Source organism: Deinococcus humi (assembly GCF_014201875.1).
Classification (GTDB): Bacteria; Deinococcota; Deinococci; order Deinococcales; family Deinococcaceae; genus Deinococcus; species Deinococcus humi.
Genome location: NZ_JACHFL010000013.1, coordinates 57672 through 148516, shown reverse-complemented (window position 1 = coordinate 148516; position 90845 = coordinate 57672). Strand labels below are relative to the sequence as shown.

The window sequence follows — 90845 nt, the reverse complement described above, 5'->3', positions numbered from 1 at the left end:
GTCTCTCTCGCTCTTTCACGTTCACTTGTCATGCTGCCCGCCTCGCTTGAGGCTCAGAAAAGATACAGGGCATACCAACAACTGTCAACCCCCCCCCTCGCGATGTCCGTGCGAGTTGATCCGCAAGGTGGATTTTTGGAGGCCTTCGAATCAGAGAAGCTGCGTCTGAGAGCGGATTTCTGATCATGCGAGATCAGGAGCTCTTGGCTGGATATCGGAGCAACAGCCATGGCCCGCAGGCCTCGCCGTCTCAACACTGCACTTCCATGTTGAAGAGAGAAGGTCCATGACATGCGGGAACACGTCATGGACCTTCAGCTGTAGTGCAGCCTGCCTGGGCTCAGCGCACGGTCATGCTCAGGTACTTGGTATTCAGGTACTCCTGAATCCCCCAGTGACCACCCTCCCGCCCATACCCACTCTGTTTGACGCCGCCAAAAGGGGCCTGAGCGGTGCTCGGCACCGGATCGTTCAGGCCGATGATGCCGTACTCCAACCGTTCGCTGACGCGGAAGGCGCGGTTCAGGTCGGTTGTCCAGAGGTACGCGGCGAGGCCAAACTCGGTATCGTTCGCCGCCTGGACTGCCTCGTCTTCCGTATCAAAGGCGAGCAGCGGAGCCACAGGACCGAAGGTCTCTTCCCGCATCACCAGCATGTCGGAGGTCACGCCCGTCAGGACGGTGGGCTGGAAGTACAGACCGTCGCCTGCCTCACCACCAATTGCCACTACTGCGCCCTGAGTCACTGCGTCCTCTACATGCCGCTTCACCTTCTCCAGACCCTGGCCGTCCACCAGCGGGCCGATCTGCGTCTCCCGGTCCAGTGGATCACCCACCTTCAGCGCCCCCACCGCCTTCGTCAATCGGGCGGTAAACGCCTCCAGGATCTCGCGCTGAACGTAGATGCGGTTGGTACACACGCAGGTCTGCCCTGCATTGCGGAACTTGCAGGCGATCACGTCAGCCACCGCCTGGTCCAGATCGGCGTCGGCGAAGATCAGGTACGGGGCGTGGCCGCCGAGTTCCAGCGACACCCGTTTGAGGGTGGGGGCCGCCTGCGCTGCCAGCAACCGTCCCACCTCTGTACTGCCGGTGAAGGTCACCTTGCGGATCCGGGCGTCGTCCATCATCACCTTTGTGATGACCACGGGATCGCTGGCGGTGATGACCTGGAAGGTGTCAGCCGGCCCCTCCGCCTCGGTCCACAGATCACGCATCTTGAGGGCCGTGAGCGGGGACTGCTCGGCAGGTTTGAGGATGACTGTACAGCCAGCGGCCAGCGCGGGGGCGATCTTGCGCGTCGCCATCGCCGCAGGAAAATTCCAGGGGGTGACCGCATATACCGGCCCCACCGGTTCGTGCGTCACCAGCAGGCGCTTGCCCGGCACCTGACTGGGCACGATGTCGCCGAAGATACGCTTGGCCTCCTCGGCGTACCACTCGAGAAAGGAGGCGGCGTAGCGGACCTCTCCCAGCGCCTCGGTGACGGGCTTGCCCATTTCGCGGGCGATCAACACAGCGATGTCCTGTTCGTCGCGGAGCATCAGGTCAAAGAACCGGCGCAGCAGCGCGGCCCGGGCGTAGGCAGTGGTGCTGCGCCACGTCGCGAAAGCCGCAACGGCGCGGTTTGCAGCGGCCACAGCCTCGGCAGCGCCGTGATCGGGAATCTGAGCGATCACTTCGCTGCTCGACGGACTGCGCAACTCGAAGGTGGCCTGCATAGGTCTTGCACTCTCGGAAGTGGTCATACCGACATGGTAAAGGGGTCTCCGGCTTCCATCTGCCACCGCCGCACATAGATGACAGGGCGGAGCGGAGACCGGCTTGCTTTTATTCTCCCTGGAGAAAGGCATCATGCCTCTCGATGATCCTCGCCCGTTTACTGCCCGTTTTTCTGCTGATGTCATGTACGCCCGCCTCTCAAGCCTTCAAACTGGACAGGGTGGTCTCCGGCGGCATGCTGTACACCGTCGCCGAGGTTGATCCGGCGAGAGACCGGCTGGAGTTGCACTGGCTCAATCCCACCACCGGGCAGCCCTACGCCAGCTTCTCGCAGGTACAGGCCCGCCTGGGCAAGCAGGGCCGCGAGTTGCTGTTCGCCACCAACAGCGGCATCTACGCGCCGGGGCTGCGTCCACTGGGCCTGCATGTGGAGGGAGGCAAGACGCTGGTGCCGCTCAATGACGCCCGTTCCGGCGGCAACTTCGCGCTGCTGCCCAACGGCGTGTTCTGGGTCAAGGGGACGCAGGCAGGCGTGACGGAAACCGGGGCGTACCGCCGCCTGAGTCCGCAGCCCACCTTCGCCACACAGTCGGGACCGCTACTGCTGGCGGACGGGCAGATCCATCCTGCCTTCAACCGGGGCAGCAGTTCCTTCAAGGTTCGCAGCGGGGTGGGTGTCTGCAAGGACGGCCGGGTACGCTTCGCCGTCAGCGCCGGTCCAGTCAATTTCTACGCCTTTGCCGTTTTCTTCCGTGACCGACTGAAATGCGCGGACGCGCTGTATCTGGACGGCAGCATCAGCGCCTATGCCACGCCGGAGAACAACACCCAGCTGGCGGATTTCGCGGGCATCTGGACGGTCAGCCGCTGAGCGGGCGGACCTGAGCCGCCTCTCAGCCGTGCTCCACGGGCTGGTGCTACGCTCCGCTATGCCTACACCCGATCTGACGCCGGAGGCTTTCGCCCAAGCCCGCGCTTTTCTGGAAGAACAGGGGAGGCCCCTGGACAGGGCGCGGTTTCGCCATGCCTTTGGCGGCGCGCAACCGACTGAGGTGCTGGCTGCACTGCGCGCCTATCAGAATCAGGACGGCGGCTTTGGGCAAGCGCTGGAGCCGGATTGCCGCGCGCCACACAGCAGCGTACTGGCGACCATGATGGCCCTGCGAGTGCTGCACGAGCTGGAGGTGCCAACGGATGAGCCACTGCTGACGGAGGCGATGGAGTGGCTGCACACCCAGTTGCACACCGATCTGGACGGCAGCGTGTGGCCATTTCTGCCCCCGCAGGCCGAGGCGTTCCCCCACGCGCCGTGGTGGAACCAGTCCGAGCCTGGCGAACTGGCCCGAACCTTTGCTGGTTTCCGTGTCAATCCGCGCGCCGAGCTGGTGGCACGGCTGTGGGCCTGGCCAGGACTGCTGCCCGAGGGCTTGCGAGCCCAGCTGACGCTGGAGGCGCGCGACGCCGTGCTGGCCGGGCTAGAGAAAGGAGACGTGAACAGTCACGCGGCAGCAGCCGTGTTCGCCGGGACGTTGGAGATTCCGGACGATCATCGTCTACCCGTGCTGGAGTACCTGGCCGACGTGCTGCCGGACCGCGTCCAGACCAGCCCTGAAGAGTTCGCCCAATACGGCCTGAACCCCCTGATGGTGGCCCCCACCCCGGATCATCCGCTGGCCCACGGTCTGGAAGAACCCATCAGTGCCGCGCTTCTCCACCTGATCACCGCCCTGGCCGGGGACGGCTCGTGGGGACCGGACTGGAGCTGGTTTGGACAGTTTCCTGACGCCTGGCCTACCGCTGAAAGCGAGTGGCGCAGCGCGCTAACAATGGACGCCCTGCTGACCCTCAAAGCCTGGGGACGGCTGAAATAGAGAAACCGCGCCAGGTCAGAAGCTGACAAAGGGCTGTCGCTGTGAGAGAGCAACGGTGTTCTTCCAGGCAAACGGCCACACTACGTCTGGCGTTCAGAAGGGCAATCCTCGCAACAAAAGTCCCCTCCCGTATCGGGGAGGGGACAAGGAGCGTGGACAGTTCAGGCCCTGTCTTCGGCCTTCTGCTGGTGGTACTCGCTGATGTGATCGTAGACCTCCTGCGGGAACTCCAGATCACGGTAGACGTTGCCCTCGTCGGGATCCTGGGTGTCCGGCATGATCGGGAAGTCCTGCTTGGCCTGATACTCCATGATCTTGTTGCGACCCGGCGGGCTGTAATCGCGCTCCTGAACCTGCTGAACCAGTCCACGCGCGTCTTCCTCGGCAAAGTCCTTGTCCTTGGCAAGCTGCGCCACCAGTTCGTCGTCGCTCAGAAAGTGACGGGCGACGATGGTGTAGACCAGGCGACCGTAGTGACCGATATCCTTGCCGTCATTCAGCGCACTGGTCAGGTGGGCCATCATGTGGTTGTTCTCCATATCTTTCAGACTCATAATTACCTCGCTTGATTTAGGATAAAACGTAAAATATCTGGGTGTATGACAGCTAACTTAGCGGGGCTTCACGCAGGCACAGGAGGTGCCCAGCCGCTACCCTGAACAGCGTGACCTCTTTGCCAGACTCCGAACTGACCCACGCGCAGACAGAGGTGGTAGACCGCGCCGCCGCTGCTATCCGCCAATACGCCGCCGAATGCGAGGCGGCCCAGGACGTGACGCCCGGAGCCGCGAGAGCGCTGTCCAGCAGTGGCTACACCGCGCTGGTTGTTCCTGAAGACCGGGGTGGACTGGGAGCCAATCTTTCGCAGTTCGCGCGGGCGCAATTAACACTGGGCACGGCGGACGCCAGCCTGGCCCTGATTCTGGCGATGCATGGGCATGTGACGGGCGCCGCTTTCCAGGGCCGGACCCTGCCGGAACCGCTGCTGCACGCCGTGGCCGAGGCCGGGAAGGGCGGCGAGTTGCTCAATGCGCTGGCGAGTGAACCCGAACTGGGCAGCCCCTCGCGCGGCGGCCTGCCGCAGACCCGCGCCGTACCGGAAGGAACAGGCTTCGAGGGCGGCGGTTGGCGGATCACCGGGCGCAAAACGTGGTCCACTGGGGTCCGTTCCCTGCGCTGGGCGCTGGTGACCGCCGCCACGCTGGACGGGCAGGTGGGCCGTTACTGGGTGGACCTGCACGGTCCTGGCGTCCGGATCGAGCCAACGTGGCAGGGGGCACTGGGCCTGCGCGGCAGCGGCAGCCATGACGTGGTCTTTACGGACGTACCCTCCAGCCTGCACGCGCCGCCCGCCCCCGGCCAGCCGGCCAGCAGCGCGTGGTTCTGGGCCGCGATTGCCGCCACCTACCTGGGTGTGGGCTTTGCCGCGCTGGACGCGATTGCGGCTTACGCTCGCGTGCGCGTCCCCACGGCCCTGGGCGCTCCCATTGCCACCCTGCCGCGCATTCAGGAGAATGTGGGGCGCATTGCCACCTCCTTGCAGGCCGCACGGGCGCTGCTGCTGGACGCCGCTGCACAGTGGGATGCGGACCCCAGCTCTGCCTCGGTTCCTGCCATTGGTGCGGCCAAGGCCCATGCAACGGGCGCGGCGGTTTTCGCCACCGATCTGGCTTCGCGCACCGCAGGAGGGGCCGCGCTAAGTGCCGCGCTGCCATTGGAAAAACTGCTGCGAGATGCCCGCGCCGGGCTGACCCATCCGCCCACCGACGACACGGCCTACACGGCGCTGGGACGGCAACTGCTGGAAGGCTAAGATACAAACGACCTAGCAATTACTGCCAGCCCACAACAAAACCCCCACCCGTTTCCAGGTGGGGGTTCTCTGCGGGCTTTTCAGCCAGCCGGGTTAGTTGGTGTAGGTGACGTTCTCGTTCACCACGCCGGGGCGGGTGTCGTCGTAGCTGCGGTCCCCGGTGACGGAGTCGCTGCTGTTGTTGCTCTCGCCGTACTTCTCTAGCGTACGATCGTCGGCCACCTGCATGTCGCGCACGGTCAGCAGGCCGGTGCCAGCTGGAATCAACTTGCCCAGGATGACGTTTTCCTTCAGGCCAATCAGGTCGTCGACCTGGCCCTTCATGCTGGCCTCGGTCAGCACGTGGGTGGTGTGCTGGAAGGATGCGGCGGACAGCCAGCTCTTGGTGGTCAGGCTGCTCTTGGTGATGCCCAGCAGGACCGGCTTCCAGGAGCTGGGGGTGGCGTCCTCGGCCAGCGCGTTGTTGGCTCCGTCCACTTCCCAGCGTTCGACGATCTGGCCTTCCAGCAGATCCGTGCTGCCGCCGTCCACGATTTCCACGTAGCGCAGCATCTGGCGGATGATCACCTCGATGTGTTTGTCGTGCACCTTCACGCCCTGGCTGCGGTATACGCGCTGCACCTCGTCCACCAGGTACTTCTGGGCGGACTCGTTGTCCTTGTGCTCCAGCAGATCGTGCGGGTTGACGGCCCCGCGCGTCAGCTGCTGACCGGCCTCGACGTGCGAGCCGTCCTTGATTTCAGGCAGCAGGCGGGTGGCGCGTGAAACCTTGTGCAGCTTGCCGCTGAACTGGGCGTCGTCAGCCTCCACCTTGATCAGGTAGCGCTCGTCTTCCTCGGTGATGTGGATGGTACCGGTGGTGTCGGCGATCAGGGCCGGCACCTTGGGCTTGCGGGCCTCGAACAGCTCGATCACGCGGGGCAGACCCATGGTGATGTCGCCGCTGCCGGCCACACCCCCGGTGTGGAAGGTCCGCATGGTGAGCTGCGTGCCGGGCTCGCCGATGCTTTCTGCGGCCACCACGCCCACGGCCTCGCCCATGCTGACCGGCTTGGCCTGCGACAGGTCATAGCCGTAGCACTTCTGGCACACACCGCTCTTAACGCGGCAGTTCAGCGGCGTGCGGACGAAGATGTCCTGCAGGATCTTGGCGTCTTTGGTGATCGCCCGGACGTCTTCGAGGGACAGCATCTCACCCTCGCGGATGGTGCGGCCGTCGCTCAGTTCGATGTCGGCGGTCAGGGTGCGGCCATAGATGCTGGTCTCGATCTCGCTGGCCTTCCTGGCCCGCCACTCGCCGGAGCGCTCGTCGGTTGCGCCCAGGCTGATGGTGCTGTAGTCGGTGGTGCCGCAGTCCACGTCGCGCACGACGACCTCGTGGGCCACGTCCACCAGCTTGCGGGTCAGGTAACCGGAGTCGGCGGTACGCAGCGCGGTGTCTGCACCGCCCTTACGCGCGCCGTGTGTGCTGATGAAGTATTCCAGCACGGTCAGGCCCTCGCGGAAGCTGGCGCGGATCGGCACCTCGATGGTGGAGCCGTCGGGGCGGGCCATCAGGCCGCGCATCCCGGCGAGCTGCGTGATCTGCTGCGCGTTCCCGCGCGCGCCGGACTGGCTCATGATCCACAGCGGGTTGAACGGGTAGTTCTGGCTGAAATTGTCGAACATGGCGTTCTTGATCTCATCCTTGGTCTCGTTCCACAGCTGTACGACCTGCTTGTAACGCTCCTCGTCGGTCATGAAGCCGAACTCGTAGTTCTGCTCAATCTCGGCCACCTGCTCGTCGGCGCGGGCCAGGATCTCGCCCTTGCTGGGCGGAATCACGATGTCATCGATGCCGATGGTGATGCCCGAGGAGGTCGACAGCTTGAAGCCGCTGTCCTTCAGGGCGTCGAGCAGCCCGGCGGTGGCCTCAATGCCGAGGTGCTTGAAGCAGGCCATCACCATGTCCTTGAGGTGATCCTTCTCGTAGGCGGTGTCCAGGTTGACCAGCGTGTCGACCAGTCCGGCCTGGTTGCCCAGCGCCTCCTGCACCAGACGGCGGAACATGACGCGCCCAGCGCTGGTGTCGTAGGTCTTGCCGTTCAGGCGGATGCGGACATGATCCTGATAGTCGATGCCGCCGCGCTCGACGGCCATGATGGCCTCGTCGGGGCTGGAGAAGTTGTGCTTCAGGCGGCCGGGGCTGGTCTCGACGCCGCGCACGGTGATCGGGCTGTTGAGGCTGACCTTGCCGTCTTCCAGGGCCTGCAGGGCAGCATTCTCGTCGGCGAAGTCCATGCCTGCGCCCAAGTTGTCGTGCCTCAGCTGGGTCAGCGTGAAGATGCCCAGGATGATGTCGCGGCTGGGCTTGACGTTCGGCTCGCCGTTGGCGGGCGAAAGCAGGTTGTGCGAGGCCAGCATCTGAATACGGGCTTCAGCCTGTGCCTGCGCGCTCAGCGGGACGTGAATGGCCATCTGGTCGCCGTCGAAGTCAGCGTTGAAGGCTTCACAGACCAGGGGGTGCAGTTGGATGGACTGGCCTTCCACCAGTACCGGCTCGAAGGCCTGAATGCCCAGACGGTGCAGGGTGGGCGCGCGGTTGAGCAGCACGACCTTGTCCTCAATGACCTCTTCCAGGGCGTCCCACACGCTGTCGCGGGTGTCGCGGTAGCGTTCGAGCATCTTGCGGGCCTGCTTGATGTTAGTGACTTCACCCTTCTCTTCAAGCACCTTGAACAGGAAGGGCTTGAACAGCTCCAGCGCCATGCGCTTGGGCACCCCACACTGGTGCAGCTTGAGCTGCGGGCCGACGACGATCACCGAGCGCCCGGAATAGTCCACGCGCTTGCCCAGCAGGTTCTGGCGGAAACGGCCCTGCTTGCCGCCCAGCAGGTCGGTCAGCGAGCGCAGGCTGCGGTCCGAGCCAGGGTTGGTGACGGGGCTGCCGCGCCGTCCGTTGTCGATCAGGGCGTCCACCGCTTCCTGCAACATGCGCTTCTCGTTGCGGATGATCATGTCGGGCGCACCCTGACCGATCAGCTTCTTGAGGCGGTTGTTGCGGTTGATCAGACGGCGGTACAGATCGTTGAGGTCCGAGGTGGCGAAGCGTCCACCGTCCACCTGCACCATCGGGCGCAGGTCCGGTGGCATCACCGGCACGGTGTTCAGGATCATCCATGAGGGATGGTTGCCACTGCGCTTGAAGCTCCGGGTGACCTCCAGCCGCTTGCGCGACTTGGCGCGCTTGTGGCGCGAGGAATCCTTCATCGCCTCGTTCAGCTCAGCTTCCAGGGTGTCCAGATCGATGTCGTCCAAGAGTTCCTTGACGGCCTCCGCGCCCATCTTGGCCTCGAAGTCGTAGGACTCGATCACGCGCACCTGCTTGCGGACGAGGTCGATCTCTATGCGGCCCGAAATCTCGGAGCGAAGGTTGCCGCCGTCGGCCAGCTCGTCGCCGGGTTCCACGCGGTCCCCGATCACGACGAGGGGTTCGTCCTGGTAAGGGTAGACCTTGGCCTTGCTGACGATGATGCTGGCCGGAGCGTGCAGCGTGATGGTGCCGTTCGCCTCGGCAGTGATCTCCTCGGCGGTGTCGATGGCTCCGACGACCTTCTGCCCGGCCTCAACCTCGCTGCCGTCACCCACCAGGACGTGCATGGTGGGGTTGATCGGGTACTCGGCGCGGCGCGTCCAGTGGGCGGTCACGGAGGGGTCGCCCCTCTTGGGCAGTTTGACGGCGCTCAGTCGGCTGTCGCGGCTGACGCGCAGGCGCTGACCGGCCTTGGCTTCTGCCAGCACGGCTCCAGCGTCGATGATCTCGCCGTGCGCCACTTGGACGTCCATGCCGTGGGGGACGTAGACACGGGCCAGCACCTCACCCATGGGGGTGTCGGTCTCGATGTCCTCGCCGTTCTCGTCCTGCTCTGCCGGGGCGGCGTCCACGCTCTCGCGGATGACCACCATCACGGAGTCCTCTCCCATGTCGCTCAGGAAAGCTGTCCCGGCCACGGGCGCGGTGACGGTGACGTCCTGCTCCAGTTCGGCCAGGATTTCTCCGGCGCGGAAGGCCTCCTGATCCACCAGCACGTCGGCCGGCAGGGGCAGCGTCGCCTCCACCTCCTCGCGGTAGGCGATCTCGGCGCGGCGGGGGAAGCGGAACTGGGCCAGACCGTCCATCTTGGCCACGACGTTGCCGCCCAGCGTCTGCCCGCGCGTCACGTACTCGCCGTCACGCACCACAGCTTCCTGGCCATTGGGAATGGTGTAGGTTTCCTGCCGTCCGAAGCGCAGTTCGCGGTACTCGTCGTCGGTCAGCAGTTCGCCGCGCTTGAGGGGCCGCCCGTCCTTCTGGGCGTTGCGGGGATCGGTCACCAGGAAGGAGCTGAAGTACAGCACCTTCTCCAGCTGTCCGGCGCTCAGGTCGAGCAGCGTGCCGATCTTGCTGGGGCTGTCCTTGACGTACCAGATGTGGGCGGCGGGGGTTGCTAGATCGATGTGACCCATGCGGTAACGGCGCACCTTGCTGGACGTGACTTCCACCCCGCAACGCTCGCAGACCTTGCCCTCGTAGCGCTGGCGCTTGTACTTGCCGCAGGCGCACTCGTAGTCCTTCTGTGGCCCAAAGATACGCTCGTCGAACAGGCCTTCGCGCTCGGGCTTCAGGGTGCGGTAGTTGATGGTCTCGGGCTTTTCAACCTCGCCGAAGCTCCACTCGCGGACTTTCTCCGGGCTGGCAATGGCGATACGAACTTTACTGAAATCTTTCATTCAGACTCCTGTTTGGTTGGTGATACGAACGGCGAGCTGCGAAGTTTACGGATAGACGAAACCAGGGAAACACAGATGAATGGAAAGCTGATGGTGTATAAGACCCATCCTGCTTTGGCTAGCTGGATTCTCCAGCCATGTTCGTCTGAGGCAAAATATTCCACTCCACTCCAGATGAAATAGCCCGTAAACAAGACCACCAAGAGGTTTAAAATCACTTCAACCTTCACGGAACGTCTCTTCGCAGCTCAAGCATGAGTGACTCGACTTTTGGCGCTCAGCGCTTGGGCATCATCCCTTCGAAGATGTCCACGGCACGGTCCCCGGCGTCCAGCACTTCCACGTCCAGGCCTAGCGAGTGCAGCTCCTTGACTAGGACCTTAAAGCTTTCAGGAATGGTGCTGCCGGAGACTTCCTCGCCCTTGACGATGCTCTGGTACGCGGCGTCGCGCCCGTCGATGTCGTCGGACTTGATGGTCAGCATTTCCTGCAGGGTGTGCGCCGCGCCGTAGGCCTCAAGCGCCCACACTTCCATCTCACCGAAGCGCTGGCCGCCGAACTGCGCCTTCCCGCCCAGCGGCTGCTGGGTGATCAGGCTGTAGGGGCCGGTGGAGCGGGCATGCAGCTTGTCTTCCACCATGTGGTACAGCTTCATGACGTACATGGTGCCCACCACGACGGGACCGCTGATCGGCTCGCCGCTGCGGCCGTCAAACAGGATGCTCTTGCCGGTGCGGGCCAGCTGCATCTGCGCGGCCTCGTAATCGCCCTCGGCCTTATTGATGACGCCCAGCTTGCCGGCGCGGTCCAGCACGTCCTGCTCGCGCTTGTCCAGCTCGAAACCGTCGTCTTTGCGGGCCTGCAGCCTCTCAGCGGCGGCCACTTCCAGCATTTCCTTGATGGTGGCTTCCGTGACCGAGTCGAAGACCGGCGTCTCGAACTTCTGACCGGTCAGGCGCGCCACTTCACCCAGGTGCGTTTCCAGAATCTGACCCAGGTTCATGCGCGAAGGTACACCCAGCGGGTTGAACACCAGATCGACGGGGGTGCCGTCTTCCAGGTAGGGCATGTCCTCGGGGGCCATGATCTTGCTGACGACGCCCTTGTTGCCGTGGCGGTTGGCCACCTTGTCGCCCACCTGCAGCTGACGCTTCTGGGCCACGTACACCCGTACCATCTCACGGACGCCGGGCTTGAGGTCCACGCCCTCGTCGCCGCGGCGGAAGCGCACGGTCTTGACCACGATGCCGCCCTGGCCGGACTGCACGCGCAGCGAGGTGTCCTTCACTTCACGGGCCTTCTCGCCGAAGATCGAGCGCAGCAGCCGTTCTTCAGGGGTGGGTTCGCTTTCGCCCTTGAACGAGGTCTTGCCCACCAGAATGTCGCCGGGCTTGACTTCGGCCCCGACGCGCACGATGCCGTCCTCGTCGAGGTCGCGCAGCGCAGCTTCCGAGAGGCCGGGGATGTCACGGGTGATCTTTTCCGGCCCCAGCTTGGTGTCGCGGGCGTCAATCTCGTCCTTCTCGATGTGGACAGAGGTGTAGAAGTCCTTGCGGATCAGGCCCTCGTTGATGCAGATGGCATCCTCGAAGTTATAGCCGTCGAAGGGCATGATCGCGATGGTGATGTTCTGTCCTAGCGCGAGGCGGCCCCGGTCACTGGCTGGGCCGTCGGCGATGACCTGTCCGGCCTTGACCTCGTCCCCGACACTGACGATGGGGTGCTGGTCGAGGTTGGTGCCCTGGTTGCTGCGCGTGAAGCGCACCAGTTCGAAGGTGCGGACGTTGCCCGTGACCATGCCGGCGGCGGCAGAGTCTTCCGAGAGGGTGATCTGGATGGCGCGGGCGTCCACGTAGGTCACGCGGCCAGTGACGTCACTCACGACGCTGGTGCCGGAGTCGGTCACCACGCGGCGTTCCACACCAGTGCCCACGGCGGGGCTGTCGGCGCGCACGAGGGGCACCGCCTGCGACTGCATGTTGGAACCCATCAGCGCGCGGTTGGCGTCGTCGTGCTCCAAGAAGGGAATCAGCGAGGTGTTGATCGAGACGATCTGCTTCGGGCTGACGTCCATGAAGTCGACTTCGTCGGGGGTGTACCACAGCGGGTCACCCTTGCGGCGGGCCAGCACGCGCTCGTCGGCGAAGGTATTGTCGTCGTTCAGCGGGCTGTTGGCCTGCGCGACGGTGTACCTATCCTCGATATCCGCCGTCATGTACTCCACCGTCTCGCTGACGTTTCCGTCCTTGACCCGGCGGTACGGCGCCTCGATAAAGCCCAGCGGGTTCACCTTGGCGTAGGAGGCCAGACTGGAGATCAGGCCGATGTTGGCGCCTTCGGGCGTCTCGATCGGGCAGATGCGTCCGTAGTGGGTACGGTGCACGTCACGCACGTCGAAGCCAGCACGCTCGCGGGTCAGGCCGCCTGGCCCCAGCGCGGAGATGCGGCGCTTGTGGCGCAGATCCGAGAGGGGGTTGGTCTGGTCCTTGAACTGGCTGAGCTGGCTGCGCCCGAAGAACTCGCGCATGGCCGCCACGATAGGACGGTTGTTGACCAGTTTGGTGGGGGTAGCGGCGTCGGGGTTGCCCAGCAGCATGCGCTCACGAACACCGCGAGCCATGCGGCCCATGCCCACGCGCAGCTGGTCGGCGAGCAGTTCGCCCACGGTCCGCACGCGGCGGTTGCCCAGGTGGTCGATGTCGTCCTCGCCCACCGGCACGTCGTGCATCTGGCCGTCGGCGCCCATCATGGAGACGGTGTCGTGGCCGTGGTGCAGCGCCATCAGGTAGCGGATGGTGTCCACCAACCCGGCGTCGCTGAACTTGCCTTCCGCGAAGGTCAGCAGGGTGTGCTCGCTGCGGTCCAGTCCCAGCTTGCGGTTCATCTTGAAGCGGCCCGGCTCGCCCAGGTCGTAACGGCGGGGGTCCGCCAGCAGCCCGTACAGGTACTGGGTGGCCTTATCGCGCTTGGGCGGGTCGCCGGGACGCAGCACCGTGAACAGACGCAGCAGCGCCTCGTCCGCACCCATGCCCGCGCTTTTGTCCTCGGGCAGTTCGGTGTTGGGGTCAAACTCGCTGAACAGCGCTTTCAGGCTGGCGTCGTCGTAGCCCAGCACCCGCAGCAGCATCGCCACGGGGAACTTGCGCTTGTTGACCTTCATTTCCAGAATGCCGCCCGCGAACTCCAGCTCGATCCAAGGGCCGCGCTTGGGCATGGGAATGATCGCGCCGGTATACAGCTTCTTGATGCCCTTGTAGCTGGACGTGAAGTACACGCCGGGGCTGCGGTGAATCTGCGAGATCACCACGCGGTCCGCGCCGTTGATCACGAAGGAGCCGTCGCCGGTCATCAGGGGCAGGTCGCCCAGGAACACCTGGTCTTCCTTGATCAGACCGCTGTCCTTGTGGATCAGCTGCAGCTTGGCGTACATCGGGGCCTGATAGGTCAGGTCCTTCTCGCGGCACTCCTCAGGGGTGTAGGGCGGGTCACCCAGTCGGTATTCCAGGTAGTCAAGCACTAGGCCAGTCGAGCGCCCCTTCTCGGTCTCGTCAATCGGGAAAACTTCTTTGAAAGCGCTCTGAAGACCCACGTTGTCGCGCTTGTCAGGGGCGCGGTCTGCCTGCAGAAAGGCGCGGAAGGAGTTGACCTGAATTTCGGTCAGGTTGGGAAGCGGGATAACCTCGCTGATCTCGCCGAACCGCTCAATACGGGCTTCTTTACCGATAAAACTCATGCACACCTCGCACGCACCCTGCTGTTGTTGCTCACGGCCTTTTCGGGGCAGAAAAAGGCCTCTGAAATACGGCGTACCGTAGGATTGGAATCAAGAAGTGGAGGCAAAGCGCTCAGAAATGGCGCAGTCAGGACGCGCAACCTCTCCGGCTGCGTTCCTGTACTGGGGGGTTAATTTTGAAGACTGGAGAATACCAATTCGCTCCTGCCAGACCCATCTTGGTTGGCCACAGGAGAGTATAGACGTCCGTGGCCTTGAATGTCAAGAGCAGGGCGCGCCGTTCAGTTACGCGGCAGGGCGGTGTCTGGCAGAGGTTCTATCAGAGACGGTGGGCTTTCAGCAAGAATGGGCCAAAGCAGTCCTTCCTGGCTGGCCGCACTGCGTTTTCCGGACTATTCCACCCGCGCCCAAATGCTCTAGGCTGGGTCCCAAATGGATTTTAATCTGCCCGACGACCTGCGCGAGGTGCAGGCGACCATCCGTGATTTTATGCTCAGCCGCGTGGAGCCGCGCGCCCATGAGATCGAGGACAGCAACAGTGTACCGCCGGAGTTGTTGAAAGAGGCGGCAGGGCTGGGCCTGTTCGGCCTGAGTATCCCGGAAGAATACGGCGGCGTGGGCCTGGGCATGCTGGGCCGCTGCGCGGTGTACGAGGCGTTGGGACAGGGGCACATGGGCTTCGGCGGCGTGGTCAGCGCGCACGCCAGCATAGGCACCTCGGGGCTGGTCAAACTGGGCACCGAGGAGCAGAAGCAGCGTTTCCTGCCGCGCATGGCGTCGGGGGAATGCGTGGCTGGTTTTGCCATCACCGAACCCAGCAGCGGCTCGGACGCGGCCAACATCCGCACCCGCGCGGTCAAGAAAGACGATGTGTACGTCCTGAACGGCACCAAGCACTACATCTCCAACGCGCCGATCGCCGGGCTGCTGACCGTCATTGCCATCACCGATCCGGCCCGCGGCAGCCGGGGCATGAGCGCTTTTCTGGTGGAGCCACAAAGCACGCCCGGCGTGCGGGTGGGCAAGATCGACGAGAAGATGGGGCAGAAGGGAGCCCTGAGCGCCGAGGTGATCTTCGAGGACGCTGAAATTCCCGCCGCCAACCTGCTGGGGCCGGAGCACATGGGCTACCGCGAGGCACTGGGCATCCTGACCGCCGGACGCGTGGGCATCGCCGCCCGCTCTACCGGGGCGATGCAACGACTGTTGGACCTTTCCGTGGCCCACGCCAAGACCCGCGAGCAGTTCGGTCAGCCCATCGCCGAGTTCCAGGCCGTGCAGTTCATGCTGGCCGAGATGGAAATTGCCGTCCAGACCAGCCGGGTGCTGTGGCAGAAGGTGGCCTGGATGGTCGACGAGGGCCAGGACGTGCGCCGTATGGCCTCTGTGGCCAAGTACCACGCCACCGAGGCCCTCTCCCAGGTGGCCGACAAGGCCGTGCAGGTGGCCGGGGGCATGGGCTACATGAAGGACAGTCCGGTCGAACGCTACTACCGCGACCAGCGCCTCTTGCGCATCTACGAGGGCACCAGCGAAATCCAGAAGATCATCATCGCCAGGGATCTGCTGGCGTAGGGGCTTGCCTGTCACCTACGCCAACCCGCAGAACCGAAATGAAATAGCCCTCTCCATAAAAGGAGAGGGCTGAGCAGCACGCTTCCGACTAGCCGATCTTGCCGCGCGGATCGAGGGCGTCCCGCAGCCCGTCGCCGATCAGGTTGAAGGCCAGCACCGCCAGAAAAATGGCGAGGCCGGGAAACACCGCCATCCACGGCGCGTCGGTCAGGTAACCGCGCGCGGCATTGAGCATGGATCCCCAGCTGGGCGCGGGCGGCTGGATCCCCAGGCCCAGGAAGGACAGGCTGGCCTCGGCCAGAATCGCGTTGGCGATGGCCAGCGAGGTCTGTACGATCAGTGCCCCGCTGATGTTGGGCAGCAGGTGGCGGGTGATCAGGCGTCCGTTCCCCGCTCCCAGCGCCTGCGCGGCCTGCACATAATCGCGCTCGCGCTGCGAGAGCACCTCGCCGCGCGTGATGCGGGCAAAGGCAGGGGCGGTGACGATGGCAATGGCAATCATGGTGTTCTGCAGGCTGGGGCCGAGAATGGCCGCCAGCGCAATCGCCAGCACCAGGAACGGAAGCGCCAGCAGCGCGTCCACCACGCGCATCAGCACGTCGTCCAGCCAGCCGCCAACGTACCCGGCGATAAGGCCGATGCCGCCGCCGCACACCAGGGCCAGCGTCACCGAGATCAATCCGGCACTCAGAGACACCCGCGCCCCATACACCACCCTAGAGAAGATGTCGCGCCCAAGTTCGTCGGCCCCGAAGGGATGCGCGGCACTGGGAGCGGCGCGCAGGTCGGAAAAGAAGATCTGTGCCGGGTCATAGGGGGCAACCCAGGAGGCCAGCAGCGCCGCGACGGCGAAAATCAGCAATACGAACAGGCCCACGACGGCCAGCCGATTGCTCAGGAAGCGCCTGAGCGGAGCGGGCAACCGTCGCCTTGCCGGGGCCGGGGATTTGGGGATGGTCGTGGTCATGTGTGCCCCCCCATCAGTTGTACCGGATCCGCGGATCCACGGCTGCGTAGCCCAGATCCACCAGAAAGCTCACCAGGAACACCGCCACCGCCGAAACCAGCACCACGCCCTGGATCACGGGCAGATCACGGGTGAACACGGCGTCCACCAGCAGCCGACCGAAGCCGGGGATGCTGAAAATCTGCTCGGTGATCACGGCCCCACCGAGCAGGCCGCCGAGTTGCAGGCCGAAAGCAGTCAGAAAGGGAATCAGCGCGTTTCTCAGGGCGTGTTTGGAGGTGACCTGCCGCGCCGTGAGGCCTTTGGCGTGCGCGGTTCGCACGTAATCCTGGTTCAGCGTTTCGCTGAGGCTGGAGCGCAGGTAACGCGTGAGCACCGCCGCTGAACCGACGCCAAGGGTGACGGCGGGCAGGAGCAACAGCAACAGATTGCGGCCCGGATTCTCAAGCAGGCTGGTGTATCCGCTCGCCGGAATCCACGCCAGCCGGATGCTGAACAGGTAGATCAGCAGGATGCCCAGAAAGAAATTGGGCAGGCTGATGCCCGACAGCGCCAGCAGCGTCAGCAGCCGGTCCACCCAGGTGTTGCGCCGCACCGCGCTGACGATTCCGGCGGGCAGGGAGATCAGCAGCGAGATCAGCATGGCGAACAGCGAGAGTTCCAGCGTGACCGGTAGTTTCTGGGCGATCAATCGGCTCACGCTGCTGTTGTCGGTCAGGCTGGTGCCGAAATCCAGCCGCACGGCCCCGGCCAGCCAGCTCAGGTACTGCTGCGGCAGCGAACGGTCCAGCCCCAGCGAACGGCGCAGTTCGGCCAGGGCCTGCGGGGTGGCCTCCTGGCCCAGGATCAGCCGCGCTGGATCGCCGGGCAACAGCTTGACCATGGCGAACACGATGACCGTGACGATCAGCAAAGTTGGGATGGCCGACAGCAGGCGGCGCAAGGCGAAAACAGCCACTTAACCTCCTCAGTCTGGAAAGGGCGAAAGGGCCGGGCAGTCCGTCTCGCCGGCCCCCTTCAGGATGGTCTGCCGTTACTTCAGGTCCACGTCTTTAAAACGCAGGATGCCGTCTGGAATGGGCTTGAGGCCAGTCAGTCCCTTGACGCTCGCCACCAGATTGCGCTGGAAGTACACCCAGGTGTACGGGGTGTCGCTGATGATGGTGCCCAGCGCGACGTTGTAGGTGGCGACGCGGGCGGACATGGCGTTCTGGGCGCGGGCCTTGGCAAGCAGACTGTCCACTGACTTGTTGCTGTAGCCGGCCTGGTTGTTGGTGCCGCCGGTCACGAAGAAATCGTAGATGTTGCCATCGGGATCAGGCCGCCCGCTCCAGCCCAGCATCAGGGCGTCGAAATCCTGCTTGTCGGCGCGGTCGAGCAGCGTGCCGAACTCCACCTGCTCGATCTTGGCATTGATGCCAGCCTGCGCGAACATGGCTTGGTACACCTGCGCCAGTTGCGTGGTGACGCTGCCCGGCGTGGTCAATAGCGTGAAGCTCAGCGGCTTGCCCCCCAGTTTCTGCTTGGCCACGGCGATGTCGGGCTTCTGCACCTTGATCGCCGAGGACGCAGCGGCGGTGCCGGGTGGGAACGGGCCAGCGGCGGGCGTGACCGTGCCGTAGAAGATGCTCTTGGCAATCGCCTCGCGGTCAATCGTGGCGGCCACGGCCTGTCGGAAATTCTTGTTGTTGAACGGCGCGCGGGTGACGTTGAACCAGATCCCCTGGAAGCCGATCCCGGGGTAGTTCAGCACGCTGAACTTGGGATTTTGCTCCAGCTTGCTGATGTCTTTGGGGTCTATCGGCGTGATTGCCTGCACCGCGCCGGACAGCAGGTTGGCGTAGCGCACGTCACCGTCGGTGAAGGGGCGGTAGACCAGCTTGTCGATCTTGGGCGCACCGCCCCAGTAGTTCTTGTTCGCATTCAGGGTGATGTTGTCCTGGCGCACGCGGCTGACAAAGGTGAAGGGACCGCTGCCTACCGGATTGTTCTGGAAATCGGCTCCGGCTTTCTTGGCTGCCGTGGGCGAGACGATCATGCCCGCGCGGTCCGTCAGTACGGCCAGCAGCGGCCCGTAAGGCTGCGACAGCGTGAGCTGAACGGTCTGCGGGTCGATGACCTTGACCTCCTTGACGCTGCTCATCTCGTTCTTGCGGGCGCTGCCCTCCAGCGTGCGGTTGCGATCCAGTCCGTATTTGACGGCGGCGGCGTCCAGCGGGGTGCCGTCGGTGAATTTCACACCGCTTCTCAGCTTGAAAGTGTAGGTCAGGCCGCCGTTCGTCACCTTCCAGGACGTTGCCAGTGCCGGAACCACCTTGAGGTTCACGTCCAGATCCACCAGCTTGTCGAAGATCTGGTTCATCACCTGTCGGTCCACGAGCGCGGTGGACAGCGCCGGATCGAGCCTGGGCGGATCGGCGTCAAGGCCCACCGTCAGGGTCTGTGCCGAGGCGCAAGCGGCGCTCAGGCAGGCAGCACTCAGGAAGGCCATCAGAAACTGGGATTTACGCATTGTCTTCTCCTTTTTCGATCAGTGGGGCGGCATGGTGGCGAACGGATTCCATGTGGGCGAGCATGGCCTGACGGGCGGCCTGGGGCGAGGCGCTGGCAATGGCGCGGACCAGCGCGCGGTGTTCGGAAATGGTCAATTCCGGCTGATCGCCCACCACCTGACTGCGCAACTGGATCATCAGCGAGCGCAGGGTGTCGAGCACCAGCATGACCACCTCGTTTCCAGCGATCTGGGCGATCAGGCTGTGGAAGAGCATGTCCTCATCGCTCAGTTTGATGTGACGGGCGCGGGCCGCCTCCTGCCGCTCCAGACACCCTTCCAGTTGCGCGATTTGGGTGGGCGTGGCACGAAGAGCGGCCTGCGCCGCCACTTCCGGCTCGATCATGCGCCGGAAGTCAAGAAGGTGGGCCAGTTTCTGGGGCGAACGCAGCAGCATGCCCTGAAACGGCTGGGTCAGGTGGGCGGCAGAGGGCTCACGGACAAAAACACCGTTGCCCTGGCGTGCCTCCAGGTGTCCCAGCACCTCAAGGCGGGCAATCCCGTCCCGCAGGCTGGTGCGGGAGATGTTCATCTGTTCGGCCAGCACCCGCTCAGGTGGCAACCGCTGACCGGCCGCGAAGTCTCCGCGCAGGATCAGGGCCAGAAGTTCCTCTGCTGCGCTGGCGGCCAGTTTCTGCTGCTTGATCGGCTGCGCCGTCATCTCGCCTCCTTGCGTTTGACTTGAAGGTCCAGTGGTTGGACCAATTTGGGATGGATCCAGCTTACGGCCTCAGGCCAGCGCCGCTTCCCTTTGTCTAGATGCACGCAGAGTCGCGCCCAACTGTGGGCAGGAAGACCTGCCCGACAGCAGCGATCAGCCCGTCAACCCTGATCGAGCGGACGGATCAGCAGTTCGTTCACGTTGACGCGTTCCGGCTGGGTCACGGCGTAGACCACGGCGGCGGCGATGTCCTCGGACTGGAGGGCCTCCATGTCCTTGATCCGGCCCTCGTAGGCGTCCTTGGTCTGGGTGTGGGTGATGTGATCGGTCAGCTCGGTGGCGACGACGCCGGGTTCGATCACGGTCACGCGAATCCGGTCCTGTTTGGCCTCCTGGCGCAGGCCCTCGCTGAAGCCGCCCACGGCCCACTTGCTGGCGCTGTAGCCCGCGCTCAGCGGACTGGCCCCGCGTCCCGACACCGAGGAGATGTTGACGATATGTCCGCTCCTCTGCGGCTTCATGGTCTCCAGCGCAGCCTGCGAGAGGTGCATCAGGGCTGTAACGTTCAGGTCCATCATGCGCTGCAGATCGCTGGGATCGCCGCCTGCGACCGGGCCGAGCAGCATCACCCCCGCGTTGTTCACCACGATGTCCAGGCGGCCCAGAGCCTCAAGCGTCTGCTGAACCACTGCTGCCCCCTGCCCGGCCTGCGCCAGATCGGAGACGATCACGGCCACCTTGCCGCCCATCCCCTCGATCCGGCCCGCCAGCTCGTCCAGGCGCTCCTTGCGCCGGGCGACCAGCGCCACCGCCGCACCATGTTCGGCGAGGGCCAGCGCCGTCGCCTCCCCAATACCGCTGCTCGCCCCGGTCACGAGGGCCACCTTGCCTGCGAGTTTGCTGTTTTGCTGGGTCATCGTGTCTGCTCCTCTTGGGTGTCCAGGCTGTAGAGTTCGCCGTATTTGCCGTCCAGGTAGTCCAGATACGGCTGCGGATCGAGACCGCGCCCGGTCACGCGCGTCAACAACTCGTGGGGGGTGTACGTGCGGCCATGCTGATAGATATTGTCGGTGAGCCAGCCCAGCAGGGGGGCGTACTCACCGCGTGCAAGGGCCTCCTCCAGCTGGGGCCGCTGCTCAAGCGCCGCCGCGTAGAACTGCGAGGCCATCACGTTGCCGATGGTGTAAGTGGGGAACGAGCCGAACATGCCCGCCGACCAGTGGATGTCCTGCAACACGCCACGCGCGTCGTCGGGCACCTCCAGACCCAGGTCCGCCTTAACGCGGGCATTCCAGGCGGCGGGGAGGTCCTCCACCGCCAGCTCACCGCCGATCAGCGCGCGTTCCAGTTCGACGCGCAACATGATGTGCAGGTCGTAGGTCAGCTCGTCGGCCTCCACCCGGATCAGGCTGGGACGCACTGTGTTGACGGCGCGGTAGAAGGCCGCGGTGTCCACATCCCCGAGCGCTTCGGGAAAGGTCGCCTGAAGCTGCGGGAAATGCAGCTCCCAGTACGCGCGCGAACGCCCGATGCGGTTCTCCCACAGCCGCGACTGGCTCTCGTGCGTGCCGTAGCTGGCTCCGCCCACCGCGTACAGCCCCAGCAGATCGCTGGTCAGCACCGTGCGGCTCAGTTCCGGGCGGACGCCCTGCTCGTACATGGCATGCCCCGTCTCGTGCAGGGTGCCGAACAGCGCGCCCGACAGGAAATTCTCCTGAATGCGGGTGGTGATCCGCACGTCCTGGCGCGTGAAGCTGATCTCGAAGGGGTGCGCCGACTCGTCCAGCCGCCCGCGCGCGGTGTCGTACCCGAACTTCTGGGCCAGCGCCAGCGACAGGCGCTTCTGCTCTGCCGCCCCGTACGAGCGGTTCAGGAAATCGCTGCGCGGTTGGGGTTGCTCCTGAATGGCCCGCAGCAGGGGAACGTGATGGGCACGCAGGCGGTCAAACAGGGGCAACAGCGTCTCCACCGTCAGGCCCGGCTCGTACAGGTTGAGCAGCGCGTCGTAGGGGTGACCGTCGTAACCCAGCGCCTCTGCCAGTTGCCGGTTCAGGTCCACCATGCGCGTCAGGAGGGGGGCGAACATCCCGAAGTCGCTCGCGGCCCTGGCGCGTGCCCAGACCTCCTGGGCCTCGGACTTCAGCAAGGCGAGTTCGCGGGTCAGCTGGGTGGGAATGCGCTTCAAGGCCGCGATGGCAGCCAAGGCCTGCTGGGCGGCGCGCTCCTCCACGTCACTCCCGCCGACCTCCCGTGCCGACGCCTCGTAAGCTGGATCGAGCAATTTTTCCTGCGTCAGCGCGCTGATTGTCGCGAGTTGCTGGGCACGGGCCGCGCTGCCGCCTGCGGGCATCTGCGTGCGGGCATCCCAGTTGAGGATGTTCAGGACACATAGAAGGTCATTGATTTCCGCTGAGCGGCGCTGAAAGTCGTTCATGACGGTCTCCTCTCGGCCAGTTTCTGCTGGCCCAGCTTCCACCAGAACTGCGCCCAGGCCTTCTGGCCCTCGTACAGCCGTGGCACGCGGAAGAATTCGTTGGGGGCGTGGATGTCCTCGTCGCCCACCGCGAAGCTGAAGAACACGGTGTCCAGCCCCAACACGCTCTGGAAGGTTTCCAGCACGGGAATACTGCCGCCCATGCCCACGTCCAGCGGAGGTTTGCCGTACAGCTCCGCCAGGACCTCCCGCGCCACCGCCGCGCCGGGGTGATCGTCGGGCAGGCGGTAGGCGCGGGCGCCGTGATCACTGGAGTGAATCTGGAGGGTTATGCCGGGCGGCAGCCTGCGTTCCAGATGCGTCCGGAGCAGTTGTGCGATGCGCTCCGGCTCCTGTCCCGGCACCAGCCGGCAGGTGATCTTGGCGTGGGCCTCGGCAGGCAGCACGGTCTTGCTGCCCTCGCCGGTGTAGCCGCCCCACAGGCCGTTGACCTCCAGCGTGGGCCGGTGCCACTGGCGCTCCAACGTCGAATAGCCCACCTCGCCGTACACGGCGGGCGCTCCGGTCTGGTTCAGATACGCCTCGTCACTGAAGGGCAGTTGCCGGATGCCCTCACGTTGCTGAGGGGTCAGATCGGCGACACCGTCATAGAACCCCGGTACGGTCACGCGGCCTGACTCGTTATGGAGTCCGGCGATCAGGCTGGCCAGCGCGTGCAGGGGGTTATGGACGCTGCCGCCATGCCGCCCGGAGTGCAGGTCCTTGCTCGCCCCGCGCAGGGTCAGCTCCAGCGCCGCGAGCCCTCGGGCGCTGACCGTCAGCGAGGGAACCGAAGCGCTCCACATGCCGCCGTCGGCGCTCAGGACGAAATCGGCCCCCAGGCGCCCGGCATTCTGCGCGACGAGTTCGTTCAGGTGGGCGCTGCCCATTTCCTCCTCGCCCTCGAACAGGAATTTAAGGTTGAGCGGCAGCCGCCCCAGCGTGGACAGATAGGCGTCCAGCACCTGCACGGTCAGCAGCAGTGGCCCCTTGTCGTCGCTGACGCCGCGTCCGTAGATGCGCTCACCCCTGACCGTGGGCGTGAAGGGCGGCGTGTGCCACTTCTCCAGTGGATCGGGCGGCTGAACGTCGTAATGGCCGTAAACGAGCAGGGTGGGCGCATCCTCGCCCGCGCCCAGATATTCGGCGTAGACGGCGGCGTGTCCGGCGGTGGGCCACCGTTCCACAGTCTGGAGGCCCGCGCGCTTGAACCGTTCCATGAGCCACCCCGCCGCCCGCTCCATGTCCGCCTGGTGGGCGGGCTGCGCGCTGACGCTGGGGATGGAGGCGAACTCGATCAGTTCGGAGAGCGAAGTCGCAGCGCACTGATCCAGCCGCGCCAGAACCTCAGACAGGCCGCTCATTTGCCACCGTCCACACTCAAGACCTGCCCCGTGATCCAGCCGGCCCCCTCCGAGGCGAAGAAGAGAACAGCGTTGGCGATGTCCTCGGGTGTGCCCAGCCGCTTCAGGGCAATGCCGTCCACCAGCTTGCGCTGTCCCTCCTCGCCGTAGCTTTCCCACTGGCGCTCGGTGGTGGGATTGCTGCGGACGAAGCCGGGCGCGACGTTGTTGACGGTGATGCCCCAGGCGCCCAGCTCATGGGCGAGCTGACGGGTCAGGCCGATCTGCGCGGCCTTGGCACTGGCATACGCCTGAATCCCGGTCAGGCTGATGCCCAGGCCCGCGCCGCTGGAGATGTTGATAATGCGGCCCGACCGGCGCTCCTTCATGTGCGAGGCCACCGCCTGAGCGAAGAAAAAGGCCCCATCCACGTTGACGGCGAAGATGGCGTGCCAATCGGCGGGGCTGACCGCTTCTAGGGGGCGGCCCACCTGCCCGCGCACACCGCCCGCGTTGTTGACCAGCACGTCCACGCGGCCCGTCTCGGCCACAACCTCAGCCACGAACGCACCCACGGCGGCGGCGTCCCCCACGTCCACCGCGCGGGTGTGAATGGTCAGGCCGTCGTGGTAGACCAGCCTGGCCGTCTCGCCCAGACCCTCGGTGTTCACGTCGCAGGTCCAGACGTCCGCTCCCTCCCAGGCGAAGGCGTGGGCAATCGTGCGACCGAACCCGTGCCCCGCACCCGTGACGATCACGGTCTGGCCCGCGAACCGCTCGCTGCCCGTCATGCCTGCTCCTGAAGAAGCAGGGCGCGCAGCTCGGCCAGATTGTCCCGGCTCAACTCGCGCGTTCCCGCCTCAATCTCGTGAATCTGCTCGATCAGCCGGGCGTTGAGCGGCGTGGGAACCCCGTGCAGCCGCCCGAAATGCACCACCCAGCCCAGTTGTGCGTCCACCTCCGTAGTGCGCTTGCGAACGGCCAGATCGCGCCAGATGCCGCTGTGGGTCTTGGCGCTGCGGCGGTTGAAGGCCACCATCTCGGCCAGGCTCCGCTGCGCCGCCGCGTCGCCGGCCTCCGGCAGAAAGGCCGCCGGGTCAAAGCCGTTGAAGGCCTCGGGCGTCACGCCGTGTGCCAGCGCCACGCGCATGACCTCGCGGCCCAGTTCGGTGTACAGGGCGCGGTCCTCTTCCCTATCGAGCGCGTCGGCGATGCTGTCGTTGGTGACGGCCGTGGCGAATAGCAGCGCCCCGTAAGCCAGTTTGCTCCACAGGTAGCCGAACACGTTGGGGCTGAGGATGGCGTCGGGTTCAAAGTGCCGCAGGACCCCGTGAAGCTGTCTGGCCCGCCCGGTCAGCTGTCCATCCTGTTCGCCGAGCACCACCACGCCGCGTCCGCCGTAATGCACCACCCCAGGCTCCAGATAATCCGCGCCGAAGTTGACGAAGCTGCCCAGCACACGCTCCGGAGGAATGAATTCATTGATGATCAGCGGATTGAGCCCGTTCTGGATGGACACCACCACGCCGTCCGCGCCCAGATGGGGTGCCAGAGCCTGAGCCGCCGCCGCGGTGTGCTGGGCCTTGGTGCACAGCAGGATGGTGTCCCACTCGCCCTGCAGCGCGTCTGGGGTGAAGGCAGGCGCGGTCACGCTGAAATCTCCGAACGGCCCGGTAATGCTCAGGCCACGGTCACCTATGGCCTGGACGTGATCGGCGGCCACATCCACGAAGGTCACGTCAAAACCGTCCCGCAGCAGATACGCGCCGATCGTGCCGCCAATGGCCCCGGCTCCCCAGACCAGAATTTTTTGCGATCCGTCCTCGCTCACGACTCAGCCCACCCGCCCTCCAACAGGGCGCGGGTTTCCGCCACCGCCACGTCCCAGATGGCCTGCATGTCCTCATCAGGCCGCTGAAACCGTCCCCCGAAATTGCCCTCGCCTAGATAGTCACGCAGGGCTTCCGGATGCAGCAGTCGCATGTAGTTCAGGTCAATCGCCGCCTTCTCCTCGTCCGGCATCTGCACACCATCCAGCCGTGTCCAGGGGAAATTCTCCATCCAGGAAGCGTGGCTGGCGTTGGGGTCCGTGGCCTGAACTTTGGCCCAGACCTGCGGCGCGTTCCACCAGTTGTGAAACTTGACCTGCGTGCCGGGATGATCGGCCATCCACTCGGCGGCGAAGCCCTGCGCCGGGGTATTGCCGCCGTGGCCGTTGACGATCAGGATGCGCCGGAAGCCCTGCTCGTGCAGGGCGTCCAGAATGTCGCGCACGATGGCCAGATATGTTTGCACCCGCAGGTTGATGCTGCCCGGATACGCCCGGAAATACGGGGTGATGCCGTAGGGCAACACGGGAAACACCGGCACGCCCGAGTCGCCCACAGCGTCCTGGGCCAGTTTCGAGGGCAGGATGTTGTCGACGCATAGGCTCAGGTGGGCGTGCTGTTCGGTGCTCCCCAGCGGCAGGATGCAGCGGTCATCCCGCTTCAGGTAATCTTCCAGTTGCATCCAGTTCATCTCTTCGATGGCGGTCATAACGGCTCCTTGGTGTGGTGAGGTGCTCTCTGGGCCTCGACGGCAGGCAGCACCAGTCCCTCAATGTCGCGCGGATCGACGATGTGTCGGTATTCGAGAGCAGGTTTGTGGGGCATCAGGGTCCGGACCGTCTCGGAGCCGGTGGCGTAGATCGCCACGTCGCAGGCGTCCAGCACACCCTGCAGATTGTTGGCGTGCAGGTGGGTGGCCTGGACGGCGGACACATGCGGCGCGAAACGTCTGACACCGCTCAGGAAAGTGGGCAGGAACTCCTCGAACGTCGCCACAATCGCCAGCCGGATCATGGGATCAAGGGCCGCCAGCGCCGCACGGGTCCGCTGCGAGGGAATGAAGCCCACCGGAATGACTTCCCGCCCTGGCAGCAGCGCACGCGTTTCATTCAGTCGGTGGGCCAGCGAGAGCACCACATCGGCGTTCTGGGCGCTCTCCAGTGCGTGCCTGGAGCGCAGATCGTCCAGCGTGACCGCCTGCACCCGGTCGCCGGCAGGCAGGATCGCCTGCACATCCGCCGCGTACCCGCGGGTGGCGTCGGCAAACAGGCCCACCAGCAGCACGTTGACACCGGTGTGCGTGGGCCGTGCCCCACGCGCGATCAGGGCGTTCATGGCCTCGCCGATTTGGCGCAGGCTATATCCCTCGCCCTCGGCTTGCGCCAGGGTGTCCGCGAGCAGCCGGGTCAACCGTGCCGGATCGGGACCGGGCGGCGGCTGCGGAACGTCCGCCACGAAGGTGCCGCGTCCACGCGCCGTGACGATCAGCCCCAGCCCCAGCAGCTCCTTGTACACGCCCGCCACCGTCATGTGGGCCACGCCCAGTTCCTGCGACAGCTCGCGCACGCTGGGCAGCCGCGCGCCGCGGGGAATATCGCCGCAGGCGATGCCGTATTCCAGTTGCCCACGCAGCTGCGCCCCCACCGGAACGCCCAGACTGCGGTCGATGCCCAGCGGCCAGCCGAAAGATTCGGTGTCCAGTATTGCCGAAGTCGCTCCCAGATTCATGTCGCCACCTTAAGCGGGACGGTGCTGGGAGAGGCGCCGGAATCGTACAGATGGCAGGCCACCTCCGGGCCATCGGCCAGCTTCAGCAGCGCGGGGCGCTCGGTGGCACAGCGGTCAAAGGCGTGCGGGCAGCGGGTCCGGAAGGCGCAGCCGCTCGGCACATTCAGCGGGCTGGGCAATTCGCCGGTGATGGCCGGGGCCGCCGTGCGCTGGGTGGGATCAAGGGTGGGCGCGGCAGCCAGCAGGGCCTGCGTGTAGGGATGACGCGGCGAGGTGAAAATCGCGCCCGTGTCGGAAACCTCCACCACCCGGCCCAGATACATCACCGCCACCCGGTGGGAGATGTGGCGCACCAGTCGTAGATCATGCGCCACGAACAGTACGGTCAGGTCCAGGCGCTCCTGCAACTCCAGCAGCAGGTTGACCACCTGTGCCTGGACCGAAACGTCCAGCGCGGACACCAGCTCGTCGGCAATCAAGCACTGGGGTTCCAGAGCCAGTGCCCGCGCGATCCCGATGCGCTGGCGCTGACCACCGGAAAACTCATGCGGCAGGCGGCCCGCAGCTTCGGGCGGCAGGCCCACCAGCCGCAGCAGTTCGCGCACGCGGGCGGGTTGCTCCGCGGGTGGGCGCATCCTGTGCACACTCAGCGCCTCGCGCAGCATGGCCTCCACAGTCATACGCGGGTTGAGGCTGGAATACGGATCCTGAAAGATCATCTGCACTTGGCGGTTGTACTGCCGCAGGTCCGCGCCGCGCAGCGTCAGCACGTCCAGATCGCCGTACCGAACGCTGCCTCTGTCCGCGTCGTACAGCCGCACCAGCGTCCGCGCCAGCGTGGATTTGCCGCAGCCGCTCTCGCCCACGATGCCCAGCGTCTCGCCGCGCCGCACGGTCAGTTCCACGTCGGTCAGGGCCTGCACGGCGCGCCGTGGTTGCCCACGTAAACGCGCCAGCAAGCTCTGGCCCACCGGGAACGTCTTGGTGAGCCCATGAATCTCCATCAGGGGCGGAGTGGCCCCGGAAAGCGGAACGGTCATACGCCCACCTCCTCAAGGCTGGCCTTCAGCGCCGGCAACTTGTCGTAATGAATGCAGGCGCTGAAGCGGCCCGGGGCGACCTCCAGCAGCGGTGGCTCATGGCCACGGCAGGCGTCGGTCACGTATTCGCAGCGCGGCGCGAAGGGGCAGCCCGGCGGCAAGGACCGCAAATCGGGTGGACCACCGGGAATCGGCTGCAAGGGACGGCGATGTTCTCCGGCCCCGGGCAGGCTCCGCAGCAGCCCCAGCGTGTAGGCGTGTTTGGGCGCGTGGAACAGGTCACGCACCCCCGCCGTCTCCACCAGGCGGCCACCGTACATCACGGCCACACGGTCACAGGTTTGGGCCACCACGCCCAGATCGTGTGTGACCAGAATGACGCTCATGTGCAGTTCCTCGCGCAGCCGCAGCAACAAGCGCAGAATCTGATCCTGGATGGTCACGTCCAGCGCTGTCGTCGGCTCGTCGGCCAGCAGCAGTTGCGGCTCGGAGGCCAGCGCGATGGCGATCATGGCCCGCTGGCGCATCCCGCCGGAGAACTGATGCGGATAGTCGGCGAGGCGGGCCCGGGGGCTGGGAATACCGGTCAGGTCCAGCAGCTCGGCGGCCCGCTCCTGCGCCGCGCGGCCCCGCAGTCCCCGATGTTCCCGCAAGTTCTCCCCGATCTGCTCGCCCACCGTCAGCACCGGGTTCAGCGCCGACATCGGTTCCTGAAAGATCATGCTGATCTGAGACCCGCGCACGTCCCGCAGCCTGGCTTCTGAAGCCGTCAGGAGATTCTGGCCGCCGTACTCCACCGTTCCCGTCATTGCAATCGGCGGGCGGTGCAGGCGGATCAGCGAGCGCAGGGTCACGCTCTTGCCGCTGCCCGACTCCCCCACCAGGCCCAGCACCTCGCCGGGCAACAGGTCGAAATTGACTCCCCGGACGGCATGCAAGACCCCTCCGGGCGTGGGAATGCGGACGTTCAGATCACGCACGCTGAGAAGCGGGGCCGTCATGCGCGGGGCCTCAGCGCGTCGGCCAGACCGTCTCCGATCAGGCTGAAGGTCACACCTGCCAGCGTCAGCGCCAGCCCCGGAAAGGTGCTGATCCACCACGCGGTGGCCATGAAGTTCTTGCCGTCGGCTACCATCACGCCCCATTCGGGGGTCGGCGGCTGTGCGCCCAGGCCCAGGTAACCCAGCGACGCGCCCAGCAGGATGCCCAGACTCATATCGGTCATCAGGTACACGATGGCGGGCGTGACGGCGTTGGGCAGCAGGTGGCGCAGCAGGATCCGGCCCGGGCTGTAGCCCAGCACCCGTCCGGCCTGCGCGTACTCGGCCTTCTTCTGCGCCATGACCTCGCCGCGTGTCAGCCGCCAGTAGCTGACCCAGCCCACCGCACTGACGGCGATGTACATGTTGGTCAGCCCCGGCCCCAGCACTGCCACGATGGCGATGACCAGCACCAGAAAGGGAAAGACCACCACCAGATCGGCAATCCGGCCCACCACAGCGTCGCTCCAGCGGCCCAGGTAACCGGTCAGCGCACCCAGCAGCGTGCCGAAGAGAAAGGGGAAGAGGGTCGTGAACACGGCGATCTGCAGATCGGTGCGCGTGCCGTAGATCACACGGCTCAGCACGTCGCGCCCGAAATTGTCGGTGCCGAAAGGGTGTTTGGCGCTCGGGCCCTTGAGCAGCGCCTCGTAATCGAAATCGGTGGGGCTGAAGGGGGCCAGCGCGCGCGGAAACAGCGCCGCCGCGAGCAGCAGAAGCAGCAGCGCCAGCCCGATCAGCAGCGTGGGCTTGGGCCAGCGGCGGCGCGGGCGAACGGCCACCTCCAGCGCGGGGGAATGCATGGTGGTCATGAAACCTTCCAGGTAACGCGTGGCGTGTGATTGTTGACGTGTGGCACAGAGAAAGGACAGGACATAGACTCCAGTTCCGGCTCAGGGTGCTTCATGACAGCTCCGCACGAGGATCGAGGCGGGCGTGGATCAGATCGGTGATCAGGAAAACTAGCGACACGATGACGGCGAAGGTCAATGTCAGGCCCTGAATCACGGGGTAGTCGCGCCCGAAAATGGCGTCCACCATCAGGCGGCCGACACCGGGGATGGCGAACACCGTCTCGGTGATGACTGCGCCGCCGATCAGCGCGCCGATGTTCAGGCCCAGCAGCGTGACGGTGGCGATCAGGGCGTTACGCAGCACGTGGCGGATCATGATCACGCGGCTGCGTAATCCCTTGGCCCGCGCGAAGTCCACGTACTCGGCGGTCAGGACCTCAATGATGCTGTTGCGCAGGGTGCGGACCAGAATCGCCGCCAGGTTCAGCCCCAGGGTCAGCGCGGGCAGGAACAGGTGGTACAGGTGTTCCCCAAAGGTCTCGCCGTAACCCCCGATGGGAAACCAGCCCAGCCGCGCGCCCAGCAGGCTCAGCAGTTGCAGCGCCACGTAGAACACCGGGAGCGACAGCCCCACCTGAAACACCGCGCGGATCAGTGCGTCCACCCAGGTGTTGCGGCGTACGGCGGCCAGCACCGCCAGCGGAACGGCCATCAGTACGCCTAGCAAGGCGGCGTAGACGGTCAGAAAGAGGGTCGTGGGCAGCCGCTCGCCGATCAGGCGCAGCACCGGGATCTTGAGGCTGATGCTGTCTCCCAGGTCCCCCTGGAGCAGGTTGCGAACAAAGACCCCGAATTGCACCGGCAGGGGCCGGTCCAGACCCAGTTCACGGTTGGTGCGCTCCACGATCTCGGCAGTGGCCCGGTCGCCCAGAATAGCGCTGGCCGGATCGCCCGGCAGCAGGCGCACCAGCAAGAACACCACCAGCATCACAGCCAGAAAGGTGGGAATGATCTGGAGCAAGCGCCGGATCACGTAACTCGCGTGCATGGATCCTCCCATGGGGAAAGCAGAGGGCAAAGGCCACCAGGGACGAATGGGGAGCCGCCCCGGATGGCGTCAGGGGCGGCTCGAAACGTCCATCACGTCAGTTCAGAAGCTCGGACCTGCTTCCCCGCCTACTTCTCGAGGTAAGCCGAGGCGAAGAGGTTGTTGCCCAGCGGAATCTGGAAGAAGCCCTTGACCTTCTTGGACATCGCCACCGGGTAAGGCGTCTCGTACAGGTACACGATGGGCGCGGCCTTCAGGTAGAGGCTCTGGATCTGCTGGTACTGGGCGGCGCGCTTGGCCGCGTTCAGCTCCTGCTGGCTCTGGGCAAACAATTTATCGATCTCGGCACTCTTGAATCCGGTGTGGACGGACTCGATGTTGTCGAAGACGGCGTAGTACGTGGTGATCTGACTGGGATCGTTGATGTCATTGGTCCAGGCCGCCGTCCGCATCTGGAAGTCGTTGGCGCGGTAGCGGGCGGTCTTGGTGGCGGCGTCGAGCTGCTCGATCTTGAGCTTGACGCCAATCGCGCCCCACATCTGCTGCAGCGCGGTCAAGAGGGCCAGATCGTCTGCGCTGCCGCTGGTGGCCAGCACGGTCAGCTCAAAGCCGTTCTTGTACTTGCTGGCGGCCATCAACGCCTTGGCCTTGGCCAGATCGTAGGGGAAACCAGGCTGCTTGGCGTCAAACAGCGGCGTGGTGGATGACATGTACGACTTCATGGGCTTGCCGGTGCCGTAGGTCACCACCTGGATCAGCGCGTCCTTGTTGGCCGCGTAGTTTAGGGCCTGACGCACGTTCGGATCACTCAGCGGATTCTCGGTGCCATCGTTCAGCTTGGGGCGGTTGTTCATCAGGATGCTGTTGACCTTGGTGGACGGAAACAGCGTCATGTTGATCCTGGAATCGGCCTTCAGTTCGGCCACGCGGCTCAGAGGGATGAACTCCGCAAGCTGCAATTCCCCGGCTTGCAGCTTCAGGATGCGGGTGTTGTCGTCGGGGATAATCTCGAAGCGCACGCTGTCCAGATAAGGCAGCGCCTTGCCGTCGTCGCCCTTCTTCCAGTAGTACGGATTGCGCTTCATAACCATGTATGATCCGCGCTTCCACTCGCTCAGGACAAACGGGCCGGAGCCTATGGGTTTGTCGGCAAAGGCCTTGGCCTTCTCGGCGTCGTTCTTGCCAGGAGCGGCCGTAAAGAGTTTTTGCGGCATGATCGCGGCATTGAACGTGGCCAGTGCGGCGGGCAGGGTGGGGTCCGGCTGCTTGAGGTTCAGCGTGACCTTGTTGCCACTGGCGGTGATGGAGCTGATGCTGGCCAGCGAACTGTTCCAGGCCCCGGCTTCAGGGTTGCGGGCACGATCCAGGGACCATTTTACGTCGCCCGCCGTCAGGGCACTGCCGTCGGCGAATTTCAGTCCCGGCCGCAGAGTCAGGACCATACTCTTGCCGTCCTTGGCGGTGGTGTAGCTGCTCGCCAGCCCCGGCTGCACGCCCTTGCCATCGTTGGTGGGCTGCAGCAGGGTGTCGTACAGGTTGGTCAGAATCCAGATGTCCAGGTTGGCATCGTTGAGCACCGGGTCAAGAAATAGCGAGTCGGCGTAGCGCCCGAACACCATCTGTCCACCACGGGTGGCGGCGAAGGCCTGACCCACAGTCAGGGCGGCGGCGACGGCAAGGGAAATGCGGGACAGTCTCTTCACGTTCATAGGAAGACCTCCGGAGCTGGGCAAGAACACCCGTTGATGTGTTCTAGGAGGCTATAACACTTTGATGAAGAATGGAAGGTCCTTACCTACTTGCAAATTTGATTCCAGTTCGGACAGGTGGAGTTGTCCGGTGGAAAGAGGCACAACCCCTCTTGGGGCAGCTGACGTTACCCTGAGCCCATGTCGCCCTCTTTCGTTCGCCCCACCCGGTTACCCCCCGGTTCGCGGGTAGCGGCCCTGAGTCTGTCCAGCGGCTTCGTAACCGAAGTCATGAACCGCTATCAGACGGGCGTCCGTCAGGTAGAACATGAATTTGGATGGGAGGTGGTGGCCTCTCCCAATGCCATGCGCGGCGAAGCCTTCCTGTCCGCCCACCCCGAGGCCCGCGCCGACGATCTGCACTGGGCGCTTCAGAACCCCGAGATCGATGGCCTTCTCAGCATTATCGGTGGGGACGACAGCGTACGGCTGCTGCCCCACCTGGACCTGGGAGTGATCCACAGCCACCCCAAGCCATTTCTGGGCTTCAGCGACAGTACAGTGACCTTGCTAGCCTTCCTCCGGGCGGGCGTCACGGCCTACCACGGTCCATCCCTGCTCACCGATCTGGCTGAGAACGGCGGGATGCATCCCTTTACCGTCCAGGGCATCCGCCGCGCGCTGGTCGACGCGCCGCAGCCCTTTGACCTCTCCCCCGCCCCGGAGTGGACCGAGCATTTCAGCGACTGGGCCGATACAGCTTTGCAGGGCGTGCGGCGCCCCTTCGCGCCGGGCGACGGCTGGCAGTGGCTGCAAGGGGAGGCTGCCGTGCAGGGTCACCTGATCGGCGGCTGCCTGGAGGTGCTGGACATGCTAAACGGCACCCCTGGCTGGCCCACACCAGCGTTGTGGGACGGGGCAGTGCTGGCGCTGGAAACCAGCGAGGACGTGCCTGCACCGCGCCAGGTGGGGTACTGGCTGAGAAATTACGCCGCGCAGGGCATCCTGGCCCGCGCCGCCGGGCTGTTGCTGGCCCGCCCAAGGAGCTACACAACCGAAATGGTGGAGGAACTGTACGGCTGGGTGCGCCGCGTGCTGTGCGAGGCAGAGCGCGAGGACCTGCCAGTGGTGGCAAACCTCGATTTCGGCCACACCAGCCCGCAACTGACCCTGCCACTGGGCGCGCAGGTGTGGCTTGACCCGGCGGCGGGGCGGATCACGGTCCTGCCTTAAAGCTCAGTAGCCGGAGACCGTTGTGGCTCCCGGTTCGGCACGTCCAGCCCCAGCATGGCGTATACCGAGGCCGTCCAGCCCGCATCGTCCAGAGTGCGCCAGTGGTGCACCCATTGCCAGCGGCGGTAGGCGTCGGCAGCGCGGGCCATATGCGCCTCGTCCGCTGTGGCATCGGCCAGCGGATTGGCAGGTGGAGCGCTCAGGTGGTGACGCGTCAGCGCGCCCTCCAACTCGGCCAGCGTCTTTGGCCCCAGCGCAAAGGCCAGCTTTCCCCACGACAGCAGCCAGCGTCTCAGATCGGCCTCGGCAGGCAGGGCGTACAGGATCAGCTCGCCACCAGGCCACTCCTCGCCCGCTTCCAGCAGCCGGAGCCCCGGGACATTGTCGCGCAGATACGCGGCCACTGCTGGAGTGGCGTATGCGCTGGCCCCAGCAGTCAGGCGTTGCATGGCGTCTTTGGGGTTCAGCCGGGGCAGGTCAAGCCCCGCGGGAACACTCAGATCCAGCGCCACCCCGGCGGGCGGGCGCAGCGCCTGAGCGTGGTACTCCAGCCGGGACTGCCCGCGCCACTCGCTGACCACCAGCCCCGTGGCGAGGTCCCGTTCTCCCGGCGCGGCGTTGTCCTCGCCGTATTTGATGCCCCGTAGTGCCCCGACGCGAAACTGCAGGCTGTCGCCGCGCTTGCCCACCAGCCGGGTGTCGCTGAGCTGATCACGTACATGCCACAGCGGGGGGGCGTGGCCCTCGCCGAACGGCTCGAAAGTGCTGGCCCCGTCCACCAGCTCTTGCGTCGCCCCCAGCGTGGGCAGCGGCGCGTCCAGACGCACACGCGGCACCGGCGAGGGAAACTGCCCCACATAGGCATGGATGCGCTGGCGAAAGGCCCCGAACTGCGCCTCGTCCAGCGAGAAGCCTGCCGCCCCGGTGTGGCCGCCGTAACGCTTGAGGAGATCCTCGCTGTAGCGCAGCCCTTCCACCGCGCTGATGCCCGGCGTGCTGCGGACCGAACCCTTACCCTGCGCCACGATGAACACGGGTTTGTGGTATGTCTCCACCAGCTTGCTCGCCACGATGCCCATCACCCCCGCGTGCCAGTCGGGGTGGGTCACCACCAGCGCGGGTTCAGCGGGATCGGCGATCCGCAAAGCCTGAGTAAACATCTCGTCCTGCAACTTACGCCGCTCGCCGTTGCGGGTTTCCAGATATTCGGCCAGCCGTCCGGCGTCATGGCGACTGGCGGTGGTCAGCAGCTCCAGCGCAATGTCGGCCTCGCCCAACCGTCCAGCAGCGTTGATCCTGGGCGCGAGGACGAAGGCCACATCCCGCGCCGTGGGCCGCCGCACGCGCCCGGAATCCAGCAACGCGCGCAGGCCGGGCAACTCGGTGGTCTCCAGCGCTTCCAGTCCAGCGCGTACCAGGGCGCGGTTCTCGCCAATCAGCGGGGCCACGTCCGCCACGGTGCCCAGCGTGGCCAGGGCACTCAGGGATCTTGGCTCAGGCAACCCCAGCTCGGCGTGAATGGCCCACAGCAGGTGGTAGGCCACGCCCGCACCGGTCAGGTTGTGCAGGGCCGAATCGTAGCCGTCGGTCAGGCTGGGATGCACCACCAACGCCGCCGGAAAATTGTCTCCCGGCGTGTGATGGTCGGTAATGATGACCTCGGTTCCCAGGTCAAGCAGCGCGGCCACCTCGTCCACATTGCTGACCCCGCAGTCCACCGTGACCAGCAGATCGCAGTTCTCGGCGTGCTCGGCCACCTTGTCAGGATGGACGCCGTATCCTTCATTCAGGCGGTGGGGGATGAAGCCGTGGACGTTCGCGCCCAACGCCCGCAAGCCCAGCACCAGCACCGCCGTGGCGCTGACGCCATCGGCATCGTAATCGCCATGAATGCGGATGCGCTTCTTCTGCCGCACCGCGCCCACGATGCGCCGCGCCGCCTCGCGCAGGGCCGGGTTGGGGGTCAGGGCCAGCGGGGGGTCCAGCAACGCTGGGGTCAGGCCGCGCCCATGTAACACCTGCGCCAGCGGCGGTGAGACACGCCACTGACGCATTACCGCCAGCAGTTCCTCACGGCTGGCAGGTGGGGCCAGCAGCCACTGGGCAGCGGGAAGTGCCGAAGTTGCCACCTTCATGCGGATGGACCATCACTGTGCACGGGCAGGTTCCTGGCTGGGACTGATGTGGGCAGAGACCCCAACCGGGCCTGCAGAGTGGCGGTCAGCCGCTCTTCCACCGCGCGGCGTTCCCGGCGCTCCCGGCGGCGGCGCAGACGCTCACGCCAGACTGGAGGCAGCAGCAGCAGGGTGGTGTAAGCCGCGCCAATCAGCGCGAACAGAGCTACGGTCACGCCGACCGACAATGACAGCTCACCGCGTCCGAACGGCAGAGGCAGACGCACCGGATCCGGGTTCTCTAGCGTGAACAGGGTCAGGTAAGCCAGGATGGCCAGCAGCAACAGCACCTGAATGAAGGAAACGAGGCGCATGGGGCACAGTCTAACGCCACATGCCGCAGACGATGGAGAGCGCGGCACGGCAGCCCCATATCAGCGCTTCCATCGCATTCCTCTTGCAGCCATAAGAGAGCTGACCCCCAAGCGAGGGCCAGCTTCAGAAGATCAGAAAAGGGATTAGAAGTAGAACTTCAGGCCGGCCTTGACCGCGCCGCCGAAGCCGCGGGTGGTTTTAGCAGCATCGGTGCTACCGTTAAACTGGTCAGTACCAGTGCCATCGTTACGGACGTTGCTCAGACCCGTGCCGAAGCCCTTATTGGTCAGGTAGTAGCGCCCGTTACCTTCCACGAACGCAGCGATGCTGTCGGTAATGCGGAAGTCCAGACCCACCAGCGCGTTGATGTAAGTATCGGTTGCATTGGTATTGGTGGTGGCAGTGCGCGATTTGCTGCTGGTCAGACCCAGACCCGCGCCCACGTAGGGATGCAGGTTGCCCGCATTGAGGTTATAGGTCGCGTTCACATCAGCGTGAATGGCATTGAAGCCGGGCTGGTACTGGGCAGACACACGGGCGCCGACCGGACCGATCACGCTGGTAGAGCCGATCATTGCACCAGCGGAGACACACAGATTGGTGGCGGCCTTGCTCTTCTGGATGTTGTTGATGCAGTTGCTTGACGGATTGACGAAGTTGGCTCCGGCGCTGATCCCGGCGTACAGGGTCTTGGCGCTCGCCGTGCTCAGGTCGGTGGTGGGCTCGCCGATCACGACGGTGGTGCCAGGGACCGGAGTGGTGTCGGGGACCGCCACAGGGGTAACGGTAGTGGTCGTGCCCGCAGCACCAGCAGGACCGGCGGGGCCAGCAGGACCGGCGGGGCCAGCAGGACCGGCGGGGCCAGCAGGACCGGCGGGGCCAGCAGGGATGTTCTGCACAGCAGCTTCTAGAGCATCAATCCGGGCGGTCAGCGCGGCGGTGTCGGCGTTGCCGGCTGCGTTGCCCATCTCGTTGATTTTGGCTTCCAGGGCGTCAATGCGGGCCTGCTGGTCAGCGTTCAGCTTCTCCAGATCGGTCAAGCGGCCTGCAATGGCAGCCATCTCGGTGCTGACTTCCTGCATACCGTTGGCGACGGTCGTCATGTCTTCCTGGCTCATGCCGCAGGTGCTCAGTGCGCCAGTCTGCAGAAGGCGGTAGAAAATCAGGGCGGCCTGGTAACGGGTCAGGTTCTCATTGCCACGGAAGGTGCCATCGGGGAAGCCCTGGATCAGGCCACACTGCACGATACGGTCCACAGCGTCCTTAGCCCAGTGCCCAGCAGGCACGTCGGTCAGGGTCACGGGAACGGGGCTGGTGGCAGGCGCGGTGTCCTGCGCTCCGGCGACGCCGAGGCTCAGGGCAAGGGTTGAGATCAGAATAAGGGATTTACGCATGTGATGTTCTCCTAGAGATGATGGACAGGACCAACTGCTGATTACAGAGTTTTCCTCCTGTTTCCTACTGTCACCGTAGGAGCAAGACGTGAGGACTTTGTGAATCCGGCAACGATCCCTTTTGACTCTTTGATCAGTCAGTCGGGGAAACCTCCTGGGACGGACTCGTGTGGAAAGAGCCGAACAAAGGTTTTTATAGGATGTAATGGCAGAAAAGGCTCCTTGAGCAGCTTTTCCCAAGACCATGTTCCAGAGGATGTAGAAGAGGAATCTGACTGGAATTCATGAACTGATCCTCATGTGCGGTTTTTAACAATACAACTCTAAGGACAGGGACAAGGTGAATCGTGTGCTTTTGTTGAGATTCAGAGAACGGATTCTGACGCAACTAGAAGGGGACCCGTGTGACTAGGAACTGAGATTGATGTGCAGTTCAGCGTGCCTATAGCATGTCAAAGTGGGGCCATGACGCAACTGGACGAGCTGGAATTTGAGAATGTGCAGATTGATCGCCACGGCCCTCTTGCGGTTCTGACGGTCAATCGCCCCAAAGCGCTGAACGCGCTGAATGCCGAGACCCTGGGCGAGATCAGTGCAGCAGTGGACGTGATCGTCGAGGACGCCGAGGTGGGCGCGCTGATCATTACCGGGGGCGGGGACCGGGCGTTCGTCGCGGGGGCGGACATCACCGAGTTCAAGACCTTGGATGGCGTGTATGCAGGCCGCGAACTATCGCTGGCTGGGCAGGATGTCATGCACAGGATCGCCACGCTGCCCATCCCGGTGATCGCAGCCATCAACGGCTTTGCGCTGGGTGGCGGGCTGGAGTTGGCCCTGGCCTGCGACATCCGTGTCGCGTCCACGCGCGCAAAGCTAGGCCTGCCAGAGGTGACGCTGGGCCTGCTGCCGGGTTTCGGCGGCACACAACGTCTATCGCGCCTGATCGGGGCAGGCCGCGCGCTGGACCTGATGCTCACTGCCCGTCAGGTCGGGGCTGAGGAAGCCCTGAGCATGGGCCTGGTCAATTACGTGGCCGACGATGTCCTGAGCAAGTCGCGCGAGGTGGCCGAATCCATCTTGAAGAACGCCCCGATTGCTCTGTCGCTGGTCAAGGAAGCGGTGCGCCGGGGCCTGGACACCACGCTGGACGCCGGGCTGGAGGTCGAGGCAGACCTGTTCGGACTGCTGGTCGCCACCAAGGATTTTGGTGAGGGGGTGGACGCTTTCCTGAACAAGCGCCGGGCAGATTTTCAGGGTGAGTGACGCCACGCGCCTCGACCAGAAACTCTCGCGGCGGGCCGATCAGAAGTTCAAATTAAGTGTGCAGGCGGGCACCGTGCAGGACGTAGAGGGCGTACAGGCCGAGCCGACGCTGACTACTGAAGCCAACCCCAAGGACCCCAGTGGCCGTGTCGTCGAGTTCACCACGCCGCGCTCCAAGCTGATCGCGGAGGCCGACGCCGCCATCCGGGCGGACCTGAAAGACTTTCCGCGTGCGCTGGCCGCCTACACGGCCCTGGCCAGCGACCCCGAGGCGCTGGCCCACTGGGATATGGCGAACTACATCACCATGCGGAAGTTAGGCTACAACGACCACGGGCGGGTCCATTCCTTTATCACCGGGGCCGCCAGCCTCGCCATCACCGAGCTGTTGCTGGAGGGCGGGGTCAAACCCGACATCATGGATTCGGGGGTGGGCGACGCCGATGACGTGTATCTGGCCGTGATCCTAGGAACCATGCTGCATGACATCGGCAACCAGATCCACCGGGTCTCACACGAGCAGCACGGCGTCGCCCTGGCGCTGCCGATTCTGGAGCGGATCATGGGACCGCTGTACCCTGATGCCTTCAAGCGGGCCAAGGTGCGTTCGTTCATCCTGAGCTCAATCAACTGTCACGACCTGAATCCACCACCGCTGACTCTGGAAGGCGGCATCACTGCCGTGGCCGACGGCACCGACATCACCAAGGGACGAGGGCGCAAGGCCTTCTCACTGGGCAGCGTGGACATCCACTCAATCAGCGCGCTGGCCGTTGATGAGGTGGTGATCGAACGGGGCCGCAACACTCCAGTCCTGATCAACGTGACCATGAACAATTCAGGCGGCATCTTTCAGGTGGAAGAGATCCTGGCGCCCAAGGTGATCCGCACTCCGATGCGCCGCTATGTAGAACTACGGGCCGCCACCCGTCCCGAAGGTGAAGAGCAGATCCTGTCGCGGGTTCGGCTGGAAGGGGATCATTTCGTGATGGACCTGGAAAGTGGTCAGCGGGTGGCGGTGGAAGTTGACGACCGCCAGCAACGCGCGCAGGAGGCGATGGCGGCAGCGCTGGACACTGGGGTGGAACGGCGCTAAACGAATGAGGCGGCCCCGCTACAGCTCCTGGGGCCGCCGCTTTCCGCTGAGCCTCAGCTCTTGTCGCCGGGCAGAGGATGAGTGCGGGCCGGGCCACCGTCCACGCCGCCGCTGCGGGTCACGCCCTCGCCACCGTGTTCCTCACCGCCCAGGTCCCCGCCGGTCAGGCTGTTGGGGTCCCCCTCACGAATCTCGCCGTCCCAGTCACCCCGGATGCCGTCCATGAAACCGGGTTCGTCGTTGGGATTGCGGCGGTCAGCCTTGGTGTCCTGTCTTAACACGTCCTCGGCGATCATCTTATCCTGTAGGATCCCAGCGTCCGCGCCATCCTCTTGCAGCTCGCCCTTGATCTCGCGGTCATCGTCATAACGGGTCATGTCTGGCAGCCTAGGCGTGCGGAGTGCGCCAGCGCTGAACGGGGCCTTCACAAAACACTGGCCCTTCACGGGCCCACGATGACAGGGTTTGAACGGAACACCGTATACTGGAAGTTCTATGACTCAGGAACGCATCACCATGACCCAGCGCGGTTACGACAAGCTGGCCGAAACCCTGCACCATCTGAAGACCGTGCGCCGCGAGCAGATTTCGGAGTACATGGGCATCGCCATCGCCGACGGCGACCTGCGCGAAAGTGCCGCCTACGACGAGGCCCGCATGCAGCAGAGCGAGAACGAGGCCCGCATCGCTGAGATCGAGAACCAGCTGGAGCGCGCCGAGATCATCGAGGGCGACGCCAGCAAGGGCGCGGGCCTGGGAGCGAAGATCCGGGTGCGCGATGAGAAGGGCAACGAGCGACTGTTCGAGTTGGTGGGCACCTACGAGGTGGACGTGCCCAAGGGCCGGGTCAGCGATGCCAGCCCCTTCGGGCAGGCGTTGGCGGGCAAACGTGAGGGCGATACGGTGACCGTGCAACTGCCCAAGGGAACGGCAAAGTTTGAAGTCCTGTCGGTGGACTACGACTGAAGCCCCACGCTGCTGCGCGTCCCTTCAGGCCAGCACCAGATCCAGCGTCGCTACCCTGAAAGGCCCCTCACCCGTGTGGTGGATGCCTGCCGGGCCGGGAACGAGATTAAGCGGCCTGGCAAAATCCGGGCCATCCACCAGAACGGTGTGATACTCGCCGTTCTCGCCGCAGGCGTCAGCCCCCAAGCTCTCAATCTCGGCCACCACTCCGGCGTCCAGCGTCCTGCCCAGCAACCGTGCGGGCAGGGCGTCTTCCTTGACGGCCACAATCAGGGCACGGAAGCCCAGGCCCAACAGTTCGTCCACCAGGGCGCGGCGCGGTTCAAGCCACAATGGGAGACTGGCGCGCAGCCCTGCCGCCCTGCAGACCTTCTCCTCCCAGTCCCGGTGGGCAGCAAGGTCAATATCTCCAAAGACAGCGGCTGTCGCACCGTCCACCACCGCACCTGCCAACAGTGTGGTGAACTCGGCCTCGTAGCTGGCCCAGGAGGCCCTCGCCGTGCGAAGCGGCACGCCCAGCGCCGCCGCCTGAGCCTCTAGAATCTCCGGACGCAGGCCGTGGGAACGTGAACGCTGCCCGGTCTCGTCCAGCACATTAACGATGGCCAGCGGCACGCCTCCCGCCCTTCTGGTGCGGTAGAAAGCCAGGGCGCTGTCCTTACCTCCACTCCAGGAGGTAACGAACCCCTCACCCTTCACGAACGGGGTTTCAAGGCGGGAATCCGCAGGCCGCCGCGTCCGTCCCAGCCCTTGAAGGCGTAGAAGCGCCCCGGCTCCCCGGTCTTCAGGAAGTCGCTGAGGGGCTCGCGCATGGGCGGGGATTCCAGCTTCTCCAGCGCCTCCTCGGGGGTGCAGAAGCGGGCCTCGACGATAAAGCCGTCCGGATCGGCGGGATTGAGCAATCCGTCCCAGGTGGCCTCAAAGGCGACGGCAATGGCGCGCTCACCCCGGCGCTCGTCCTCAATGTGCACGGTGTAGGCCATATGGAGAATGCCAGTCAGTTTGAGACCGGTTTCCTCGAAAATCTCGCGGTACAGGGCTTCAGGCAGCGTTTCGCCGTTCTCCACGACGCCGCCGGGCAGTGTGTGGCGCACGCGCCCATGGCCCTGCCAGTCGTTGCCCACCAGCAGCACCCGCCCGAAGCGGTCCCGCAGAATGCCCGCCGCCACCAGAAGGTCACGCCGCGCCATACTGTCCACTTCGAGCTGGGCCCCCATCCTGGTCTGCCATCGCCAGCAACTGCCGTTCCTTCTCGGCACGGGCCAGCCCCGCCACCACCGGCGTCAGCGCGCCGTTGATCACGCTGTCCAGCGGGTGGTTCTTGTCGTCGCCCTCCAGCCGGTGATCGGTCACGCGGTTTTGCGGGTAGTTGTAGGTGCGGATCTTCTCGCTGCGGTCGCCGCTGCCCACCTGCGAGGCGCGTTCGCTGCGCTCCTGCTCGTCGCGGGAGGCGCGTTCGCGCTCAGCCAGACGCGAGGCCAGCACCACCAGCGCCTTCTCGCGGTTCTTGATCTGCGATCTCCCATCCTGACAGACCACCATGATCTCGTCCGGGGTTCCGGCGCGGTACACCGCCCGCACGGCGGAGTCGGTGGTGTTCACGCCCTGCCCGCCCGCACCCTGTGAGCGGAACACGTCGATACGGACTTCCGACAGGTCCAGATGAACCTCGTCCTGCTCGGCCTCGGGCAGCACGGCCACGGTCACGGTACTGGTGTGGATGCGCCCCGCCGATTCGGTGGCGGGCACGCGCTGGACGCGGTGGACGCCCCTCTCCCATTTAAAGGCGCGGAAAGCGCCGTCACCGGTCACTTCCGCCACAACTTTGCTCGCGCCGCCCAGATCGCTCTCGTTGGCGTCCAGTACATTCAGTTTGAGGTTCATCCCCTCGGCGTAACGGACGTACATTCGCAGCAGATCGGTCACGAACAGCCCGGCCTCCGCCCCGCCCGCGCCGGCTCGCAATTCCAGAATCACGTCCTTGGCGTCGTCGGGATCGGTGGGCAGAAGCAGGACTTCCAGCTCGGCCTCGATCTCGCCCAGGCGGGTTTCGATGGTTTCGACCTCTCCCGCCGCCAACTCTTTCATGTCGGGGTCGGAGAGCAGTTCGCGCGCCCCCACCAGATCGCTCTGCAGGCCGTCACGCTCGCGCAGCAGCGTCACCAGGGGCAACAGTTCGCGGTGGCGTCGGGTCAGCTTGCCGTATTCGCGCCCGTCCGCCAGCGCCGCCGGGTCACCCAGACGGCGCTCCACCAGCCCGAATTCGGCCTGGAGTTCCTGAAGACGCGAGCTCACGACTCATACACGGCCCACGGCGCAGGGAGGCGCGGCGGACCCTCAACCGACGGAGAGGCCGCCGGCGGGGAGACTTTTGACACAGGTAGCATGTGGTCAGTCTAGCGTCCCTCCGGCTAGACGACTTGGAGCAGGGTCACACCCTGTCCTGCTGCGCTGCCCCACACCTAACCCGGCCCGGCCCGCGTCCAGCCACCCGCGTTAAGGTGAAGGCCATGAGAACTGTGACTGTGGGCGTCCTGGGCAGCGGCACCGTCGGCCAGGACGTGCTGAACCTGATCGCACGGCGGGAGAGCGTGTTCAGCGACCTGGGTGTGAAGATCGAAGTGTCCGGCGTGCTGGTGCGCGATGTGAACAAGGTCCGCGATGTGCCGCCCGGGACGCGCGTGACCACCGATCCCGGCTTTCTGCAGGAATGCGGCGTGGTCATCGAGGCGATGGGCGGTGTGGACCGTCCGCTGGCCATGCTGCTGCCGTACCTGCGCTCGGGCCGCCCGGTGATCACCGCCAACAAGGCGCTGCTGGCCGAGCGCTGGGACGTGTTACGCGATTACGCTCTAGCCGGAAGTCTGTATTACGAGGCCAGCGTGATGGCAGGGACCCCGGTGATCGGCCCGATGAGCACCGTTCTGCGGGCCAGCACTTTTACCCGGCTGCAAGCGGTGCTGAACGGCACATGCCTGTATATCCTGAGCCAGATGGAGGCGGGCAGGGAGTACGCCGCCGCGCTGGCCGAGGCGCAGGCGCTGGGCTACGCCGAGACACCGCCCACCCTGGATGTCGGCGGCTTCGACACCGCACACAAGCTGGCGGTGCTGGCCCGCTTCTGCGCCGACGGTAACTTTCCGTACAGCGCCGTCGCGGTGCAGGGCATCGAGCACATCACTCAGCAGGACATTCAGGATGCCCGCGCCGCCGGCGAATGCATCAAGCTGGTGGCCGAACTGCAGCGGCAGGGGGACGGCTGGAAAGCCACCGTCGCGCCGCAGCGGCTGCCGGACACCCATCCGCTGTGCACGGCCGGCACAGGCCGCAACGCCCTGGTCTACGAGGGCGAGGAATGCGGCACGCTCGTTTTTGCCGGCGGGGGCGCGGGCGGCATGATCACGGCCAGCGCAATGGTGGGTGACCTCCTGGACTGGGTAATTGGCTTTCCGGGGCACGTACCGCTGCACTGAGGAGCTGCTGACAACGGTCTGAATCTCTTATCAACACAACCGTCTGCATTCAGACCACTTGGCCCGATTCTCGGTGCTAGCCTGAGTCTCCCATCCCCATCCAGCCTGGCCCGGCGAGGGGTCCACAATGCAATCGACCTCCCCGCTGGCGCCGCCACGTCCACCGTCGAAGGAGAACTCTCCATGATCCTGTCCCACGGAACCCTGACCGCTCCGGTGGCCCACGCCGACGCCATTCGCCAGTTGCTGCGCCAGATCGCTCAGGCCACCCGACAGGAAGCTGGCTGCCAGCTGTATCTGGTGTCCGAGGATCTGGAACTGCCAGGCCACTTCATCATCACCGAGCAATGGGCCAGCCTGGCAGACATGGAAGCGCATCTGGCGCAGCCTGCCGTGGGCGAGGCCGTGGCCGCCGTACACGGTATGGGCGTGACCGATCTGAGTATCATAGCCTGGGAAGTGGGAACGCAGACGGACGTGATTTGAACCCCTCAGCGCAGCCGTGTGACCCGCCGCACGTCTTCTTCTCCGTCCAGATGCTCCAGCCGCAGGATCGGCGCGTCAGGATAATCGTCGTACAGACGCTCGCCCCACTCGATAACGCTCAGGCGGCTCCCCGCAATCAGATCCTCAAGGTCGAGTTCGTACAGTTCCTGAACGTCGCGCACGCGGTAGGCATCCACGTGCAGCGCGCGGCCCGCCGGGGTGGGATAGGCGTGAATCAGGGCGTAGGTGGGGCTGGTGACGGCTTCCACGAAGCCCAGCGCGCCGATCAGTCCAGCGGTCAGCGTGGTCTTTCCTGCTCCCAGCTCACCTTCCAGAAAGAGGACCGCGGCAGGAGGCAGCGCCGTGGCGAGGGACGCGCCAAAGCGCCGCTGCTCCTCAGGGCCACGCAGCTGGCGGGAGCCACCAGGTTCGAGGAGGCCAGGATCAACCGGAAAAGCAGACATCGCCGCTGATGCTAGCGCCGCGTGCGGGTCACCTGCCACAAGCCCTGGGCGTCCTGCTGCGCTTTCCAATGGTATCCGGCGCTGTGCATGGTCAGCTCGGTGACGCTCATATCCTCGGCCAGCGTGATCAGGTTGGTCAGCGGCACCGTGATCTCATCTTTAGGACCGCTGAGGAGCATGCAGCCCTGCAAGGTCCAGACCTCGGCAGCGGGCGTGGGCTCCTCTTCCTCCAGGGCGCCAAACTCGAAGACACCCAGCAGGCCGCTCAGGGCGTCGTTGCCGAAGGTGGCCGTGACCTCCTGGGCGGCACGGTACTCGGCCTGGGCTTCGGCGAGCAGGGTCTCGGCGTCGTTCAGCGTCTGGGCGTAACGGGCACGCGCCGTGGCGCTCATCGGCCCCAGCCGGCGCTGGGCGCGCAGGGTGTCGGCCAGGCGGCCCAGACGCTGGGTGGTCTCGCCTGCCAGACCACGCACCGCGTCGTACTCGGCCACGATCCGGTCGGCACGGTCATCGAAACTCTCGCGCTCCTGGGCGGCCGCGCCCATGTGCCGTTCCAAGACCCCCCACAACGCGTCCAGGTCCACCGGCCGCCCCTGCGCGAGGGCCGTCTGGGCCGCCGCAAGCAGCGGGGCCAGCTCTGCGGCGGCGCCCGGCAGATCGCGGGCGGTGCGTTCGATGTCCAATAGCTCGCGGCCCGCGTGTAGCCCCGCCTCACCGCTGAGACCCGCGCCGTCGGGGCTGGCCTGTAGCGCGCCGCGCGCGGTGCCCAGAGCGCGCAGCTCGTCGGTGGCCAGGGTGCCACCGTCCAGCAGATGGCGGGCGGCGTCCAGCGACACGCGCACTCCTGCGCCCGCAGGCTGGCCCGATAGGTCGCGCTCCAGGCTGGACAGTTCAGCCCGCTGTTCGTTCAGGACCTCGGCCAGCACGGCCCGCAGGGTCCCGGTCCAGCTCTCCAGAGCCTGAGCCGTGAGCGGACGCTGCGCGGAGTCCCCGCGCAACGTTTCAAGCTGTTCGCGCAATTCAGGGCGTACCAGCAGCAGCGCGGCAAATTCCTGTTCGGCGGCGCTGATGGTCTGCAGGGCATGCTCACGCTCCAGCTCCAGCACGCGGGCCTGCGCACCCTCGGCGCTGTCCCCACCTCCCAGGCCCTGCACCACCGAGGACTCCAGCAGCTTGCGAAGGGTGTAGGTCAGGGCGCGGGCGCGGTCCACCTCGCTGGGCACCAGCGTTCCCTGCGTCTGGGCCTCGTCGATCTGAGCGATCAGGGTGTCCAGACGGCGCACCTCGCGGCTGCCCAGGCCCTGGACTCGCGTGAAGATGGCGCGCAGCTCGGCCAGATCCTGGGCCTGCACCACCAGCCCCTCCTGCAGCCGGCGGTCCATCTGCGCGGTCAGGTCACGGCCCTCCTGGACCAGGGCGGCAATGTCGCGGCCTGCCTCCTGCTCCTGGCGGGCCACACCCAGGACACCGCGCAGGCGCTGGGTCTCCGGCCAGTCGAAGTACAGCGTGAAGCGGCGCGCGTGTTCTTCCAGACCGTCCAGCGCGGCATCGTTGAGGGGCGCACGCTCCTGGGTGCTCCGCGACAGTTCGGTCAGCACCTCGGACACGCGGCGCTTGGCCAGCGGCGCGGGAACGCTGAGCTGCAACCGCTTGAAGACCTCGCGCTTGAGAATGTCTTCCAGGGTCTGCGGGTCCATGCCGCCCGGCGTGACGCCGCGCGATGTGGCAGCGTCCTGCAAGATTCGTTCCAGCGCGCGCGGCGAGATCAGATCGCCCAGCATCTTCACCGGCAGCTGGTGCAGTCCCGCCGTCATGGTCGCCATGTGGACGGCAGAGTCCACAGAATCGGGTGAATCGTTGTCTGCCACCCAACATGCCGCTCAGGCAGGTCTGAACGCAGTCCTGTACGCGGCATGCAAGTCATCACAGGTCCTCATCCCAGTCCAGACTCTGGGCAGCGGCAACGTCCTGTGTCGGTGCGCTGCGGCGGCCCAGGAGTCCGAACTGCTGGCACAGGCCACGGAAGCCGAAGGTGCTCAGGCCGATGGCCAGCGCCACCGTCAGGGCCCACAGGGGGAGACCGTAGGCGTTCTGGGTCAGCGTGAAGTTGCTCGCCGCCGCCAGTGTGCCGATACCGCTCAGATCCCCGATGGCCCCCAGCAGCCCGAACAGCCCCTCCAGAAATGCGGGCAGCAGCAGTAGGGCCAGCCCGGCGGCAATGGCGCGCCAGAACGTGTTGCGTCCGCCAAAAGCCAGATTGAGCAGATACAGCGGCACGAAGGCCAGGAGCGCCAGCAACGCGAAGACCAGCACCCGCAGCCAACCTCCGAAGCCGCGCGACACCCCGGCGGACACGCTATCGAGCGCACTGGTGGGCTGTCCGGCGGCCCGCTGTTCCAGCGCAGTGAGGGTGGCAATCAGCACCTGGACGTCCTCTGGGCGCAGCGCCGCGCGGGCCTGTGCCGCACCCAGATCGAACACCAGCGTGTCATAGCCCTGTGCGCTGCGCAGCGAGGGCGGTGCTTTGGCCAGCGCCGTTGTGGCCTGGCCGAGTTGCTGACGGGCCTGTGAGGAATTACCGTGGCCAGCCGCCGACAGTGCCCGGCCCAACGCGGCATAAATCTCACCCGTGGTCGTCGTGGTCAGGCGCGCAACTGTGCGGCCGGCGGGTGTGGGGCGGGTCTGGGCAGCCGTGGTCGATGCAGGGCCGGAAGTCACGGTAACGGGTGCAGAGGCTGGCCCTGGCGTCGCCGTGACCGGATCAACTGGCGTGGCCTGCGCCGCGCCACTGGGCGGCAGGGCAAGTGAAGACAGGAACACGCTGTTGCCCTGGCGCAGCGCAGTCAGTGAGGTGCGCAGGGCGGCCACGTCGCCCGCTGTCAGTTGCCGCAGCGCGTCACCAAACTGTGAGACCTTCAGCTCGCTCGCACCAGACGCGTCCTGAACCGCCGTGAACCAGGCCATGCCGCGCGCGAGGTTCAGGTAGGTGTCGGAAGACTGTGTGGGCTGGGCCGCGTTCAGGGCCTCCGAGATCTTGCGCGCCGCCTCACGCTGCACCCGCCAGGCCACCCTGGGCAGGCGGCCCGCCGCGCCGTCGTTGCTGAGAGCCTGGGCCGCTTCCCCGCTCAACCCGAACTCGCTTGCCAGCAACCGCAACTGTGCTGTCCCGTTGAGTGGCGTGCTGGCCAGTCGACTCAAGGTCTGGTCGTACAGCGCTTTGCGCATCAACCCGCGTGCCAGCAGGATCTGGGCCTCCAGTTCCGCGGGACTGCGTGCCAGTGCTCCACGGGCACCGTCCAGGGCGCCCTGCAACCCGGCCACCAGCTGCCGGTTGCTCAGGCTGGGGGCCAGCTTCTCCAGATTGGGAGTTGCCGCGTCCAGCCGGCTCAGCGCCAGGGCCGCCGAGGTGGTGCGCGCCGTCACAGCCCCGTCCAGATCGGCAGCCAGCGCGCGGTAGGCCCCCAGATCCTGTGCGCCCGCCGACCCCGCGGTCAGGAGCGCTGCCGTGAGCCAACCCGTGATCCTGTCCTGTCCTGCCCTGCTCTGTTTCATGCAGCCACCTGAAGTCCCTGTAATTCCACCAGCATTCGTCCCACGTTGGCCTGGGCACCGACCACCACAGCCACACAGTACTCCCCGAGGGGTCGCATACATACCGTCCGGCCGCCCAGGTCCGCCGACATCAGCCGTAGCGTCCGGCCGCCGAGGAGCAGCGCTGTGGCCGCCACCACCCCGCCCAGGCCACTGGCCCCGGCAATCGCGCGGCTTTGCAGTACTTCGCCGCTGGCTCGGCAGACCATCACCCCCTGCACGCCTGAAAAACGGGCCAGTTCGCGCAGCAACTCCTCCTGCCCGGCTGAACCGCTCAGATCGTAGACGCGGCCCGTGTTCCCGGACCCATACTCGGGATCGTCGAATTCGAAATCGTCGGCGCCTAAGCTCGCATGATCCAGCGACAGGCCGCTGGCATCCACGCCGTCGTCCCAGGCCGCAAACGGCGCCATCTGGGTCATCAGGGTGGGCGCTTTGGGATATTCCGCCGCAAGCTGCCGGGTCAGAGCCAGCAGCTCCTGGCGGGCGCGCGCTTCGGGCAACACCATTGAGAGTCGGGTCAATAGCGGCCCGGACAGGATGCGCTGCATGTCCTGGGCCGTCACCGTCTCAGGCTTCAGGCGCTGCTCACGCAGCAGCGTTTGCAGCATGGTTTCTGCCGCCCTGGCCGAGACGACGCCCGACAAAGCGTGGACAGTCATGGAGTACACAGCGTTGGTCATCAAAGAACCTCAGGGGCAGTGTAGGAAAGGCTGGCTTACATTTTTCTCTCAGGCACCGTCTATGACGGCTGGCGGCCACCATCACCTTTGCTATACTCCCAGCGGCCTCACAAGGCCGTGACCTGCCCGCACTCGTAGCTCAGTTGGATAGAGCGGCCCCCTCCTAAGGGGCAGGCCACTGGTTCGAATCCAGTCGAGTGCACCATGTCCAGTACGACGAAATCCCCCTTTTTCGAGGGGGATTTTTTTTGGCGTGACAGACGCGTGACAAACCGCCCCTTTTTGTCTTGTTCAGCCACCAGCTGAACCAACGGCCGGCCTGTCTTTTAAAGGAGACAGGCCGGCCGTTGGAGAGCAGCAATCTGAATGGCTTAATCCTCGGAGTCCTCGGAGTCCTCGGTGTTCTTGGGGTCCTCGGGGTCCTTGGAGTGCTTGGTGAGGTCGCTCAGGTCCAGGGCCCAGACGTCATGTTCATCGGGGTACACGGTGCGGTAGAAATCAGACGTAGTGCTGGGACGGGCGTGCCCCAGCTTCTGGCTGACGACTTCCATCGGCACGCCAGCACGCAGCATCAACGATGCATATGTGTGGCGCAGCACGTGATTGTTGACCACCTTCTTGATTCCTGCCTCAGTGCCGAAGCGCTTGAGGTGGCGCAGCAGAACGTCGGGATAGAGCCGGGTCCCGCAGAGGGCCGTGAACACGTAACCGCTGTCGATCCAGGGCCGGACACGCGACTTGGCCTTCGCGTGGCCCTGCATGGGTCCAGGGAGCAGGGCGTCACGTTCCTGGGCCTGGATCGCCCGCTGACGGCGCAGACAGTCCACCGCCTCCGCGGTCAACTTCAGCGGGCGCGCGCTCAGCGGACTCTTGGTCGCGTCCACATCCGCCTTTCCGTTCACGACGACCACACCCTCCTTGATTCGGAGCGTGCCCTTGTCCAGATCGACGTGCTCCCACTTCAACCCGCAGACTTCCGCGCGCCGCAGCCCCGTGTGCAGGAAGAATTCAAAAATAACGCCCCAGCGGCTTTGCCGCAGGACCGGGAGCAGCCTGTCCACCTCTTCCGCCGTGAGGGCCTTGTCAACGACACCGTCACCAGGCTGACGGCGCGGCAGGGTCGGCCGGATCCTGGACGCCGGATTTTTATTGATCAGATCCAGCCGCAGGGCGTGCTCCAGCGCCGCGTGCAGGACGTTGTGCACCTGACGCTGGGTGTCCCCGAGGCGCTGGGTGGTCAACGCGTTGTACAGCGCCTGCAGGTGGAGCGCCGACAGCTTCTGCAACGGGATCTGACCGATCTGGGGGTTGATGTGCAACTCGATCAGTCGACTGTAGTTGTGCATGGACTTCCGGGCCAGCCCGGGCCGCTTGGTCTCGAGCCAGGTGTTCAGGTACGCCGTCATCGTCACTCGGCTGGGTTCTGGCAGGTTGCCCTGTTGATGATCGGCATTCATCAGATCGATCGCCCGCTGGGCCGCTGGGCGGCTGGACGCGGTGCCCGTCCTGGTATACGGGGTGCCGTCGGATCGGCGCAGCGTAATGCGCCAGCGGTACTTTCCGCTGGGCAACTGGTCAATGCTGCCCCTTCCATTCTCCTTCTTTGTCGCTTTTGCCTTCTTGCGAGGCATGGTGCCCTCCTTCGGTCTGGAACGGGATACGTTGGCCACTCCTTACGCAGTCGTCTGGTTGTCGTCGTGACGCGCCATCTATGCTGCACTACTGGTTCTGTGGCTCCTGCCGTGAAAACAGGCTCGCCATGTTCCCCGACTGCCCGCGATATCGCTTTGGACCTGCGCTGGGCGCACCATTTTTCCGTATCGGCCTTGCTGCAAGTCAGACGACCTCGGGGCCTTTGCGCATCTCGGCAGACCGTGCGCTTGCGTTCCTCTAGAACCTGCCCCATGCCACGCCTGCCATCTCGTCCGCGCCCTGGCACGGCAACCTGCGCCGGGACTCCCCCGTCTCGTGTCTCCCCGTTGTCCAGATGGACCCTGTCTGGAACGCGGCATGTGGACTCCAACGCGATCGGGCCACCACCACGGAATCGTATGTGCTGGGCACTTGTCGATGAAGCTCGTCATTCGGGTTTGCAGCACACCGTTCGCGGAAGCCAAGGACGCTGCTGTTCGCGTTCACTACGGGCAGGAGAGAAGTGCGCCTGGCTCCAGCCTTATCTAACCGCCCCCACCCTGCTCAGACGGGGGTGACGGTCAGGATGCGCGGCGGCCAGCTGGTCAGAACGGCGGCGCGGGCCTGGTGCGGGGGCGCATCCAGCCACGCCTCAAGGTCCTTGCTCAGCAGCAGGGCCGGCATCCGGTCATGCACCTCCACCAGATCCGGCGTCGGTGGCCGGGTCACGATCGTGCAGCTCTCCAGCGGCCCATCCGGCGTCATGGTGCGATTCCACAGTCCGGCCACCAGCAGTGGCCTTGCATCCTTCCGGGCGATCCTGACCAGGGTCTTGACCCCTCCACGGACCGGCCACTCCCAGAAGCCCGCCAGCGGGATCACGCAGCGCTGGCTCTGGAAGGCCGCCCGGAACATGGGCTTATCTTCCAGGCTCTCCACCCGGGCATTGAAGGTGGCGTAGCGCTTGGCCTCGTCCAGCGACATCCGGGCCGGGACCAGGCCCCAGCGTCCATAGGGAGCCTCAAAGCCTCCTTGAGCGCGCCGCACGAAGCGAAGCGGATCCGTGGGGCGCACCTCGTCGCGCCGGATCTGTGGCTCCCAGCCCAGCGGCCCGAACAGTTCGCCCAGTGTGCCCCATGCCCGGGGTCCGAAGTGATCGTCAGCCCGTCCGCACATCAGCCGGCGGCCCCCAGATCCGGCCACACCGCCTTGGAGAAGGCGGCCTCAATGCGCGGAGCCAGGTCACGTCGCGCCAGGCGCAGCTCGGCACGGCCCCACAGCCCACAGTAATGGGCCAGCGGGGAGCGCAGGGGCGTGGTGGCCATCCTGAGCATCAGCCGGCCACTGTGGTCCTCGCCCAGACAGCGGCGGAGCTCAGTGACGCCCTTCGGGTCTGCCTCCCAGTCGGCAGGCACCACCAGGAGCAACACCGGCTGGGGAACGTCCATGACGGCAGCCTAGGCCTGAGGGTGTCACGGCACTGTGACCGACTGGCGAGGTCAGCACTTTTGCCTGAAGGCTTCTAACGAAGGTTGAGAGTCTGGCAACCCGACTGCAGCGCTGGGAGATCCATTGCTCAGACGACACTCGTTCTCTGGATGGTCAAGCCATCAAACGACGCGGGGCTGGTCACAGCTGAGCAGCGCGGCAAGAACATCTACTACTCCCTGTGTGAAGCCCGCCTCTTCCAGCTGGGGGGCCGGATGCTCACCGAGGTCTTTCATGATCCGGTGCGTTACGCCCACGAGGACGCCTCGCTCTGCGAGTGACTCAGACAGGGATCAAGCCACGGTGCGGGGCGCGCAGCAGGGCCCACGCGGACAGCGCTGCCATGAACGTCAGTCCCCACAGCGAGGGCAGGTAGCTTCCACTCGAGCTGAACAGCAGGCCCACCCCGAACGGGGTCAGTGCCTGGGCCAGGTTGACCGGCGCGGCCAGGCGCCCATTCACGGTCCCGAAGAGCCGGGCGTCATAGAGGCCCAGCAGCAGTTCGGTGCGGGCCAGGGTGAGGGCCCCGTTCGCCAGGCCGAAGAGCGTGATGGCGACGGCAGCAGGCCACACCGAGGAGGTGGTGGCCAGCAGCAGTGGCCCGAGGCCCAGCAGCACCAGCAGCGCGGCCGTCAGCCGGTGAATGCCGAGCGCCCTCAGCAGCGGCCCGAACAGCACTCGGCCGGGCAGGGCCGCGAGTCCCATCAGACCCGCGAGTGCGGCCGCGACCGCGGGCGCTTCTCCCCGCGCGAGGAGCAGGGGCGCGAGCTGAAGACCGGTGCCCACCGAGACGACGCGCGCCAGGGTGAAGCTCAGCGCCAGCTGACGAAAGGCCGGGTCCGGCGCAAACGGCGCCGACACGGGGCGTGCGTGGGGCTCTCGCGTGGCGGTCCGGGGCAGCACGCTCCAGCCCAGCCCAGCGGTGAGCAGCAGCAGGCCCGCGAGGATCCCGAGGGCCACCGTCAGCCCGCCGACCTGGAGGCCAGCGCTGGTGAGCGGCACGAAGATGGTGCTCGCCAGCCCGGCGATGAGCGTGATCGTGAGGGTGGCGCGCCGCCGGTCGGCAGACTGGAACTGCTGCGCCACCACCGTGAACACGGGCTCGTAGAACGTCAGGGTCATGGCCACGCCCACCAGCATCCAGCACACCACGAAGCCCGGGTAGCTGGGCTGCAGGCCCATCAGGATCAGGGCAGCGGCGCCCAGGACGGCGCCGCCGCTGATCAGCGCCCTGCCCCCGACGCGGTCGACCGCGCGGCCGACGACCGGGGCCAGGGCCGCGTTGGTGAGCAATGCGGCCGTGAAGGCCAGGCTGGTCTGGGCGCGGCTCCAGCCGGTGGTGTGCTCGGTGGCGACCGCGAGCAGCGGCTGCGCGTAATACAGCGCGCCGTACCCGGCAGTCGAGAGCAGCGCCAGCGTCCAGATCAGGCGACGCTGGCGGGGGAACGGGGAAGTCACTGCAGGCTGATGGGGGCCTGGGGCACGCAGCAGCCGCTGTTCGGTGCGCAGCCTTCACCCTGCGCCTCGGCCACCGGCAGCCCGCAGGCTTCCCCGGCCTTGCACTGCACGCCAGGTGTCCGCAGGTGGACGATGGTTCGCCCGGCCTGCTCCTCGACGTGGCTGACGTGATATTGCAGCGCAGGCGAAGCGTCGTTACCGTACTCGATGCGAACCTCGGCCTCGTTCCGCACCGGGATCCGGCCCGTGACGCGGTCGTAGATGGCGAGGAACTTACGTGCGGTCATGAAGCCGCCCTCGGCGTCCTGGGCGCTCCCGTCCATCAGCTGGATGATCGTTTCGCGCCAGGTGGCTGCCTTGCCGCCGCAGTCCATGGCCTCGATGGTGACGGCCTTGACCTCGGTCACGTGGTAGCCGGGGCCGATGAGCGGTGAGCCATGCAGCCAGAACTCCAGGGGCCGCTGGGGCTGGGAACGCAGGTTCGAGATCAGCGTCTGGGTCTGGGTGGGATCGGTGATGCCGGGAATGGTCTGCAACTGGGTCATGGAATGCTCCTTGAGCACGAGGGACATCAGTGAAGCGGACTGGGGGCAGGCATCCTGGAATTCACGGGACGCGAGCAGTGCCGCCGGGGCCGCTGAGCGGGGCACCGGTGTGAAGCCGAAGCGTGGAAAGTAGGTTCCGGCAGTGGTCGTGAGCAGATAGATCGCCTCCACGCCCTGTGCGCGGGCCGTGTCCAGTACGGCGTCCACCAGCTGCGCGGCGACGCCCTGCCCCCGAGCGGACGGCGTTACAGCCACGGAGCGCAGCAGGCCGACAGTGCCGTGCCTCTCAAGACCAGCAAGACCGAGCAGGCCGCCATCTTCAGCGAGGAGAACACCGCCCAGGTGCTCCTCAACTCCGGCCGTGGGCAACCCGAGGGCAGTGAGCAGCCTGACGATGGCGGGCAGGTCGCTGGACACAGCGTGACGGGTCAGCATCCACAGCCCCCGTCTCCATCGAGTTCGGCCTGGAGGGCCTCACTCAGGCTGGACAGCACCCGCAGGGCGACGGCTTGTTCTGCGGCCGGTAGACGGGCCAGGACCCGGGCGGACTGGGTGTTGAGCTGGGCGCCCAGATCCTGGGCAGCCTGGTGCCCGGTGGTGGTAAGACGCAGGAGCAGGGCGCGGCGGTCACCCGGGTGGGGGGCCTTCACCAGTCGGCCCTGCTCCACCAGGTCGTCGGTGCTGCGGCTGAGCCAGGCCTTGTCGAGATTCAGGGTACGGGTCAGCGCGGCGAGCGTCTGGTCGCCCTCGCGCTCCAGGGTGGTGAGGATCGCGCACTGGGTGGCGGACTGCACGTCGCAGCAGGCAAAGTTGCGCTGCTGCAGGTCTGTGAACAGCCGCGTCACGGTGCGGAGCAGAGCGCCCGGCTGACTCACCTCCACTGCTTTGTTGTCTTTGACAACGGTCATACCCAGAGGGTACGCTTGCCTCGTTTAGTTGTCAAGGTCAACAGTATCAGCCATCTGTTCTGCAACGTCCATGACGGCCACCGCGGCGGCACAGACCCTTCATTGCGGTCATTCCGTCACCTGTCCCTCGCGCAGCTGCGCCGCTTCCTTGCTGCCGTGATAGGCGTGTTCCTGGGCCCATCTCGCGGCCGCTTCCGCGTCGTAGGCCACGCGCTGAAAGGTCACGCTCCAGGCGTCTCCCCCCCCATCCAGCAGCACCCAGCGCGCCAGGGGCGATCCATCCTTTTGTCGGCTCACTGCTCCGGCGTTCACCACAGTCAGCGGCCCGAGCTGCCGCACATGCTCCAGGTGAGAGTGGCCCACAACGATGACTCTCGCTTGCCCAATGTCGCCGAGCCGCTCCCGCACGGCGTCGTCACCCGCCCAGCTGTCTCCATCGCGCAGCAGGTAGGTCCAGGCGCTGTCCGGTGAGCCGTGCGCGGCCAGGACCATCCCATCCGCCAGCGTCACGCTGGTCGGGAGGGCTGCGACATACGCCCCAGCCCGCTCCGGCAGGACGCCGTGCAGCCACTCCAACATGCTGCGCTTGGCCGTGGTCGCGGTCAGTTCCTCACCCAGCCTCTCGTCGGTGTTGCCCCGCACTTCGAGAACACCATGCCGGGCCTTCAGCGCTTGCTGGAGCGCCCACGCGCCAGCTGGATCCGCGCCGCCGAACAGCTGGTCACCGAGATTCACCCACGCGTCTGGCTGGTGGTGCTCGATGTCCTGCACGACGGCGTCCAGCGCGAACCGATTCCCGTGAACATCTCCGAACACGGCGATCCTCATGCCTGAGCCTCCACCCACTGCCGGACCTGTGCGTCGATCTGGTCCCGCACCCGGCGGAAGACCGCCAGTCGGTCCTCTTCGGTGCCCGTCGCCACGGCGGGATCTTCGAAGGGCCATGCCTCCCGGCGGAGCGCGAAGGGAAAGATCGGACAGTTGTGTTCAGCCCGGCCACACACGGTCATCACGTGGGTGAAATGCTGCCCCAACAGTGGGGTGGTGCCCTTGGCGTAGAGGTGGTCGGTCGAAAACCCCCGTTCGGTCAGGACCTGGCGGGTCAGGGGGTGAACCTCGCCCGGCTCCAGGCCCGCGGACTGGACCTCGAAGCGCTGCTGGCCGTGGTGCTCGAGCAGCACCTGGGCCATCTGGGAGCGGGCGGTATTGCCGGTACAGATGAACAGCACACTCGGACGTTTCGTCATTTCCAACCTCCAGCACTCGGGCAGTCCGTCACGGACCGCCGCGTGCAGCGTGAGTAGCGCCAGGCCACGCAGCGGGGCATCCCTGGGTGGTGGGCGCACTCAAGCAGGATCAGTCCGGCGTCGCCCAGCGCGTGGTCCATGACCGTCCCCCGGTCCATGTCAGGCACCCATGCCCAGCCGCAGGGCCAGTGCGGCGAGGGTGACGAGCAGCACTGGCAGGGTCAGGACGATGCCCACCTTGAAGTACTGGCCCCAGCTGATCCGGACCCCCTTGGTGGCCAGCACATGGAGCCACAGCAGCGTGGCAAGACTGCCGATGGGCGTGATCTTGGGCCCCAGGTCATTGCCGACGACGTTGGCGTAGATCATGCCCTGCTTGACCGCGCCGGTGGCGGACGACGCGTCGATGGCGAGCGCGCCGATCAGGACGCTGGGCATGTTGTTCATGACGCTGGCGAGAAAAGCGGTGAGGACGCCGGTGCCCAGCGTCGCGCTCCACAGACCGCCTGCGGCAAAGCGGTCCAGCACTCCGGCGAGCAGACCGGTGAGGCCAGCGTTGCCCAGGCCGTAGACGACCAGGTACATGCCCAGCGAAAAGAGCACAATCTGCCACGGTGCGCCCTTCAGGACGGCCCGGGTGCTGACCGTGTGACCGCGGGCCGCGACCACCCACAGCAGGCCGGCGCCCAGCACAGCGACGGCGCTCACCGGAATGCCCAGGGGCCCGGCCGCGAAGTACCCGATCAGCAAGACCACCAGGACGATCCAGCCCACCCGGAAGACGTTGTGGTCGCGGATGGCGGCGGCCGGCCGTTCCAGCGCTGCCAGGTCGTACTGCGCGGGCAGGTCGCGGCGGAACATCACGTACAGGACGCCCAGGCTGGCCAGCACGGCGGCGAGATCGACGGGCACCATGACGCTCGCGTACGCGCCGAAGTTCAGGTCGAAGAAGTCCGCACTGACGATATTGACCAGGTTGCTGATGACCAGCGGCAGGCTGGCGCTGTCGGCGATGAAGCCGGTGGCGAGGATGAACGCGAGCGTGGCGGCCGGGCGGAAGCCCAGTGCAGTGAGCATGGCGAGCACGATGGGCGTGAGGATCAGGGCGGTGCCGTCGTTGGCGAACAGGGCACTCACGGCGGCGCCCAGGAGGATCACCAGCGGGAACAGCCGCGCCCCCCGGCCGCCCCCCCAGCGGGCGACGTGCAATGCGGCCCACTTGAAGAAGCCGGCCTCGTCGAGGATCAGGCTGATGATGATCAGCGCGACGAAAGTGATCGTGGCGTTCCAGATGATGTCCCAGACCACGGGGATGTCGGCGAGGCTAACGACGCCGGTGAGCAGGGCCAGCAGGGCGCCGAAAGTGGCGCTCCAGCCGATGCCGAGACCGCCCAGCTGCCATTTCAGTTTGGGCTGCCAGATCACGAGGACAAGAGTCAGCAGGAAAATCAGGGAAGCGAGCAGCATGGGGCTACTGGGCGCTCACGGCGGGGCTGTCGATATAGGTGGGGGGCACGTCGCGGCCGTCCCCCAGGGCCTGCACGAAAGCATCAAATCGGATCTTCAGCTGGTCCCGCACTTCGCGCCAGCGGTCGAGGCTCCCGCCGCTCGGGTCGACGAACGGGTAGTGACGGCGCTCGGTCTTGCCGGGGTAGACCGGGCAGGCTTCGGCCGCGCTGTCGCAGACCGTCACGACGTAGTCGAAGTTCTGGGCGTCAGGGACGTCCCAGAGGGTCTTGCTGGTGTGACCGTCGAGGTCCAGTCCGATCTCAGCCATGACGGTCTTCGCCTCGTCCTTGACCCGGGTGGCTTCCGTGCCCGCGGAGTGAACCTCCAGAGCCACACCGAGCCTTTGAGCCGCTTGGCGGGTCAGGGCTTCGGCCATCTGGCTGCGGGCGGAGTTGTGGGTGCACAGGATCAGGACGCGGGGTGGGCTGGGCATGGCTCTAGCATATCGAATTGCTTTGATGCACCAAGGCGGGGCTATCAGTAAAGATCTCGTTGAGCAGGGTGCCCCCCAGATGAAAGAGCGGTGCGTGTTGAAGGGTGTAATAGATGTTTTTTCCGCGCTGCTCGGAGCGGACCAGCCCAACTTCCCGCAGGATGCCCAGGTGGTAGGACACCTTGGACTGGGGCAGCGCCAGCAGCGCTTCCAGGTCGCAGACGCAGCGTTCGCCCTGCGCCAGATGCCGCACCAGGTCGTACCGGATTTCATGCGAGAGGGCCTTCAGCTGATCCAGGACACTGGGGGCAGTCTGCACAGTCATGCACCGATTCTATTTGATTGAGCTGCCCCTATTTGAGCCCAGCCGCTCGTGAGCCTTGGACGCGTCAATCCGCGTCTCGCTCTGTTGTGATGCCCCTGTGATCGCCGCCGGATGTGCACTGTGCGCAATCTGAGCGACCGCCTGAGTTGTCCGGCAGAAGGCGTACACAGGCGAATGTGTGGCAAGCTGGGAACCCGGGCGCAGACGACGTGCACCAGGGCGATGCTTGGGTGGCCTCCCCACGGCGGCAGCGTGGGCGGGCCACCCGCGAGCGGGCCAGGAGCGCCCTGACCGCGCTGCGTGAACAACTGGCCTGTCAGGCCCAAGACGCTGCAGTGGCGATGATGCGTGATCACATTTGAGCCGATGCCTCCCCATGCTCAGGCCCACGCTTTACACGCTTTTAACACGGCCCCCCCACGCTGATGGCATGAAACGGATCGCACTGCTGCTGACCCTGGGCCTCACGCCCCTGGCCCACGCCCAGATGACCATGCCTGGCATGAACCACAGCACTACCATGAACAGCAGCCTGGACACGCTGAAGGGTAAAGCGTTCGACCGCGCCTTCCTCTCCATGATGATTGTTCACCACCAGGGTGCCGTCGACATGAGCAAGACGGTTCTGAACAACGTCAAGGACTCCCAGGTCAAGAAGTGGACCGCAGACATCATCGGCGTGCAGCAAAAAGAGATCGGCCAGATGAACACCTGGCTGAAGACCCTCGGCGGCGTGGACAAGAGCATGCAGACCGCGATGACGGGCGAGATGAAGGGCATGATCACCGCGCTCAAGGCCCGCAAGGACAGCGACCGTGGCCTGGTGGAAGGCATGTTGCCGCACCATGCCAGCGCCATCGACATGGCGAGCCTGGCCCTGCAAAAGAGCAGCGACGCGCGCGTGCTGGGCCTGGCCCGCGACATCGTCCGCACGCAGGCCAACGAGATGTACGCTTACCGCCAGTGGCTGATCAAACGCGGGCTGTAAGGCTCAGGAAGCATCGGAGGCGGCCATGGCCCGTGTCCTGATCGTCGATGATGATCCGGCCATCCTGGAAATCCTGCACGCCTACCTGAGCGGCGAGGGCCACGAGGTCTTGCAGGCGTCCAACGGCCATCAGGCCCGCGATCTGCTGCCGCGCGCAGACTTGGCGATCCTGGACTGGATGCTGCCCGGAGTGAGCGGTCTGGATCTGGCCCGCGAGGCGCGGGCCCTGGGGCTTGAGCTGCCCCTTCTGATGCTGACCGCGCGCGGCGAGGAGGAAGACAAGCTTCGCGGTCTGGATCTGGGCGTGGACGATTACGTGGTCAAGCCGTTCAGCCCACGCGAGGTGGTGGCCCGGGTGCGCGCCCTGCTGCGCCGCGCCGGCGTGCGTCACGAGATCCGCAGCGGCGAACTTGAGCTGGATCTGCGAACCCGTCGCGCCACGCTGGCGGGCCAGCCGCTGGACCTGTCCAAGCTGGAATATGACCTGCTGGGCACCTTCGCGCAGCATCCCGGGCTGGTCTGGACCCGCGAACGGCTGCTGGAGCGGGTGTGGGGTCCTGACTTTCCGAGTACCGCGCGGGTGGTGGACGTGCATGTCACGGGGCTGCGCCGCAAGCTGGGCGACGACGCCGACGCTCCCCGCTTCATCGAGACGGTGCGCGGGGTGGGCTACCGCTTCATGGAAGCCCGGGAAGGGGGTGAGGGTGGTTGAAACTCTACCCCCGACTGTTCCTGTCTCACCTGCTGGTGATCTGCATCGCGCTGGGCGCGGTGCTGCTGATCAGCGAGGTGATGGCTTCCGCCTTCATTCGCCACCACGTCGAGCAGATGATCACGCTCATCGGCCCGGACGGCGCGTCCCTGCGCCCGGATCTGGAGCGCGGGGTGCGACGCACCTTGAACGCAGCGCTGCTGGCCTCGTTGCCCCTGGCGCTGGTAGTGGCGGCCCTCACGGCGCTGTTCTCGGCGCGGCGGGTGGTGCGGTCCGTGGAACTGCTGCGCGACGGCAGCCACGCCATCGCCACCGGCAACTACGAGCGGAGGTTGCCGGAAGAAGGCCGGGATGAACTGACCGACGTGGCACGTCACTTCAACCGCATGGCCGCTGCCCTACAGCAGGTGGAACAGGGGCGGGTGGAACTGATCTCCAACGTGGCGCACGAACTGCGGACGCCCCTCTCGGCGCTGCGTGGCTATGCCGAGGCCATGAAAGACGGCGTGATGACTCCGGAAGCTGTTTCCGGGGCCATCCTGCGCGAGACGGCCGCGATGGAGCGGCTGGCCCAGGACCTGAGCGTGGTCTCACGGGTGGAGGCGGGAGCGGTGGAGTTGCATCCCAGCGACTTTGCTACCGCCGCGTTGATCGCCGACGCTTTTGAGCGCTTCGCAGGCGTGTACGAGGAACGTGGCGTGGCACTGGTTCGGGCTGAGGCTGTAGATCTTCCCCCCATCACGGCAGACTTTGAGCGGGCCTCGCAGATTCTGGCCAACCTGCTGGGCAACGCCCTGCGGCACACGCCACATGGGGGTCAGGTGACGCTGGGGGCCGAGCGCCACGGCGGCGACATGCTGTTCACGGTGGCCGACACAGGCAGCGGAATCGCTCCCGAACACCTGGAGCGCATTTTCGAGCGCTTTTACCGCGTCGATCCGGCGCGCACCCGGGGAGACGGCAGCGGGGTGGGGCTGACCATCGCGCGCGGTCTGGCGACCCGCATGGGCGGCAGCCTGACCGTACGTTCAAGCCCGCAGGGCAGCATCTTCATACTGAAACTGTTGGCGGCCCATTCCCACTAGGGGCGGCCAGCCTCCCTTCTATTTCTTGCCCTCCAGATCGCGAACCAACGCCTCCATCTCGGCGATCTCGCGGACCTGGGTCTCGATAATGCCGTCGGCCAGTTCACGCACGCGGGGATCCTTGATCTGGGCCCGCTTGCTGGTCAGGATGGCGATCGAGTGGTGCGGGATCATGGCTTTCATGTACGCCACGTCGCCCACCGTGGCCTGTGACCGGAGCAGCCACAGCGCCCCGGCGAACACGGCGACGCTGCCCAGAAAGATCCCCAGATTGACCCGGCGGTTCTTGTACATGTTCAGCATGTACCCGAGCATGATCACCGCCATCACAGCTCCCATGTAGACCGCCATGAACACGCGCGTCTCGCTGAAGTAGACGTGATCGAGTTGGTAGGTGTTCAGGTACATCAGGCCGTACATGATCACGGTGGAGGTGGCAATCATGGCCGCAAATCGGCTATAGCTGCCCCCCATTTTGCCCATCGGCTTTTCATCTGATCCCTGGGAAGCTCCCTGGCGGTTCATGGATTCGTTCATCGTTGACTCCTCGGCAGGGAAAACCGCCTGCCAGCGTAAGTTCTGTGGCAGACGGCGGCGAACTGCACCGGGTTCAGGCGCTCAGGCCATCGAGCATCTTCTGGCACGCCTGCTCGCAGCGACGGCAGGATTCAGCGCACACCGCGCAGTGCTTCATGTCCATTTTCTCGGCGTGCCCCTGGCACTCGTCGCCGCACGCCTTGCAGGCGGCCAGACAACTCTGGAGCTGCGCGCGGACCACGGCCATGTCCGGCTGGGTCTGACGGATCAGTGCGCGCCCGGTGGTGTCGCAGATGTCCGCGCAGTCCAGGTTCAGGCGGATGCAGTGGGTCAGGTGTCCGGCGTGTTCGGTCTCGCCCAGGCAGGCGTCAGCACAGGAAGTGCAGACCTGGGCGCACTCGAAACAGGCCTCGATGCATTCAGTCAGGGCGTTCAGATCGAATGGCGACTGGCCGCTCTGTGGATGGGTCTGCAGCATGCGGGTGATGGTCGAGCTGGCGTTCTGGGTCATGGAAAACCTCCGGAGAATAGGGCGAAAAGTGGTGTACGCGGACGTTCGCTTCTCATCGTGCAAGGTGGCGTGTTAAGCCTGTGTAAAGCGCCGCCTTCCCTCAACATCGGCTTAAGACGGTACAAGGCCCCCACCGACAGGGGGGCGGGCGACCACAAATAGGCCCCCTCGCAAGAGGGGGCCCATGCATGTCATCCGGCTCAGGTGCCTGAGCCCCCGGGTTCCAGACTTTCCCGGAGCCGCACCAGGAGTTCCTCGCCGCGCTCGTAGCCAGGCCGCATGAAGACCATGCCCATGTTGCTCCAGTCCTGCACCGCCGCAACTTCCTGGCCACCGTCGTTCAGCTTCAGGTGTGGGTACGCGCCGTACTCCACAAAGCAGTCGAATTCGGTGGCCACCTCCTCCAGGGCGAGGGTGCTCTGCTCGGTCCAACGCACCAGATACGGCAACAGGAACGCGGGCTTGCCGCAGGAGCCGCCCAGGCCCACCAGGGGCAGGCCAGCGACGGTGGGCACCTCATCACGCAGGCGAGCGCGTTCCAGGAAGGCCTGGCGGTCACGGACCAGGGCAGGGCCGGTCTTCAGGGAGGCAACGTAGGGGCCAACAGTGAGTTTGGTCATGGGGGTTCTCCTCAGGGGTGCGCGGGAAGTCAAAGACTTCCCGCGCAGATGGCTTCAGGCGTGGGCGGGCAGGGAAGGCTGGGCGGCGACGGCCACCGCGTCCGGCTTCAAGGGGGGCCGGAAGCCGCGCAGCCGCAGGGCGTTGGAGAGAACGAAGACGCTCGAGAAGCCCATCGCTGCCGCCGCGAGCACCGGGCTGAGCAGGAGGCCGAACGCGGGGTACAGCACGCCCGCCGCGACGGGAATCAGGACGATGTTGTACGCGAAGGCCCAGAACAGATTCAGCTTGATGTTCCGCAACGTCGCGCGGCTGAGCGCGAAAGCGTTGGGCACACCGCGCAGGTCGCCCGACATCAGGATCACGTCGGCGGTCTCGACGGCCACGTCCGTGCCGGTGCCGATGGCCAGACCGACATCGGCTTGAGCCAGAGCAGGAGCGTCGTTGATGCCGTCGCCGACGAAGGCGACCTTGTGGCCCTTCGCCTGGAGTTCCTTGACGGCGTCACTCTTGCCGCTGGGCAGGACTTCCGCCAGCACCTCGTCGATGCCCAGCTGGCGAGCGATGGCCTGCGCCGTGCGGGCGTTGTCACCGGTAATCATCGCGACCTTCAGGCCCATCTGGTGCAGCGCGTTCACCGCCTCCTGACTGCCATCCTTGATCGGGTCCGCGACGGCGATGATGGCCGCGAGCTGACCGTCGATGGCGGCGTACAGCGGGCTCTTGCCCTCGTCGCCGAGCTGCTGGGCCTGTGGCCCGAAGACGTTCACGTCCAGCCCCAGCCGGGTCATATACCGGTCGGCGCCCACCTGCACCAGGCGCCCGTCCACATTCGCTTCCAGGCCATAGCCGGGCACCGCTTCAAAGGCCCCAGGCTTCACGGTGGTGATGCCCTCGCGCTTCGCCGCGTCCACGATGGCCCGCGCGATGGGGTGCTCGCTTTGCTCTTCAGCGGCCGCGACCAGCCTCAGGACGTCATTGCGGTTGAAGCCGGTGGCGGTCACCAGATCGGTCAGTTCTGGCCGCCCCTTGGTCAGCGTGCCGGTCTTGTCGACCGCGACCACCTGCACGTCCTGAAGGCCTTCCAGGGCGCCGCCCCCCTTGAACAGCACGCCCAGCTCCGCGGCCTTGCCGGTCCCGACCATGATGCTGGTGGGCGTCGCCAGACCCATGGCGCAGGGGCAGGCGATGATCAGCACCGCGACCGTCGTGATCAGGGCGAAGGAGAGGGCGGTCTGCCCACCGAGGAGCAGCCACAGCAGAAAGGTCAGCGCGGCGATGCCCAGCACGACCGGGACGAAGACCGCGACCACCCTGTCGGCGAGGCCCTGGATGGGGGGCTTGCTGCCCTGGGCCGTCTCGACGAGCTTGATGATCTGCGCCAGCGCGGTGTCGGCGCCGATGCGCGTGGCGCGGAAGGTCAGGGCGCCGTTCTGGTTGATGGTGCCGCCCACGACGCCCGCGCCCTCCTGCTTGCGAACCGGGACGGGTTCGCCCGTGATCATGCTCTCGTCCACGAAGGAGGTGCCGCTGACGACTTCGCCGTCGACCGGGATCTTCTCGCCAGGCCGAACCGAGATCAGGTCGCCCACCAGCACTTCGTCGGTGGAGAGTTCGAGTTCCTGGCCGCCCCGGACCACGCGGGCGGTCCTGGCTTGCAGGGAGAGGAGCTTTTTCATGGCCTCGCTGGAACGGCCCTTGGCGATGGCCTCGAAGTACTTGCCCAGCAGGATCAGCGTGATGACGACGCCCGAAGCCTCGTAGTACACGTGCGCGGTGCCTTCCGGGAAGATGCCGGGGGCGACCGTGGCCACCAGGCTATACAGGAATGCGGCCGAGGTGCCGATCATCACCAGGGCGTTCATGTCAGGGGATTTCATCTTCAGGCTTTTCCAACCCAGGCGGTAGAAGCGCCGCCCGGGGCCGAACTGGATCGGCACGGCGAGCGCCAGCATCACCCAGTTCAACGTCCCCATGACGCCATCGCCGAAGGTGGTCATCAGCCAGTCGTTCACGGCCGGGATCAGCATCGGCACCATGGCGATCAACATCAGGGGGATGGCGAACGCCGCGCTGAACATGACCTGCCCGCGCAGGTGGGTGACTTCCCGCGCACGCACTTCGCGTTCCTGGTCCTCGCGGCTCAGGCCAGCCTGCTGCTCGAGCACCTCGTATCCGGATGCCCGAATGGCGGCCTTGAGCTGCCCGGGGCTGACGCTGGAGGGCAGGTAAGCGATGCTGGCGCGTTCGGTGGCCAGGTTGACGGTGGCATTCAGCACGCCGTCGACTTTCTGAAGGCCGCGTTCGACCCTTCCGACGCAGCTGGCGCAGGTCATCCCCTGCACGCCCAGTTCGATGTGGCTGACGACGGGTTCGTAGCCGACATCTTTCACTTTGTCCAGCAGGATCTGTGGGGTGGCGACCGCGGGATCATAGGTGACGGTGGCGCGTTCGGTGGCCAGGTTCACGTTGACGCTCTCGACGCCTTCAACCTTCTTCAGTCCGCGTTCGACTCTGCCGACGCAGCTGGCGCAGGTCATGCCCTGCACGCCGAGTTCGATGGTCTGTGTCATCGTTGCTTCCTCCTATCCCCCCAGGGAGGATCTTCGCTCAAGAATTTATAGACCTAGGGGAGGGGGATTGTCAAGAGATGATGATATCTGTGCGAGAGACACAGAGTTTTGAATGTATTAATCTTGACACCCAGGGGGGGAGGGTCTATCCTGATGTCAGGAGGAAGACCATGACCAAGATTGAACTTGACATCACCGGCATGACTTGCGGCCACTGCCAGGCCGGCGTGACCAGGGCCCTCAAGGGCGTTCCCGGTGTGACCGACGCTCAGGTGGACCTGAAGACCGGCAAAGCTGTTGTGAACGGCGATACTGAACTACAGCAGCTAATTGAAGCCGTCGTCGAGGAAGGCTACGGCGCTCAGATGGCGAACCGCTAATGGCCAGGGAGATGACCGCTGAGCTGCCGGACGTGACCCTCCCGGAGGGGGAGCACTGCCATACGGGCCACACCCTCTGCATGCCAGAGGACAGCCGCAAGCGCGCCGCGCGTCGTCTCGCCATCGCCCGTGGGCACCTGGACAGCATCCGCCGCTCTTTGGAAGACCCGGACGTGTACTGCGTGGACGTCCTGCGGCAGATCAAGGCCGTGCAGGGCGCACTGGATGGTGCGGCAGGCGTGATCCTGCGCGGCCACCTCGAAGCGCATGTGGCGACCGCCGCGACCCGTGGCGACGAAGCCGAGATCGTCGACGAACTGATGGAAATCTTCAAGTACGTCTGATCCCGCCCGGCACATCCTCGGGGGGTGGACGTGGGTCCACCCCCTTGTCCTTGAGAGGTTCCCCATGCCAGAGGTCATCCTGTACGCGACGCCCACCTGCCCGGACTGCCACGCCCTGCGCCTGTGGCTTGGTCAGCACGGCATTCCCTATGAAGAGCGTGACCTGACGGTCCCCGCTGTGGCGAACGAGGCAAAGGCGCGGTACGGCGTGCGCGTCGCGCCGATCACTGTCGTAGGCGAGCAGTTCTTTTACGGCACCTTTGACCAGCAGCGCCCAAAACTCGAAGCACTTCTGGCCTGACCCTTTGCAGGGTCTGAACAGCCCCAACCTACGCTGAACGGATGGGCAGGAGAGACGCATGACGATGCACGATCACAGCGGGCACCAGGGCCACCAGCCTGCACCAGCCGCTGTCCTTGAAGTGGCGTTCAAGAACTGCCATGACGCTTCGGAGTTCGCCGATCTGGAACGGAGCCTCGCGCGGGTCCCTGGCGTGACCTCCGTCCACATTGACCGCACCCGCGCGGTGGCGCACCTGGGGTACAACCCGGGACGGGCCACAGAAGCCGAGCTTCGGCAGTACCTGCATGAGGCTGGCTACGACTGCGCCTGCCAGGACTGCCTGCCGTCCTCGGCTCAGCCCGGTCACCCGGGTGCCGGCCAAGAGCACCAGGAGCACAGGACACCCAACCGCAGCGCGATGATGCATGACCAAGCCGCAGTGGGCCACCTGGAAGCTGCCGGTGGGCAGGATCCGCACGTTGCGGCCAGTCACGGCCCTCACGAAAGCATGACCAATGCCGGGCACAACGCGCACGCTGGGATGGACCACGACGAACACGCGGGGCACGGCGAGCACATGGTGAATGACATGCTCCGCCGCTTCGTGATCAGCCTGGTGCTGTCCATTCCCCTCGTCCTGTATTCCCCCATCGGCGAAACCTTCGGCTTTACGGCCAGGCCCCCGTTCGGGCTCTCGATGGCCTGGTTCGGCCTCTTGCTGTCCACGCCGGTCGTGTGGTGGGGCGGGTGGCCGTTCATTTCCGCTGCCTGGCGGGCGCTCAAGCGCGGCGAAGCGAACATGATGACGCTGATCGCCACCGGCGTGCTGGTGAGCTGGCTCTTCAGCGTGTATGCCACGTTCTTTCTGGGCGGAACCGAGGTCTTCTTTGAAGCCGCCGCGATGCTGACCACGCTGTCCCTGCTCGGGCACTGGCTGGAAATGCGCTCCCGCTTCGCCACCGGGCGGGCAGTGGAAGCCTTGCTGAAGCTGGCCCCGAGTACCGCCCGCGTGATGCGTAACGGGCAGGAGCAGGAGATTCCCCTCGAGCAGGTGACCGTCGGCGATGTCCTGGTCGTGCGCCCGGGTGACCGTGTGCCAGTCGATGGTGAAGTGGTCGAGGGCAGCAGTTACGTCGACGAGAGCATGATCACCGGCGAACCCATTCCGGTCGCGAAGAACGCGGGGGCCCGGGTGACGGGCGGCACGGTCAACCAGAATGGTGCCTTCCATTTCCGGGCCACCGCCGTGGGCGCAGATACTGCCCTGTCGCGCATCGTGCAGATGGTGCAGAACGCGCAGGCCAGCAAGGCGCCCGCCCAGCGTCTGGCGGACACGGCCGGCAAGTACCTGGTGTTCGTGGCCCTGGGCAGCGGTCTGCTGGCCTTCCTCGCCTGGTATTTCCTGGGAAATGAAGGGGTGATCTTCGCGCTGACAGCCGCGGTCTCGGCGATCGTGATCGCCTGCCCGGACGCCCTGGCCCTGGCGACGCCAACCGCGATCACCGTGGGAGTCGGGAAAGGGGCGCGCGAGGGCGTCCTGTTCAAGAACGCCACCGCCCTGGAAGCGACAGCAGGCGTGGACACGGTGGTGTTCGACAAAACGGGCACCCTGACGGAGGGGAAGCCCGCCCTGACAGACCTGTTGCCTGCACTGGGTGTCGATGAAATCGAACTGCTGCGCCTGGCCGCCGCCGCCGATCAGCCCTCGCAGCACCCGTTGGCTGAGGCCATCGTCAAGGGGGCTGAGGCCAGAGGGGTGATGGTCAGCCGACCTGAGACCTTCGACAGCATTCCCGGTTATGGCGTCGAGGCGACCGTTGAGGGCCGGCGGGTGTTGATTGGGAACCGCAAGCTGATGGGCCGGGAGGGCCTGGCTGTGGGGGCCTTGCTGGGCGAGGTGGACCGTCTGGCGGCCGATGGGAAGACGGCCATGTTCGTCGCGGTCGATGGCCAGGCCCTGGGCGTGGTGGCCGTGGCGGACACCATCCGGGATTCAGCGCGGCAGGCTGTTCAGGCGCTGCAGGCCTTGAACGTGAAGACCGTGATGCTGACCGGTGACAACCGCCACACGGCTGAAGCCGTGGCGCGGCAGCTGGGAATGGACACGGTGATCGCTGAAGTGTTGCCTGAGGACAAGGCGGCGAAGGTCCAGGATCTTCAGGCTCAGGGCCGCAAGGTCGCCATGGTGGGTGACGGCGTGAATGACGCGCCCGCGCTCGCGCAGGCCGAGGTTGGGATTGCCATCGGAGCCGGCACCGATGTGGCCGTGGAAACCGCCGACCTGATTCTGGTGCGCAGCAGTCCGGCAGACGTGGCCGGGGCCATCCACCTGGCCCGCCATGTGCGCGGCAAGATCGTGCAGAACCTGTTCTGGGCCGCGATTTACAACGTCCTGGCCATTCCCTTCGCGGCGGGGGTCCTGTACCCGAGCTACGGCATCCTGCTGCGCCCGGAGTGGGCGGCGCTGCTGATGAGCGCCAGCACCGTGATCGTCACGGTGAACGCGCTGATGCTCAACCGCGTGCGCCTTCCTGCCACGCGCGCCTGAAGAGCACTGAAAGCGGGGCGGGCCTCCGGCAGGCCCGCCCCGTGCGTCATTCAGGGGTCAGGCATGCTTTGCTCGCCTGTAGAACGCAAAATTCGGTGGTTCACGCTTCGCTGAGGATCAAAGGGAAGGCCAGCATCATCTGGCGGCGAGGCTGGGAGCTGTTCAAGCCTGGAACTCTGCCACCCGTTCTGACTGCGACCTCCACAGCAGAAGAGTTCGACAACACAAAGGGGGCAGGGCAGTCCATTCAACCGTTGCGGAAACGAAGGTTCAAGCGGTGCTTCGCGGCACATGACGAATTGCGGCTTCCGGCGTTGCGAAATCCTGTTGCACGGTGGCGTCAAGGGGCGATACGTTTTTGCGACCTCGCGGGCTGGAATTTTGGCCTTGTCAGATTCAGTCCATGGGGTGCAAAGAAGAAGGCGCCCCGGAGGCCGCCTTTGATGTTGTACAGAAGAGCGCGGTATGCGCCGGGTGTCCGCTTATGCGTCGGGCGCGGTCTTGAGATATGGGTAGACCGTGTCCCAGGTAATCCCGAAGTCTCTGGCAAGGCTGGCTTTCGACTCGCCCTTCTCGGCGCGCTGCCGCAGGTCTTTCACCTGGGCCGCAGTCAGGATCCTTCTGCGTCCCCCCCTGTACATCAGCCGGACGACCGGTGAGGGGGAAGCCCGACCAGCGAACGACCATCTTCACCACTCCACTGCCGGTCCGCCCGCCTTCTCGCCTTACCGAGCGAGCTTGAGCAGCTTCACGAGATTGGCAGGCTTTTCCTCGCGGGCCTGGCACATCTCCACGTAGGTCTCCAGAATCACGTCGCCAGTGGACTCAAGCGCACTTCTGACGCTGGCATAGAGCGTCATCACCTCCACGCAATCCTTTTCTTCCTCCACCATCTTCTGCAATCCCCGAACCTGCCCTTCCAGGCGGCGCAGACGGTTGAGAATCTTCGTCTTCTCAGCTTCACGGTCACTGATGGGCATCGTCGCAGTCATGCGGCCAGTATACCCCCCGGGGTATTTGACAGGATAGGGGAGGGGGGTATACGCTCTAGGCATGTACTTCCAACGCTTCTACGACACGGACCTCGCGCAGGCGTCCTACCTGATCGGCTGCCAGAAGACCGGCGAATGCCTGGTGGTGGACCCGGTGCGCGACATCACCCAGTACCTCAACGAGGCGAAAAGCCAGAAACTGCGCGTCACCCACGTCACCGAGACCCACATCCACGCCGACTACCTCTCGGGGAGCCGCGAACTGGCCAAGGCGACAGACGCCAGGCTCCTGCTCTCCGACGAGGGCGGTGAGGGCTGGCAGTACACCTACGACGACGGCAACCAGACCCAACTGCATGACGGCGACAGCTTCATGGTGGGCAACATTCGCATCCAGGCCGTGCACACGCCCGGCCACACACCAGAGCACCTGAGCTTTCTGGTCACCGATACTCCCCGTGGCGACACGCCGAGCATGATGCTGACCGGCGACTTCGTGTTCGTCGGCGACCTGGGCCGCCCCGATCTACTCGACGAGGCGGCCGGCGGTCAGGACACCCGCTTTGTCGGCGCCGGGCAGATGTTCGCCAGCCTGCGCGACAAGTTCCTGACGCTGCCCGATTACGTGCAGGTGTGGCCTGGTCACGGCTCGGGCAGCGCGTGCGGCAAGGCGCTGGGCGCGGTGCCCACCACGACTGTGGGTTACGAGCGGGCGCTGAGCTGGTGGGGCAGGCTGGTAGAGCAGGGCGACGAGGAAACCTTCACGCGGGAGTTGCTCTCTGGCCAGCCGGACGCGCCGCTGTACTACGGGCGCATGAAGACGGAAAATCGTGACGGTCCCGCTCTGCTGGGTCAGGTTGGAGCGCTCGCTGCGTTCAGTGCCACTGACGTGCGTCAGCGCCTCGAGGCCGGTGCCCGGCTGATTGATACGCGCAAGAAAGAAGAGCACCAGGCCACCGCGCCCTTGGGCAGCATCAACATCCCCGACGGCGGCACGCTGGAGACCTGGGCCGGGTGGTTGCTCAAGCCGGAACGCGAGTTCATCCTGCTCTCTCCTGCAGACCGGGCGGAAGCACTGCGCCGCAAGCTGTGGATGGTGGGCCTGGACCACATCATTGGCTTCATTCCCAGCGCTCTGGGGCTGGAGATAGCAGCCGCGCAGCCCATTCCCGCGACCGAACTGGGCTCGCATCCGGACGCCCTGGTGCTCGACGTGCGGGCGAAAACCGAGTACGAGGAAGGCCACATCCCCGGCGCCCGCCAGCTGCACGCTGGACGCTTGCCCTGGACGTTGGACACCCTGCCGCGCGACCGCGAGATCGTCGTGCATTGCCAGGGCGGCGCCCGGAGCGCCGCCGCCGCGAGCCTGCTGCGCGCCGAGGGCTTCGACGTGCTCGAACTTGCCGGGGGCTACGACGCCTGGACGAAGACGCAGACGACCCTCAAGACCGACTGAGCCCATGGTGCGCCAGCGGTCTGCGCAGCGCCCAGGCGACCCGGATTCTTACGACCGCTGGCCTGGACGCCCGCAATCTCGGCGGCGGCATCGCTGCATGGCGCGGCGCAGGTCTGCCCACAACATCCAGAAACTGAATGCTCCCCAGGAGACGAAGACATGAGCTACCAAGACATCTTTACCGCTGAACTCGAACCCAGACTCCGCGAGGGAGCCACCCTGTACGACGTCCGCGAGATCGACGAGTACGAGCAGGGCCATATCCCCGGCGCGATCAACATTCCCCTGTCCGATCTGCCCGCACGCGTGGGCGAGATCACCGCCCCCGCCGTGATCGTGTGCCTGAGTGGCGGTCGCAGCGCCCAGGCCGCCGCGTATCTGGACGCGCAGGGCGTAACGGGCGTGATGAACCTCTCGGGCGGCACCCTGGGCTGGATGCGTGAGGGCCGCGAGGTGAAGCCCGGCACCCAGCCGTGATCTTTGCCTGGATCGGGGCGATCCTGATCGGCCTGTCGCTGGGACTGCTCGGTTCCGGCGGCAGCATCCTGACCGTGCCGGTGCTGGTGTACCTCGTCGGTGAACCGGCCAAGCTGGCGATCACCGAGAGTCTCGTCATCGTCGGCGCGATCAGCATGGTGGGCCTGATCCCCCACGCCCGCGCCGGACGGGTCGCGTGGCGCAGCGTTCTGGTGTTCGGCGTCCCTGGCGTGCTTGGTACGGTGCTCGGCACCACGCTCAGCCACTTTGTCCCGGGGGTCGTCCAGCTGTCCATCTTCGCCGTCGTGATGCTGCTCGCCGCGATCTTTATGCTGCGGCCCCCCGTGGCGGGCCAGGCGCCGCGTCCCCCTGCCCCGGGCTGGACAGGCATCCTGGCGTCCGCCGGGCAGGGCCTGGGCGTGGGCATCCTGACCGGCCTGGTCGGTGTGGGCGGGGGCTTTCTGATCATCCCCGCGCTGGTTTTCCTGGGCGGTCTGCCGATCGAGCTCGCGGTGGGCACCAGCCTGGTGATCATCACCCTGAATTCCGCCACAGGCTTTCTCAAGCACGCCCTGGCCGGGGAGACACACCTGCATTGGACGCTTATCGGCACCTTCGCCGCGATCGGCATCCTGGGCAGCGCGCTCGGCACGCGGATCGGCACGAAGATCCGCGGCCCCGCGCTGCGCCGCGGCTTCGGCATCTTCCTGGTGGTGATGGGCGCGTACGTGCTCGCCACCAATGTGCCCCGCCTGCTGTCGCCCCCGGTAACCGCGCATGCGGCCCTCCCCCCAGCCCCCTGACCGTCCTCCCCCACGTCCCGGCCTGGAGCAAGTCTCAGTCCGGGTTTTGTTCTCCCGAGGTATTGCCATGATCGACCTGCTCACCGCACTCCGTTCCCCGCTGCCCTGGTACGTGGGGGGGCCCCTGATCGGCCTGACTGTCCCGCTGCTGTTGTGGCTCGGCAACAAGGGCTTCGGGATCTCTGCCAACCTGCGGCATGCCTGCGCCATCCTGCTGCCCGATGCCATCAAGCCCGGCTTTTTCCGCTACGACTGGCGCAAAGAACGCTGGAATCTGATGTTCGCGGGCGGACTGATCCTGGGTGGGATCGTGGCTGGTGCCCTGCTGGCCAACCCGGAACCCACCCGCCTGAGTGCTGCCGGCGCGCAGTCGGTGCAGGAGTTGGGCGTGCAGCTTCGTCCTGGTCTGGTCCCGGCGGAGCTGACTGACCTCTCCAATCCCGGCGTGTGGCTGCTGTTGGCCGTCTCCGGCCTGCTGGTGGGCTTCGGCACCCGGTACGGGGGTGGCTGCACCTCGGGGCATGCCATCACGGGCCTCTCCACCCTGCAAGTCCCCTCGCTGATCGCCACGGTGTCCTTTTTCGTCGGCGGCATCCTGAGCGCGAACGTCCTCCTCCCCCTCTTCATGGCGGTGATGGCGTGACCAGTACACCTCGGATTCCAGGCGTCCACAGCGAGCCTGCCGCCACCCGCACAGTCACCGGCCTGCTGGTCTACCTGCTCGCGGGGCTGTATTTCGGCGTGGTCCTCGTCAAGTCGGAGGCGGCCAGCTGGTACCGCATCCAGGAGATGTTCCGCTTCGAGTCCTTCCACATGTTCGGGCTGATCGGTTCGGCGGTGCTGACCGGAATGGTGGCCACCCTGCTCCTGCGCCGCAGTGGCCTGAACAGCCGGGACGGACAGACCATTCGCGTCACGGACAAGGAAAAGGGCTGGCGGCGGTACGTGTTCGGCGGCCTGACCTTCGGGGTGGGCTGGGGCCTGGCGGGGGTCTGCCCGGGACCGATCTTCACGTTGCTCGGAGCGGGGATCTGGCCCATGCTGCTGGTGCTCGCCTTCGCCCTGCTCGGCACCTATCTCTACGGCACCTTCAAAGACCGCCTTCCTCACTAGGGGAGTCACGCCTGTCGTGTGGCAAGAAGATCGCACCACGTAGTGTGGGGCTTTTTTCTTTGGTTAAAGGCGGAACGATCATTATTGATCTCGTCCGAACTTGGCACCGCTGGGGTCAGCGGGGGTCGTGGATCACAGGCGCTCATCTCGAACGAATTTCCGTAACTTCCGTTGTCGAATTGAGACGGCATCAATATAAGATGCCCAGATCCCCGCTCCTTCCAGACAGCGAGGAAGGAGCTGGCGGCGCTTTGCTCAGCGATCCAGAGCCTGCTCAGCCGGCCGGACAGGCTCGTTGCCGGCGAGGGCCGAATCAGCGGTGCCACCGGTGCCAGTGCGGCGGGTGAAAATTTTGCGGAGATACTCCGTAATTGTTTCCAGCTGCGCGGTCACGGTCTCCACCTGCTCAGCCATCCGTTCCAGCTGCTCAGCCATCGTCCCCTGACTGGCCTGCAACTCGTCCTGGCCGTCCTCCACGCGCGCGAGCGCCGTGTCCAGCGTCTCGAGGCGGCCCATCAGCTCAACCACGCTGGCCGGCGGGACCGGTGCGGTGTACGTGCCCAGCACGCGCTCCAGGGCTTCACGGAAGGCCATGCCGGGTTGCGCCAGAGCCAACGCCCGGGCGCTCTGCATGTCGGTCACGGTCTGGCTGTCGAGCCGCGTCTCGATGGTCTGCCCCGTGAGGTCAGAATAGGTGAGCAACCATTTGCGGACGACGGACGGATTCACGCCGAGGATCTCGGCCAATTCTGATCGAATCATGCCCTGACCGTAACTGGAGGGTCTGCGGTCCACCCGGCCGCGTCCTGCTCTGGGCTGGTGGTGTTGTCCAGCGGCGCGGGCTGGACAGGCCGGGCCCCCGACTGGGGACCCGGCCTGCGACACATGACGGATTTGTGCTGCAAATTCATAATCAGACCCAGGAGGGAGGCTGCGGCGCACAACGCCCGGGAGTACTCCAGCACGGGGCGCAGCGGCGCTGACGGGACGGACGTCAGGGACATTGCCTTCGCCTGGGTGACCAGCCCCCTGGCAGGGACGCTAGGGCATGACATTCATCCACGGCGCAACCCGCAAACGTGATATGCGCGAGATTCTCGGCGTGACCCAGGTCATGACTACCGTCCAGCTCCGGCGGCATGACCTGATGCCCCTGAGCCGCCCCCTCACGCTGCCCCAGCGGACCTACACGGTTGCCACGCGCAGCACCCAACAGGCCAGCCAGGTGGATTTGACTTTCGTCGCTTTGGACGAATCTATCCTGAGCCGGCACACGCCGGCGGAACTGGGCCACCTCGCCGGCCTGGCCGAGGCCTGGCTGCGGGTGGGTGATCCCAACATTCTGCAGGTCACCGGCCTCACCCAGCACCATGAGTGGCGCCTGGTGCAGCCCGAAGAGCGCCAGCAGGGCAGCCGCGACGCGGGGCGGAGTGGGCATCTGCCCGACGCGGCGATTCTGAGCCCGGTGGGGCCTGGCGACGACTGGGCGGTGGAGATGGACGCCGGCTACCCGCGCAACCGCAAGATTGAGAAAATGATGGGCTTCGCCCAGCAGGGCTACCGGCACATTGTGTGGGTGACGAGCGTACATGGTCTGGTCCGGCCCATCGTCCGCGAGATGCAGAGAATGCGCGACGACGACGAGTTGCCGGGCGTGGTGTCGGGTGCGGCGCTGTTCGTGGACTACTGGTCGGAGCGTGATCCCTATCGCCCCGGCCGCCGCTGCCACACCAAGTCGCTATTCGCGCACCGCGCGCTCTGACGGATGCACGATTACATGGTCAACAGATTTTTGAGAGTCAAAAGGCTTGTCTGGAACGCTTGTATCCCTATTCGCACATTGGATTTAATCGCTTGAGACTGTGTTAGAAGTCTTTGAGGAGATCGTTCAGGCGTTGCGCGAAGTATTCAACCGCTTGACTGGCAGGCAATTTCCGGTCCCACAAATCTTTCAGCGTGATCTTGTGGACGTGATCTGTTGCGAAGGAAGATTCAATATCAAGTCGCCTGAGATTTATCTCCCCTGCCTGACACCGAAATGTAATCGGGTGATTGCCTGGGTGAACTTCTGGGCTAGCGGGCCTCATTTGAACGACGTTCCCGTCCTTCCTCGACAGCAGGTCTGCCAGATTAAGCAGTTGTTGCTGCGTTCCAAAGCAACTGAAGTAGGTTGAGTGGTTGAATCCTTCGGCACGGACGCCCGATCGGCCTTCAATCAGCGCTTCATTGCCTTGGCGCCGCATGACGATGTGGAAGGCTGATTGTTGACCGGACTCCACTCCGGAAATATCGAACTCGGCCAGGTCTACGACGTGTTCAGAGAAGGACATGCACTCAATTTAGGTCAGCCGATGCAGAACGCGACGCTGTCCGCATCCGTGCCAATCAGGCTTACTGGCAGCATCAGTGTCCACCTTTACGTCCCCGTGGGATCGCACCGGCGTACTACAGCGGCAGCACCCGCACGTCCAGGTCGGCGTAGCGGGGCCGGCCGCCGTGCAGCTGGCCGGGCCCGAACTGTCGATCCAGCTTCGCGTTGCGCTGCGCGGCGTGTCGCCGCAGGTAATTGCGCAGGTCCGGGGTCATGTCGGGTACGAACACGATCAGCGGGGACCGCCAGACATCATCGATGTGCCGGTGGTGAACACGCTCGGCCAGGTCCTGGACCGCTTTGCGGCCACGTCCCCCCCGGCTGCAGGTGGCGTACACCGAGGGCCGCCCCAGCGCTTCGTGGAAAGGCTGGCCCGGAAAGGGTGGGGGCTGACTGGGCCAATCGTGTTCCAGCTGTGCGAGCTGCGCGGGCGGCACCTCGACGGTGTACCGGACGACGCGCGCGTGCCCCAGGGGGCCGCCCTGGCGGTGGGGGTATGTGACCCGGTAGCCCTGGCCTTGCAGAAGGGCAAGCGCATCCTGCTGGTAACTGCGGTCCACCGCGCGCTCGACGCCACTTACGCGGTCATGGGGGCCGAGCCCATGGGCCTGCAGCAGCGCGTGACCCGTGGGACTGAGCACCAGCACCGCGCCGCGCACTGTGGCCAGCGACGTGAGCAGCCCGTCAGTGATCAGGGCATCCCAGTTGGGGCAGGGGCCGTGCCGGCAGGTGACGGCGGCGGCGGTCAGCGCGCCGGCATGCGCGACATCGAGCAGCACCGTGAGCGCCACGCCGGTGGGAAGAGAGAGGGACATACCTCACCGTAACCAGGAGAGAGAGGGTCACCCGGGCAAAGTAAAAAAAACCTGTACTGAACGGGAAAGAATCGACCACCCATCCCCTCAGCCAGGAGCAAAATGAACCAAGACACCACCCACACCCACCACGTGATCCGCGTGGACCGCAGCGCGTACGCGCAACTCCGCCAGGCCGTCGCCAGCGGCCAGTTGCAGCCCACTCAGGAAGACCTTGACGTCATGACCGGGGGACAGGTCTACCGCCCCGCCGCCCAGTTGCTGAGCGTTCAGCAGCTGGTGCACGACCGCGAACTCCAGTTGGGCCATCTGGCAATCACCGGCGAGTTTTATCGCCTCCCAGAGCAGGAATACACCTCGATCATCAGGGCATCCCTGGGGACGTACCGCCAGTACCCGGGGGTCTACCCGCTGCTGACCGGCCTGCTGGCACCGATGACCCAGGCAGACGAGACGACGTGGCTGGCTGGCGTGCGCCTGGCCGCCGCTCAGGGCCGCCAGCTGGCGAGCGGCGCGGACATGGTGGACGACCTCTGGACGCCGACCGCCTGGCTGCGTGACCGCACGCGGCTGATCGAGCTGGGGGGCGAGTGGTTCGTCGTACTGTACGTCGCCCAGCCCCCGCGTCGCCCCGTGCTGGCGGGCCGTGCGGTGATCGGTGTGGACATTGGGCTGGCCCCGTTGGCGACGGCGGCGTGGGGCCAGCAGCACGCGGTGACGTGGAGGCTGGCTGAGCCGGCTGTACCCGCCGGCGAGCCGGTCGAGGTGCGGGCGCTGGCCGAGATCCTGACCTACGCCGCGGCGCGCGCGGCGCTGGAAGACCTCACCAGGCAGGTGCTGCGTCAGGCGAACACGCTGGTGCTGGAGACCATTGGCTACGCGCGGTTCCGCGGGAATTTCACGGCTAACGCCCGCCGGCGCGCGGTCGCGGACTGGCACCAGTCGTGGGGACCGCAGCGGGCATACGCCCGGGGCATCCGGGTGGTGCGGGTTCCCGCGGCGTTCACCAGCCAGATCTGCAGTGCGTGTCAGACGCATACCCTGGGTATCCGGCAGGGGGCGACGTTCACGTGTCCCAACGGTCACCGCCTGGATGCCCACGTCAACGCGGCGCTCAACCTGGTGCGCCGGTACTGGGGACTGCAGGCACGCGCCCGGCGCCGGCGCGTGGCGTGACCGTCACGAACCAGGAGGGCAAAGCACTTTGCCCTCCTCCCCTTCGCCGGCTCGATCACCTGCAGGCCACACTGCCGACTGAACTGCTGGATCTGGAAACGTGGCTGCCCTGGCTGGCCCTGCCGCGTGGGAACGGCAAAGTCGGGAAGGTGCCGGCGCTGCCCCGTGCCAGCGTCCTGCGCCCCATCGATTGCCGGGGGGCGGGGCTGCCGATGGCGGAGGCCCATAACCTGACCCGCCAGCTCGGGGGCGCTGGAATTGGCATCGTCCTGGCGGCCGATACGGGGCTGACTGTGCTGGACCTGGACACGCCGCTGACCCGTCCAGCTCAGGTGCTGCTGCGGGACGTTGCCGGCTATGCGGAGCGCTCGCCGGGCGGTGGCGTCCATGTGTGGCTGGGCGGCAGCCTGGCGCGCACTCGTCGGCAGTCGGGCATCGAGGTGCTGGGGAGCGGGTTCGTGACCGTGACCGGCGCGGCGTTGGGTGGGCGGGGCCGTGCGCTGGGCACACTGGGACCCGTGCTGGAACAGCTGGGCGGTGCGCCCCCGGCCTCGCCCAGGGCGGCGGCCCCCACCCTGGCGGACCGCGAAGTGCTGCTGCGGCTGTACACGGCCGCCAACGGCGCCCGCGCGCGGGCGCTGCTCGAGAACGGCGACTGGGCCGGGGCGGGCTATATCTCCCCCAGCGAGGCCGATCTGGCCGCAGTGCGCCTGCTGCGGTTCTACTGCACCGATCCCGAGCAGTTGCGCCGACTGATGGAGGCAACGGCGCTGCGCCGGGGGAAATGGGACCAGGGCGATTACCTGGAGCGCACCATTCGGTGCGCCCTCGAACTGGGCGGGCCTGTCTGGCAGGGTCAGGCAGGCTGACCGTGTCTGCCAGGCAGCCGATTTTGGGCACAGGGGGGGGGAATGGACGGGCCACCACACGTGAGCCCTGGGTGGGGGTTTAGAGCTCGATCACCGTTCTAAAGTCCGCCGCCGCCCTGTGGGCCTTCGGGGTCACCGAGAACAGCCCGCCCTGGTCGCCGGCGAGCAGCCGGCGCGTCTCGTCCATCGCTGGAACGCCGCCGCGGCGCATGTAGTCCAGCGGCGTCTGACCGCCAAAAGGGGGGCGCTGGTTGGCGCGCTGGAGCCAGCCCGCCGCGGTATTGGCGTCGTAGAGGAGGTGCAGCGCGTTGTAGATGCCGATGGTGATGCTCAGCCGGGCCAGCTGAGCCAGGACCAGCACGGGGGCGGACGGGTGGGCGGCCCGCTCCAGACTGCGCGGGTTCAGCCCCAGCAGACCTGCCTGCTCGTGGCGGTTCAGGCCCAGCGCCTGCAGCATCCGGACGCCCGCTGGCAAACCGCTCGACAAGCGCCGTGCCGTCGCCAGCTGGGTCAGAATCGGATCTGGATTCGCCATTTGTCTCCTTTCGGACTCGTGTCGTCAGACGATCTGAAAGAGGCCGGAGGGTTCGCAGCGATGAACGAAATTTCTGGAGGTGGAATGACCGTCACGCCTGAGGGGGCCCGAGGCGCTTTTCTGGGCATGGTGATCGCTGGAGCCCCGCTGCACCCGGATGCGGTGACCATGGGCCTGCGGCTGACGGACGGGCAGCTGTCCGACGCGCTCGCGCTTTCGGCTGAGCTTGAACTGCACGGTGCGGGCGAGCGCTTTTCCATACGACAGAACACCTCCAAGACGCAGCGTCATGCGAGCCATGAGGCGACTGGACGAGATGGCGCTTCTGAGGGGCTGTATTTCGATCTGAATGCCGTTTCGACGGCCATTATCGTGACCGCGTTGATGGCCGAAATGGAAGAGAAAAGCGTCGAAGGCCCACCAATCTGAGGGCATTCAACTGCTCTTGGGAAGCAGATTTGACACATGGAGCTCACAATTTCTCGCGGCGCAGGTACTCTTGGGCAAGGAGATACATGGCGTGGCCCGCCGACTCCACGCCATATTCCTGAGCGAGAGAAGTGATCAACCAAGATCGGATCGCCGGCCTTCTGCAGAGATTTCTGGCCACTCGCTCGCAGTCGGCATGATCAGCGTCAGCCCAAGGAATGTTGAAGTTCATTTTGCGGCAGCGACTTTTGATAGCACCGTACAGCAAGTACATCTGATTCCAGTCGTTCTCAAGAGAGGTCAGGGTAAAGCCCACGTACTTTGGGCCCTTAGTCTCTGCCCGGATCCAGGGCGCCATCGTGCGCACCGCCTGCGCGGTCCGGTCCGGATCAGGGATCAGGGGGCGCAGGGCCGAGGCCAGAATGTGAGGAGTCGCGCCAGAGAACAACATGACACTGTTGTCCTGTGGATCGCGCACCACTCCATAGGTGAGCGCGGTCTGGATCGTGTGTGGCAGCAACTGGCGTAGAGCTAGGAACGCGCGATACTGCTGGGCAGGCCGGATTACCACTCCATCAAAAATCTTTTTCAGTGCAATGAAGCCGTCATCGGTGGCGAGTACCCCCACTGCCAGCTGGGTCAGCACCACAGCAGGATCCTTTTCTTTCGAGACCGTCTCAGCGCCTTGATCCATCATGGTCCTCCAAATAGGTAAATGCGGTGGAAGCAACGCTGTTCATACTTCTGATTTTTAGCTTAAAACATAACGGAGAAAATTGCAATTTTAGTGCTAATCTCTTTCTCGGAGGCACCATGACACAATTGAATTTGAGCGGGCTCCTGTGGGGTACCGCGGAGATCCTGCGTGGCGATTTCAAGCAGGCGGATTACGGCAAGGTCATTCTGCCAATGACAGTGGCGCGCCGCCTGGACGGCGTCGCCCAGGCCAAGCGCGAGGCCGTCGAGGCCGTGATCGCGAAGTACGGCGAGGCGGCCCCCACCGCGCTGCTGGAGCACGCTGCCGGCGGCCCGGTCTACAACGTCACCGGCCTGACCTTCGAAGCCATGCTGGGTGACACCGCCAATCTCGCCCCCAACCTGATCCGCTTCACGGGCGGCTTCCCCGAGCACATCCGCGACATCTTCGCGCGCTACCGATTCGACGAGATCGTGCGCGAGCTCGAGGAAAAGGACCTGCTACTCGAGGTCTTCAAGCGCTTCGCCGCCGTGGACCTGAGCACGGGTGCCATCGGCACCCATGACATGGGCAACGTCTTCGAGGAACTGATCCGGCGCTTTGCCGAACTGTCCAACGAGACCGCCGGCGAACACTACACGCCGCGCGAAGTGATCTCGCTGATGGTGCAGCTGCTGTTCACCCACGACGACGAGATTCTCTCCAAGGCCGGCGTGGTGCGCACCCTCTACGATCCCACCGGCGGCACCGGCGGCATGATGTCGGGCGGCGACGAGTACGTGCGCGCGGCCAACCCGGACGCCAAGCTCGCGGTCTTCGGACAGGAACTGAACGACGAGTCCTACGCCATCTGCAAGGCCGACATGGTCATCAAGGGCTACGATCCGAAGAACATCCAGCAGGGCAACACCCTGACCGACGACAAGCACGCCGGGCGTACCTTCGACTACGTCATCTCCAACCCGCCGTTCGGCGTGGACTGGAGCAAGGCCGAGGTCATCGTGCGCAAGGAGCACGTGGCCAGGGGCAAGGAGGGCCGCTTCGGGCCGGGCCTGCCCCGTCGCAGCGACGGCACCCTGCTGTTCCTGTTGCACGGCCTGCACAAGCTGGCCCCGGGCGGCCGCATGGCCATCGTCACCAACGGCTCGCCGCTGTTCACGGGCAATGCCGGCAGTGGCGAGAGCGAGATCCGCCGCCACCTGTTCGAGCACGACCTGATCGAGGCCATCGTCGCGCTGCCCACCGACATGTTCTTCAACACCGGCATCCAGACCTACATCTGGGTGCTGGCGCGCGAGAAGGCGCCGGAGCGCGTGGGCAAGGTGCAATTGATCGACGCGGGCAAGCTGTTTGAGAAGATGCCCAAGAGCCTGGGCAGCAAGCGCAGCCGCATGAGCGCCGCACACATCGCCCAGGTGGTGAAGGCCCACGGCGACCTGGAGCAGAGCGACATCAGCAAGATCTTTCGCAACGAGGACTTTGGCTACCGCACGGTGACCATTGACCGGCCCATGCGCCACAACTACCAGGCCAGCGAAGAGCGCCTGACGCGGCTGCGCGAGGATAAAAAGCTGCGCAAGCGCGAGGACCTGGAAGACATCATCGGCGCGCTGCGCGCCAAGGTGGGCGATCAGATCTTCAAAGACCGCGCCGCCTTCCTCGGCTACGTGGAACTCGCTGTGAAGCCGCTGGGCCTGAAGGTCACCGAGGTCAAGAACATTGCCGACCTGCTGGCTGAACGCGACGAGACGGCCGAGCCCGCGCGCGACGGCAAGAAGCGGCTGATTCCGGACACCGATCTGCGCGACACCGAGGACGTGCCGCTGACCGAGGACGTTCAAGCCTATTTCGAGCGCGAGGTCAAGCCCTACGCCGCCGATGCCTGGATCAGCGATGACGTGCGGGACGCCACGGATGACCAAGTGGGCAAGGTGGGGTATGAAATCCCCTTCAATCGGCACTTTTACACTTACGAGGCGCCACCCTCGCTGGACGAGATTGACGCGCAGCTCAAGGTGCGCGCGGCGCGGATCATGACGCTGCTGCAGGCGGTGGTGGGGTGACGGCAACCGAGGCGGCTAGGGCGCGGCTCCGGCCCTACCCGGCTTATCAGGACAGCAGTGTGCCGTGGATCGGTGAGATCCCGGTTGGGTGGGAGGCGAAAAGACTCAAGCACGTCGCTAGGGCGGTGACCGCGAGAACCGAAACCCGCCCCCCCGAACTTCGCTATCTGGGCCTTGAACACTTGGAGTCCGGTACTGGGAAGCTGAACGATCTGCCGGAACCCGCGCAGGTGGAGAGCATGGTCGCACTCTTCGAGACCGGTGATGTCCTGTTCGGAAAGCTCCGCCCCTACCTGGCAAAGGTGCATCTAGCAGAGGGGGCAGGATGCAGTTCAACGGAGCTCATCGCCTTCCGCCCCGATCCTGGTCTCGACGCGCGCTTCTTGAAGTTCTGGCTCTTGAGCCCTGGGCACATCGACGCTGCCAACATGTTGACCTTCGGCAGCAAGATGCCCCGCGTCTCGCCCGAACAACTCGGGAACCTGCCCCTGGCTTACCCGCCGCTCGCCGAGCAGCACGCAATCGCCGCCTTCCTCGACCACGAGACCTCGCGCATCGACGATCTGTTGCGCGAGCAGGCGGGGCTGCTGGAGGATCTGGCCCTGCGGCGCACCGTCCTGGTCTTCCAAGTCGCCACGAAGGGGCTGGGCGCACCTCGACTCACCGACTCTGGCGCACTGTGGGCCGGGCAAGTGCCCGAACACTGGGAGTTCATCACGCTGCGCTCTGTCGCCCGTCTCGAGAGTGGGCACACTCCCAGTCGATCGAAGCTCGAGTACTGGGTGGACTGCACCGTCCCCTGGGTGTCGCTCAGCGATGTGCGCCGCTTCCGGGATGGACGTCTGAAGTACATCGAGGACACCGAGGAAAAGATCAGCGAGCTCGGCATGGCGAATTCCGCAGCCCGCCTACTGCCCAGCGGGACCGTCATTCTCTCCCGCACCGCCTCGGTCGGCTTCAGCGCGATCCTGGGAACTGATATGGCCACCACCCAGGACTTCGCCAACTGGGTGTGCGGGCCACGGCTACTGCCGGAGTACCTGCTGTACTTGCTGCGAAGCATGAAGCACGAGTTCGCCCGGCTCATGATGGGCTCGACCCACCAGACCATCTACATGCCGGATATACGTGAGTTGCAGGTGCCGCTGCCCCCGTTGGACGAACAGCGCGTCATCATCGACCACCTCGACACCCAGCTCGCGCAAATCGACGCCCTGACCGGGGAAGTCCGTGCCAGCATGGCCCTGATGCGCCAACACCGTGCTGCCCTGATCACCGCCGCCGTCACCGGCAAGATTGACGTCCGCAACCAGGTGGCCCCGTGAGCAGCAAGCTCTTTCACCTGCGGGGCAGCGACGTCGCCGAACTCCCCGCCAGCCGCTTCACCATCGAAAAGCACCTGCAGACCCTGCTGGAATGCCACCTGGAGACATTCCTGGGGGTACGCTTTCTCGCCAGCGAATACAGCACCGGCGCCAAGTACGGGGGCCGCATCGACACCCTTGGCCTTGACGAGAACAACTTCCCCGTGATCATCGAATACAAGCGCGAGATGCACGAGAGCGTCATCAACCAGGGGCTGTTCTACCTGGACTGGCTCGTGAACAACCGCGCCGAGTTTCAGCTGCTGGTACAAGATCGGCTGGGCATCGAGACCGCTAGGGCCATCGATTGGACCAGCCCACGCCTGATCTGCATCGCCGGGGAATTCACCAAGTACGACAGCTACGCCGTCCAGCAGATTCCACGCAACATCGAGCTGATCCGCTACCGGCGGTACGGCGAGGAGCACCTGATGCTCGAGCAGGTCAACACGCCCCTGACCCTACCTGCTGCGCGCCGGGCGCCTGAGGTGATTCGGGTTCCTGTGGTTCCGCTGACGGTGCCTGGACTGCCGGACCCAGACCCTGTGGATCCTCCGGCTGGACTGGCCCCCGTGGAAGTCGCTCTGCAGAAGTGCACGCCCGGGGTGCAGGCCCGCCACCAGCAATTGCACGAGTTCGTGCTCAGCCTGGGTGACGACATCCAGCTCAAGACGCTGAAGCAGTACTTCGCCTACCGCCGCCTGAAGAACTTCGTCTGCGTCGTTCCCGGCCCGGCCAGAGGAGAGCTGTGGCTTTACCTGCGGCTGGACCCGACCACGGTACCTCTGGGTGACGGCTTCACCCGCGATGTGCGCAATATCGGCCACTGGGCGACCGGGGACCTGGAAGTGACGATCAGGAACGACGCGGACGTGGAGAAGGCCAAAGAGCTGATCCAGCGCGCTTACGAGCAGAGCTGACGCCCTTGAACGCCCTGGAGGCCCGATGACTGGAATTCACCTGGAAAAGCACTTCGAGCACGAGCTGCTCGACGACATGACAACCACTGGCTGGCAGGTTGGCCTGCGCACGCCCCCGCCCGGCACGCCCGCCGGCGACCAGTGGCTGTACGCGTACGACAAGGCGCGCGCCCTGTACCCGATCGACGTGATCAGCTGGCTGCGCGAAACCCAGCCGGGCGAGTACGCCAAGGTCCAGAAGCTCCAGGGGGGCGACACCGACCGCCGCATCCTCGACCGCCTGGCGGAGGAGCTGGACACACACGGCCCGTTGCACGTGCTGCGCAAGGGCTTCAAGGAAGTCAACGCGCGCTTCCAGCTGGTGCAGTTCCGCCCGGCCAGCGGCATGAACCCGGACCTCGCAGCGCGCTATGACCAGGTGATCTGCCGCGCGATCAACCAGCTGCGCTACAGCACCGAGAAGGAAGACTCCATCGACGTGGTGCTGTTCGTCAACGGCATTCCGGTCGTCACCGAAGAGCTCAAGACCGACCTGACCCAGAGCATCGGCGACGCCATGCGCCAGTACCGCGAAGACCGCCCCCCACGCGATCTCAAGACCAACAAGACCGAGCCGCTGCTGGCCGGCCACCGTGCGCTGGTCCACTTCGCCGTCAGCACCGACGAGGTGCGCATGACCACGCGACTGGAGGGCAAGACCACCCAGTTCCTGCCGTTCAACCGCGGCCACCACGGGGGCAAGGGCAATCCGCCGGTGACCGGCGGCTACCGCAGCGAATACCTATGGAAGGAAGTGCTGGCCCGAGATTCGCTGCTCGAACTGCTGCAGCACTACCTGCACTGGGCCCGCACCGAGCGCTTCCTGACGAGTGGCCAGAAGGAGATCAAGGAGCGCATCATCTTTCCGCGCTACCACCAGTTGCAGGCGGTGCGGCTGCTGCGCTGGATGGTCGCCGCCGAAGGCGCCGGTCACGACTACCTGGTCCAGCACTCGGCCGGCTCGGGCAAGTCGAACACCATCGCCTGGCTGACCCACCAGCTCGCCTCGCTGCACGTCGACGACAAGAAGGTCTTCGACAGCGTGATCGTGCTGACCGACCGCACGGTGCTGGATGACCAGCTGCAGGAGACGGTGGCGCAATTCGAGCAGCAGAGCGGCCAGGTGGTGCGCATCACCGACAAGGACGTCAAGACCGACCAGCTGGCCAAAGCCCTGTCGAGCGGCGCAGCGATCATCATCCTGACCATCCAGACGTTCCCGGCGTTCATGGCCTACCTGACCCGGCTGCGGGGCATGACCGGCGAGCAGCTTCAAAGCCACCTGACCGAGAAGGGCAAGCTGGACGTGACTGCGGTGGCCAGGCTGGAGCGGATTCGCGCCGGGCGCTACGCCATCGTGGCGGACGAGGCACATTCCTCGCAGACGGGGCAAAGCGCTGTGCGCCTGCGCGAGGCGCTGGGGGGCGACGACGAGGACGCCCAGGACGTGCTGGCCGGCGAGGCCTCGGCGTTCGAGCATCAGGTGGGCCGCGCCAACCTCAGCTATTTCGCCTTTACCGCCACACCCAAGGCCAAGACCCTGCAGCGCTTCGGGCGCCTGCCGGACCCGGGCCAGCCCCGCGGCCCGGGGAACCTGCCCCAGGCGCTGCACGTGTACACTATGCAGCAGGCGATCGAGGAAGGCTTCATTCTCGACGTGCTGCGCAACTACACCGCGTACAAGACCGCCTGGCAGCTCGCCTACAAAGGGCAGGATCCGAATGGGGCCGAGGTCGATCAGCGCCGCGCACACGCCAGCGTGATCCGCTGGGTCAAGCTACATGACCACAACATCGCGCAGCGCGTGGCCATCATCGTGGAGCACTTCCGCGAGAACGTGGCGCAGCTGCTCGGCGGCGAAGCCAAGGCGATGATCGTAACCGAGTCGCGCCTGGCGGCGGTGAAGTACAAGCAGAAAATTGACGCCTACATCTCGGAGCACGGCTACGCCCTGGGCACGCTGGTCGCCTTCAGTGGCGAGGTCACCCGCGACGAACAGGGAAAGGAGATCGGCCCCTACACCGAGGCGAACATGAACCGGCTCGAGGGCCTGAGCATCCCCGAGGCGCTGGATTCTGAGCACCACCAGGTGCTGATCGTGGCCAACAAGTACCAGACCGGCTTCGACCAGCCCAAGCTGGTGGCGATGTACGTGGACAAGCGCCTGGACGGTGTGCAGGCAGTTCAGACCCTGTCGCGCCTGAACCGGGTGTATCCGGGCAAGACCCAGACCTTCGTGCTGGACTTCGTCAATGACCCGCAGGCGGTGCTCGAAGCCTTCCTGCCGTACTACCGCACCGCGACGCTGACCGACGTGACCGACCCGAACCTGCTGCACGCGCTGCAGGCGAAGCTCGACGGGGTGGGCGTCTACATCGACGCCGAGATCGTCGCGATCTCGGACGCCTACGCCACCGTCGGCGTCACCCAGGCCAGGCTCCAGGGCCTGCTGGCGCCGCTGGTGGACCGCTTCCGGGACCGCTGGACGGCGGCTGCAGCGGGCAGCGAGGCACGTGGCGAGCTGGAAATCTTCCGCCATGACCTGGGCACGTTCGTGCGCCAGTACGAGTTCCTGTCGCAGATCATCAGCTACGACGACCCGGACCTGGCGCGGCGCGCCACCGTCTTCCGGCTGCTGCTGCCCCTGCTGGCCCCCGAGCGACTGCACGACGAAGTTGACCTCAGCGGACTGGTGATGACCCACCACCGGATTCGCAGGGGCGCAGGGATGGACGGTGTGCCCGAGGGTGCCCCGGATGGGGAGCTGAGCCCCACCCAGACGGCGGGCAGTGGGAGCGCCGCGCCGGTGAAGACCACGCTGCAGCAGCTCGTCGAGCAGATGAACGGGCTGTTCGAGGGTGAACTGACCGACGCGGACCTAATCGGGTACGCGAAGACCATCAGTGGGAAGCTGCTGGAGAACCCGGTCCTCGCCCAGCAGGCGGCGGCGAACACCAAGGAACGCTTCCTGCACGGCGATTTCCGTCCGGAGATGATGCGCACAGTGATCGAGTCGCTGCAGAACCACACGGCGATGGCCGAGCAGGTGCTGGGCCGCAAAGACGTGCGGGAAGGCCTGGCCACCATTCTGCTGGACCTGGTCTACGAGGGGTTCAGGAAGCAGCGCGACGAGGAGGCTTAGCTTGGCCTGGACGGTCTACGGCGCATTCTGCCAGTTCCGCGATGAAGTGGTCGACCTGCCTCCGGAGCTCACCGAGAAGGCGCGGCTGAGTCTCTACAGCATCACCACGCGCGTGGCAGAGCTGGCAGAACAGAAGTCCGATTTTCCGCGCCTGGGCGCAGAGCCCCTGGTTTACGGCTCCTTTGCCCGCAAGACCCAGTGCCAGCCACTCGATGACCTGGACTTGCTGGTGGTGCTCGAACCTGGTTCCGCCCGGCCCACCAGCATCCGTCGCGATAGGTTCGGCTTCGATCTTGAAGCTTCCAGGGGTCCGCTGGCCCGCTTCACCGGGGCCTTTCTGGACGATGTGAATTCCAGGTCCGTGCTCGATGCCATTCGCAACGAGATCAAGGGTCTGCGAGACCTGGAGGTGGAAAGCGTCGACCGTCGACTGCAGGCGGTGCGCCTGAAGCTGGACTTTTACGATTGGAATTTCGACCTCGTGCCCGCCGTGCCCGTGGTGAAAGACGGCATGACGCAGCACTACCTGATCCCGAACGGCAATGGGGACTGGTGGCGCACCGATCCGCGGGCAGACGCCGACCGCCTCACCGCTGCGCTGAACCGGCACGGGAAAGCCTTCCTGTCGCTTGTTCGGCTGGTCAAGTACTGGAACGCCACGCAAAAGCCGCGGCTGGGGTCCTACCACCTCGAGACGCTGGTCGCGAACGTGATGCAGGACAAGGGCAAAATGTACACCCTTGACCTGCCAGAGCTGCTGGCGCGCTGCTTCGGGCGGCTCACCGATGCCGTCTTTCAGCCCTGCCCAGACCCAAAAGGTCTGGGTCCTGACCTGGACCTCGGCGTGGACTGGTTGCGCCGCACGCAGATCTCGGAGAACGCCAGCTGGGCGGCGTACTTCACCGAAATCGCCCTCGAATACGACAAAGATGGGGAGACCGAGGACGCCTTTGGCGCCTGGCGCGATGTCTTCGGAAAAGCCTTTCCCAGCTACGGGAGTGAATGATGCCCAGAACGATTCAAGCTGCTTTGGACCAGTTCGCCGTGACCCGCGTTGACCTTGACCCCACCCAGGTTGCCGAGGCCCGCAGGAGCCGTGACTTCCTGAAGACCAGCCTGGTGGCTGCCATGAACGCCAGTCCAGGCCTGCCACGCATGACGGGCGAGGTCGTGCAGTTCGGATCCTTCGCGCGCCGCACAAAGATTCGCCCGCTCGACGACGTGGACCTGATGTTCGTCGTCGAGATTGGCAGCATCACGGCCCAAGAGACCTGGTTCAGGACTGGGAAGACTGGGGAAATGACGGTAGAACCCACTCCAATGGGCCTGTATTCCCTGAGCACGGGGCGAGTACCAGTTGAACGGCGCTTTCTGAATGATGCCGGCCGCGTCAGTTCGCGGGCCGTGGTGAACGAGGTGCGTGCACGCCTGGGCAGCGTGCCGCAGTACGGCCGGACTGAGATCAAGCCTGACGGCGCCGCAATCATGCTTGACCTGGCTTCCAGGCCCTGGAAGTTCGATGTGGTGCCAGCGTTGCCGATCGTCGATCTCTTCGGAACCACCCTCTACTACCTGATCCCAAACGGTCGGGGCGGCTGGCAGAAGACTGACCCCCGACGGGACGCCAAGCGCATGACCGAAGCGAACCAGCGGGGGGGCGGCCGGCTCCTGCGCCTGGTGCGGCTGGTGAAGTACTGG

At 65.5% G+C, this 90845-nt stretch carries 87 protein-coding genes and 1 tRNA gene (1 of these 88 only partly in view); 35 read left to right on the top strand and 53 right to left on the bottom strand.

Translation table 11 applies throughout. From position 1 onward, the window contains the following. Positions 1-340: 340 nt before the first annotated feature. A complete protein-coding gene (locus tag HNQ08_RS19570; RefSeq protein WP_184135950.1) occupies positions 341-1747 on the bottom strand; it encodes an NAD-dependent succinate-semialdehyde dehydrogenase in 1407 nt (468 codons plus the stop codon). Between the two features lie 116 nt (positions 1748-1863). Here HNQ08_RS19570 and HNQ08_RS19565 point away from each other — a divergent pair, with 116 nt between their 5' ends. Both HNQ08_RS19565 and HNQ08_RS19560 read left to right on the top strand, forming a co-directional pair. Next, positions 1864-2592 (top strand): phosphodiester glycosidase family protein, encoded by a 729-nt coding sequence (locus tag HNQ08_RS19565; protein ID WP_229790102.1) that lies wholly within the window; start codon positions 1864-1866, stop codon positions 2590-2592. Between the two features lie 58 nt (positions 2593-2650). Next, on the top strand, positions 2651-3592 hold the full coding sequence (locus HNQ08_RS19560; protein ID WP_184135948.1) for a hypothetical protein: 942 nt from the start codon (positions 2651-2653) through the stop codon (positions 3590-3592). A 161-nt stretch (positions 3593-3753) separates the two neighbouring features. Here HNQ08_RS19560 and HNQ08_RS19555 read toward each other — a convergent pair whose 3' ends face one another. Continuing rightward, complete coding sequence (locus HNQ08_RS19555; RefSeq protein ID WP_184135946.1) at positions 3754-4146, bottom strand: hypothetical protein; 393 nt, start codon at positions 4144-4146, stop codon at positions 3754-3756. Between the two features lie 110 nt (positions 4147-4256). Here HNQ08_RS19555 and HNQ08_RS19550 point away from each other — a divergent pair, with 110 nt between their 5' ends. Then, positions 4257-5405 (top strand): acyl-CoA dehydrogenase family protein, encoded by a 1149-nt coding sequence (locus tag HNQ08_RS19550; protein WP_184135944.1) that lies wholly within the window; start codon positions 4257-4259, stop codon positions 5403-5405. Positions 5406-5498: 93 nt separating this feature from the next. Here HNQ08_RS19550 and HNQ08_RS19545 read toward each other — a convergent pair whose 3' ends face one another. Then, complete coding sequence (locus tag HNQ08_RS19545) at positions 5499-10154, bottom strand: DNA-directed RNA polymerase subunit beta' (protein ID WP_184135941.1); 4656 nt, start codon at positions 10152-10154, stop codon at positions 5499-5501. 277 nt (positions 10155-10431) lie between these two features. Next, positions 10432-13887: a DNA-directed RNA polymerase subunit beta gene (gene rpoB / locus HNQ08_RS19540; RefSeq protein ID WP_184135939.1), complete on the bottom strand. Its 3456-nt coding sequence runs from the start codon at positions 13885-13887 to the stop codon at positions 10432-10434. Positions 13888-14319: 432 nt separating this feature from the next. Between rpoB and HNQ08_RS19535 the strand changes: the two genes are divergently transcribed. Further along, positions 14320-15462, top strand: coding sequence for an acyl-CoA dehydrogenase family protein (locus HNQ08_RS19535; protein WP_184135937.1), 1143 nt, complete (start codon positions 14320-14322; stop codon positions 15460-15462). 88 nt (positions 15463-15550) lie between these two features. Here HNQ08_RS19535 and nikC read toward each other — a convergent pair whose 3' ends face one another. The 16 genes from nikC to HNQ08_RS19455 form a co-directional block, all read right to left on the bottom strand. Then, complete coding sequence (nikC, locus tag HNQ08_RS19530; protein WP_184135935.1) at positions 15551-16429, bottom strand: nickel transporter permease; 879 nt, start codon at positions 16427-16429, stop codon at positions 15551-15553. Between the two features lie 13 nt (positions 16430-16442). Next, on the bottom strand, positions 16443-17387 hold the full coding sequence (locus HNQ08_RS19525; RefSeq protein ID WP_184135933.1) for an ABC transporter permease: 945 nt from the start codon (positions 17385-17387) through the stop codon (positions 16443-16445). A 75-nt stretch (positions 17388-17462) separates the two neighbouring features. Then, a complete protein-coding gene (locus HNQ08_RS19520; RefSeq protein WP_184135931.1) occupies positions 17463-18941 on the bottom strand; it encodes an ABC transporter substrate-binding protein in 1479 nt (492 codons plus the stop codon). Continuing rightward, a complete protein-coding gene (locus HNQ08_RS19515; protein ID WP_184135929.1) occupies positions 18934-19641 on the bottom strand; it encodes a FadR/GntR family transcriptional regulator in 708 nt (235 codons plus the stop codon). The genes HNQ08_RS19520 and HNQ08_RS19515 overlap by 8 nt, the downstream gene beginning before the upstream one ends. Positions 19642-19802: 161 nt before the next feature. Further along, positions 19803-20558 (bottom strand): SDR family NAD(P)-dependent oxidoreductase, encoded by a 756-nt coding sequence (locus tag HNQ08_RS19510; RefSeq protein WP_184135927.1) that lies wholly within the window; start codon positions 20556-20558, stop codon positions 19803-19805. After that, positions 20555-22075 carry a carboxypeptidase M32 gene (locus tag HNQ08_RS19505; RefSeq protein ID WP_184135925.1) on the bottom strand — a complete coding sequence of 507 codons (1521 nt, stop codon included), beginning with the start codon at positions 22073-22075 and terminating at the stop codon, positions 20555-20557. Before HNQ08_RS19505 ends, HNQ08_RS19510 begins: the two co-directional genes overlap by 4 nt. Beyond that, positions 22072-23478, bottom strand: coding sequence for a dipeptidase (locus tag HNQ08_RS19500; protein WP_184135923.1), 1407 nt, complete (start codon positions 23476-23478; stop codon positions 22072-22074). Before HNQ08_RS19500 ends, HNQ08_RS19505 begins: the two co-directional genes overlap by 4 nt. Continuing rightward, complete coding sequence (locus HNQ08_RS19495) at positions 23475-24248, bottom strand: SDR family NAD(P)-dependent oxidoreductase (protein ID WP_184135921.1); 774 nt, start codon at positions 24246-24248, stop codon at positions 23475-23477. The genes HNQ08_RS19500 and HNQ08_RS19495 overlap by 4 nt, the downstream gene beginning before the upstream one ends. Then, positions 24245-25288 carry a ketopantoate reductase family protein gene (locus tag HNQ08_RS19490; protein ID WP_184135919.1) on the bottom strand — a complete coding sequence of 348 codons (1044 nt, stop codon included), beginning with the start codon at positions 25286-25288 and terminating at the stop codon, positions 24245-24247. The genes HNQ08_RS19495 and HNQ08_RS19490 overlap by 4 nt, the downstream gene beginning before the upstream one ends. Then, positions 25285-25995 (bottom strand): creatininase family protein, encoded by a 711-nt coding sequence (locus HNQ08_RS19485; protein ID WP_229790103.1) that lies wholly within the window; start codon positions 25993-25995, stop codon positions 25285-25287. The genes HNQ08_RS19490 and HNQ08_RS19485 overlap by 4 nt, the downstream gene beginning before the upstream one ends. Then, positions 25992-27014, bottom strand: coding sequence for a GntR family transcriptional regulator (locus HNQ08_RS19480; protein WP_221284312.1), 1023 nt, complete (start codon positions 27012-27014; stop codon positions 25992-25994). Before HNQ08_RS19480 ends, HNQ08_RS19485 begins: the two co-directional genes overlap by 4 nt. Then, positions 27011-28054 carry an ABC transporter ATP-binding protein gene (locus tag HNQ08_RS19475; RefSeq protein WP_229790104.1) on the bottom strand — a complete coding sequence of 348 codons (1044 nt, stop codon included), beginning with the start codon at positions 28052-28054 and terminating at the stop codon, positions 27011-27013. Before HNQ08_RS19475 ends, HNQ08_RS19480 begins: the two co-directional genes overlap by 4 nt. After that, the gene (locus HNQ08_RS19470) at positions 28051-29055 is read right to left on the bottom strand and encodes an ABC transporter ATP-binding protein (RefSeq protein WP_184135917.1); all 1005 of its coding nucleotides are present in this window, start codon (positions 29053-29055) and stop codon (positions 28051-28053) included. The genes HNQ08_RS19475 and HNQ08_RS19470 overlap by 4 nt, the downstream gene beginning before the upstream one ends. After that, positions 29052-29906 (bottom strand): ABC transporter permease, encoded by an 855-nt coding sequence (locus HNQ08_RS19465; protein ID WP_184135915.1) that lies wholly within the window; start codon positions 29904-29906, stop codon positions 29052-29054. Before HNQ08_RS19465 ends, HNQ08_RS19470 begins: the two co-directional genes overlap by 4 nt. Before the next feature lie 91 nt (positions 29907-29997). Continuing rightward, positions 29998-30936: an ABC transporter permease gene (locus HNQ08_RS19460; protein WP_184135912.1), complete on the bottom strand. Its 939-nt coding sequence runs from the start codon at positions 30934-30936 to the stop codon at positions 29998-30000. 128 nt (positions 30937-31064) lie between these two features. After that, entirely contained in the window at positions 31065-32645 is a 1581-nt protein-coding gene (locus HNQ08_RS19455) for an ABC transporter substrate-binding protein (RefSeq protein ID WP_221284311.1), read from the bottom strand. A 180-nt stretch (positions 32646-32825) separates the two neighbouring features. On the opposite strand from HNQ08_RS19455, the gene HNQ08_RS19450 reads away from it, so the two are divergent. Next, positions 32826-33857, top strand: coding sequence for a S66 family peptidase (locus tag HNQ08_RS19450; RefSeq protein WP_184135910.1), 1032 nt, complete (start codon positions 32826-32828; stop codon positions 33855-33857). Here HNQ08_RS19450 and recJ read toward each other — a convergent pair. The 3 genes from recJ to HNQ08_RS19435 all read right to left on the bottom strand — a co-directional run bounded on the left by recJ (position 33854) and on the right by HNQ08_RS19435 (position 37740). After that, positions 33854-35992: a single-stranded-DNA-specific exonuclease RecJ gene (gene recJ / locus HNQ08_RS19445; RefSeq protein WP_184135907.1), complete on the bottom strand. Its 2139-nt coding sequence runs from the start codon at positions 35990-35992 to the stop codon at positions 33854-33856. The two genes, HNQ08_RS19450 and recJ, sit on opposite strands and share 4 nt — an antisense overlap. Continuing rightward, positions 35989-36345, bottom strand: a complete 357-nt coding sequence (locus tag HNQ08_RS19440) for a lipopolysaccharide assembly protein LapA domain-containing protein (protein WP_184135905.1) — start codon at positions 36343-36345, stop codon at positions 35989-35991. The genes recJ and HNQ08_RS19440 overlap by 4 nt, the downstream gene beginning before the upstream one ends. 144 nt (positions 36346-36489) lie before the next feature. Continuing rightward, entirely contained in the window at positions 36490-37740 is a 1251-nt protein-coding gene (locus HNQ08_RS19435) for an S-layer homology domain-containing protein (protein WP_184135903.1), read from the bottom strand. Between the two features lie 465 nt (positions 37741-38205). Between HNQ08_RS19435 and HNQ08_RS19430 the strand changes: the two genes are divergently transcribed. After that, positions 38206-39003: an enoyl-CoA hydratase-related protein gene (locus tag HNQ08_RS19430; RefSeq protein ID WP_184135901.1), complete on the top strand. Its 798-nt coding sequence runs from the start codon at positions 38206-38208 to the stop codon at positions 39001-39003. Further along, entirely contained in the window at positions 38996-40099 is a 1104-nt protein-coding gene (locus HNQ08_RS19425) for a phosphohydrolase (RefSeq protein WP_184135899.1), read from the top strand. Before HNQ08_RS19430 ends, HNQ08_RS19425 begins: the two co-directional genes overlap by 8 nt. 53 nt (positions 40100-40152) lie before the next feature. Here HNQ08_RS19425 and HNQ08_RS19420 read toward each other — a convergent pair whose 3' ends face one another. Beyond that, on the bottom strand, positions 40153-40476 hold the full coding sequence (locus tag HNQ08_RS19420; protein WP_184135897.1) for a hypothetical protein: 324 nt from the start codon (positions 40474-40476) through the stop codon (positions 40153-40155). Positions 40477-40594: 118 nt separating this feature from the next. Between HNQ08_RS19420 and HNQ08_RS19415 the strand changes: the two genes are divergently transcribed. Next, entirely contained in the window at positions 40595-41065 is a 471-nt protein-coding gene (locus tag HNQ08_RS19415; protein ID WP_184135895.1) for a transcription elongation factor GreA, read from the top strand. A gap of 24 nt (positions 41066-41089) precedes the next feature. On the opposite strand, the gene HNQ08_RS19410 is transcribed toward HNQ08_RS19415, so the two are convergent. Genes HNQ08_RS19410 through prfA form a run of 3 tightly spaced genes read right to left on the bottom strand, consistent with a single transcriptional unit; the run spans position 41090 to position 43360 of the window. Further along, positions 41090-41764 carry an adenine nucleotide alpha hydrolase gene (locus HNQ08_RS19410; protein WP_184135892.1) on the bottom strand — a complete coding sequence of 225 codons (675 nt, stop codon included), beginning with the start codon at positions 41762-41764 and terminating at the stop codon, positions 41090-41092. Then, complete coding sequence (locus HNQ08_RS19405; RefSeq protein ID WP_184135890.1) at positions 41761-42255, bottom strand: NUDIX hydrolase; 495 nt, start codon at positions 42253-42255, stop codon at positions 41761-41763. Before HNQ08_RS19405 ends, HNQ08_RS19410 begins: the two co-directional genes overlap by 4 nt. Next, positions 42242-43360, bottom strand: coding sequence for a peptide chain release factor 1 (gene prfA / locus HNQ08_RS19400; RefSeq protein WP_184135888.1), 1119 nt, complete (start codon positions 43358-43360; stop codon positions 42242-42244). The genes HNQ08_RS19405 and prfA overlap by 14 nt, the downstream gene beginning before the upstream one ends. 215 nt (positions 43361-43575) lie before the next feature. Here prfA and HNQ08_RS19395 point away from each other — a divergent pair, with 215 nt between their 5' ends. Further along, positions 43576-44538 carry a homoserine dehydrogenase gene (locus HNQ08_RS19395; protein WP_184135886.1) on the top strand — a complete coding sequence of 321 codons (963 nt, stop codon included), beginning with the start codon at positions 43576-43578 and terminating at the stop codon, positions 44536-44538. Positions 44539-44721: 183 nt separating this feature from the next. Further along, positions 44722-45024 carry a putative quinol monooxygenase gene (locus HNQ08_RS19390; RefSeq protein WP_184135884.1) on the top strand — a complete coding sequence of 101 codons (303 nt, stop codon included), beginning with the start codon at positions 44722-44724 and terminating at the stop codon, positions 45022-45024. A 5-nt stretch (positions 45025-45029) separates the two neighbouring features. On the opposite strand, the gene tsaE is transcribed toward HNQ08_RS19390, so the two are convergent. The 4 genes from tsaE to HNQ08_RS19370 all read right to left on the bottom strand — a co-directional run bounded on the left by tsaE (position 45030) and on the right by HNQ08_RS19370 (position 49762). Continuing rightward, positions 45030-45488, bottom strand: a complete 459-nt coding sequence (tsaE, locus tag HNQ08_RS19385; protein WP_184135882.1) for a tRNA (adenosine(37)-N6)-threonylcarbamoyltransferase complex ATPase subunit type 1 TsaE — start codon at positions 45486-45488, stop codon at positions 45030-45032. Positions 45489-45499: 11 nt separating this feature from the next. Beyond that, on the bottom strand, positions 45500-47311 hold the full coding sequence (locus tag HNQ08_RS19380; protein WP_244977238.1) for a coiled-coil domain-containing protein: 1812 nt from the start codon (positions 47309-47311) through the stop codon (positions 45500-45502). 100 nt (positions 47312-47411) lie between these two features. Then, a complete protein-coding gene (locus HNQ08_RS19375; protein WP_184135880.1) occupies positions 47412-49040 on the bottom strand; it encodes a hypothetical protein in 1629 nt (542 codons plus the stop codon). Then, a complete protein-coding gene (locus HNQ08_RS19370) occupies positions 49037-49762 on the bottom strand; it encodes a roadblock/LC7 domain-containing protein (protein WP_184135878.1) in 726 nt (241 codons plus the stop codon). Before HNQ08_RS19370 ends, HNQ08_RS19375 begins: the two co-directional genes overlap by 4 nt. A 128-nt stretch (positions 49763-49890) precedes the next feature. Here HNQ08_RS19370 and HNQ08_RS19365 point away from each other — a divergent pair. After that, positions 49891-49967, top strand: a tRNA-Arg gene (locus HNQ08_RS19365). A gap of 166 nt (positions 49968-50133) precedes the next feature. Here HNQ08_RS19365 and HNQ08_RS19360 read toward each other — a convergent pair. From HNQ08_RS19360 to HNQ08_RS19350, 3 genes are all read right to left on the bottom strand, one after another. Further along, entirely contained in the window at positions 50134-51393 is a 1260-nt protein-coding gene (locus HNQ08_RS19360; RefSeq protein ID WP_184135876.1) for a tyrosine-type recombinase/integrase, read from the bottom strand. Positions 51394-51958: 565 nt separating this feature from the next. Then, positions 51959-52570 (bottom strand): SOS response-associated peptidase, encoded by a 612-nt coding sequence (locus HNQ08_RS19355; RefSeq protein WP_184135874.1) that lies wholly within the window; start codon positions 52568-52570, stop codon positions 51959-51961. Next, positions 52570-52842 carry a hypothetical protein gene (locus tag HNQ08_RS19350; RefSeq protein ID WP_179163906.1) on the bottom strand — a complete coding sequence of 91 codons (273 nt, stop codon included), beginning with the start codon at positions 52840-52842 and terminating at the stop codon, positions 52570-52572. Before HNQ08_RS19350 ends, HNQ08_RS19355 begins: the two co-directional genes overlap by 1 nt. A 150-nt stretch (positions 52843-52992) precedes the next feature. On the opposite strand from HNQ08_RS19350, the gene HNQ08_RS19345 reads away from it, so the two are divergent. Next, entirely contained in the window at positions 52993-53163 is a 171-nt protein-coding gene (locus tag HNQ08_RS19345; RefSeq protein ID WP_179163907.1) for a hypothetical protein, read from the top strand. Position 53164: 1 nt separating this feature from the next. Here HNQ08_RS19345 and HNQ08_RS19340 read toward each other — a convergent pair whose 3' ends face one another. The 8 genes from HNQ08_RS19340 to HNQ08_RS19305 form a co-directional block, all read right to left on the bottom strand. Then, positions 53165-54340, bottom strand: coding sequence for an MFS transporter (locus tag HNQ08_RS19340; protein ID WP_184135872.1), 1176 nt, complete (start codon positions 54338-54340; stop codon positions 53165-53167). After that, positions 54337-55320: an arsenic resistance N-acetyltransferase ArsN2 gene (gene arsN2, locus HNQ08_RS19335; protein ID WP_184135870.1), complete on the bottom strand. Its 984-nt coding sequence runs from the start codon at positions 55318-55320 to the stop codon at positions 54337-54339. The genes HNQ08_RS19340 and arsN2 overlap by 4 nt, the downstream gene beginning before the upstream one ends. Further along, positions 55314-55793: a MarR family winged helix-turn-helix transcriptional regulator gene (locus HNQ08_RS19330; protein WP_184135868.1), complete on the bottom strand. Its 480-nt coding sequence runs from the start codon at positions 55791-55793 to the stop codon at positions 55314-55316. Before HNQ08_RS19330 ends, arsN2 begins: the two co-directional genes overlap by 7 nt. 108 nt (positions 55794-55901) lie before the next feature. Next, positions 55902-56621 carry a metallophosphoesterase family protein gene (locus HNQ08_RS19325; protein WP_184135866.1) on the bottom strand — a complete coding sequence of 240 codons (720 nt, stop codon included), beginning with the start codon at positions 56619-56621 and terminating at the stop codon, positions 55902-55904. Further along, a complete protein-coding gene (locus tag HNQ08_RS19320; protein ID WP_184135864.1) occupies positions 56618-57040 on the bottom strand; it encodes an arsenate reductase ArsC in 423 nt (140 codons plus the stop codon). The genes HNQ08_RS19325 and HNQ08_RS19320 overlap by 4 nt, the downstream gene beginning before the upstream one ends. Positions 57041-57199: 159 nt before the next feature. Next, positions 57200-58507: an arsenic transporter gene (locus HNQ08_RS19315; protein ID WP_184135862.1), complete on the bottom strand. Its 1308-nt coding sequence runs from the start codon at positions 58505-58507 to the stop codon at positions 57200-57202. Positions 58508-58511: 4 nt separating this feature from the next. After that, the gene (locus HNQ08_RS19310) at positions 58512-58982 is read right to left on the bottom strand and encodes an arsenate reductase ArsC (RefSeq protein ID WP_184135859.1); all 471 of its coding nucleotides are present in this window, start codon (positions 58980-58982) and stop codon (positions 58512-58514) included. Positions 58983-58986: 4 nt separating this feature from the next. After that, a complete protein-coding gene (locus HNQ08_RS19305) occupies positions 58987-59307 on the bottom strand; it encodes an ArsR/SmtB family transcription factor (protein WP_184135857.1) in 321 nt (106 codons plus the stop codon). A gap of 176 nt (positions 59308-59483) precedes the next feature. Here HNQ08_RS19305 and HNQ08_RS19300 point away from each other — a divergent pair, with 176 nt between their 5' ends. The 4 genes from HNQ08_RS19300 (at position 59484) to HNQ08_RS19285 (ending at position 62092) form a co-directional block, all read left to right on the top strand. After that, positions 59484-59669, top strand: a complete 186-nt coding sequence (locus tag HNQ08_RS19300) for a hypothetical protein (RefSeq protein ID WP_184135855.1) — start codon at positions 59484-59486, stop codon at positions 59667-59669. A 68-nt stretch (positions 59670-59737) separates the two neighbouring features. Beyond that, the gene (locus HNQ08_RS19295; RefSeq protein WP_184135853.1) at positions 59738-60295 is read left to right on the top strand and encodes a DUF305 domain-containing protein; all 558 of its coding nucleotides are present in this window, start codon (positions 59738-59740) and stop codon (positions 60293-60295) included. A gap of 25 nt (positions 60296-60320) precedes the next feature. Continuing rightward, positions 60321-61007 (top strand): winged helix-turn-helix domain-containing protein, encoded by a 687-nt coding sequence (locus HNQ08_RS19290; RefSeq protein WP_184135851.1) that lies wholly within the window; start codon positions 60321-60323, stop codon positions 61005-61007. Next, positions 61004-62092: a sensor histidine kinase gene (locus HNQ08_RS19285; protein WP_184135849.1), complete on the top strand. Its 1089-nt coding sequence runs from the start codon at positions 61004-61006 to the stop codon at positions 62090-62092. The genes HNQ08_RS19290 and HNQ08_RS19285 overlap by 4 nt, the downstream gene beginning before the upstream one ends. An 18-nt stretch (positions 62093-62110) precedes the next feature. On the opposite strand, the gene HNQ08_RS19280 is transcribed toward HNQ08_RS19285, so the two are convergent. The 4 genes from HNQ08_RS19280 to HNQ08_RS19265 form a co-directional block, all read right to left on the bottom strand. Further along, positions 62111-62629: a DUF305 domain-containing protein gene (locus HNQ08_RS19280; RefSeq protein ID WP_221284310.1), complete on the bottom strand. Its 519-nt coding sequence runs from the start codon at positions 62627-62629 to the stop codon at positions 62111-62113. 73 nt (positions 62630-62702) lie between these two features. After that, positions 62703-63140, bottom strand: a complete 438-nt coding sequence (locus tag HNQ08_RS19275) for a four-helix bundle copper-binding protein (protein ID WP_184135847.1) — start codon at positions 63138-63140, stop codon at positions 62703-62705. 200 nt (positions 63141-63340) lie between these two features. Continuing rightward, a complete protein-coding gene (locus HNQ08_RS19270) occupies positions 63341-63760 on the bottom strand; it encodes a hypothetical protein (protein WP_184135845.1) in 420 nt (139 codons plus the stop codon). A gap of 54 nt (positions 63761-63814) precedes the next feature. After that, positions 63815-66331, bottom strand: a complete 2517-nt coding sequence (locus HNQ08_RS19265; RefSeq protein ID WP_184135842.1) for a heavy metal translocating P-type ATPase — start codon at positions 66329-66331, stop codon at positions 63815-63817. Positions 66332-66501: 170 nt separating this feature from the next. Between HNQ08_RS19265 and HNQ08_RS19260 the strand changes: the two genes are divergently transcribed. From HNQ08_RS19260 to HNQ08_RS19245, 4 genes are all read left to right on the top strand, one after another. Continuing rightward, on the top strand, positions 66502-66711 hold the full coding sequence (locus HNQ08_RS19260) for a CopZ family metallochaperone (RefSeq protein WP_184135840.1): 210 nt from the start codon (positions 66502-66504) through the stop codon (positions 66709-66711). Positions 66712-66722: 11 nt separating this feature from the next. Next, on the top strand, positions 66723-67055 hold the full coding sequence (locus tag HNQ08_RS19255) for a metal-sensitive transcriptional regulator (protein WP_280527614.1): 333 nt from the start codon (positions 66723-66725) through the stop codon (positions 67053-67055). 64 nt (positions 67056-67119) lie between these two features. After that, positions 67120-67356 (top strand): glutaredoxin family protein, encoded by a 237-nt coding sequence (locus HNQ08_RS19250; protein ID WP_184135838.1) that lies wholly within the window; start codon positions 67120-67122, stop codon positions 67354-67356. Positions 67357-67414: 58 nt separating this feature from the next. Continuing rightward, positions 67415-69886, top strand: a complete 2472-nt coding sequence (locus HNQ08_RS19245; RefSeq protein ID WP_221284309.1) for a heavy metal translocating P-type ATPase — start codon at positions 67415-67417, stop codon at positions 69884-69886. A gap of 482 nt (positions 69887-70368) precedes the next feature. Here the strand turns inward: HNQ08_RS19245 and HNQ08_RS19240 are convergent, their stop codons facing one another. Both HNQ08_RS19240 and HNQ08_RS19235 read right to left on the bottom strand, forming a co-directional pair. Then, complete coding sequence (locus tag HNQ08_RS19240) at positions 70369-70527, bottom strand: helix-turn-helix domain-containing protein (protein WP_184135835.1); 159 nt, start codon at positions 70525-70527, stop codon at positions 70369-70371. Positions 70528-70611: 84 nt separating this feature from the next. Beyond that, on the bottom strand, positions 70612-70878 hold the full coding sequence (locus HNQ08_RS19235) for a metal-sensitive transcriptional regulator (RefSeq protein ID WP_179163916.1): 267 nt from the start codon (positions 70876-70878) through the stop codon (positions 70612-70614). Between the two features lie 61 nt (positions 70879-70939). Between HNQ08_RS19235 and HNQ08_RS19230 the strand changes: the two genes are divergently transcribed. From HNQ08_RS19230 to HNQ08_RS19210, 5 genes are all read left to right on the top strand, one after another. Then, positions 70940-72334, top strand: coding sequence for an MBL fold metallo-hydrolase (locus tag HNQ08_RS19230; RefSeq protein WP_184135833.1), 1395 nt, complete (start codon positions 70940-70942; stop codon positions 72332-72334). A gap of 159 nt (positions 72335-72493) precedes the next feature. After that, positions 72494-72811, top strand: coding sequence for a rhodanese-like domain-containing protein (locus HNQ08_RS19225; protein ID WP_184135831.1), 318 nt, complete (start codon positions 72494-72496; stop codon positions 72809-72811). Further along, positions 72808-73614 carry a sulfite exporter TauE/SafE family protein gene (locus tag HNQ08_RS19220; protein WP_184135830.1) on the top strand — a complete coding sequence of 269 codons (807 nt, stop codon included), beginning with the start codon at positions 72808-72810 and terminating at the stop codon, positions 73612-73614. Before HNQ08_RS19225 ends, HNQ08_RS19220 begins: the two co-directional genes overlap by 4 nt. A gap of 67 nt (positions 73615-73681) precedes the next feature. Continuing rightward, complete coding sequence (locus HNQ08_RS19215) at positions 73682-74257, top strand: YeeE/YedE family protein (protein WP_184135828.1); 576 nt, start codon at positions 73682-73684, stop codon at positions 74255-74257. Continuing rightward, positions 74254-74727 (top strand): DUF6691 family protein, encoded by a 474-nt coding sequence (locus tag HNQ08_RS19210; protein WP_184135826.1) that lies wholly within the window; start codon positions 74254-74256, stop codon positions 74725-74727. Before HNQ08_RS19215 ends, HNQ08_RS19210 begins: the two co-directional genes overlap by 4 nt. 255 nt (positions 74728-74982) lie before the next feature. Here the strand turns inward: HNQ08_RS19210 and HNQ08_RS19205 are convergent, their stop codons facing one another. Next, positions 74983-75489: a hypothetical protein gene (locus tag HNQ08_RS19205; protein WP_184135823.1), complete on the bottom strand. Its 507-nt coding sequence runs from the start codon at positions 75487-75489 to the stop codon at positions 74983-74985. A gap of 286 nt (positions 75490-75775) precedes the next feature. Between HNQ08_RS19205 and HNQ08_RS19200 the strand changes: the two genes are divergently transcribed. Further along, positions 75776-76489, top strand: a complete 714-nt coding sequence (locus HNQ08_RS19200) for a hypothetical protein (RefSeq protein WP_184135821.1) — start codon at positions 75776-75778, stop codon at positions 76487-76489. 103 nt (positions 76490-76592) lie between these two features. On the opposite strand, the gene HNQ08_RS19195 is transcribed toward HNQ08_RS19200, so the two are convergent. Both HNQ08_RS19195 and HNQ08_RS19190 read right to left on the bottom strand, forming a co-directional pair. Further along, positions 76593-77057, bottom strand: coding sequence for a hypothetical protein (locus HNQ08_RS19195; protein ID WP_184135818.1), 465 nt, complete (start codon positions 77055-77057; stop codon positions 76593-76595). A 115-nt stretch (positions 77058-77172) separates the two neighbouring features. After that, a complete protein-coding gene (locus HNQ08_RS19190) occupies positions 77173-77913 on the bottom strand; it encodes a hypothetical protein (RefSeq protein ID WP_184135816.1) in 741 nt (246 codons plus the stop codon). Between the two features lie 102 nt (positions 77914-78015). Between HNQ08_RS19190 and HNQ08_RS19185 the strand changes: the two genes are divergently transcribed. Both HNQ08_RS19185 and HNQ08_RS19180 read left to right on the top strand, forming a co-directional pair. Next, positions 78016-79089 carry a zinc ribbon domain-containing protein gene (locus HNQ08_RS19185; protein ID WP_184135813.1) on the top strand — a complete coding sequence of 358 codons (1074 nt, stop codon included), beginning with the start codon at positions 78016-78018 and terminating at the stop codon, positions 79087-79089. Beyond that, positions 79086-79958 (top strand): phage NrS-1 polymerase family protein, encoded by an 873-nt coding sequence (locus tag HNQ08_RS19180; protein WP_184135810.1) that lies wholly within the window; start codon positions 79086-79088, stop codon positions 79956-79958. Before HNQ08_RS19185 ends, HNQ08_RS19180 begins: the two co-directional genes overlap by 4 nt. A 79-nt stretch (positions 79959-80037) precedes the next feature. On the opposite strand, the gene HNQ08_RS19175 is transcribed toward HNQ08_RS19180, so the two are convergent. Beyond that, positions 80038-80493: an antitoxin Xre/MbcA/ParS toxin-binding domain-containing protein gene (locus HNQ08_RS19175; RefSeq protein ID WP_184135808.1), complete on the bottom strand. Its 456-nt coding sequence runs from the start codon at positions 80491-80493 to the stop codon at positions 80038-80040. An 84-nt stretch (positions 80494-80577) separates the two neighbouring features. Between HNQ08_RS19175 and HNQ08_RS19170 the strand changes: the two genes are divergently transcribed. Continuing rightward, entirely contained in the window at positions 80578-80922 is a 345-nt protein-coding gene (locus HNQ08_RS19170; protein WP_184135806.1) for a hypothetical protein, read from the top strand. 43 nt (positions 80923-80965) lie between these two features. Here HNQ08_RS19170 and HNQ08_RS19165 read toward each other — a convergent pair whose 3' ends face one another. Then, the gene (locus tag HNQ08_RS19165) at positions 80966-81619 is read right to left on the bottom strand and encodes a hypothetical protein (protein WP_184135804.1); all 654 of its coding nucleotides are present in this window, start codon (positions 81617-81619) and stop codon (positions 80966-80968) included. Between the two features lie 116 nt (positions 81620-81735). Between HNQ08_RS19165 and HNQ08_RS19160 the strand changes: the two genes are divergently transcribed. The 6 genes in view from HNQ08_RS19160 to HNQ08_RS19135 are tightly spaced (at most 25 nt apart) and all read left to right on the top strand, a layout consistent with a single transcriptional unit that may run on beyond the window. After that, positions 81736-83682, top strand: coding sequence for a class I SAM-dependent DNA methyltransferase (locus HNQ08_RS19160; protein ID WP_184135801.1), 1947 nt, complete (start codon positions 81736-81738; stop codon positions 83680-83682). Continuing rightward, on the top strand, positions 83679-85007 hold the full coding sequence (locus HNQ08_RS19155; protein ID WP_184135799.1) for a restriction endonuclease subunit S: 1329 nt from the start codon (positions 83679-83681) through the stop codon (positions 85005-85007). The genes HNQ08_RS19160 and HNQ08_RS19155 overlap by 4 nt, the downstream gene beginning before the upstream one ends. Next, positions 85004-85966: a DUF5655 domain-containing protein gene (locus HNQ08_RS28145; protein WP_184135796.1), complete on the top strand. Its 963-nt coding sequence runs from the start codon at positions 85004-85006 to the stop codon at positions 85964-85966. Before HNQ08_RS19155 ends, HNQ08_RS28145 begins: the two co-directional genes overlap by 4 nt. Before the next feature lie 25 nt (positions 85967-85991). After that, positions 85992-89147: a type I restriction endonuclease subunit R gene (locus tag HNQ08_RS19145; protein WP_184135794.1), complete on the top strand. Its 3156-nt coding sequence runs from the start codon at positions 85992-85994 to the stop codon at positions 89145-89147. 1 nt (position 89148) lies between these two features. Then, complete coding sequence (locus HNQ08_RS19140) at positions 89149-90153, top strand: nucleotidyltransferase family protein (protein ID WP_184135792.1); 1005 nt, start codon at positions 89149-89151, stop codon at positions 90151-90153. After that, a protein-coding gene (locus tag HNQ08_RS19135) for a hypothetical protein (protein ID WP_184135789.1) crosses the window boundary here: on the top strand, positions 90153-90845 show its 5' portion. 339 nt of this gene lie beyond the right edge of the window; only the first 693 of its 1032 coding nucleotides appear in the window; it begins with the start codon at positions 90153-90155; its stop codon lies beyond the right edge, outside the window. The genes HNQ08_RS19140 and HNQ08_RS19135 overlap by 1 nt, the downstream gene beginning before the upstream one ends.

Bases quoted from the DNA above. Each gene is read 5' to 3' on its own strand.
- HNQ08_RS19350 (WP_179163906.1), bottom strand. From the start codon at position 52,842: ATGGACGTTCCCCAGCCGGTGTTGCTCCTGGTGGTGCCTGCCGACTGG.
- HNQ08_RS19380 (WP_244977238.1), bottom strand. From the start codon at position 47,311: ATGGCGACCATGACGGCGGGACTGCACCAGCTGCCGGTGAAGATGCTG.
- HNQ08_RS19305 (WP_184135857.1), bottom strand. From the start codon at position 59,307: ATGACTGTGCAGACTGCCCCCAGTGTCCTGGATCAGCTGAAGGCCCTC.
- HNQ08_RS19545 (WP_184135941.1), bottom strand. From the start codon at position 10,154: ATGAAAGATTTCAGTAAAGTTCGTATCGCCATTGCCAGCCCGGAGAAA.
- HNQ08_RS19535 (WP_184135937.1), top strand. From the start codon at position 14,320: ATGGATTTTAATCTGCCCGACGACCTGCGCGAGGTGCAGGCGACCATC.
- HNQ08_RS19460 (WP_184135912.1), bottom strand. From the start codon at position 30,936: ATGCACGCGAGTTACGTGATCCGGCGCTTGCTCCAGATCATTCCCACC.
- HNQ08_RS19555 (WP_184135946.1), bottom strand. From the start codon at position 4,146: ATGAGTCTGAAAGATATGGAGAACAACCACATGATGGCCCACCTGACC.
- HNQ08_RS19245 (WP_221284309.1), top strand. From the start codon at position 67,415: ATGACGATGCACGATCACAGCGGGCACCAGGGCCACCAGCCTGCACCA.
- HNQ08_RS19405 (WP_184135890.1), bottom strand. From the start codon at position 42,255: ATGGCGCGGCGTGACCTTCTGGTGGCGGCGGGCATTCTGCGGGACCGC.
- HNQ08_RS19160 (WP_184135801.1), top strand. From the start codon at position 81,736: ATGACACAATTGAATTTGAGCGGGCTCCTGTGGGGTACCGCGGAGATC.
- HNQ08_RS19565 (WP_229790102.1), top strand. From the start codon at position 1,864: ATGATCCTCGCCCGTTTACTGCCCGTTTTTCTGCTGATGTCATGTACG.
- HNQ08_RS19295 (WP_184135853.1), top strand. From the start codon at position 59,738: ATGAAACGGATCGCACTGCTGCTGACCCTGGGCCTCACGCCCCTGGCC.
- nikC (WP_184135935.1), bottom strand. From the start codon at position 16,429: ATGACCACGACCATCCCCAAATCCCCGGCCCCGGCAAGGCGACGGTTG.
- rpoB (WP_184135939.1), bottom strand. From the start codon at position 13,887: ATGAGTTTTATCGGTAAAGAAGCCCGTATTGAGCGGTTCGGCGAGATC.
- HNQ08_RS19475 (WP_229790104.1), bottom strand. From the start codon at position 28,054: ATGACCGTTCCGCTTTCCGGGGCCACTCCGCCCCTGATGGAGATTCAT.
- HNQ08_RS19480 (WP_221284312.1), bottom strand. From the start codon at position 27,014: ATGAATCTGGGAGCGACTTCGGCAATACTGGACACCGAATCTTTCGGC.
- HNQ08_RS19175 (WP_184135808.1), bottom strand. From the start codon at position 80,493: ATGGCGAATCCAGATCCGATTCTGACCCAGCTGGCGACGGCACGGCGC.
- HNQ08_RS19560 (WP_184135948.1), top strand. From the start codon at position 2,651: ATGCCTACACCCGATCTGACGCCGGAGGCTTTCGCCCAAGCCCGCGCT.
- arsN2 (WP_184135870.1), bottom strand. From the start codon at position 55,320: ATGCTGACCCGTCACGCTGTGTCCAGCGACCTGCCCGCCATCGTCAGG.
- tsaE (WP_184135882.1), bottom strand. From the start codon at position 45,488: ATGTCTGCTTTTCCGGTTGATCCTGGCCTCCTCGAACCTGGTGGCTCC.
- HNQ08_RS19225 (WP_184135831.1), top strand. From the start codon at position 72,494: ATGAGCTACCAAGACATCTTTACCGCTGAACTCGAACCCAGACTCCGC.
- HNQ08_RS19250 (WP_184135838.1), top strand. From the start codon at position 67,120: ATGCCAGAGGTCATCCTGTACGCGACGCCCACCTGCCCGGACTGCCAC.
- HNQ08_RS19190 (WP_184135816.1), bottom strand. From the start codon at position 77,913: ATGTCCCTCTCTCTTCCCACCGGCGTGGCGCTCACGGTGCTGCTCGAT.
- HNQ08_RS19505 (WP_184135925.1), bottom strand. From the start codon at position 22,075: ATGAACGACTTTCAGCGCCGCTCAGCGGAAATCAATGACCTTCTATGT.
- HNQ08_RS19310 (WP_184135859.1), bottom strand. From the start codon at position 58,982: ATGCCCAGCCCACCCCGCGTCCTGATCCTGTGCACCCACAACTCCGCC.
- HNQ08_RS19145 (WP_184135794.1), top strand. From the start codon at position 85,992: ATGACTGGAATTCACCTGGAAAAGCACTTCGAGCACGAGCTGCTCGAC.
- HNQ08_RS19205 (WP_184135823.1), bottom strand. From the start codon at position 75,489: ATGATTCGATCAGAATTGGCCGAGATCCTCGGCGTGAATCCGTCCGTC.
- HNQ08_RS19360 (WP_184135876.1), bottom strand. From the start codon at position 51,393: ATGCCTCGCAAGAAGGCAAAAGCGACAAAGAAGGAGAATGGAAGGGGC.
- HNQ08_RS19390 (WP_184135884.1), top strand. From the start codon at position 44,722: ATGATCCTGTCCCACGGAACCCTGACCGCTCCGGTGGCCCACGCCGAC.
- HNQ08_RS19515 (WP_184135929.1), bottom strand. From the start codon at position 19,641: ATGACGGCGCAGCCGATCAAGCAGCAGAAACTGGCCGCCAGCGCAGCA.
- HNQ08_RS19450 (WP_184135910.1), top strand. From the start codon at position 32,826: ATGTCGCCCTCTTTCGTTCGCCCCACCCGGTTACCCCCCGGTTCGCGG.
- HNQ08_RS19355 (WP_184135874.1), bottom strand. From the start codon at position 52,570: ATGTGCGGACGGGCTGACGATCACTTCGGACCCCGGGCATGGGGCACA.
- HNQ08_RS19415 (WP_184135895.1), top strand. From the start codon at position 40,595: ATGACTCAGGAACGCATCACCATGACCCAGCGCGGTTACGACAAGCTG.
- HNQ08_RS19320 (WP_184135864.1), bottom strand. From the start codon at position 57,040: ATGACGAAACGTCCGAGTGTGCTGTTCATCTGTACCGGCAATACCGCC.
- HNQ08_RS19435 (WP_184135903.1), bottom strand. From the start codon at position 37,740: ATGCGTAAATCCCTTATTCTGATCTCAACCCTTGCCCTGAGCCTCGGC.
- HNQ08_RS19370 (WP_184135878.1), bottom strand. From the start codon at position 49,762: ATGACCAACGCTGTGTACTCCATGACTGTCCACGCTTTGTCGGGCGTC.
- HNQ08_RS19430 (WP_184135901.1), top strand. From the start codon at position 38,206: ATGACGCAACTGGACGAGCTGGAATTTGAGAATGTGCAGATTGATCGC.
- HNQ08_RS19510 (WP_184135927.1), bottom strand. From the start codon at position 20,558: ATGACCCAGCAAAACAGCAAACTCGCAGGCAAGGTGGCCCTCGTGACC.
- HNQ08_RS19215 (WP_184135828.1), top strand. From the start codon at position 73,682: ATGATCGACCTGCTCACCGCACTCCGTTCCCCGCTGCCCTGGTACGTG.
- HNQ08_RS19280 (WP_221284310.1), bottom strand. From the start codon at position 62,629: ATGAACGAATCCATGAACCGCCAGGGAGCTTCCCAGGGATCAGATGAA.
- HNQ08_RS19395 (WP_184135886.1), top strand. From the start codon at position 43,576: ATGAGAACTGTGACTGTGGGCGTCCTGGGCAGCGGCACCGTCGGCCAG.
- HNQ08_RS19290 (WP_184135851.1), top strand. From the start codon at position 60,321: ATGGCCCGTGTCCTGATCGTCGATGATGATCCGGCCATCCTGGAAATC.
- HNQ08_RS19455 (WP_221284311.1), bottom strand. From the start codon at position 32,645: ATGAACGTGAAGAGACTGTCCCGCATTTCCCTTGCCGTCGCCGCCGCC.
- HNQ08_RS19195 (WP_184135818.1), bottom strand. From the start codon at position 77,057: ATGTCCTTCTCTGAACACGTCGTAGACCTGGCCGAGTTCGATATTTCC.
- HNQ08_RS19570 (WP_184135950.1), bottom strand. From the start codon at position 1,747: ATGACCACTTCCGAGAGTGCAAGACCTATGCAGGCCACCTTCGAGTTG.
- HNQ08_RS19200 (WP_184135821.1), top strand. From the start codon at position 75,776: ATGACATTCATCCACGGCGCAACCCGCAAACGTGATATGCGCGAGATT.
- HNQ08_RS19495 (WP_184135921.1), bottom strand. From the start codon at position 24,248: ATGACGGGCAGCGAGCGGTTCGCGGGCCAGACCGTGATCGTCACGGGT.
- HNQ08_RS19375 (WP_184135880.1), bottom strand. From the start codon at position 49,040: ATGAAACAGAGCAGGGCAGGACAGGACAGGATCACGGGTTGGCTCACG.
- HNQ08_RS19315 (WP_184135862.1), bottom strand. From the start codon at position 58,507: ATGCTGCTCGCTTCCCTGATTTTCCTGCTGACTCTTGTCCTCGTGATC.
- HNQ08_RS19165 (WP_184135804.1), bottom strand. From the start codon at position 81,619: ATGATGGATCAAGGCGCTGAGACGGTCTCGAAAGAAAAGGATCCTGCT.
- HNQ08_RS19470 (WP_184135917.1), bottom strand. From the start codon at position 29,055: ATGACGGCCCCGCTTCTCAGCGTGCGTGATCTGAACGTCCGCATTCCC.
- HNQ08_RS19255 (WP_280527614.1), top strand. From the start codon at position 66,723: ATGACCGCTGAGCTGCCGGACGTGACCCTCCCGGAGGGGGAGCACTGC.
- HNQ08_RS19345 (WP_179163907.1), top strand. From the start codon at position 52,993: ATGGTCAAGCCATCAAACGACGCGGGGCTGGTCACAGCTGAGCAGCGC.
- HNQ08_RS19465 (WP_184135915.1), bottom strand. From the start codon at position 29,906: ATGACCACCATGCATTCCCCCGCGCTGGAGGTGGCCGTTCGCCCGCGC.
- HNQ08_RS19420 (WP_184135897.1), bottom strand. From the start codon at position 40,476: ATGACCCGTTATGACGATGACCGCGAGATCAAGGGCGAGCTGCAAGAG.
- HNQ08_RS19265 (WP_184135842.1), bottom strand. From the start codon at position 66,331: ATGACACAGACCATCGAACTCGGCGTGCAGGGCATGACCTGCGCCAGC.
- HNQ08_RS19440 (WP_184135905.1), bottom strand. From the start codon at position 36,345: ATGCGCCTCGTTTCCTTCATTCAGGTGCTGTTGCTGCTGGCCATCCTG.
- HNQ08_RS19235 (WP_179163916.1), bottom strand. From the start codon at position 70,878: ATGACTGCGACGATGCCCATCAGTGACCGTGAAGCTGAGAAGACGAAG.
- HNQ08_RS19260 (WP_184135840.1), top strand. From the start codon at position 66,502: ATGACCAAGATTGAACTTGACATCACCGGCATGACTTGCGGCCACTGC.
- HNQ08_RS19275 (WP_184135847.1), bottom strand. From the start codon at position 63,140: ATGACCCAGAACGCCAGCTCGACCATCACCCGCATGCTGCAGACCCAT.
- HNQ08_RS19185 (WP_184135813.1), top strand. From the start codon at position 78,016: ATGAACCAAGACACCACCCACACCCACCACGTGATCCGCGTGGACCGC.
- HNQ08_RS19230 (WP_184135833.1), top strand. From the start codon at position 70,940: ATGTACTTCCAACGCTTCTACGACACGGACCTCGCGCAGGCGTCCTAC.
- HNQ08_RS19330 (WP_184135868.1), bottom strand. From the start codon at position 55,793: ATGACCGTTGTCAAAGACAACAAAGCAGTGGAGGTGAGTCAGCCGGGC.
- HNQ08_RS19240 (WP_184135835.1), bottom strand. From the start codon at position 70,527: ATGTACAGGGGGGGACGCAGAAGGATCCTGACTGCGGCCCAGGTGAAA.
- HNQ08_RS19500 (WP_184135923.1), bottom strand. From the start codon at position 23,478: ATGAGCGGCCTGTCTGAGGTTCTGGCGCGGCTGGATCAGTGCGCTGCG.
- HNQ08_RS19485 (WP_229790103.1), bottom strand. From the start codon at position 25,995: ATGACCGCCATCGAAGAGATGAACTGGATGCAACTGGAAGATTACCTG.
- recJ (WP_184135907.1), bottom strand. From the start codon at position 35,992: ATGAAGGTGGCAACTTCGGCACTTCCCGCTGCCCAGTGGCTGCTGGCC.
- HNQ08_RS19325 (WP_184135866.1), bottom strand. From the start codon at position 56,621: ATGAGGATCGCCGTGTTCGGAGATGTTCACGGGAATCGGTTCGCGCTG.
- HNQ08_RS19170 (WP_184135806.1), top strand. From the start codon at position 80,578: ATGACCGTCACGCCTGAGGGGGCCCGAGGCGCTTTTCTGGGCATGGTG.
- HNQ08_RS19270 (WP_184135845.1), bottom strand. From the start codon at position 63,760: ATGACCAAACTCACTGTTGGCCCCTACGTTGCCTCCCTGAAGACCGGC.
- HNQ08_RS19520 (WP_184135931.1), bottom strand. From the start codon at position 18,941: ATGCGTAAATCCCAGTTTCTGATGGCCTTCCTGAGTGCTGCCTGCCTG.